Origin of the sequence: Segetibacter koreensis DSM 18137, from assembly GCF_000374045.1 — a bacterium.
Classification (GTDB): Bacteria; Bacteroidota; Bacteroidia; order Chitinophagales; family Chitinophagaceae; genus Segetibacter; species Segetibacter koreensis.
Map to the genome: position 1 here is coordinate 57,672 of NZ_KB893359.1, position 115,343 is coordinate 173,014.

Consider the following 115,343-nt stretch of genomic DNA (forward strand, 5'->3'; position numbering starts at 1 on the left):
AGAAATAGTGTTGTTAAATTATAATTGAAAAACAAAGCAAAATGAATTGGTATACTTATTGAATTACTCCTTTAACAAAAAAGCAAAAAAATTATGAAAAAAGCCGTAATGACGATCATGTTATTTGCAGGTATAGCTATCGGAGCTTCTGCACAGGAAGGAACTTTACAAAAAGAAAAGGTGAAAAAAACTTCTACGATTCCACAAAAAGTACATAATACTTTTAGCAAGCACAAAAAATACAGTGGTGTGAAAGTTAAACGCAAAGTGGACAAACCGTCATCATCGCACTAAAATTAATTTATACTAAAAAGCCCGCTGATTTATCAACGGGCTTTTTTATGCACACTCACACTTTAGGCTCCAATAAATTCAAGCAGATCTTTATTCAGCCTTTCTTTTTCTGTATACCACAGACCGTGTGGCGCTCCTTCATATTCAATAAGTTTAGCATTAGCGATCAGACGCGCAGACTGCCGGGCTGTTGGATCAATGGGTACAGTTTTATCGCTATCTCCGTGTATGATAAGTGTAGGCACATGTATAGCGGCAGCATCCTTTCTAAAGTCAGTTTTTGAAAAAGCATGAATGCAGTCGATAGTTGCTTTGGGCGACCCGGATGTGCATATTCTCCATGACCAATGCAAAAATTCACTACTTACGGGGTGCTTTATAAAATTGACACCATAAAAAACTTTACCGAAAGTGTCAAGAAAGCTCGGCCGGTCTTCCTTTAACTTTTGTATAAATTCTTCAAACATTTCCCCCGGAACCCCATCTGGATTATCATCAGTTTTTAGCATATACGGCACTACAGCGCTTACCAATACAACCTTAGATACTCTTGCACCTCCAAACAAACCAAAATAACGTGCGATTTCTCCACCACCCATCGAAAATCCAACTAATGTTACATCATGCAGATCCAGTTCATCAAGCAATGCTTTTAGATCGCCCGCCATCGTATTATAATCGTACCCTTGCCAGGGCTGATCAGATTTGCCAAAACCGCGGCGGTCATAGGTTATGCATCTGAGGCCCTTGTTGGCCAGTTCCATAACCTGGTATTCCCACATCTGGTGATCGAGCGGCCAGCCGTGAATAAAAACTACGGGCTTTCCGGATCCCCAGTCTTCATAATATATTTCTATAGGTGTTGCAGAATTCTGAGCAGATTTTACATAAGGCATAAACAAAAATTTATTTGTTGAATAATTGATTTATTCTTTTGAAAAGTTCCTGCCAACATTTGTAATCTATTGTCTCAAACTGTACAACTTTAATTGAACCTTTGTTGCGACGCTCCGTTTGTCTGCAACACTCTCTGCAGCTTTTTTCAAAGGCTTTTGTCAATTAAATATCCAGTTATAAAATTAAAAATACTGTGTTCGATGTTTATTTCAAAATGGGTAAAATAATTTTGCTTGCTTCGTTTTGATTATGATAAATACTGATATTAGATTTTTTAAAATCAGTATCCTTTGCATGATAGATATCTACAAACTGCTGAGGATTTCTGTCAACCAATGGAAACCAGGTGCTTTGAATTTGGACCATAATTCGATGACCTTTCTTAAATGCGTGTGCAATATCTCCTAACTTATATTTCACCCTTTCCGTCTTTCCGGGTGTAAAAGGCGATGGCTTTTCATAACTGTTTCTGTATCGTCCTCTCATAATCTCTCCGTGTACTAACATCTGGTATCCGCCCATAGGATACTTGACAACAGCATTAGTATCAGCATAAATATCAACTGCGTTATAAGATAAATAATCAGGAAAAACATCTATTATTTTCACAACAAAGTCTGCATCAGTAGTTGTAATGCTGGTCATAAGGTCTGCAACAACATTACCCGTTACAGTAACATCTTCAGTTAAAGTATCTGTTTGAAAAACCAAGACATCAGGCCTTCTTGCTGCAAAACGCTGGTCGTCTGTCATATAGTTCCTCGTCCTGTTAAAATGTACATCTTCCGTATACGGAACCGGTTTTGAAGGGTCACTTGTATATTCACTAAAACCTTTATTGCCTGTTGGTTTACTCCAGTCAAGTTTGCCGTCATTTTGCAAATACAGTTCTTTCTCCGTTTTTTCCGCCGGCGGCCATTGAGAAAAAGTTTTCCATTCATTTGCTCCACTTATAAAAATGTTTGCCTCAGCAATCTTCGAAACATCATTTTTTTCCTTAAGAAAATGATCAAAGAAAGGAATTTCAATATTCTGCTGGTACCATTGGGCCGTATTGCTGCCGAACTCTACATTACCAAGGTGCGTACCATCATTACTTGTCCATTGCCCGTGATACCAGGGACCCATCACTAATTTATTAAATTCTTTGCCCGGGTTATTTTGTTCCGCCGCTTTATAGGCGTTCCATGCGCCCCAGTTGTCTTCTGCATCAAATAAACCTCCTACCCATAACATTGCAGGTTTCAGACTCTTTGTAGCATTACGGGCATCACGTGCTCTCCACCAGCTATCGTAGTCGGGATGACTCATAATATCTTTCCAAAAAGGAACACTATCACCTAACAGTTTGGTAAGATGAGGCAGAGAACCGGCTTCAAGGTAAAATTTATAATTATCATGAACAGAATACCCGACGGATCTTGCAGGCAGAGAAGTTGGCCGCGGATGAGGCTGGCCAAAACCAGAGCCTAGTGCCGAATAAAAATCGAAAGCATCCATTTGAAAAAAGGCTCCGTTATGATGAAAATCATCGCCGATAAACCAGTTGGTAACAGGTGCCTGTGGACTGACTGCTTTCAATGCCGGATGGTTGCTGGCAGCAGCCATGGTAGAATAAAAGCCGGGATACGAAATCCCAAATACGCCTACATTGCCATTGTTATTGTCAAGATTTTTTATGAGCCAGTCTATCGTATCATAAGTATCGCTTGATTCATCTATATCATTTTTCGTTTTTTTGTTTGGGTTGTATGGCCTTACATTCATAAATACACCTTCACTCATCCATCTTCCACGTACATCCTGTTTCACCAAAATGTACTCGCCTTTTGCGTAATTTTTTTTATAACTATCCCAGTACTCTCCGGCGTATTCTTTTTCTCCATAAGGTTTGCAAGAGTAAGGTGTTCTTGTCAGCAAGACAGGATGTTTTTCTTTTGTATCTTTTGGGGCATAAATGGAAGTAAAAAGTTTTATACCATCACGCATTGGAATATATACTTCCTTTTTCTCGTAATTCTGTACAAACCAAACCGAGTCTTCCTTTTGAGCAAGTAAGAGAAAGGGAAAACAAATAAGAAAAAGAGTAAAAGTGCGCTTCATAAGGTTTTATTTTTTTTTGTAGATATTCTCAAAAGGGTTAAAAATTATTGACACTTTTTTATTAAAAAAGCTTTATCTGTGAATTGTTCATTGCCAAACATTCCTCCTGCTTTAGAATCATTATTTTTTTAAAAAGTTGCTATGAAAGCACAGAGGAACTTCAAAAATAAAGGAGCTGCATTAATTGCAACTCCTAAAAAACGTATTATACATATTTCATTCAAATATAAAAGCAGTTACCGTAAGCTCAGTAAAAAACCTATTGTAAAGTTAGCGTCCCAGTCAAAAACGAAAGTATCACACTTTGTTGCGTCAACGATTCCCTTGTATATATTTAGTCCTGATGCCATTTTTTTATCCGCTGCTTTATACGTATTTGGAGGATTTAACACTGTATATCTTTCATCACCGTTTCGGGTTTGTTTCGCTAATGTAAATGGAACGCCACCAAGTATAAAACCAACGTTGCGTTTTCCCTCAGGTATTTTAGCTGCCTCGGCTTTTACTTCATTATAAACTGCATCATCAGATGTACCCTTTTCATAATATTTTGCTCCGGGCAATTCGATTGCTTTCAGACTCGTACCTTCCTGCCAGGAAACTTTTGTATTACCAGAACCAATGTCTACCAAAAATGAATTATCCTGGAAGGATGGTGGTACAGTTGCTTTAAGCGCAAATTTTCCTTCCTGTTCAGGCGTTACTAAGTTTACAACATAACCCATTTTTTTTAATTCATTAGATATGATGGCTGTCTTCGGTTCCTTTTGTGCACCAGAAGAAATAACAAAATGCATATCATTTTTCGAAACACCTTTTTCAAACATCTGTGCAAGATATTTTTTAAGGCCTGCCCGAATATCTTCAGTGGTAGCAAGTCCTTCGTACGCCAATGACTCACCAAAATCTTTTGAAACTATTTCCCATCTTTTTTGATTATCCATATTAATTACAAAAGAATTAAATCCGGTTGCCCCAACTTCTACTACGCCTTTGAGTTTGCCATTTACGGGCTTTTCGGCTGTATAATCAAAAGTTCTGTTTTCTGTCTTTGCAGTGGTATTATTAGACTTTGTCTGCTCATTACCCGAAGTGGAGCCGGCATCGCCTGATTTGGCCCTGCCTTCACTGTCCGCAGCAGGTGCAGTTGTTGTTGTAACCGAAGAATCCTGGTTTGTATTTTGAGGCAGATAACGTTTAAAAAGAAAAAAGGCTAATATGCCTAATATCAGAAAAATAGCAATCTTTCCACCTGGCTTTAGTTTCATTTTGTTTTGTTTATTATTAATAGTTAATAGTTGGGAACTGTTTATTATTTTTTATTGAAAATGTCAAGATATTTATTGCGGCTGTCCATATTAGAAGTGTTTTCAATGTTAGCTGCCGAAGATTGAATTGAATCAGAATAATTGAAGGTTCTATCAACATCTAACCGGGTTGCGGTTTGTGCCGCAATCGAAACTTTGGCAGCATCTTTCAAATCCTGCGCATTCATTGCCTGTGAAGTAATCTGAATGGCAGATCTTATGCCGCCAATTTTGTTAGCAACATCCTGCCTTATCTTTTGTATGGCTGTATCGGCATCGGTATTTAAATCTGTATTTCCTGTAAATGCTTTCATCGCTTTTGCCATCGTTGCTGAGGCAGTTGTAACCGCATCATATTTTGCCTTTTGTATTTTAATCGTATTTTTTGAATTTAAAAGGGCCACACCTGATTTACGGTAAGCTTTATCTGCAAATACTACCAGGTTTTTTACATCATTTGCCACCGGCTTTACAGAGTCTATGAAATCTTTTGAATTATTAAAATTGGTTGAAGAAGTTTCGAGCGCAAGCTGCGTGTCAAAATCGTCGGGATTTTTCTGAAGCCGCGACTGGCATAGTCTCACTTCCTCCTGCGCCTGCCTGAGGTTTTTTTCATTTTCTTCCAACTGTAGTTGCAGAGATGACTCCTGCGCTTTCAGTTTTTCTCCATGAATCCGTAACTGTTCTCTATCTTTTTCTGCTTCCTCTACCTGCAGGTTTAAAATGTTCCAGGGGTTCATTTCTATCGCCCAACCCAACGTACCCTGTGCAATAGCTTCTGAAAAGTACCTGATTCCTCTCCAGAATTTTGGGTTCGTTAAAATCATTAATAACACAATTGCCACTGCAATACCTATTATCAATTGCACAGTTCCCCAAACCACTGATAAGAGAAAAGGAAGCACGTACATATAGAATAGCAGAGCAAGACCTCCAAGTATAATAACCGTCATTATTGTTCCCCAGGTTTTTTTCGGGTCACCTTTAGGAAGCTCGAAATTCGATGGTATTAGTTCGTTTGCCATTAGTTTTGTTTTTTTAAAATAATTTGTAATGCCTGATTTTTCATTAAAAGTATTGGTCGATCTTTTGCAATTCTAATTGAATTTCTTCCTTTTTTTCCTCGCCGGCATTAATAAATGCATTTTTATTGGTATCAAGCTTCTCCTTGTTTTGTACAATTTGCTGCGACAATTGCTTCATCTCCTGGTTCAAAGCAGATATTTTGTCATTTAACAGTTGTAATTCCTCAGCCTTCTTTTGCAAAAGCTGTTCCTTCAGTTCCACATCCGCCGTGTATTGCTGCTTATACGCATCGGCAAAACCTTTGAGGTCCTGGTCAATTAGTTTAATATATTCCTGCCCTGTTGTTACAAGCCGCTCTTTTGTAAACCCGGTTCTTCTCAGTACGTTAAAAGCTGTTTTGTATCTTGTGCCTTCATCGGCTATGGCTTCAACGTCTACTTTGCTGTCTATAAATTCTTTAAAATCCGTTCCTTTGAAAATAGGGTTATTGTTATTGGCTTCTTCAAGGAGGTTTTCAAAATACCTGTGATAATCGTTTAAAGCGCCGGATTTTTTAGTGGCTGTTGTTTGCGAAGTCTTAAAAGATGCTGTATCAACTGCGTTATCAGCAGACACTACATTATCATTTGTGACCTTTTCTTTTCCCAAATTCTTTTGCTGTAGTTCACTTTCTTTTAAAGTATCCTCATTTTCTTCCTCCTGGTTAAACTCAACAAAGGGTTTTAGAATATTTTTGAGTAGGCTCATATTTTTTCTCTAAAATTAAATAATAATAACTATTAAAAACAATAAAGTCAAATATGTTCTACCCGTTTCGTATGGTTTGTTTTACAGCGTTAAAACATTAGTTATTAAGTATAAATAATGAAGAGATTTTAGATACTTAAACGCCAGTACCAGGAGAAAAGATAATAGCGCGAAGCCTTTTGAGACTTATATACTTCGACTCAGTTTCCGCGTTTCAACAAGTTGGCGATAATAGAGAAATAAAAGCAGGTTGCTTCTGTTGTGGTCTTACGTGAATAAACAAATCTGGTTGCTTTAACAGGCGAAGGTTAAGAAATGAAACTTTTCAGAAGTGCTGATTGGTAAGTAAGAACTCTCATAAAATGAAGCCGCGAAAAAGTGCAAGAAATTCTTAAGATTTACTCCTAGTAATCAAAATCCTACAACAGCTATTCCTAATAAATTGTCCTGTCTTCTTTACTTTTCCAATCTTTAAACACTTCCAAAGCTTTTTGGCGACCTATTGCAACAATGGGAATTTTGCGTGCGCTATGATCGCAAATCATTTCATTATAAATCATTGCGTCATCAAAGCCAATAGCAGCTGCGTCGTAGCGGGTATTGGCAAAATATATCTTTTTTATACGGGTCCAATAAATGGCAGCAAGGCACATGGGACAAGGCTCGCAGGATGTATAGATTTCACAATCGGCCAGCTGATAAGTCTGCAGATTTTGACATGCATCTCTTATAGCGACTACTTCTGCATGAGCTGTAGGGTCGTTAGACGCTGTAACCTTATTATTTCCCCGACCGACAATCACATCTCCCTTTACTATTACGCACCCAAAAGGTCCGCCCTCGTTTTGTGTTATTCCCTTCTCCGATAGCTTTATTGCTTCGCTCATAAAAAACTCTTCCCTGCTCATGAACCTTTATATTGTATAATAAATATAATTAAATAGGTACAGTGATTCTAAAGAATTTGTTCTTCTTTTCAGGTTTTTATAAGGTAAAAAACTAGTTATAAAAGGAGACAACACTTTAGCAAAATAGAATTACCGGCTGAAAATATTCCATTAAATGCTCAAATAAGTTGAATTGGAAAAAAAGGAAGAAGAATAGTATTAAAGCTTTGAAGATGTAATTTACATAACTCTTTCTAGTTCTTTTTCCTGCAGGTTTCTTTTGAAATAATCTCTGGAAACCAGCAGGTGTAGAAGTTTTATAGAACTAAAAATCGAATTTGAACCTTGTTCTTATACCCCATTGTGAAATATTAGGATGATTGGTGTAAGTGAGCCTTTTTACAAGGTCAACCCTGGCTATTTTGAATATATTAGCAATTGCAGCGCTTACTTCGACATACGGAGTATTTCCTAAACTGTAGGTAGCAGGCAACCCTGTTTTTGCATCAACAGGAAATTTAAATAAATCGTTATTATTATTGTTATTAACAGCAGGATTGTTTTCATCTCTCACGCCTCCCCACAAAACTTTAGCTGAAATTACTTCGCGCAACTTAAGCTGTTTAAGTAAAGGAATTTTATTAAAGAAGAAACCGTTGAAATAATGATCAACATTTATCCCGGCATACCTGTCGCTAACAAACTCCATAAAGTTCATAAGGTTATAGGAGTTAACCTGGTATGAATAGGTTTGGTTAGCCCTGTGAATAGTTAACAAAGGAAACGGAACTTTTCCAAAAATATAACCACCTTCTGCTGTCATATCGGTATAACCAAGCTGTGAAAGATAAAATCTCTTTTGGATATTAAGATTAATATTATGGTAATTATATTGTCCTTTCATCAAACCTTTGATACCGGCAATGTATTTCAAATCAAAAATGGGGTATTTATTTATAATTGGAATACGATATACTTTACCCTGGTAAAACTGTTCGTGTGGAGCCCATCTTAGTTCAGCAGATAATTCTGTTGTAGTTACATCCGGTATATTTGTTGGTTCAGCGATTTTCTGTTTTGTATATACAATAGAACCTGCGGGCGTTTGCTTCCAGTTTTTGAAACCTATCGTAGTGGAAAAGTTTTTAGCAAATTCTCTCACGTATTCTGCTTTGTAAATATTATTGTACAACCATTTGTCATTCGTGCCTCTTTTGAACGAAAGTAAAAAGTTATCTTCCTGCACAAACTGTAACTCCTGTCCAGGTATTTTCGTATCCTGCTGGTAGCTTAATTTCAAATAATTAAGCGGGTAAGAGTAAATAGATTTATGGTTAAATGAATAAGCTCCGGAAAGAAAGTACTTCCATTTTTCGTCTTTAAATCCATACGCAACATAATTTTCAAAATAGATACTTTTACTAAATTTTGGTGTACTTCTCCCACCAAGTCTTAATCTAAAACCTTCTACCGGGTTGAAGCTGTAGAATGCGCTTACGGGCCCCACCTCATAAGGACCAGCAGATTTATAGCCTGCCAAAAGAAATGTTGCTACATCCATAAATCTCTTATAAGAGCGCATGTTTTGAAGGCTGTCGATGTTGCTATATACCTTTGATTCTGTTTCTGTCAATTGAGGAGAACGGTGCTGAACCCAGAAAGAGTCTGCGGCATTAGCTGAATTATTTACCTGTACCACCGCATCTCCCTTATAAATACTGTCATTAACAGGCTGATTTATAGCAAAGTTTTTGTATGACACTGTCCGTTCGCCCATAACACCTCCGCTTGCGGCCCTTGTCAAAGCAAATTCTGCCATTGTATTGCTCATAACAACATGAAAACGTCCGTCAGGTCCTTTTTCAAAATCCTGGCTGATAGCAAGTTGACGAACAAAATTAAGATTCGCGTGTTTGCTTATGCTCATGTTTATCTTCTGCACCGAATAATTGCCGTCGAGTGTGACAAAGATGGTTCCCTTAAAAAGCAAATCGTTTAGGTTTTTTGGAGAAAAGGTGAGCCGTATCAACTTTACGCCTTCTTTCTCCACCGTATCTCTTATATAAAAGCGGTAAAATGTAGGAGCCATGTCAGAAATTGGACTTAAAAACTGGTTGGTGAGCAGCGAAATGTTATTTTGATAAATATCAACATTTTCGTACAGCCGGTTCAGGTAATTGCTGATACCTTTGTTATCAACATAATCTCCAAAATTAACTCTCTTATTTCCCAAGACATATGTCTTGGTCTTTTCAGGATTTTTTCTAAAATATTTTTGAGAAGAAGTTTCTTCAAGAAAAACAGGTAACAATGCTTTTCCTTCCAATTTTGTCGTGTCCTGGTTTTCCAAAATAAACCGGTAATTTTTGAACAACTTATTGTTCATCAGTTTTTCAGGCTTATTGGTCAGAGACAATTCCATTTTCTCATACTGCTCATACTGAACAAAATCGTAAGAAGTAAGTTTATTTTTGTCTTTATTATTTATAACCCTTCTTATCAACTCTACAGCAGGATTGTTTTTGTTAGAATATTTACCTCTTTTCTTTGATTTTACGGTGACACTATTTCCATCGGCTACTTCAAGTGCCACTTCAATTGTTTGTTCGGTATTGGGTACAATTGTTTTTGAGATAGTTTTATATCCTACATAAGAAAAGTTTACAATGTTTGATTTGTTACTATAATCAATTAAGCGGTAACTGCCATCTGTAGTGCTGGTAACACCTTTACCTCCTTTAAAATAAATGCTGACTGATTGCAGCGGCTGTTGGGTAGCTGCATCTCTTACAATACCTTTTATAGTAGTTTGAGAAAAAGAAGTAATAAATGATAAAACGAAAAGAAATGATATTATTAGTCTTTTCAATTTTTTTGAGTAATTATTATTTTCCATAAATTTTTTATTAAATCCACCTAAATAGTATAAATAGCGCTTTTCTAATGGTGGCAATCGTTGCAAGTATAAAAACGAAACAATCCAAAAAAGGATAAAGAATGTCTGAAAGGCTTTTTATATAATATCCTTATTCGTTACGTCACATATAAACGGTAAAGCAAAGTCTTTGTTATCCTACTTTTTCCCACCAGCTAGTAAAGGTTCCAGTTGCTTTCAAGTCTACTTCTTCACCAATCATCGGGTTAATCAAAGGCATATTTCTCTTTTCACTTTCCCGGATAACTCTTTTAATAGAGTCATCCCAATCATGCAGGGCAAGCGAAAATTTTGACCAATGGACAGGTATCAGCACTTTCGCTTTTAAATCAAGGGCGGCCTGCACCGCTTCTTCAGGCATCATGTGAATGTATTTCCAGTATTCATTATACTGTCCACACTCTAAAATAGCCAGGTCAAAAGGACCAAAAGTTTCACCAATGTTTTTAAAATGGGTATCATAACCGCTATCGCCACCCAGGAAGACTTTCATTGTAGGAGTTGTAAGGACGAAAGACATCCACAACGCACCATTTCTCTTAAATCCTCTTCCTGAAAAATGCCTTGCTGAAGTTGTATTTACGATAAATCCCTGATCCAGGATTACTTCTTCATTCCAGTCTTTTTCTATAATGATATTTTCATCAAGGCCCCAGCGTTCCAGGTGCGCTCCTACTCCTAAACCAGTAATAACCTTCTTAACTTTTGGTTTAAGTTTTATAATTGTTTCATAGTCAAGATGATCCCAATGATCGTGCGTGATAAACAAATAATCTATTACAGGAATATCGTCTGTCGTGTACACGTCGCTGCCTTTAAAGCTTTTGGTAGTAAATTTTACGGGCGACGCATTTCCGCTAAAAACGGGATCAACTAATATTTTTTTGCCATCTATTTGTAAGAAATAGGAAGAATGGCCAAACCATACCATTACATTTTTATCGGGCGACAGTGAAAGCAAATCTGTTTTTACAGAAGGTAAAATGCCAGCAGGAATGCTTCTTTTACTTTTACTGAAAAAGAAATCCTTCATAACAGTATAATAGCTCACACCTTCTTTTAAATCAGGAGTATAGTTAAGATTTTGAAATTTACCATTCCGGAAATTTGGGGAGATCCTAATCCTTTCCAAACGCTCACCTACGGGCGCTTTTCCAAATTGTTGCCCCTGCATAAACAGTAGCACACCAACGATCAATACAAATATTACAATTACAATTAGCATCCGTAGTTTTTAAAACAATTGTTACTAAACCTCAATCCTTTATACTTATCTCTGCTTTTATTTTTGCTATTTCCCGTGGCTTGTGATTGACTAATCACTCTATCGTTTGTTGCAAAAAAAATTATGGTGCTATCATATCCCACAACATTCCAAACGCATCATTGATCACTTTTTTCTGCTGGCTCTCAGAAAAATCTTCGCTGGTGAGGTACTGATAGACGCCAAAAACGTGACTGCTAACAATAGTTAGCAAAAACTCAATTGGCAAGGGCTTCAAAAGCTCTGCTTTAATACCTTCTTCAATTAGTCGGATATGGCAAGTGGACTGCTGGTGAATTGTTTCAGGTGATATTTTAGCAAAATGTGGCGAGAAGTGAAACTGGTGAATGTAATAAAACTTCTCCCTGTTATCCAGTGCCCAGTAAAGGGAATTGATAAACATGATTTTTACCTTTGTTTCAAGTGACTCATTGCAACTGACCTTAGAGGTTATGTAGCTGTTTAACTCATTTTTAATATCATTATACAAAACAATAACTAAGTCTTCTTTCGTTTTGTAATAATGAAAAAGCGTTCCGTTAGCAACCCCTGCTTCGGCTGCTATTTTACTCGTTGGTGTTCCATGAAAACCATATTCCACAAATAGTTTGAGTGCCGCATCCCATATCTCTTTCCGCTTATCCTGTATTTTAGATTGACTAATCACTCCACAAAGGTAAATGCTATTTTTTTCCTGCCAAATCTTTTTTTAAATTGTTTAAAAAAATTAAATGGCAAGCTTTTCATCTAATATTTATTAGCCATTAAAAACCTCTTTAAATTTTACAAAAAATACTTATTTCGTAAAAGGCAAAGACATTATTAAATGAAAGTCATTTATAAGATTACATATCCAAACAATAAAATTTATATAGGCAAAGATTTGACGAATACGCTACATTATTTTGGGAGTGTTGAAAGCAGGAATGTTGAGCAAGACTTTACGAATGAGGAAAGAGAAGATTTTACAATAAGAAAAGAAATCATTTGGAAGTCAGAAACCGCTACTGCTAAAGAAATACACCAAAAAGGAAATGGAATTTATTAATTTATATAAATCAAATGACCCTGCAATTGGCTATAATCGATTTCCTAAATTTAAACCCTAACGCTACTTTTTCCTGATAACATAAATAACAGAACTGCATCTTTTAGCATTAAAAAGAGCTTTAATGTTTGAAATTAAACCCACCCAGGCGGCCTGTATAAACCTGTCTTTGCCATGCCTGTATTTCTCGCTGAGCATACTTACATAAAAACTATCAAACCACATCGTTTTAACAGCTTCCACTGCAAAACCTTTTTCCTTTAGCAATATCTCCATGCTTTTTGGTGAAAAATGGTAGAGGTGCCTTGGTACATCATAAGCTGCCCAATATTGCTTATAATACCCGGCATCGTAACTGGTATAATTCGGAACGGCAATTATCAATCTTCCGACTGGTTTTAATATTTTAAAGAACTTTTCCAAATATCCGTGCAGATCATGCACGTGCTCTAATACATGCCAAAGAGTGATAGCATCAAAAGTTTCGTTATGCATACTTGCAAGGCTGCTTAACTCTTCCAGATGCAGTTTATAATTGTTCACTGCATTAATTCTTGCTGTCTCATCCGGTTCCAACCCGGTTACATTCCAACCCGCCTGTTGCATAGTAAAGGCAAATGCACCTGTGCCTGCACCAACATCTAACAAGACCCCATGCTTCAGTCCTGTTACTTCCTTTAAAAGGTTTAGCTTCGATGTAAGGGTAAAAGTTCTTACCTGGTGGTAGAGACGATTTACTAATCCTTTTTTTGTATCACTGTGTGAAATATAGTCTGCCGATTGGTAATATATGCCTACAGAAGCTTCGTCAGGAGCATTTTGGGTAAACCGAAAGGTACAGCTATTGCACTGCCAGATTTCAAAATTTTCGTTTGAAACCGTATAATCTTTACAGTCAAATACTTTGCTTATAGCAGCACTGCCACAACATAAACAATGGTCATAATTAATTTTAGAAGCCATGATAGGGCCACAAAGAAAGTGAAAAGCCGGTTAAAAATGCTCTACTACCCATATCCTTTTTTTTATCATTCTATCTTTAATTATCTTAACCGCTGAAATGACTATGAATTTTTCGAGAACTACTAATAAATTAAAGCACGCAGCATTTTACATTCCCTTTACAATTTATTTTGTGGTTTTTGCTATTGCGGCATTTATCGGCTTCAAGATGCTTGGTAATAATGAAATAAATGCAGATTCTTCATTTACCGATATTTTTCAATTATTGCTTAAAGTAGCTTTAGCGTTTACCATTGCTATCATTTCTGTTGCCTTTATTCCCGTTCTTATTTCGTTTTTATATTTTATGTATAAAAAGAGAAAAACTGGAATTCGTTTCGGCATTTCTACTGACGTGAAAGAAAGTCGACTGAACGAAAAACAAACTGTAAGACTTGCGATCAGCCCTGTTTTAAAACCGTTCTTTGGATTTATAAGACTTCGCTTACTGTACGATCAAAAACATTATTCAAAGAAGTTTTCACTTTTAGAAAATAGCAAAAGAAAGTTTTTCAGTACGAGTATTGAAGGGACTTATCACTGGACATTGCCGCAAATAAAGGAATATCACGTCGAAAAAGCTGTTTTATATTTCGAAGATGTTTTCCAGTTTTTTTCGATAGCTGTAAATCTGCCTGCAAGCAGTCATTTCTTTACACAACCGACTACAAAAGGCATTAAAGATTTAAATGTATTGCCAAGAAAAACTGAAGAAACAAATACGCGTATAGAGCAGTTAAGAAAAGTCGAAGGAGAATATCTTAACTATAAAAACTTTGAAAACAACGATGACGTGCGACGTATTGTCTGGAAGATCTATGCTAAAAACAAGGAACTTGTTGTTAGAATTCCTGAAATAATGGATCCTTACGCTTCTCATGTTTATCTCTACGCCTCTTTTTTCAGCCATTTCGATATAGAAGGAAACGGTGCAGTGGAAGTTCCTTTTTTAAATTATTTTAAAGTAATTACCTGGTCTGTTTACCAAAATTTGGTAAAACGCGGATTTGAGGTAAGATATGTTCCTGACCAGGAAGTAGCGAAAAACAATACAGCAGATGAACAACAATCTGTTAAATACAGTATCAGCACCAGTAAGTGGCACAACGTTAAAGATTTAAAGACTTACGTAAAGACAAATGATGCTTCTATCGTATTAATTTCCTCTTTAAGTGATGCCGACGAAGTGCAGGATTTAATGGAGAATGCGGGAGGTGACATTACTTTTATCTTTATAAAATTAACCGATAGTTTTAAAAATCAGAACGTGATCGATTGGGTTCAGTGGCTGTTTATTGAAAATCAGAAAGATGATGTTGATGTATATAAAAGAGGGTGGGCTCTATCTCCGTTGCGGGTAAGAATAAAGGAAAATGAAAGAAAGCTTGCAGAAATATTACAAAAATACCAGGGCGCGGAAACAGCAATAATTGGTACCAAATAGAGATTGTAAAGTTTGAGGCTTGGCTATTAAAAAGATTATAAAAATGCAAATCGGAAGAATACATAGCTGGAAAAAGGTTACCGCTCAATTGCTATTATTAGCGATTCCGACGGTAGCGTTGGTTTTATACCTCTTGTACAATGCAAACGAGTATTTCGCGTTACTGCAAAATAACTCATCAGAGCAGGTAATATATTTTGCAACGGGAATCGTAATATCGCTTGCTTTTTATGCATACCGGTTTAGGTTTATAACAACTGCCTTATTATTATTTGGCGCCTATTTTATTGCTTACAAATTTCTAGGAAAATTAACCATTGGCGAGTTTGATGCTTTCTTTATTTCTGTCAAATTTCTAATTTTTGCCCTGCTGTTTTCCGCAGGCTGGCTTGCCGGATATGGATTCTCACGATCGAGGTATTTCACCATTTTCTGGTCTGTTTTTCTACTTGTCTTGCAAATAATTGTGGTGAGTAAAACTGCAGATATAACGGCCAGGGCTTTAATATCAGCATTTGCACCGGTATTAGTGTATGCTTTTTACATCATTTATACTGCTGAGCTTATCAGGAATATGAATGAAGACGAGACTAAATTTGGTTGGTTTATCACCAAACGTCTTGTTGGTTTTATCAGCTTAGCTCTTATTGTTTTATTTGGGCTGTTGCTGATTTTTCAAAAAGAATTTAATAGTATAGAACAGGATTGGGGGGGCGGACAAGGAGGAAAAAATAACGGCGGCAAAGAGAGCATGACCAAACAAAATAAAGATGGCAGCCTCAGCAATAAGGACCAGATGAAAATGACAGGGTCTTTAAGTAAAGATAAACGATTGGTCTTTGTTGCCAAACTCGATAATTTTTTTCCCGATGGCAAAACTCCAAACCCGCTTTATTTTACATCAACCTATTACACAAAATTTGATACGCTGACCCAAACATTTGAGGAAGACAAGAAGCTTCCATACAATGATCTTTTCAGTCCCGATCCATCAAAAATACCTTTGTATTTTGCCAAAACCGATACGGCTGTTATCAGGAATACTATGGCAACTTTAAACCGGAAGGTTGTCTCAACAGACGTGTATAGAGTTATTCTTTCACCAAAGGAATACATTGCTCCTTCTACCGCTTTTTTTTGCCAGCCGCTACCTGTTGAGAATGAATACAAATCACAATTTAAAAGCGCATACAGGGCTAAGATGTGGGTAAGTGATCTGAACAGCGCTTATTTCATTTACAATCCTGCGGGCAATAAGCAGCTGGAGGCCTTTCAGAAACAGCGTTTTGATCGGCTACGTGAGGCAAGTTCGTATGCCGGTCTCGATAAGAAGTTTATGGATTACTACACTTTTATGCCTCGCAACCCTGAGTATAATCGCATAAGTGAACTTGCCCAACAAATAACTAAAAATGCAAAAACTCCTGCGGATAAAATGATTGCGATAAGGAATTATTTTACGCAGAAAGATGAATTTGGCCAACCTCTTTTCAGGTACAGTGATAACCCGGGCATTCCAGGGTTACCGAGTGCAAGCAAATTAAATTACTTTTTGTTCGAAAACCGCAAGGGATACTGTGCGTACTTTGCCGGCGCTACTCTTTTTCTGCTTCGTTCGTTAGGCATTCCAAGTCGTATTGCTGCTGGTTTTTTAACCGTAGACAGAAGCAGCAAAAACCCAGGATGGTATTGGTTTTATGCAGACCAGGCGCATGCGTGGGTGCAGCTTTATTTTCCAGGTTACGGCTGGATAGATTTTGACACAACCGTACCCGACCAGAATACACAACAGTCACCCCAACCTGATGGTACACCCCCGATGAATACTCAGCAGGCATTGTTAGTGGCAGATGGACAAGCAGTAAGTATTGACACTGCCGCAAAAAGAGTGACAATGAAAGTGAAAAAAATGCTTTTTCACGATGAGAATATTCCTGCACCTGAGGCTAAAGATCTTTTTATGGATGTATCTATGGCCTCAGTTACCCGAGACACAGGTGAAGGGAAACTAAGCGATATAAAAACAGGAACCAATATTGTAGTAGTCTCATACGCCGAAGCCATGAAAAATGTAATGGCTAACGAAACTGATAATCTTGCATCATTGATAGTAAAGCTTCCAAAGCCGGCGCCTATTGATGAAATTAAGATAATGGAAACAGAAGAACAGAAAAAAGAGCGACAAAAAATACAGGCAAAAGTATCGCAACCTTTTGATTGGGTAAAAGCACTGTGGATTGGTTTAGCCATTATCGGCGGTTTTATACTCTTATTATTCTTGCTGCCATGGTTGATCTGGCAATATCTAAATAGTAAAGCAAAAAGCAACACTGCTGCAAGACTAAAGGCATACAATATTTATACAGCCAGTATGTACTATTTGAATCAAATGGGAATAGCAAGAGAGAACCAAAGCCCTCAGCAGTTTGCAGAAGAGACAGACAAAAGATTTGGATCAAGCTTTAATCGTTTTACAAATGTTTACCAAAAGATTAAATACAGCAGTGTTCCATTGACCTCGAATGAAGAAATGCTGGTTCAAAATTTTTATAGTCCATTTATTGAAAAAGTAAAAAATAACATTCCAATAAAGAAAAGAATAAGCGGCTTTGCCAATATCTACAATACCGTTCATTTCTTTACTAAATCTAAAATAAGCTAAACATGCAGCAGGAAATTATAGAGCAAAACATACAGATAGAAGAAGCCCTTGAAAATATTCAGAAACTGGTAGATAATATAGAAACGGTCATCCGTGGAAAGCGCATGCAGATTCAGTTTATCCTTACTGCGTTATTGGCTAAAGGACATATTCTAATGGAAGATAACCCCGGTACCGGTAAAACGGTGATGGCAAAGACCCTGGCGCAAAGCATTTCCGGAAGAAGCAACGAGGGAGGTGTTATTTTTAAACGTATACAATTTACTCCTGATTTGCTCCCGATGGATTTGATTGGTTCTCACATTTTTGATGATGTAAGGAAAGAATTTATTTTTAAAAAAGGTCCGTTGTTTTGTAATGTATTACTGGCAGACGAAATAAACCGGGCATCTCCCAAAGTGCAGTCTGCCCTGCTGGAATGTATGGCAGAACACCAGATAACCATCGGAGAAACCACTTATCCGCTAGAGAAAATGTTTTTCACTATAGCAACACAAAACCCGGTTGAAATGGAAGGTACATATCCTCTGCCTGCCGCCCAGTTAGATCGTTTTTTTATTAAAATTATTTTCGGTTATGTAGACGAAGAAACCGAATTGGATATTTACAATAATTACCTTGGCATTGCCAATAATCTTGCTCATATTCACCAGGTATTGAGCATGGAAGAAATACTGTTTTTGCAGGATGAGGCAGAAAAAGTATTTGTGCACGAAGAAATCGTAAAATCTGTCAGAAATATTGTTTGGGACACTCGTCGTCATACAGATATTGTGCTTGGCGCATCTACCCGAAGTGGTATCACTTTCTTAAAATGCTTAAAGGCCTTTGCACTTGTAAACGGAAGAACTTTCGTAACAGAAGATGATCTGCAAAAGATAACTCCAGCCGTTTTAGACCATCGTTTGATTTATCGCAACAGAGATGCTAAAGCGAAATCTCTTGCTTCTATTTTAAATAAAGAAATGGACAGGTTAAGCCGGTTAAAAATTGCGGAGCGCGCGTAAAAGCTGTAAACTATTTGATAAATGTTATTACAGAAACGAAGAACTGTACTAAATAAGCTTCGCTATATATCCAATAGATGAAAATGAAATTTGCTCTCTTTATAGTTTATTTGTTACTGGGGTTTAATAAAATAACTTTTTCACAGGGCAATCCAACTGCCAGGTATGAGATTGATGCAAAACGCATTGGGGTAAATCCTACAGATAAAGATGCATTGCCCAGAAGCCGTGAATTTATTCGTTTAGACAGTACGTATTATGTTGGGTATATGTTTGAAGGAATCTACAAATCTGACAGAAGCAGCGATTTTATCGGTTTTAAATATGCCATTCCATCTTTAAAAAAAGCCTTTGTATTACTGCAAAGAGATTATGGAAAAAGTTTAAAAAACTTATTTCGTTCTCCCCAGGAGTATATGGCTTCTATGAATCGTTATATCGATTTTTTGCAGATTGCCGGCACACTCAGAGAGTGCTACGATAATATAGAAATGCCCGATAGTGTAATGTGGGTTTTAAATAATGTTTCCAGCTACAATTTTCCTAAAGATCATCTTGGAGTGAACACCATAAAGGCCTGGACTTATCATCGCAACAGGTTCTTTACTTCTGAAAAATATGCTTTCTTAAAAAATTCTGTGGAAGAAAATGAAAAAGAAGCTTTTAACTATTGCTATTACGCACTAAACAGAATACAAAAAAATCGAGCGACGAATGATATTTGGTTTGGCCCCAACCAGGCTGAGGCGGATAAGATGAATGTGTACCATTACCTTGCCTTGCTGCATTGCTACAACAAAAACTATGATAGCAGCGAGTACTACTACCAGCGTCTTGCAGAAAGCGGTACAGTCTCGTGGAACAACTATGGGAACATGAAGATGGAAATAGGTGAGTTCGCTGTTTCAAACGAATATTTAAACAGGGACAAATACAAGTACACGCAAAAAATGCTGCGTGAGCCTTTCTACTACATCCCCATGTTGGATGTATATGCAGGACGAACCAAAGATGCGATGGCTCTGTGTAAGGAGGCTATTCAGAATGCCGGTTCTACACCCGGGTTCGGCTGGTATAATATTGCTCTTTGCAGAAGTTATATGTATGATGGCCAGCTGGACAGTGCTGAGTATGTTCTTCAAAAAGCTGCGGATTTTAAAGAGGTACATATTGGCACAACTCTTACTCAAAACCAGTACGATTTTACCATTAATCTTTTGAAACTGCAATTAGATGAACGAAAAGTTGCGTTGGTAAAATTTGAAAATGCAGGATGGTGGTACTCTCCTTCCTCGTTGTACAAAATAGCAGCTTTAAAAATTCAAAAGATGTTGTTACAGTATATACTCATTAATCAACTTTCGGCAAATCCTGAAAGAGACCGAACTGTGTATGATCTCTTTTGCGGAGAAAGCACAACTTCTTTCGATGAAGATTATTATCTCATAAAAGATTTCAGCCCTTCTTATTTTGAAAAAAAATACGAAAATTATCAGAAGACCGATAACCGCCAAAACGTTAAGAAATATTTTCGGCTGATGACTCACCAGATGCAATGGATGAACGGAGACGAAGACAAAGCAACGGAAGGTTATCAGCAAATGATTAAAGAAGTCAGATTGGATACCTCCAATGAAAAACTTTTTTTAGGCAGGCTATACGAAGGCTTGTCAAAAGGGAGTGATGAGAATGGTAGTGAAAAAGATTATGATTTTTATTCAAATGCATTATATGAAGAGTATCCTCAATTACTGCCATTTACAGGGATCACTTTGAAGATGAAATTAGTTACAAGTGGCGTAGATGACGAAGAGACAAAAAAAGTGGTAAAAGAATTAAAGCATTGCGAGATAAAATGGGCAGATGCAGCAGATGAAACTACACCGATTGCTACGATATCCTTCTTAAAGAAGGGTGACAGGTATGAGGCCACAGTAAATGTAAAAAACGGTTTAAATAAAAATATTGTAACTAACGAGAAAATGGTTTTTAAAAACACAGAAGGCGCTGGTAAAGAACTGGCTCTGAGATTATTTGGCAAAAGCGGAGCAATGATTTTTGAAAAAACAGATGCAGGAAATTAATTATAGGCTTAAAAAAAAACTGAAGAAGTCAAGCAGCATAAAATTAAATTGCTGAGGTAAAAGAACAAGTAAGGGATTAGTACTAATATGAAGAACACCCTTATGAGTTATTGCAATTAGCAACTACCAGTTTCCTTAAACAACATTAGTAGAGAATAAATCGATCTTGATATTTGCTGGCTTACAGTTGAACAAAATCTTAATTTCTCATTAAACTTAAAGAGACTTATCTAAAGAATATTAAAACTATTAAAAGCAATTTTAATTATAAAAATTTCAAGCCTTACAGCATAATCAGCTCTTCAATTAACTGACTACTTGTTCAGTTTTATTCTGAGTTATAAAAAAGATTAATAAACCTACACCGCTAATTACTAAAAAAGCTGCAATTAATTCTGCCTGGGTAGGGTTAATTCCAAAAATGTGATACTTTGTATTTACCCGTATCAATTCAATAAAAAATCTTTCTACTCCATTTACAATTAAATAAATAGCCGTCAACACTCCTGGTGTTGTAATCTTTTTCCTGATACTCCACAAAAAGGCAAACAACAACAGGCAGGCTACAATTTCGTATAAAGGAGTTGGAAAAACAGCGCTAGGCAGCTGAGAGCAATATTGCCCAAGGCAGTTTGGAATTTGAACTCCTTCGCCTATTACGTTATGAGGATAGTTATAAGCCCATGCCCAGTCAGGTAACCAGCTAAAAGGTTTTGGATGAGTATTTACAATACCCCAATCTCCATCGCCGGCAATCTGGCAACCCATACGTCCTATTCCGTAAGCAAGCATCATTGCCGGTGCGAAAGAATCAGCAACATGAATCGGATTCATATTGTTTCTTTTGCAATAATACCATATAGCAATGGTAGCGCATATAAGCCCACCGTAAAAAGTTAAACCGCTGAACGATATAAGAGAGCCAATAGGATCTTTTATCAGATCATCTATATTTTCAAGATTGTGAAAAATTTTTGCTCCTATAAAACCAAAGATAAAAGCATAAATAACCATATCTCCTACTCTATCCTGCGGCCATATTCTTATTATTCTCTCTTCAGGCTTAGCCAGTTTTACCTTATTCTTTTCCTGCCATTTCAAAAATGCGAATAAAAGTCCGCCAATTATACCTGCAACCCAGCTTCCTTTTGATGATAAAATGTAAGACTGCGTATCTATGAGTTCATGCCTGTCTAAATACGCCCCTATCAACTTATAGCCTAAAATAAATCCGAGAAAGAAATTTAAAAGCAGTTCGCCAATTGACGCTGGCTGGCCAACAACTATTTTTTCTTCTTTATAGGTAAGCAGGCCTTCTTTACTTTTTCGTTTTAGCTCTGAGGTCAATACAACCGCAGCGGCAATAAATGATAAGGCCACAAAAAATCCAAAAGAATTTATAAGTTTCAGTCCAGACCATTCAACTCCAAATAAATCTTTGAAGGCGTAATATAGATTGGGATACATTAATTAGAATTCGGTTCAATAAGGAAATGTACGAATTGCAATGATAAATACAATTCTTGATTAAAATAATTACAAGAAGAAAAACTAAGTATATTATAACTAAAAAACCTCCTCCATAGAAATAGAGGAGGTTATATTTACTAACCCATCCATGGCAACAAGCTGTAAAACCACACGGATGAAAACTTACATATTATTAATTGCACTAGCAATATTCTTCAAAAGCTGCGATAAGGTTACGAGCGATCATTTGCGCCGGTCGACCTTCTATCTGGTGTCTTTCTATAAAATGTACAAGCTCTCCATTTTTAAACAACGCAATTGCAGGTGATGATGGAGGATAAGGCAACAAATACTCACGTACCTTTTTAATAGCCTCTGTATCAAAACCGGCAAAACTGGTGGTTAAGTTCTCAGGTTTTTTATTTGCATTAGCCACAGCCATTAGTACACCTGGTCGGGCAGAACCTGCACTGCAACCACACACACTGTTAACCATTACCAAAGTTGTTCCTTCTTTGTTTATATACTCCTCTACAAGTTCGGGAGTATCTAGATCTTCAAAGCCGTTTTCTGTAAGCTCGGCCTTCATTGGTAATACTATTTCTTCTGGATACATTATTTTTTATTTAAATGAAAATCTACCGTTTTTATGTAGCAAAAATACGAATAAATGTAATTGGGAAGAAAAAAAGGAATGTTAATGGTAATAATGGCAGTCAAAAAACCAAAATGAGGACATTGTGTCACTTAACGAATAAAAAAGCTGTCTCTTTATCTCATTTACCCAAAAGGTATGTTGTTTGATTTATACTCGGCAAACAATTAAAAATTTAAAATTATGATAGTTGCAAAATCTTTTCCCGTAAACAAAACTTTGACTAGCGTGTTTGATGAATTATTTAATTCTCTTCCTTCTACCTCTGGCAATGAGGTAAGAAGCACAAAAGCTCCTGTAAATATCAGTGAGAATGAGAATGGATACAATATTGAATTTAATGTACCCGGCAGGAACAAAGAAGATTTTAAAATTAACGTTGACAAAGGATTGTTAACAGTCAGTCACGAAAAGAAAGAAGAAACTGAGACTAAAGATATTAAGGTGTTAAGAAAAGAATTTTCTTTCCAGAGTTTCACCCGTTCTTTTTCTTTGGATGAAAAAATAAACGCAGAAGGCATTGAAGCAAAATATGAAAATGGAATTTTGAAAGTCGTTCTTCCTAAAAAAGAAGAAGTTAAAATAGCACCTAAACAAATTTCAATACAATAATACGATTAAACGTAGCGTATAATAAGTAGTCAAATTAAAATAGTAGTTAAGATTGTTTCATAGCAGTTGGTTTTGGTTTTGAAAAACCCGATGTATTCACATCGGGTTTATTTTTTTCTTAAAATCCCCCAAATGATACTTTTAGATAGTATTGAATTGTAGTTTCACGCGCAAATATTACCATTATCGCCATGCATAAAAGCTTCGTCGTTGTAATGACATTTATCGGATTGATAGCAGGAGCAAAAGCACAGGCTCCAAAAGAGAAAACATTGTTGTGGGAAATATCAGGCAAAGGCATTACAAAACCATCCTGGCTGTTTGGCACAATACATTTAATGTGTACCGATGAATTAAAAATGCCTAAAGTTGTAGAAGCGAAATTTAATACGGCCAGTAAGTTATTTTTAGAAATAGATATGGACGACCCCAACATGATGAAAGATATGCTGTCGGGCATGCAAATGAAAGACTCCTCGACGTTGGAGAACTTAATGGGGAAGAAGTTTGACTCTGTCAGCACCATTTTTCAAAATACAACAGGTATGCCTCTCAGAATGCTAAATACTGCCAAACCATTTCTTCTCATATCCATGTTATACCCCTCTATTTTGCAGTGCACGCCGGTAAGTTGGGAAAGTGTTTTTCAAAAAATGGCAAAAGAAAAAGGTATGGAGATTGAGGGGCTGGAGAAGCTGGAGGACCAGATGAAAATCTTTGATAAAATCCCTTATAAACTTCAATCGGACATTTTAGTAAAAATGCTTTTAAATATCGACAGTTCGAAAAAAGAGTTTGACACTATGCTTGACGTATATAAACACAAAGACATTAATCAGCTAAACGTTCTAACAAATAAAGAAGAAGATTTTGGAGAATATACTGACATTCTTCTTGATGATCGAAATCATAATTGGATACCGGTAATAGGTGAGCAAGCTAAAAAAATGCCTACTTTTTTTGCTTTTGGCGCCGGGCATCTTGGAGGTGAGAAAGGAGTTATCAATCTATTAAGAAAAGCAGGGTTTACTGTAAAACCCGTATTTTATCAATAATTTTTAAAGAACTTTAATCTTATTTCACTTACCAATACCATTTTATATACCTCAGTTAATTCTTAAACCTTTAAGACATTTAAAAACTGTTCTAACATTTTTACGTAGGTTTGGCGCTTAGTTTTTCAGCGTTTTCTATGCAGTATAATTATATTACAATTGAAGGAAATATCGGCGCCGGAAAAACTACCCTTGCCCGTATGCTTTCTCAAGAACTGAACGCAAGATTGATTTTAGAAGAATTTGATGAGAACCCTTTTCTGGCAAATTTTTATGAAAATCCTGAGAAATACGCTTTCCCGCTCGAATTATTTTTTATGGCGGAGCGCTATAAACAATTGAAGGATTTGCTGCAAATGCAAGGTTTATTTAAGGAAATAGTTGTCAGCGACTATATGTTTACCAAATGCCTGCTCTTTGCCCAGGTAAACTTACCTCCTGAAGAATTTAAATTATACCAAAAACTCTTCGACATCATTCAACAGCAATTGTTGCAACCTGATATTCTCATATATCTTCATGCCCCTGTCAGCAAACTGCAGGAAAACATAAAAAAAAGAAACCGGGAGTATGAACAGTTAATACCCGACCAATACTTATCGAATATACAGGAAACGTATACAAGCTATATTAGGCAGAATAATCAAAAAACAATTTTTATAGATGCTTCCAATGCAGATTTTGAAAACAATAAAAATCAGCTTGCAATAGTATTAACTGCTTTGGAAAGCGATATTGCCGAAGGGCAACATTATTATACTTTACCTTAATCTGATACTTTTGACTCAAACTATAACTTATCAACACAATCCATTAGCTGCAGTACAAATTCCCGAATATAGGAATATGCTTATAGGTCGTTTTTGTTTTGTAATGGCTTTAAGAATGCTCAGCACACTGGTAGGCTGGTGGATGTATGAACTAACAAACGCTCCTTTTGCCATTGGGTTAATTGGTTTGGCGGAAGTTGTCCCCGCTCTGTCGCTAGCCTTATATGCAGGGCATGTTATAGATATTAGCGAAAAAAGAAAACTTTTACTAAAAGGAATTTCGGGATATGTAGTGTGTGGTGGCATTTTATTGTTTCTTTCCACAAAGTATTTCAGTAACCACAGCAGCAAGTCAATTATTGTCGGAGGAATATATACGGTAATTTTTATTTCGGGGATAATCAGGGCTTTTTCGGGGCCCGTTTTTGGCGCTATTCTCGGCCAAATGGTTCCGCGTGAAATTTTGCCTAATGCCATTACCTGGAACCAAGGCACGTATCTTTCAGCTTCGGTAACAGGTCATGCTACGGCCGGCTTTTGTATAGCTTTTTTTAAAAATACAGGCACCCTTGTAGTCATAGTTTCCCTGCTGGTAATAGCATTGTTTATGCTTACAAAATTATCAGCAAAACCTGCAGCTGCAACTAACGGAGACAAACGCACCTGGGAAAGTGTACGCGAAGGATTGCATTTTGTTTTTAGTACAAAAGAAGTTTTGGGTGCTTTATCTCTTGACCTTTTTGCAGTTCTATTTGGCGGTGCTGTTGCTATGGTTCCGGTATATGCCAGGGATATTTTACATGTAGGTCCTATCGGTTTCGGGTGGCTAAATGGCGCCACCGACATGGGAAGCATCATTATGGTGATTGCTCTTACCATTTTCCCTTTAAAGGGTCAGCAGGGCCGAAAGTTGCTGTTTGTTGTTGCCGGGTTTGGAATGTGTATTATTGTATTTGGACTATCGAAAACCTTTTGGGTATCTTTTGTTGCTTTATTGGTTAGTGGACTTCTTGATGCTATTAGTGTAGTTGTGAGAGGAACTATTGTGCAAATGAAAACCCCTGATGAAATGCGCGGACGTGTAATGAGCGTAAACTCTATGTTTATAAACAGCAGCAACGAGCTGGGGCAGTTTGAAAGCGGGCTGTCAGCAAAACTGCTGGGAGTTGTTCCATCAGTTGTATTTGGAGGTGCAATGACAATAATGGTCGTTCTTGTTACATGGTTTAAAGCTCCATCATTACGTAAAATGGAATATTGATACTAAGATCTCAATATTATTAAATTAAAAAAGTCAGTAAAAAGGTTTTAAAACATATTTACTGACTAATGGATATATTGGTGTTACGCTTACCACTTTCTGCAATAACTCTACTTATACAGTTCTTCTCTCAACCCCTTCACGCGATCATCCTGCAGGTACTCATCAAAGGTCATCAGTCGATCAATTATACCTTTAGGTGTGAGCTCGATAATACGGTTTGCTACGGTTTGTATAAAAGTATGGTCATGGCTGGTAAGCAATACAATTCCTTTAAAGTTGGTGCAACTTTCGTTGAATGATTGAATGCTTTCCAAATCGAGATGGTTGGTTGGTTGGTCAAGAATAATGACATTTGGATTTTGCAACATCATCCGGCTGATCATACAACGCACCTTTTCTCCCCCGCTAAGCACTTTTGTTTTCTTCATTATCTCATCGCCGGTAAATAACATTTTACCAAGAAAACCCCTTAAAAAAGGTTCATCTACATCGGTCACATAAGGTGGCACATACTGACGAAGCCAATCCATGAGGTTAAGATCACTTTGAAAAAATTCATTGTTTTCTAAAGGAAGATAAGCCGTTGTAACCGTTGTACCCCATTCGTACTTACCACTATCAGGCTGCATTTCGTTATTAATAATTTCAAAAAAACTTGTAACCGCGAGTGGGTCTCTGCTTATAAGAGCAATTTTATCGTTTTTATTGATGCTAAAATTTACTTTATCAAACAGTTTACGACCATCAACAGCTTTGCTTAAATTTTCTACATTTAAGATCTGGTTACCAACTTCACGTAACTGTTGAAATATTATTCCCGGATATTTTCTGTTGCTGGGTTCAATCTCTTCAATTGTTAGTTTTTCCAAAGCTTTTTTACGCGATGTTGCCTGTTTGCTCTTTGAAGCATTTGCACTAAACCTGGCTATAAAATCAAGTAAGTCTTTCCGCTTTTCTTCATTCTTTTTATTCTTATCGCTCATCTGGCGTGCCATTAACTGGCTACTCTCGTACCAGAAAGTATAGTTACCGGTAAATATTTTAATCTTAGCCCTGTCAACATCGGCCACGTGTGTACACACGGTATCTAAAAAGTGACGGTCGTGGCTTACTACCAATACAATATTCTGATAGTCTGCAAGAAAGTTTTCAAGCCAACCGATTGTTTCAATATCGAGACCGTTGGTAGGCTCATCAAGCAAAAGAATATCCGGATTTCCAAAAAGAGCCTGTGCAAGTAAAACACGAACTTTAAAATTTCCCGGAATATCCTTCATCATACTATTATGATATTCCTCTTTTACCCCCAGGCTGCTTAGTAATGTACCTGCCGCGCTTTCTGCTTCATAGCCGCCCATTTCACCAAATTCACCTTCCAGTTCGCCTGCACGCATACCATCTTCTTCGGTAAAATCAGCTTTTGCATAAATTAATTCCCTTTCATGCATTATCTCCCACATCTTACTGTGGCCCATCATCACCGTATTAAGTACTGTCTCATCCTCGTAAGCAAATTGGTTTTGCTTTAAAATCGCCATTCTTTCACCCGGAGTAATCTCAACACTGCCTTTATTTGGCTCTATTTCACCGCTTAATATTTTTAGAAAAGTTGATTTTCCTGCCCCGTTAGCACCTATCACCCCATAACAGTTACCTTTTACAAAATTCAGGTTAACTTCATCAAACAACACTCTTTTGCCATACGCAAGCGTTACATTTTTTACACTGATCATCCCTTATTATAATTTGAGGCGCAAAAGTAAGGAATGTAATTTATCGGAATGTACAAGTTCTTAGTTTAGTGCCTTTGGAGCAGAAATAATAACCATTTTTTTTAATTATATTAAAGAAATAATGTATATTGTATGAAAACAATAGAGAGTTTTTTTTGAATCATTTAATTATTACTCTTAATAATTACTCTATGATTTTTACGTGAGAAGAAATAACTGTGAAAATATCCAGTTCCCGTTGCAGCTGTCACCTTTTTTTAGATAGAATTTCAAAAACACATGAAAAATTTTTAAAATTTTTCCGTTATGCCTATTACCAGCCAGGCAGATATTCTTCCCTTAATTCGTCACTTATGCCTTGCATTGCAACCTTATGCGTCTTCCCAGAACATCTCTATAAATTTTACCAACAGTATAAAAAATCTCTATGTTTATTATAATCCCTTTAAGGTTATAAAAGACGTTTCAGGAATCTTATTTGCTATTATTTCTTATCTGCCTAAAGAACATATCATTGATTTGAAAGCATCCGTTGATATAATAAATGATGTCGGTGTCTTTAAACTGCATTTTCACAATTCCCAAATAAATTTACCGGCAATCTCGGATATAACGAATAACATTAACTTTCCCGTTTCCGTCATTCAGGAAAAAGCTAATGAAAGTGAGATTATTATGGCCTTTCAGGAAGATGCAGATGTAGGAAGGTATAATGAGTCTGACGCTTTAAGAAAAACAAATGTAAAAATCCCTGTATTTTTCGAAGAAGTTCAACGAAGGCTAAAATTGTACTTTACAAAAACAGATCCGCAAGCGATTTTTATGCCGGAACAAAATGCAAAAGATTCGGGATTTCTTAGAAAGTTAAATGAAGTAATACAACATAATATCAATAATGAAAAATTTGACGCCAATGCTCTTAGTAAAGAAATGGCTTTGAGCAGGGCACAACTGCTAAGAAAGATGAAACCGCTTATAAGGCAATCCCCTGGCTGTTACATTAAAAGCCTTCGATTGCAGAAAGCAAAAGAACTACTGGAAAGCAACGATCTTTCTGTAAGCGAAGTAGCTTATAAAACCGGGTTTCAAACGCCAAGCCATTTTACAAAAGTTTTCATCGAAAAATTTGGGATAAGACCTTCTGTTTTCCGGAGGCCAAAAACTAATGTAACAAATGAATAAGTAATTGCAACAAATGAGATAACACCTTACTTCAGCCGCTGGCTACCTTTATTAAAAAATAAATATATGGAACAGCTAAAACAAAATAAAGAATTCATTGTCCGTTATTTTAATGCAATAAGTGGCGTTCCTAAAACACGGGCATTAATGGACAAATTTGCCACGGACGAAAGTTTAATCCATCACATTGAATTCTTCGAAGCAGCTTTTCCTAAGTATGAATTGTTTGCCGATGAAATTACGGCAGAAGGCAATCGTGTTGTTTTACGAGCACGGTTTAAAGGAACACACATGGGAGAACTTAGTGGCATACCGCCGACCCACAAAACAGTTGAGTTTCAATTTGCGATAGGATACGAAATTGAAAACAATAAAATAATCTCTCATTGGCTGATAGCCGACCAGATGGGATTGATGGAACAATTGGGTGTGCTGCAAGGAGAAGCAGTTTGAGGAACGATAAATTTTATCATTTAAAACCTACATATTATGAACACTACTAACAGTTCTCGCACAAATTATGCTGACACGCTCGAGGCTCCTGACAATTATCTGGCTGATTACGACGCAATCATTAATACAATGCAGTATTACATTGAAGGCTCAAAGGCCGGTAAAAGTGAATTGATGCGTCCCGGTTTTCATTCAGAAGCCAGCCTCGTGGGTTATGCCATGGGAAACTTTCTCTTTGGACCAGTACAGATATTGTTTGATTGGATTGACGGCAACGGTCCTGCCCCTGACATTGAGCCCAATTTTGCCAGTATCGAAATTCTTGAAACCATTGCAGTAGTGCGTCTCGAAGTCAAGAACTGGTCGGGGAAAATAGCAGGTTCCGGAGTTAACATGTCGGATATTTTCAACCTGGTTAAAACAGAAGAAGGGTGGAAGATTTCACAGAAGATGTTTCATTGGCACGCCAAATAAATAACAAATACTTCCAATTCAATTTAAGAGGTGACTTTATTGGCACCTCTTAAATTAGAAAACAGTCTTACATTCTGCTTTTTTACTTCAAACTTCCGACTTACTTGCCTCCTACTTCCAGCTTCTGATTTCTAACATCCCTCTTCTCGTCAACTTCCTCTGTAGTTTTTTTCAGTTCTTCCTCTTTTAAGTTGGCATCGAGCCGTTCTTTTTTGATGTCAATTCTCAACCGCCCAAATGCACTCATATATAGGTTGGCAATCCAGACGAGTGAAAAACCGCCAATTAAATATCCTCTCCAATCATCAAAAACCAAATGATACCTGGTAATGATTAAAAAGAAAATAGTTACGTAATGACTAAAACAATATTCGCAGGTAAAAAGGTAAAAAAACTTTCTTTGCAACAAGGAATTGCAATTTTTACTTTTGTCAACGCAAAAATCTCTCGGCTCACGAAAAACTTCTTCATGAGTTACTGTCCAGGCAATACATGCAATTGGTGTTGCAAGCAAAAAAAGATAGATAATTTGTAGGTTTAAGGGCAAATTCATTACTTTTATTTTAGCTCTACTGCTAAATAAAATATTTTGCCAGCTAGCAAAGGGGGAAGTCTATGCACAAAATAAGAGCCTGTTGCAAAAAGAGAATACAATAAGCTCCCCTTTCACAAACTTTTCTCATTCTTTTGACAGCCTTTTTAAAATTTTTAATAACATTTGTCGCCTTTGCTCACAACGCCTTTAAATAAGAGAAGATTAAAATCTTTAGAAATAAATATTGATTGAAAGACAAGCATACGATATGGATCAAAGAAAAAAGTAAGCAACTTGGCTTTGACTATTGTGGTATTGCCCGAGCGAAAAAACTGGATGATGACGCCCGACGTTTAGAAAACTGGCTAATGAAAGGAATGCATGGAAAAATGCAATACATGGAAAATTATTTCGACTTACGTACTGACCCAACCAGGCTTGTTCCCGGCGCTAAAAGTGTTATCACAGTTATGATGAATTATTTTCCTGAAGAAATGCAAAAACCCGAAGCTCCTAAAATTGCCAAATATGCTTACGGGAAAGATTATCATGAAGTAATTCGCGAAAAGTTGAAGCAATTGTTGGCGAGGATGAAAGAAGAAATTGGAGAACTAAACGGTCGTGGCTTTGTTGACAGTGCGCCTGTACTGGAAAGATCGTGGGCCACTAAAAGTGGACTTGGGTGGGTAGGAAAAAACGGGAATCTTATAAATAAACAGGCAGGGTCATTTTTTTTTATCGCTACACTCATTGTAGATATTGAACTATTGTATGATGATCCTTTTGCTAAAGATTACTGCGGCAGTTGCCGTAAATGTATAGAAGCGTGCCCAACTGATGCCATATTAGAAAACAAGGTAGTCGATGGCAGTAAATGTATAAGCTATTTTACTATAGAATTGAAAGATGCTCTTTTACCTGAAGACATAAAAAACAAATTTTCTAACTGGATGTTTGGTTGCGATGTTTGCCAGGATGTTTGTCCTTGGAACAGGTTTAGCAAACCAAACAAACAAATAAGCTTTACACCTCTCCCACAGATTTTAAATTTTACAACCCAGGATTGGGAAGATTTAACTGAAGAAAGTTTTAAACACATTTTTAAAAATTCTCCGCTTAAAAGAAGCAAGTTTGAGGGAATAAAAAGGAATTTAAAGTTTATTTCCTAAATCTTATAAACTGGAATTTGAGGAATGAATAAAAATGTTTTTTAACCTTTCCCTTATTTATCTTCGACCTTTCTATAACAGAAAGCAAATTTTATTACAATTCTTCCTGGCTCTCCACTTTCTTTTTTAGATTTTCCAGGCTTTTTTCCATAAAGGGGCCAATGGTTTTATTAGAAAGTATAGAAGCTAATTTTTGCCACGGATACCATTTTACCTTCTGAATGAAGTTCCACTGCAAAGTCATTGATGATGATGAATCCTTGCGTATAAAATTAAATTCTCCCATTATGGGATTGTTTGAACCTGTTTGCCATACCGCTTTTATTTTGCCAGGTAAAGCTTCCTGAATGGTAATGGTTGTCTTATCCATTGTAAGTGAAGAGCCTTTACCAACAGTTGTTAAAGAGTAAGAAGTGTTGGAAGAATCATAATTTGCATACCAATTTTGCCATTTGGTTATATTGTTTATATAAGCATAAACAGAGTCTGCAGGTGCATTTATATCTATAGCCCTTGATATATTTGTTTGCGAAGGCAGCAACAGAGAAAATGCCGTCAGCAGCAAAGCAAATAATACTATACTTATTAATCCAAATTTTATAAATCGCATATTATTCCCACTTAAAAACTTTTACAGCCACTGCATATACTACAACTGTCCATAACGCAAGTATGCCTAACTCAGTGAGACAATCACTTAAATGAGCGCCTTCAAAAGCAATTTTTCGCATAGCATTATTGAAATGAGTGAGTGGAAGCAGTTTACAAAAAAATTGAAGCCATGATGGAAAAACGTCTATTGGAAAAAATGTTCCTGCCAGCAGGAATTGGGGCAATGTAACCATATTAGCTAATGGCGGAATTGTATTTTCGGTTTTTGCGATGCCGCTTACAATGAAACCAAAACCCATAAATAATATTAAGGATAAAAAGCTTAAAACCATTATTTCAAAAAACGTTGTTGCGCCGTGCACTAAAGTGTAATGAAAAGCAAATCTGCCTATTAAAATAATGATGACAGCGGTTGACAATTGAAAGATAACCCTGCTAAGGGCTTCTCCCAATATAATATAAGGCCGTTGAATAGGAGTAGCATAAAACCTTTTAAGAACAAGCTGCTGGCGAAGATTAAAAAACAAAAAAGCAACTCCAAAAACTCCTGCACTCAGTAAGGAAAAACCTAACTGACCTGGTAAAATAAAATCGATGGTCCGATATGTTCTTCCTGGTATTTTTTCGACGTTCTCATTAATAGCTGCAAAAGTTGGAGTGTTAGGATATTGCCGTACATTAATATTTGCTATTATTGAGTTTATAATTGATTTTAGAACCTGCAGGTTTTGAGGACTTACGGACTCAGCGCTCTTTACATCAATTATATATGGAGGAGATGCGGCCTTGTTCTTTTGTATGTTTATTACTGCCGTAATTCTTCCTTTTTCAATATCTTCCTGTAATTGTGCGTCAGCTTCACGAACAATCTTTATTCCCGGTACACTTTTTAAAGCGGTGTAGACCTGGTTGGTTGTGTCTGCAGATTTATCAATAGCAATACTAAATGAAATCTTGTTGGTTCCCCCAATAAAGCCAAAAACCAAAATAAAAACGAGTGGAAAAGCGAGACTGAACAACACACTGGAAGGGCTTTTTAACAGGGCTCTTAAACTTGCCTTTGTAATAGACCATAAAGCAGTGAACTGGTTATATTTTACATTCATAAAAACGCAAAGAGACAAAATCTATCTTAATAATATAATAAACAATTTAGTATTAACGTTTTGAAAAAATATTTATTGGTTACCTGATACTTAATTCAAAAGGTAAACGGGCCTGCGGAACAGCAATCATACTTTTGATGTTTTTCATCTGCTGTAAAATGTTATACTGCTCTTCGCCTATTTCTTCTTTAATTGTTTCAGCTTTCACATCTTCTTTATAGTTTTTAAGAAGATCTTCAATAAAATTCCTTTTTTCAGGGTACTCTCTTAAAGTGTATTCTTTTTGATTACTCATTCTAGCAGCGCAGGCAACTGCATCATTTATATTTCCTAACTTATCTACAAGACCAATTTGTACTGCTCTCTGTCCTGTCCACACACGTCCCTGTGCTATACTGTCCACTACCGACAGCGATAACTTTCTGCCTTCTGCTACCCGGCTTTTAAAAGTGGTATAAATGGTATCGATACTATTTTGAATAAATTGTTTTTCAGCAGTATTTAATGGTCGGCTTGCCGAGGGCATGTCAGCAAAGGGACCGGTTTTAACGCCGTCAAAAGTAATCCCCAATTTATTGTTGAAAAACTTTTTCATATTAGGAATGATTCCAAAAACTCCAATGGAACCGGTGATAGTATTGGGTTCCGCAAAAATACTATCGGCATTACACGAAATATAATACCCACCTGAAGCTGCTACATCACCAAAACTTACAACAACAGGTTTTTCCTTTTTAGCAATTGATATTTCACGCCAGATCTCTTCGCTTGCCAATGCACTGCCACCAGGTGAATTGACCCTGAAAACAATTGCTTTTATATTTTTGTCTAACCTTACTTTTCTTATAAGATTTCTGTATTCATCAGAACCAATTACACCATCTTTTCCTTTTCCATCTGTTATTTCTCCTTCTGCATATATTATCGCAATCCTGCCTCCTCCGTTTGGTGTAAAATCTACTGCTTTTGCATATTTGCCCAGGCTTATAAAATTGATTTTATCATCCCGGCCAATTTTAATATTCTTTATGATTTCACTTTTTACTTCATCATCATACCTCAACCCATCTATCAGGTGAAACCTTACTGCTTCTGACGCAGTTTGCACAAGTCCTGTATTAGCCAACTTGTGTAATCGCCCTGTATCTAACTCACTTTTTTCTGCAGCCGATAACAAAATGCGGCTGTACAGATCATTGAGGTAAACAGATGTTTGCAGCCGGTTCGGCTCTGTCATTTGGTATGCGCGTAGAGGTTCTGTTGCACTTTTAAATTTTCCGGCATAAAAAATCTGTGGTTCTATTTCCAGTTTCTCTAAGGTTCCTTTTAAGAAAAACAATGTACTTTCCAATCCCCGCCAGTCTACTGTTCCCTTTGGGTTGCAGTACAGTCTGTCAGCAACACTAGCTACATAATAAGCTTTCTGACTTATGACATCTCCAAAAGCAATTATAAACTTTTTGCTTTTTTTAAAATCTGCTAGTGCATTTCGCAGTTCTTCGCTTGCAGCAAATCCATTAGCATTATCGTCACTTTTTATATAGATACCTTTAATAGAACTGTCACTTTTGGCAAAAGCTATCATCCTCACTACATCATATAATCCGGGTACATTTTCGTCAGGATTTCCACGTAAGGTATTAAGAGGACTTTCACTTTTTTGTTCTTTGTATTCTTTGGTAAGGTCAACAACCAAAATACCCTTGCTTCCAATGTAGGGTTTATTATCAGATGTTACACTGGCAACGATTGCAAATATGATAAGAATACCAACCAGCGCAAAAACAAGCAGTGCAAGAAATGAAGCAAGAAATATTTTAAAAAAACTTCTCATTAGAATTTATAATTAAGAGTGCAAATTAAAGATATTTGAACGGCGGAAATAATCATAATTTATGAACGATGTATATTTACTGACTGGCGGCAATATCGGTGACCGGTTATTGAACCTGCAACTGGCAATTGAACAAATCGAAAAACATATTGGTACAGTTTTAAAAAAATCAGTTGTTTACGAAACCGCAGCCTGGGGAGTAACAAATCAAAGCTCTTTTTTAAACCAGGTATTGCTGGTATCAACCAATTTACCTGCCCAAAAATTATTGCAAACATTATTAGATATAGAACAACAATTGGGAAGAAAACGAATCGAAAAAATGGGACCAAGAACCGTTGATATTGATATCCTGTTTTATAACAACGAAATAATTTCATCTCCTCGCCTGACTGTTCCCCATCCGCAAATTGCTAACCGTCGTTTTGTCCTAACTCCTTTAAACGAAATAGCTTCCGGCTTTGTTCATCCTGTTTTACAAAAAACAATTACCGAACTTCTCGAAGCATGCCCTGACCCGCTCGAAGTAAAAAAACATATTTCTGTAAATAAACCGATATAAGTTACAAACAAAAAAAAAGAAGGAAAGTTAATTTTTGTTACAAACAAAGAACCACAGATGAAGCTTTGGTTGCGACGCTCCTTTCATCTGTATCGATTCTATTGATCATTTTTTAATTTTTATTTTCGAACTGAGCATCTCATATACAACTAGTATTAACTATTTCCTGTTCATGCAACTTTCCTTCCAATTTATCCAATTCTTCAAAATCCAAGTTCTGACAAAACGCAAATGCAATTCAGACAATTGTATCTTGCATATATGGAAATGATCAAAGACTTAAGACTTGCAGTATTAATAGATGCTGATAATGTTCCATACAGTAACATTAAAGAAATGCTGGAAGAAATTGCCAAATATGGCACGCCTACTTTTAAAAGAATTTATGCGGATTGGACCAAACCAACTGTATCAGGATGGAAAGGGGTTCTGTTAGAAAGTGCCATAACGCCGGTGCAGCAATACAGTTATACATCGGGCAAAAATGCCACTGACTCTGCTATGATTATAGATGCGATGGATATTCTCTATTCTGGTCGAGTTGACGGGTTTTGCATTGTTTCAAGCGACAGCGATTTTACAAGACTCGCCATAAGATTGCGGGAAGCCGGAATGAAAGTTTTTGGTATTGGACAGAAGAAAACACCGGTTCCATTTATTTCGGCGTGCGACAAATTTATTTACATAGAGATTTTAAAAGCGGAAGAACAATCTTCACAACCATCAAAAAAGACAAGGACAAGAAAAGCAGCCAAATCAAAATCGGCAGAAATTACCGAAGTCGTTGAACCATTAGAAAGTACTACTCCACCTATTGAAAAAATAGATAAGGAATTAATAAAACTAATTGCTGACAGTGTCAACGACCTTGCAGACGAAGAAGGATGGGCTTTTTTGGGCGACCTTGGAAATTTAATATTAAAAAAACAGCCAGACTTCGATTCGCGTAACTATGGTTTTAAAAAGTTGCTTCCATTAATTAAAAGCCTGAACAGGTTTGAAATTAACGAAAGAGGAACCGGTAAAAACAATATCGTCCTGGTTTACGTGAGAACTAAAAGGTAAGGCGTCAATAGTTTGTTGTTGTAGAAAAGTCTTATTTACTTTCAGGCAAAGGGTCTGTAGCTGCAGGATGAGCAGGATCATAGATGGCAACTGAAACACGAGAATCTGCACACCCATAGTACAAGAACCACTTTTGTTTAAAAAAAACGAGTCCTTCCATAAATACAGTTCCATTTACATATTGGCCGCTTTTTTCAAACGGTTCCATTGGCCGGAAAAACGGCGCATCTAATCTTGCAATCGGCTTAGTAGGGTCTTTAAGATCAAAAAGTACCTGTCCGCCGCAATAACTGTTTCCCTGGAACCGCTTATCGCCCTTTGTAGGATTATTCTTCCCGTTGTATAATAATAAAATTCCTTTATCAGTCATAATAGCGGGAGGGCCGCATTCTGTAAGGTCGCTGTCAAAGAATCCTTGTCTTGGAGATATTAATGCTCTCAATTCACCCTTATTGTTTACAAGAGGTTTCCAATTTACCAAATCTGTGGATGTAGCTGCAAAAACTCCTGCCTCTCCCCAATACATCCAGTATTTTCCATTGATCTTTGCTATCACCTGTTTACCATTTACAAGCTTAGTTACAATAGATGCAGATTTATGGGCTACGTTAAAAAACTTTCCATTGTACGCTTTTCTAAATATAGGTCCGTGCTTCTTCCAATGTACCAAGTCTCTTGAAGTAGCTACTCCCAATCTTGGAAGTTTTCGATTCCACTGCGTATAAAATACAGCATAGGTTCCATCTTCTGTTACCGCAACGCGGGGATCTTCACATCCGCCAGGCCATTCAAACTCTTTCTGACTATCATTGGCAGGGTAAAATACAGGCTTAGAACGTCTTTTCATATGTATTCCATCCTCACTTTCCGCATAACCTAACCGTGACGTTCTCTCACCAATACCGATTCCTGATTTATCTTCTGCGCGATACAATACCACGACCTTTCCATCTTTTATAGTTGCTGCCGGATTAAACGCATCGTTTCCTTCCCACCTTACTGTATCCTTAGTGATAGGATCTACAAAAATAGATGCCGGATTAGGCGATATAACAGGATTCACACCTTCGGGACGCTTAAACCCTCCAAAAGCCCAATCAGGCAGAGGATTATTATTTTCCTGAGCAAATGCACTATTAAAAAGAATTAAAACAAAAAGTAATTTTTTCATATGCTTATTTTAACTACAACCGGTTTTCGCCACCGATATAACACAAAGATTACAGTAAATAACACATTTTAAATAACTATTTCCAATACTGATTAATGTTTTCCCATTAAGGGAAAAAACCTTAAGAAAAATAGAAAAAAAGAACTGATTATCAATTGGTTAAGATTTGGCATTAATGTAGAGAAAAGAAGAGAATAACAAAATAAATTATGAATAACACCTCTATCCTAACTGAAAAATCTCTTATTGAAAATTGCATTAACGGAAACAGAAAAAGTCAAAAAGCGCTTTATGATATGTTTTCACCTAAAATGTTTGCTATCTGTCTTCGTTACGCTAAAAACCAAACTGACGCAGAAGACATATTGCAGGATGGTTTTGTAAAATTATTTAACAACCTCTACAAATTTAGGGGAGAAGGCTCATTTGAAGGATGGGTAAGAAGAATTTTTGTAAATACAGCTATTGAACACCTAAGACGAAATAATATAAAATTTGCCGAAAGTGATGGTTTTGAAAATGCAATAGCAGATAAGCAAAAAAGTGCACTAGACTGTCTTTACGAAAAAGACCTGCTTAAAATATCTATGAACCTCAGCGAAGGTTATCGCACTGTTTTTCATTTATATGCAGTAGAAGGATATTCACACAAAGAAATTGCAATTAAATTAGGCATAACAGAAAGCACCAGCAAATCACAGTTTTCAAGAGCTAAGGCTATACTCAGAGATGTTTTGCAAAACAGAAGTTCAAAGAAAACAGCTACGGTATAACTTTTTAAAAGAAGCACATAAAAAACTTTGATCTTACTTATTTACTCTTCCATGTTTAGTTTGCAAAAAAGTGTATTTTTATTTTACGACATATAACTAAGCTATGCCCGAATTACCCGATCTGCAAGTGTTTTCTAAAAATCTTAATTCCATTTTTGCGGGCAAAAAATTATTGAAAATTAAGATTCTAAATACTAAAAAAATCAAAGACAAACCAGAAGACTTAAGTAAAAACTTAGAAGGAAACATTCTTACATCTGTTTCCCGAACAGGAAAAGAATTAAGGTTTTTGTTTGCAAACGGCGCTCTCCTCGGCATGCATCTTATGCTGCACGGAAATCTTTACCTTTTTGAAAAAGACAATGAGAATAAGTTTACTGTTGCTGAATTATATTTTGAGAATAAAGGATTGGCACTAACAGATTGGCAGGGCCTGGCAAACATAACGCTACATCCAGAAGAGAAGAAAGGAATAGATGCTTTATCAAACCAGCTCAATTACGATTACCTGAAGAGAGCATTACAATGCAAGGCAAAGGTGAAGAATGTAATAACCAACCAGGATGTTATAAGAGGTATTGGCAATGCTTATGCAGATGAAATATTATGGGAGGCAAGAATTTCTCCTTTTTCTATCTGCAGCGCAATCTCAGAAAACAAAATTCATGCTTTGGAAAAAGCTATAAAAACTGTGCTTAAAAACGCGGAGAAACAAATACTAAAAAAACACCCTGATATTATAACAGGTGAAATAAGAGATTTTCTTAAAATACATACCAAAGAGAAAGATGTAAGCCCAGACGGTGCTGTGATAAAAGCAGATAAAAAAGGAGGCCGCATTACGTATTACACAGATGAACAGGAGTTGTTTTTGTAATTAATATTACCACCATTTCCTCTTAAAATAGCTTAAAACCTTTTAAAGTCTGCTACTAATACTTCCGCTACTATTACAAATAACGAACAATCTGATGTACTTTCTGGAAACCCAATAAGGATTAAAAAACGGGAGAAATAGCCGAGAAGTATTTTAATTCAATAATATCATTGGGTAAAGGCTTTTTATTCCAGCAATGGTGAATTGAAAGTGCTGTACCAACGGCAGTAGCCTGTGCCATAGAAGCAGCAAACACTTCTATTTCTGGAAATAAAGAAGCTAATAAATTCATATAGATAGAATTTTTGCTAAATCCCCCATCTACAAAAATTCTTTTAACTTCCGTTCCTTTCAGCACTAATTGCGTTGAGGCAAACTGTTGAGTTGCAATATCTGCCATTAACTGGTGATATGCTTCTTCTTCAGAAGAAAATGCGCTTACGTCTCTTTGTGCAAAAAGAGATTCCTTAAGAAGAATTTTTGTGTCTTTATTCTTAAAACCTGCATCTTCTTTCTTTTGTAAAGCTGCAATTGTCTCAGGATTGTATTCAATTGTTTTATAAAAAGCGTGGCTTATGTTAAAAAACTCCGCTATTCTCTTCACCTGTTGTTCGTGCTCATTACCGGCAAATAGCCTCGATGCTTTTACAGTTTTACCCTTGAAAGTCATGTAAGACAGGCAATCACATTCAAGTTCTTCCGCTGTAAGAGGTTGGTTATTGAAAGGATTTAAACTTATACACCATGTGCCGGTTGATATTAAAATAAAAGGCTCGTGAAAATTAACCAGGTAGGGAATTAATGCAGCAGAGCTGTCATGAAGGCCAACTCCGGCAAAGAACGATTTGGAATTAAATTCCGCGGCAACTACCTGGTCAGCAGGAACAATAGGGGCTAATTTGTCTATGATCCCTTCCTTATATACCCACTCGTGATAATCGTTTAATTTGAAGTTCCACAAATTGGTATGACAACCGACACTTGTAATATCAGAATAGAATTTACCCGAAATCAAATAGCTGAGATATTGGGGAAGGTGAAGAGAAAACTTAATTCTTTTGAATAATTCGGGCTTTTTATACTTCAACCAATACAATTGCATTCCAGAATTAAGATGACCTAAAACCGGGGAAGCTGTCACGTAAGAAAACTCTTTTTCACCTCCGTAAGTATCATAAAATTGTTTTTTAAGATCTTCGGGGTAAGGCTTTAGATAATTGTATAATGGAGTAACAGCTTTCCCGCTCTCATCTACATTAACGAAACTGGCCCCATATCCGGAGGCATTAATTGCTTTAATTTCAAAAGCTGCATTATTAAACACTTCATGTAACGAATCAAAAACAGACGATCTGAGACTTTCAACATTTTCACAGGGAAAACCATCTTCATCTTCCATTTCATTAAAACGCGCAGACCTTTCAAAAACTATTTTATAATTTTCATCAAAAAGAAATAGTTTTTTGTTTGTTTTACCTACATCAAATATGGCGATAACCGGGGTAGCTGACATATTTTATAAACCGGTAGCAACCGTTTTTAAACCTCTTTCTTTAATAAGATTTTCCCTCACCTTTAATTTGCGAAACAATTGCAGGGGCTCTAACGCTGCTCCGCTTCTAAGTCGTGCCTCTGCAACCAACGGACGGACATCTGTTCTATATGCGCCCTGTAAAACCTCCTGTGCCAATACAACATCATTTGTCATCTGTGCAGTTTCGAGTGCCTTGCCATCTACCAGCAGAGCCTGGGCGTAGGCTATCATAATTGCTTCAATTGATTGCAGCAAATCTTCTAACGGATCTTTTACATTATGTGATGCATCGATCATCCAGGCAAGGTCTGCGGCATGATTCATCCCTCTTGCATCCATACCTTCTACCAGCTCTTTAAATATTAAAAACAACTGGTAAGGATTGATGCTTCCTACCGTCAAATCGTCATCACTGTATTTGGAGTCATTGAAATGAAAACCTCCTAACTTCTCTTCCATTAATAACAAAGACACTATTTGCTCAATATTCGCATTGGGAAGATGATGACCAAGGTCAACAAGCGTGTAAGCTTTTGGACCAAGTTTGCTGGCGTATAAAAAAGATTGTCCCCAATCACCAACTGTTGTTGAATAAAAGTTGGGTTCAAATGCCTTGTATTCTACAAACATTTTCCAGTCATCTGGCAGAGCAGCATACACTTCCTGCAAACTTTCTAAAGTATTTTGAAATGCTTTTCTAAGATTCAGCTGACCTGGAAAATTTGATCCATCGGCCAACCATATACTTAAACAATCAGAACCTAATTCAACCCCATACTTTATTACTTCTATATTATGTTCTATTGCCTGCTGGCGAACTGCTTTATCAACATGTTGCATTGAGCCAAATTTATAACTCAGCTTTTGACCAGGTTGATCCTGAAATGTATTTGAGTTCATAGCATCGAAACGCAAGCCATGCTGTGCAGCCAACGCTTTTACATTAGCAGCATTAGATGGAATATCCCAAGGAATGTGCAACGAGATTGCCCCGCTTGAATTGTTTAGTTTATGAAGAAGCCCGATATCTTCAATTTTTTCTTCCAGGCTTCCAGGTTCTCCGCCTCCGGGAAAACGGCCAAACCGTGTTCCTCCTGTGCCCAGCGCCCAGCTTGGAATGGCAATTTGAAAATTTATTAGTTTTTGAAGAATGTCTTCAACATTAGCAATGTCTGCAGCAATACATTCAAACCTCTGTTTATGCACCTGCAGGTTATCCTCATTAAATTCCTGTATTTTATATTTTTCTATTTGCATAGTAATCGTTTTGGAGATTAAGGTAAATAAAAAACTTCTTGCAATGGAATCTGTACAGGAGAATTATCAGGGTTAGTTTCCATAATATCTGTCATATGCTTCCACCACTTTTGCATTACCGGATTTGATGGCAAAGTGTCTAACTTACCTTTATCTTCTGCTTTCATAACTCCAAAGAGACTATTGGTTGTCGCATCAAGAAATATTGAGTAATCAGTAATGGTGGCTTCTTTCAATAGTTGTTGCAGTTCTGGCCAAAGCTCTTGGTGTCGTTTTTTGTATTCCTCTTCAAAGCCAGGAAATAACTGCATCTTAAAAGCAATACGGTGCATAACACACTTTGAAATTTAATTTATAAAATAATCAACAAAAGATGCCCGGAACATTTTTTGAGCTTTTTTATGAACCAAACCTTTTTAACGCCATTCATCATTGTTGCGTCGCACACTTGTACAATACCGCTACCGGCAGCATTTCTCAGAAGTCAAAAACAGGAACACAGCGAGTAACACAGCAAACAAAGCTGCATTTAAACAGAGAACGAAAAGATGCAGTGAGAACAACGATTCTGATTGACCATAATGTTTGTCCTAAAAAATCGGGTAAGACTTGCTATCAAACAATCTCTACATCATTGCATCAAGCTATCTCAAAAACGCTGCGGCCACTCCCCCATCAACATTCAGAACATTTCCTGTCGATTTATTCAGTAATCCGCTAACAAATACAAAACACGCATTAGCAATATCCTCAGGCAAAATGGTTTCGTTCATTAAAGTCCGTTTTGCATAATACGCAGGTAATTCTTCAACAGTAACGCCATATGCCTTTGCACGGCCTTCGGCCCAACCGCCTGCCCAAATATTAGAATCGGCAATTACAGCATCGGGGTTTACGGTATTCACACGCACTTTATCAGGACCCAGCTCAGCTGCAAGTAAGCGACTAAGGTGAGCCTGGGCTGCTTTTGCAGAACCATAACCAACATTGTTTGGCCCAGCCACTACAGAATTTTTTGAGACAATGTTTATGATGTCGCCTCCAAACCCTTGTTTACGCAAAATCCTTACACCTGCTTTTGATACAAGAAACTGGCCCTTAACAAGAATGTTGTATAGCTTATCCCAATCTTCAATAGAATGATCCAGTAAACTTTTGGATATACTAATACCTGCATTATTAATGATAATATCGACACCGCCAAAAGCTAACGCAGCGGCATCGAAGGCTTTTTCTATAGTTTCTTCATTTGTTACATCTAGCAAAGTAGAAGCAGCATTGTCCTTACCAAAAAGCTTGTGAAACTCTGCCATAGCTCCATTCATTCTTTCTGCATTAATATCGTTGATGATAACACATGCACCTTCTTCAGCAAACTTTTTAGCAATGGCTTTACCGATGCCACCCGCGCTTCCTGTAATTAGTGCAATACGGCCGCTTAACGGTTTTGGCTTTGGCATGCGTTGCAGCTTGGCCTCTTCAAGCAACCAATATTCTATATTAAAAGCTTCTTGGCGAGGCAAAGAGGTATATTCCGATATAGCTTCGGCACCACGCATTACATTGATGGCGTTAGTATAAAATTCTGCTGCTACTCTTGCTGTTTGTTTGTCTTTTGCAAATGTGAACATACCTACTCCCGGATAAAGAATGACTACCGGGTTGTCATCACGCATTGCCGGACTGTTAGAATGCTTGCAATTATTATAGTAATCGGCATACATTGTACGATATGCTTCAAATGCGGGTTGTAATCTTTCTTTTATAGAAGGTATATCTGTAAGAAATTCAGAAGGCTCAAGGTCTAAAACCAGCGGGCTTATTTTTGTTCTGAGAAAGTGATCGGGACAACTGGTACCTAGAGGTGCTAATCTGTCAAGGTCATTTGAATTAATAAATTGTAAAACTCTTTCGTCATCGCTAAAATGACCGATCATCTTCGTATTGCTTGAGCAAAAGCCACGGAGAATCGGAGCTAATGTAGCTGCCTTTTCAAGCCGCTCTTCTTTTGATAAAGACTGTACTTTAGTTCCCCCGAAAACTGCAGGTTGCCTGCTTATTGCCTCTTCAATATATTCGGCACAACGCTCTATTACTTCAAGTGTATTTATATAAGATTCGTAAGCAGTATCGCCCCAAGTAAACAAACCATGAGAACCTAACATAATGCCGCGGATATTAGGGCTTTGGTCTAAGCATTGCTTCAATTGCAGCCCCAAATCAAAACCGGGTCTTTGCCATTCTACCCAGCCTATAGTACCGCCAAAAAGTTGTTCCGTTATTTTTTTACCATCTTTTGCTGCCGCGATAGCAATAGCAGCATCAGGATGTAGATGATCTATATGTTTAAAAGGTAAAAAACCATGTAAAGGAGTATCTATCGACGGCGCTTTTGAAGAAAGATCATAAATACTATGATTAAATAACTCAACCATTTCATCTTCGTGTTCAATACCTCTGTATACTTTTACAAGGCTGCGCAGCCTGTCTACGTAAAGAGCAGCAAGGCCACTTCTCTTTAAAGTTCCCAAATCACCGCCAGACCCTTTTACCCACATTATTTCTTTTTCTTCACCCGTCAGGGGATCTTTTGCCATTGCCTTGCAAGATGTATTTCCTCCACCATAATTAGTCAGGCGTAAATCTGCACCTAATAAGTTTGAACGGTAAATCAATAGCGCTACTTCATCACCTGCAAGTTCTGCAGCTTTAGATTCATCCCACAGGTAACTTACGTGTTTGAATTGAGTTGTTGCGGTGGTCATAATTTTTTTAATAATTGAGGTTAAGATTTAGCTTGTCCCCGGACAAGCACATTTTATTTTGATACCTATTTGTTTTGTTAATCGGCTGCTATTTCAAAGCGTTTCCATAGCCTACCAATACAACTGATAGAAATATAGCCATGATACCTATAGTAATTGTTGTTTTTGTTTTTTTACTTACACCATTCCACTCTCTTAAAGCAATGCCCCAAAGATTGGCAACAAGAATTATAAAGGCCATGTGTAAAATCCATGAACTGGCGCCATTACCCAGCTTACTTTCTCCCATGCCGTAGAAGAAGAATTGCAAAAACCATACAGTGCCTGCAAGAGCAGCAAAAAAGTAGTTTCGGGCAAGCGGTGTTTTTGTGTTAATATAGTCTCCAAACGTTTTGTTACGTATATTCAGTACCATGCACCAAATGAAATTTGTTGTTAATCCTCCCCATAACAATATCACATAGATAACGTTATTCTGGTATAAAAATTCTGTTGTCGCGTCAGCATGAGAAGCCTTCCACAAATTATTTGCGACCTCCGCCATTGGAGTGCCTGCCTCTATTCCATAATTGAAACAAGCACTGAGAATACCGGAAACCGTACATACAATTAAACCTTTAACAAGATTAAATTCCTTAATGCTTTCTTTCTTTTTGGCTTCAGGTAGTTCTTTTTCTTTCAGCACTCCTGCCTTTCCGCAGATATAAATACCTACCAGGCAAATAACGATCCCCACTAGAACAATTCGTCCCCAGGAAGTGGTAACGAGTTCTGTAAATGTTGTTTTACCAGGTGTAGGAACAATGTCGTAGTATATAGACGGAACAAGTGAACCGAAAACAGATGTAAAACCGAGCAACACCGAGTTTCCCAATGACATGCCTAAATAACGCATTCCTAAACCATAAGTTAAACCACCAATACCCCACAGAAGGCCCCAAAAGAACGTCCAGCCGATAGTAGAGGATGATGTTTGTGCAATAATTTCAGTAAAGTTTGGTATCGTTAACCAGGCTGCTAATGGTGGGATGATAAGCCATGAAAAAAGTCCGCCGATAATCCAGTAACTTTCCCATGCCCAGCCTTTTATCTTTTTAAAGGGAACATAAAAGCTACCTGAAGCAAAACCTCCTATAAAATGAAAGATAACTCCAAGAATAACCTGCATAATTGTATTTTCTTATGGCTGAGCAATGAATTGTATGCTAAAGTAGAAGTATATAAACGCTTCACTATCATGTACTATCATGGTTGTATATGAGGCACAAAAAAAATTTTTGAAATAGCATTTTGAAATATGTACGTTTGGTAACTGTATGAATATTATGAATACTTCTCCATTTCGTAAACTTATTTATTTTGATGAGTTTTCCGTTACCGCAAAATATCAGCAACTGGCAAACTCAATTATTAAAGCAATTGAAAACAGGAAGCTTCAGGCAGATGATGTGCTTCCCTCTATCAATGAATTAAGTATTGAATTTGAAATATCAAGAGACACGGCAGAAAAGGGTTATAAGTATTTAAAAAAACTGGGAATAATAGGATCCGTCCCCGGAAAAGGGTATTTTATTAAAACGAGTAATGTAGAACGAAAGATTAAGATTTTTTTATTGTTTAACAAATTGAGTGCCCATAAGAAGATTATTTATGATGCCCTAGTAAGCGCCCTTGGTGATGCTGCTGCTATAGATTTCTATGTTTATAATAATAACTTTACTTTCTTTAAAAAGTTGCTGCAAAACTGTAAGGAAGATTATGATTACTATGTCATCATTCCTCATTTTTTAGACGGAGAAGAGAACGCCCATATTGTTATTAATACTTTACCCAAAGAAAAACTCATTTTACTTGACAAATTAATTCCGGGAGTAACAGGTGACTACGGAGCTATTTATGAAAATTTTGAAAAAGATATTTATACTGCACTTGAAGAAGCCTTGCCTCAGCTAAGCAAGTACCATACTATAAACATTATTTTACCTCACAACACTTACTACCCTGTCGAAATTATCACCGGCTTAAATAACTTCTGCCAACAATATGCATTTAACTCAAAAGTAGTTCCTAACATAAAAAAAGAAGAAATAAAAAAAGGCGAAGTTTATATAAATGTAATGGAAGATGATTTAGTGACTTTGGTAGAAAAAATCCTCAGTGAAAATTTAAAAATAGGAGAAGATGTTGGTGTTATTTCTTATAATGAAACTGCTTTAAAAAAGATCATTTTAAATGGAATTACAACGATATCAACAGATTTTCAAATGATGGGAGAAAAAACAGCAGAACTTATTCTTACTAACTCTATTGAACATATCGAAACAAAGTTTTACCTGACGCTGAGAAACTCTTTATAATAATTATTGACCAATAACCTAAAAATTCTATTATAAAAAATTGCACCTCATTTTTTAAAATTAGGTTCTGTTTGCTCTTACTGTCCACCTATTGAGAAATCTCACTGCTTCAACGATTTTTAAATAAGATCATCAAAAAATGCTATTTTCTTTATAATAAGCATCCCAACGATTTTTAAAATTACCCCCTTTCGTTGGGATGCTTTGTGGTACTTAAACTTTTAATACCCCGGCAGTTCTATCAATTTGTCATTCTTGTTCATTTCGCTCCTGGTGATGGGTAAGAAATATGCTTTATTATCCCATTTTCCAGTCCGAATTACATTTGGGGTGACAGTAGGAATAGTAGCGGTCGAATGATCTGGATTTAGCTTATAAACAATTTGAACTCCATGAACATCATGATAAGCATCAGGACCTATCATCCACCTTCTAACGTCGAAAAATCTTTGATCTTCATATGCCATTTCGATTCGTCTCTCATTACGGTAACGATCCCTTAGTGCTGCGCCTGATTCTGTTACGTCCGGCATAAATGCTCTTTTCCTGATCATATTTATATAAGTTCTCGCTTCAGCATCCTGCCCTAACTCAATAGATGCCTCAGCATAATTCAATAGCACTTCACCATACCTGATCCAACGAAGGGTTAAATCCTGATAGGACTTTTGAATATCGGTCGTCTTACTTAAGTATTTAAGCATAGTGGCACCACATTCATTACCATTCCATGAATTAGCTATGCTATTTCGGGTATCAAGACCATACACAGGGTACATTTGATTTTTAGCATTATCCCATTTTTGCCAAGTACCAAATTGTCCTACTCCTATGGGATCATAAATAGTTAAATCAGCGGGACGAGGCCTGTATTTGTTACCTTCAAAGAGTACGGTTGCATAAAATCGCGAATCCCGATTACTATACGGCTGAGCCGCTTCTGCAGGATTATTCCTGCTAAATTTGCTACCATCAGCCATCTCATAAGCATCGACTAATTCATTAATAGCCCCTACTCCCGCATTACCATACCAGCCATTGGGGGCCAAAACCCAGCCATTATAACCACCCCCTGTTGAAGCTGAGCTATATTTAACGAAAATATCTTCTACACTTCGTGTTGATGTAAACAGATCTCCATAATTCTGGGTAGCTTCCGCTGCAGAAGCAGGGTTCGGCTTGTATAAACTATACACTCCCAAATCAATTACAGCTTTAGCAGCATCTTTAGCAGCTTGCCATCGAGCCATAGGATCACCATCGGTATAACCTAATAATTCCGGATGAGCAAAGCCGTGGACTACGCTAGCGTTTTTATTTGGATTATGTAGATCGCTGGCAGCATAAAGCAAAACTCTTGATTTTAGAGCTAGCGCAGCCCCTTTAGTAGCACGCCCGTCGTTATCTCCACTCTGAGTTATTGGTAATAAGTTGGCAGCTGAATCTAAATCACTTACAACAAATTTTATGCAATCAGCATAAGAACTTTGGGCTATCTTAAAATTATCTTCCAATCCATAGACATTGGTAATAATAGGCACGCCTCCGTGGTAGCAAGTTAAACGAAAATACAAGTAAGCTCTGAGAAAATGAACTTCTCCAATCATTCTATCTTTTAAAGCTACACCATCAATTTTGCTAGTGTCAAACGAAGATTTTGATATGTTTTCGAGCGCAACATTGCAGTGCCTGATAGCCCTATACGATGCACTCCAATTACCATATTCCCCGTCATCCTGAGTAATAACCATGTTATTAAAATTCAGGCCGTCTGCATCCCTGCTTCTGGATTCGTCGACATTTCCTGCATTCATAGCTACACCTGCGGGAAGTTCATTATAAATTCCATTAATAAATGTTGCAGTCAACGCAGGATCTCCCCACTCGTCTGAACTTGAAAATTCGGTGAGCGATTTTTTGTTAAGGAAATCTTTACTGCACGAAGTAATGACGGAAGCCAATAAAAATATCCGACATATAATTACTAAATTTTTCATTCAATTAAATTTTTTAAAAGGTTACGGTTAAACCAAAAGAAAGTGTTTTATTAAGTGGATAAACCTGGCTATTAACCCAGATAGAACCAGGGGCGGTATTAGGCGACTCCGGATCGAAATCTTTCAAACCAGTCAACGTAAAAATATTTAATCCACTCGCGTATAATCTGAAAGCATCTATTCCAAACCTTTTTATAAACTTTTGTGGAAGATCATATCCCAATTCAATGTTTTTAACCCTCAAATAATTGCTGTTTCTCACCCAGTAGGTATTATTTGGCCATCCATCTGCCATCCAATATTGCGACGTACGGTTCCAAGCCCTCGGTTTTGTTGCATCAATATTAGTGGGAGTCCAACGTCCTATTACATTATCCATTCTGAAGTTACCGGCTTCGCCTGAAAACTCTGTATAAGCTCTTTCAGCACCTGCAGCACCTTGTACCAGCACTGACAAATCAAAGTTTTTATACCCTACATTCAAGTTCAAACCACCTGTAAAAGTTGGTATATCTGTCTTATCGTCTCTAACCAAATCTAAACCATTAATTGCCCCATCATTATTAACATCTTTAAATATAATGTCTCCGGGCTGCGCACCATCCCAATGAGGATATTTATTAACTGCTGCCTGGTCTCTGAATATGCCAATTGCCTGATAATACAAATGAGCACTCATTGGATGACCTGTCGTTTTTTGGTATTCCGGAATACCTGGTGTTTCATCCCAGTCCAATATCTTGTTTTTAGCATATGAACCGTTTACAGAAACCGAATAAGTAAGACTACCAGCTTTGTTATGATACCCTACTTCATATTCGAAACCCTTGTTTGAAACCTTCGCAAAATTTTGCTGAGGCAAACTTAAACCGGCTGAACCCGGAACCGAAGCATTTTTCCACCATAAGATATTAGAACGAACGTTATAAAAATAATCAGCTGAAACGCTAACTTTTCCGTGTAATAATTGCGCATCAAAACCAATGTTGGATTGATTTGCTACTTCCCATGTAATATTTGGATTGGGTGTACGCACCTGGCTGGTGGTATTGGCAACCACGTTTTGATTAAAAGTATAAGAACCGTTATAGCCAAAATTAGCAGCAAACTGGTAGGGAGCAATACGATCATTACCTGTTTGTCCCCAGGATCCTCTTATTTTCATCTCGCTAATAAAAGGAATGCTCCTTTTCCAGAAATTCTCTTCAGATATTCTCCAGCCTAATGAAATACCGGGAAAGAAACCATACTGAGATCCGGGAGGAAAAACATAGGAGCCGTCCTCCCTAAAAACAAATTCGGCAAGATATTTATTTTCAAAATCGTAGTTCAAACGTCCGAAATAACTTAAACGGGCATTGTTTAAATACGGGTCTGGTGCCCCTCCATTATCTTTTAACAAATTACCACCTGCAAACATCTCATCTATTGCTGTGGTCGTAAAATATCTACGGAAAGCGTTAAAGTTCATTGAAGCACCGGAAATCCGTTCAGTACCAAGTAATACCTTAATATCATGCTTGTTGGCTATACTCGTTTGATAATTGATTAATCCCCTAAGCGTTGCACTATTACCATCCGTTAAGCCCTGAGTTAATCTTGCGTCACTTACTCCTCTCTGTCCCTTTACCAGAACAGGAGTATTATTTGCATCACGGGTTACACCATCCCATGTATAAACATACCAGGGTTTTTCAAACTGTTTATGATTGAGAATGTTTTTATCATAACTTACTGTTCCACTCACAGACAGACCCCTTATCCAGGGAATCGTAACATCTAGCTTGACATTGCTCTGAACGGAATAAGTTTTATCTAAATAGTAGCCGGTAGCATTGGTAGTAGTAAGAACAGGATTTTGCCCGTACTCGACATCAGGTCCTGGCAGACCATTAGGCCAGTAAGCAGGTAAATATGGGTATTGCCGGTTAAGAGCCCACCAAGTATTTAATGCATCTCCGCCAATTCCAGTGCCGGGATAATGTGCATTTTGCTGACCTCCAGATACATCTACATTTAAATGAATATCTTTAGAAATGGCTGCATCAAGGTTACTTCTGAAATTAACCTGCGAATAGTAATTAGCACTATTATAAAAGATGCCATCCTGGTAAGTAGTTCCGCCAGAAACAAAATATTTTACACGGTCGGAGCCACCACTTAGTGAAACATTAGCATAACGTTGTACAGACCAGGGTTTAATTACAGCTTTAAACCAATCGGTATTTGGATGTCCCCAAGGATCAGAGCCATCGGCGTATTTTTTAATATCTTCTGCAGAATACTTTTCCGGCTGACCCTGGTACAACTTTATTTCGTTGATCATTTGAGCATAACTTGCCGCATCCGCCATTTTGGGAAGTACCGTAGGTTTATTCCATCCTTGGCGAACATTAACTTCAATTTTTGGCGCACCAGATTTCCCTCGTTTTGTTGTAACTAATATAACACCATTTGCTGCTTCAGACCCATAGATGGCTGCCGACGCATCTTTTAAAACAGTAATAGACTCAATAGTAGCTGGATCTATACGATCTAAACCACGATTTTGAATACCGTCAACTATAACAAGTGGTGAGTTATCACCTAAAGTGTTTACACCTCTGATCCTAAGGAGGGAACCGTCGTTACCCGGTTCGCCAGTCCTCGAAACAACTACCAGTCCTGGTAAACGACCCCCAAGGGAATTTGAAATATTTGGAGCCGGCGATTTTCTTATATCATTTCCACTTACTGTAGCAACAGAGCCGGTGAGTGTAGCTTTCTTTTGAGTACCATATCCTACTACTACAACCTCTCCCAAAGCTGTATTAGCTGGCGTAAGAGTGACATTAATATGCGATTTGTTATTAACAGGTATTTCCTGGGTAAGGTAACCGACAAAAGATGTTACTAACGTACTGGAGCCACTTGGTACACTCAGTGAAAAATTACCTTTTGCATCGGTGCTGGTACCACCCGTTCCACCTTTCACCTGTACAGTTACGCCTCCTAATCCAGCTCCGGTCTCATCGGTAACTTTTCCCGAAACTCGCATAGTTTGCGACCAGGTGGAGGAGGCGGAAAATAATAGAAAAAGGAGTATCAAGATGTACTGCATCTTTTTAAGAATGATCTCTTTCATAAGCAATCGTTATTTTTTAAAATTTAGAAATTGAAAAGGGGTAAAAAATGTATTAGAATTCTACCTTCAGAGTGGTTGGAAATTCGACGGAAAAAGCACTTGTTAATTGTTCTATAAAATTAGAACTGATAATTTTGATCACTGTCCTGTTCTGTCATGCTCTCATCTTTTTATATAAAGAAAATTTAAATCAGTATTTTGTCTAAAGGAAACTATTTTACATAGAAATAACCGTAGGTAAAAAAATACCAATTTTTATATATCACACTTTGTCCAAAACAATTAAAGGCAAAGGCGGAATGTAGATCTCCTTATGCTTGATTAAGACAAGATCATTTTGTGATCAATTCTTACTTGAAACGTAAGAGTAAAAACTTTAATCGAAGGAACAAGTTTATTCAACTTATTCGAAACATAGTTATAATTGCTTCAACCGAATGTTTCGATATTCAACTTTCATCGGTGGGCCAACATGTACTTGCACACCTAACAGTCCCTCTGATTTTCCATTTACTGTATCATTGTCCGTTACATCACTCATTAAAATGCCATTAATATAATGCTGTAAGTGATTGCCTTTTATAACGAGGTGACAAGTATTCCAATTCTCAGCGTGTATTTTAGTCTGTAATTCATCGGAACTACCTAATGAGCCGGTCACAGTTCTTTCTGTCCAGGCGTTGTTCTTAACATGATCCTTTAAAAAATCAGGAGAATCTCCAGGAGGATTTACTGTTACTTTTTCTCCTCTGTACGCTAATGTGGTCCTTTGGCGTTCTTCGTAGTTTTGCCCTGTGTAGTGATTTGCGCCGTCAATATCGGCCTGGTATCCCTTTAAAGCATGAGGCACATCCGTTAACTGAACACTCCGATAATTAATACCGCTATTTCCAGCTTTTGTTATTTTAAATTCAAGAGTCAGTTCAAAGTCAGCCGGCTTGCCGCCCTGCCATATGATAAATGAATTAGTTTTTAAAAGTGTAGAAGGTGTAATCTCTCCAACTAAATTTCCATTTTCTACCCGCCAATATGTTGGATCGCCTTCCCAGCCCTTAAGAGTTTTACCGTCAAAAATTTGTACAAAACCATTCTTATCTGCCTGATTTTGCGCTGAAGTTCTGCAGCTGCTGACCACTAACACCATCAGCATTATTCCCATTTGAACGAATTTAGAACTCACTTTTTTTAGCATTATTATTTGTTTTAGCAATATTAATTTTATACCTGTAAATGATCCTGTTCCAGACATTTTCAGCTTGCAAAATCCTCAACACCTGTTTCTTTCCAACTTTTTGAAGACGCAGAGGTTAAAACTGCTTCACAAACTTTCTGAGTTTCAAGAGCGTCTTTAAATGTAGGAGCGCATGGCATTCCGGTTTCAAGGCTTTTTAAAAAATCAGCTACCTGGTGAACAAAAGAATGTTCATAACCAATAGACAATCCCGGTACCCACCATTTGTCCATATATGGTTGATCGCCGTCAGTAACATGAATGGTACGCCAGCCGCGAACGATAGAATCATCAGCGTGATCAAAATATTCAAGACGGTTAAGATCGTGTAAATCCCACCGTAGCGAAGCATGTTCGCCATTAATTTCAAATGTATATAAAGCTTTATGTCCCCGTGCATAACGGGTAGATTCGAAAAGGCCGAGAGAACCATTTTCAAAATGACAGTGAAAAATACAGGCATCATCTATACCTACTTTTTGTACTTTGCCACTTGCCTGGTGTATCCGTTCTTTTACGAAAGTCTCTGTTACCGCAGAAACATCCACAATTCCCCCATTTAACCACATAGCAGTATCTATACAGTGAGCAAGCAAATCACCTGTTACACCTGAGCCCGCAGCATCTACATCAAGCCTCCATAAAGCCTCACCACCCTGGGGCAACTCCGGGTTAATTGTCCAGTCCTGCAAAAAGTTAGCACGGTAATGAAAAACGCGTCCCAATTTGCCTGAGTCGATAATTTGCTTAGCCAAAGTAACTGCGGGAATGCGGCGGTAATTGTACCATACGGTATTCTTTACACCTGCCTTTTTTATAGCACCCACCATCTCTTCCGCCTCAGCTAATGTTCTTGCGAGAGGTTTCTCACAGAGAATCATTTTACCCGCTTCTGCGGCAGCAATAGCAATTTCTGCATGCATATTATTAGGGGCGCAAATATCAACGGCGTCAATATCATCACGGGCGATAACTTTTTTCCAATCTGTTTCGATAGACTCATAACCCCATTGATCAGCAAATGATCTGACTTTGTCTTCACTACGCGAACAAACAGCTTTTAATACCGGACGATACTCCAGTTCCGGAAAAAAATCACCAACGCGTTTATAACCGTTGGTATGAGTGCGACCCATAAAACCGCATCCGATTAAACCAATTCTTAATTCTTTCTTATTTCTCATATTATTTAAGATCTTAACAGTAAGTATTAAAAAGTAGCCATAGCAGCTTGTTTTTCGGGTTCATACCAGCCGTGTTGCTGGCGAACTTTTATCATAATAGCGAGGATATCATTCCAGGTTTGTTGTCGCATCATCACTTCGTTTGCAAACATGCACCCGTCCCAACATATGTGTTTAAACTTTTTAGTAAGTTGACCATTTTCATCTCGTAACCAGTAACCAGCATCATGAGCAATATCAAGTTTTCCATTTGGATCGGTCGCCTGGCAATGTCTGCCTGTTTTATCGTGCGATCCTGAACCAAATACTGTTCCGTCGTTTTGCGCCACGTGGAAATCTATTGTCCAAGGCCGAAGGGCTTTCGTAATAGTTTTAAGGCCGTCCTCCAATGTTTTACGATCACTCCACTCAAAATTTTCAGGAAGAATACGGTCTTGAGGCCTGTTATAACCCAGCAGATAAAGTAAGGTATGCGCCATGTCGGCCTGAAAGCCCATGTTGGGACGATCAACAGCCTCTAAAGTCTCAACCATTGTTTTCCAACTATGCATACCACCCCAGCAAATTTCTCCTTCGGCAGCCAGCTTTTCGCCATAATCTGCGGCGACATCGCAGGCTTCCTGAAAAGTCTGAACTATGAGCTTTGAATTGTTAACCGGGTCAACCTCCCAGGTTTGAGGAGAACTGGCAGAGTCAATACGAATAACTCCGTAATGCCGTACCCCATATTCGCGGAGCTTCTGACCAAAATGGCAAGATTTACGAACCATTTCAACAAATTGAGCACGTTCTTCTTTACTTCCCATAGCCGGTCCGCCCCATATTGGAGCCACAAGACTTCCTATATTTAGATTAAAACCAGCAACTTTTTCTGCTAGCTTTTTTATTTCGTCATCTGAACAGTCAATATTAATATGAGGCTCGAGCAGGCCTATATCGATTCCATCAAATTTAACCCCATCTACCTCAGCAGCAGCAGTCATTTGAAGCATTGTATCGAAAGAAATAGGTGGTTCGGAACCAGCCCCTTTTCCTACAATGCCAGGCCAGGTAGCATTGTGTAGTTTAGGATAATTATTGTCTTGCATTTCGTTAGATTATTTTCAGTGTTTAAAGTATTAGATAACTTTTTTTGAAAAAATACTGATTCATTATAAAACAAGATCGGGATTTCCCGGACCGAAATGTTTGAGCATAACAATGGGATCAGTGGAGGAAAGGTTAGCTATTTTAACTCCCTCGATAGCAGCTTTCTCACTTACAAAAAATTCATCGTTAGTAAGTTGTCCATAACGAATCAATGCCGGAGTTTCAATATCCCACACTCCCATTTTTCCATGCCCCTGCATCATAATCAAGCCGTAAGCGGCACTGTCTTTAATAATAACCGTTGCACCAGGTTGAATGGTAAGTTCCTTCGCACTAAACGCATCTGATTTATAACAAACCCAATTTTCTGTGTATCCTTCTGCCTGCATTTCATTTTCCGGTTTTACTGGTATCGGCTTCATAAATCTTGTTGCCAAAATATCCGGATTCGTATTAAGGTCCCAATCAATTACCTCCATCAATTGATCGTAATCACCCACTCTTTCCGGTGGCGTACCGTTCCATAACAATTCCTCAGGAATGATTGCTTCATTTACTAATGATTGGTACATTGCAAAAACATCAGAAGCTTTCTGCGGTTCGTAAGTACACATACTTCCGGGAGCATGCAACATTCCGGGTGGAACATCCCAACCCGTCCCGGGTTCCAGACGGAAAGCCTGGGAATAGTTCGTAATTTTATTATCTCCTTTCGTAAAGTTTACCAGGCACTCACGAATTTCTTCTTTTGTAGTACCCGGGGCAATCCCAAAAAAGGTATATGGAAAATCTCCACCATGATTATTTAATTGCGGTGGAAAATAATATGCTTCCGGTTTACCCATTTGGCCTATCAGTGCAGCATGCTCGTCATTGTGATGGATATGGTGTGGAAGAGGTCCCATATTGTCAAAAAACTTAGAGTACATTGGCCAGCCCTGGTGTTCATCCCACAATCTTTCTCCAATCAATTCACCCTTCAGCTCGTCTATTGCATCCTTCAATAATATTTTTACTTCTTTATCTCCGTCATTAAATACCACCTGGCTTAACCCTTCATTTTCACCTGTAAGAGGACCGTTTTTGGCCGGTGTTGTAGAAGACAGCCAACGCTCGTCAATACCACCCCTTTGCCCGCCTAACACATAATAGTCATCGGGGTGCAACTTGATTCTTCGGCCGGGAACACAAAATGAACGTGGTACCCAGGTTGGAGCCAAACGTAAAATTCCTTGCCCCTGTTCCAATGCTTTTTCAGCTAAACTTATTTTTTCGGCAGTTTCCATTTGAAACGATTTTTAACAGTTAACCTAAATTGTTTTTTTTAAGAAATTCCTTGATTTTCTCTTTACTTTCCAGCACTTCAATTTCAATGTCGTACGACCTTGTTTCAGCTGGTTGCAAAATAATAAGTTCCTTTTGCTCCCTTGCCTTTGCTTGCCCTATTGGGGGGTGCGTTCCCGGCTCAAGACCAGTTACATATTCACCTTTGCCCCAGTGTTGCCAGTTCGTCATCCAAGGCAATTGCGTTTTCTGATATTTCAATTCTAATGCAAGACCAATGTTGGAGTTGTAAAGCCCACATGTGCATTGACCAGAACTATCAGGTACGGAATTGATAAAAGCAACTGCTTCTCCATGGCCATTATGATCTTCAAGAGGCGAAGGACACTTATGAAACTCGTATCCGTCCCTAAATATTTTGTTGTTTATACCGCCTTCTCTCGGTTGCCATTCGCCTTGCCATATTATTTCTGTTCCTTCATCTACCAACGGCCAGCCAAAATTGAAATGGTATAGCAACATGTGGGGTGCTGGCATATTTCCTCTATTAATAACTTCATCATGAATTCGCAGAGTTGCCTCTCCAAGCGTTGCGGATATTGTCCTTTTTATTTCAAGGTTAGGTCCGAGTACCTGTGTTTGCTTTATTCTGCCCGTTATACTCATGTCCATTTTACCTGCTACAGGATCAGGCTGGATAATTGATTCAAGGTCTGCAGGAATATTGCTGACCTGATCATGAAGGCCGCGTGAACCAAATTCGTCACTCTCAGGCCCTCCAACATGCGTCAATCCGCAAGTGGTTAACAACCCGCCTCCAAATGTTTTAAGCCAATCTATGCCCTGGTTTGAAAACCGCTCTGGAGCCGTTATTCCTGAATGGCTTAACCACGCAATGCTGTGCTGATTGTAAAAAGCATCCGCAATATCCATCCCCCGATCGAGTACAACTTTAAAACGTAAACCTGTTCCGGTATTGATCCAGGCGATGCGGGTTCCGCGGCCTGCACCATTATCAAGTACAGAAGTTTCTATACCTCCAAGTTGCGCAGTGTTGGATATTTTATTGCGCCAGTTTTCAGAAATCAAACTTTATCTCCTTCTTCCTTTAATTAATGATAAAATCCATCAAAAGATATTAAAACGCTAACACTTATTTCTTATTTACTGCTAAGGTTTTTTTACCTGAAAAAATAGTATCCTGCGCATTACCTCCGGATTTCAAATAAGCCAATAAGTCTCTTAACTCTTCAGGATTTAACCTGTTTATCAACCCGGGAAGCATTGGAGATACATCAGATAGTTTTGTCCGCGCTACATCTTTCTTCAGCACTTCTCTTGTCGTTTGGGGTGAGAAAGGGTTTTGAGAAATAACGTATTTATCATTGTCCTGGCTGATCATTCTACCTACAACCGATCCACCCTCTTTAAGGTAAAATACGGTAGCTCCATATTGATCTGAAATGGTCTTATTTGGATGGATGATTGCTTCGAGCATATCATTATAAGAAAAACGAGTACCTAACTGGGTAAGATCAGGACCTGCAACGCCGCCTTCACCTTTCATAGTGTGACATGAAATACACAGTGAAGATGCAAACATTGCTTTTCCGCTTTCGAAATTTCTATTTGTAATACCGCTATCAACAACCTTCATAGCTTCCTCTACAGTCCAATTTCTTCCCGGTCCTTTTGGCTGAATGGTTGAGTTAGCAAGGTAGGTACCGTTTTGACCCACTAAAGAATCACCTGAAACAGTGTTATAGTGAGCAAACTGATCTTTAGGAACATTAGCAAGGGCATTTTTACGAGCCAAATTAACAAAGCCGATAAAACTGTGGCCTCCCTTATACTCAAATGCGGTGTAGAACCATTTAAAATATTTATCCTGAAGCTCAGGTGTCCATCCTGTTTTAGCCTGGCTTAATACTGTTGCATAGTAAGTCTGCTGTGCAGGAGGAACTTTTGAAAGCATTCCGGCAATATCAAGTCCATATTGAGGATTTCTAAGTATGAGGTCTGAAGATTGAGTAAGCGTACTTTGATTTGTATTATCGTCTTTTGCTGTGGCAAGTAAATTCATTGTTTTTTCTACAGCCTGAGGTGCGCCAATATAAACGAGAACTTTACTTAATTCGCGATTCAGTTCATTTGTTTTTGCAGGGTACTGCGGATTAAGGTATGCAGATACAGCAGCAAGTTCTGCCGCATCAGGCTTACCCATGCGGGCAAAAATCAGCTCAAAGGCCCTGGCAAGATCAACCTGCTGTGCATCTGAAAGCTTAGAAAAATCAATACTCGTAAGAGCCTTTGTCAACTGGCTTTTTACAGCAGGATTCCCGGTGCGTGCAAGGGCAATCGCAGCCTGAGTTAAAATGACGGGATCTTTTTCATTTAAAGCCCTATCCTGCCATTGGTTTACCGGCTGATTTTCGATAGCAACACGTGCAGCAAAACGGATAAATCTATCGCTATTATTTAAATAGGGCCATGCAAAATCAACTGCTCCGGCTTTCGCTCCGCCATGGTATGATTCAAGTTTTCTACGGATATTTACCTGGTCATTAGGTTCTGTAGCTGCCAAAGCTTGAGTATTATCAGCATTGTCTTTATAATAAACACGGTAAAGATCAGATTCGAGTTTGCGGCCGCCAGTTAAAAAATACATAGCGCCATCAGGACCTATTACGCCATCGGTAAGAGGCAAAGGTGAACCAGAAACAAACTCTTCTCCTTTTGCTTTATATGAAGCTCCTTCACGGTCAAGGTTTATTGCATAAATAATTCCAAAGCTCCAGTCAAAAGCAAACAAAGAGTTTTTGTATTTGTCAGGAAAATGAGCAGTTTCTCCATTGAAAAAACTGGTAGGAGACCCCTGGCCAACATTTACAACAGGCGGCAGGTTGTCCGGGTAAGCCGGTGACCATTTTTCTGTACCCGGGCGCCATCCAAATTCACTTCCACTTGTTACATGACATATTCTTGTAGGGCGATACCAAGGAAGTCCGAAATCCCATTCCATATCTGAGTCATAAGCAAACATTTCGCCTTCGCGGTTAAAAGTCAGATCGAAAGGATTACGGAAACCTGAACTGATCAGTTCCCAATTATTTCCTGTTGAGTCCATATGAGCTATCCAGCCTCCATGATTTCCCACCGTGTTATCATGACCGTTAGGGTCCCTGATTAATGGCATTAGGTTATCGATCTGGCCATAAGACGCACTTCTGTAAGAATCCATTTTAGGGATATCAGTAAAGTTTCCCGCTATTATATAGATGGATTTTTTATCAGGAGACAAAACAGGGTTATGTGGTCCATGCTCGCCCTCTCCTTTTAAGGCTTTGATCAAAGTGATCTTATCATATTGGTCATCATGGTTCATATCCTGCAGACGGTAAAGGCCACTTCTTCTTTCGAGCGTAGTATCGCCTTCGTCGTTTACCATTACATAAAGGCTGTTAAAAGCATACAGTAAACCATGTGCAAAACCGATTTTCATTTTGGCGGTATCACCTGCTACCTGTATATCGAGTTTTTGAACCTGCACTTTAGCTGTGTTGGTATCTGAGCCTACAGGAGGTATGGTAATACGATACAAACCGCCGTACTGATCACACGTTATCATTCTCCCCTTGTCGTCAAAAGTCATAGCTACCCAAGAGCCCTGGTCATGCTCGCCAGGACTATATAAATGATCGGCATGAAAACCTGATGGCAGTTTTAACTTAGCAATTTTAGGATCCTTTGAAACTTCTGTATCAGTATTTTCATTTTTAGCATTGTTGCATGAAAAGGAAATAAGGACAGAAATTGTCACGGCTAACATCACCGCTTGTTTTTTCCCCATAAAAAAACTTTGTAAAGATCTTGTTCCCATAGCAATTCGTTTTCTACTCATAGTATTCTTTTTAGTTGATTTTCTTCAAATCTCTGTAAAATCCAACCCTTCAATGCTGTTGTTATGCAAGCAGTGAAATGGGGATGTAAATTGAAAGTTGCGCAGGTAATAATGTCATAGGATAATTATAATCCCATTGTTTTCTTAATAGCAGTTGCCCTATTGAGAATCATATTATTTCCAAAGTAATTTTAACTATACAGAAATTTGAAATATTTGCTGTTTTTTAAGTTCCATTTATTCAATAAACAATTAAAAGTATAGCGTTTTAGCTAAAGGTTTTTGTAGGTGACTATTAACAAGTTGCCAGGCATATATAAATTTAAATCTTGCCTGTTTTAAGCAATTACAGTAACCTATTATTCATTATCGTTCCAGAAGATGTGCACAAAAAATGCGAAAGCAAATTAAATACGGAACTCTTTTCAAATGAGATCGCAACATATTTAATTGAGGACGTCAATTTTTTCATACAGCAATCGTTTTAAATTTTTATAAACTTATATACTCCGTTTTGTTCAGCTGTCCTGAACTATCCTGCTATAGCTGCTCAACATCTCACGAATATAAAGGTTGAAATAACATAAGTATGCATACAACTATTACTAACATGTATAATTCCTTTATACTTCTTATCCAATTTATTACGAATTTAAACCTTGTTTTAATTAAGTAATTTTTGATTACGATTTTAAGCAGGTTAGCAGCGGTCTTTCAAACTCGCCATCTACACACAGCAACACCCTTTCCGTTGCTAATTTAAAAAGATCAATTGATTTAATAATCAAACAATTTCAATCATAGAAAGATTCTTCTAAGATTATTCATACCCCTTATTATAAAATATATACAGGCCGTCTTTACCTGCTACAACAATATCCTTTCTTCCAGATCCTGTTAAGTCACTCACGCCAAAATATATACCTAATCCCTTGCCTTCTCCAAGTACCCCGTAGCTAACAACCTGCTTTGTAAAGGAGTCGCCGTTCCACTTATAATAATAAATGCCAACCGGATCATTTCCGCCCGGATCGTTTCCATTATGAGCACGATAGCGCTTTCCTGTAACCAATTCTTCCTTTCCATCTCCGTCAAGGTCAAGCCATTGCATGGCATGAAATTGAGAATTATAAGGATCGATCATATGTTTTACCCACGATGTCGTTTTCGTCTTTTTATCCTTTTTTTGTTCATACCAGTCTAACCCATAGTCATGCGCCTGTCCTACAATGATATCGGAGATACCATCTTTATTTATATCAGCAACAATTATTGGAACACTGGATGTACCAAGAGTGAAGTCGGGGTGAAAAGTCCAGGTATCTGTGAAAACGTTTTTAGGTGCTTCAAGCCAACCTGTATTAAGAATAAAATCGCCCCGGCCATCGCCATTTATATCACCAAAGCCTAAACCATGACCTTGTTTCTCATTCCTGATTTTATAATGTTCAAAAGCATCGGCTCCTCTTCTCCCGCTATCCTTTTTAAGTCGGTAAATAACTAAAGGATCATTTGGCGTGTTAGGTATTATTTCTGGTATACCATCTCCGTCAACATCCCATGCACGGGTAGTTTCAACATTACCTGGCTCTGCTATTACATGTTCCTTCCATTCATTATCATTACCCGGGTTTTCTTTCCAGATCAGCGTTTTGCCAAACCAACCGCCTGTTATAAAATCAAGACGGCCGTCGCCATTAATATCAAGAGGTATAGTAGAAAAATCATCCCAGTATTCACCGTATTGTTTTCCGGCGCCGATGTAATGTCTCTTTACATACCCTGGGCCCTCGTACCAGAACGATCCTGAAACTATGTCAGGAATTTTATCATTGTTCACATCAAACACTTCAGCCGATTCGAAACTTTCAGAAGCAATTTGTCTTTTAATAAACTTTAAAGGCTTAATTACATTTTTATGAACAGCATTTTCAGGCTGTGCAAAACCGCTAATAACTATAAACGAAAAAACAAAAAAAATCATTAAAAATCTATATCTACTCATGAATAAAGAATTTTATACTTAATATAATACCAAGGAAATCCACTCTGTTTCACGGTTATCCTGCGTGTTCTGGTATCGTAAGTTTAATACCTCAATACATTTGTATTGATGAGCATAAACATTACGTCAACGCCTACTGCTTCTCGCCTTCGAAAGTCATTCCTAAGGCTCCCATTTTTACTTTTGTTACCTTCCCCTGAGCATCACGCATAAATGTAGTTATTGAACCATCCGGACTGGTAAATTGATCTTTTGCATCTTTCACAGGTTCCAATTCGCCATTGTTGTTAAAGACAACTAACATCAATTTTCCATTTTGCATTTTCACTTCAATCATTTTCACCATGCCGCCTTCCACTTTATATTTACCAACATATTCACCCAGGTTTATCGCTGCATTTGTATCTGCAGATTTTGTTGCGCTGAAATGATAATCCCCCGAACCCAATTCTAGTACTACGTACCCATCTTCAGCACCTGACATTCGTATACCTTTAAAAGAAAGTGCTCCACCGCTTTCAGTTATTGCGTTAGCATCCTTAGCAGGCACGTAGACTGTTGCTACAGTGTTCACAGGTATCTCAACATCCATTAGTATTCGATCATTCTCCACCTTCCATCCGCTACTTAGCTGGCCATAATAGGTTTGCAGTGTGGCTGACGCATTAGTAAAACCTCCTCCCAGATGCGGTTTTACTTTGATGTGTTTATAGCCGACTCCATCTTCATACGTATCTAACCCGACCATTGTGCGGTACATCCAATCGCCAATAGCGCCATAAGAATAGTGATTATAAGAATTCATAGAAGGTGTTTCAAATGTACTGTCCGGCTTAATGCCGTCCCATCTTTCCCAAATAGTCGTTGCCCCCATCTTTACAGGATATAGCCAGGAAGGATATGTTTGCTGCAGAAGTAATTTATATGCAACATCATTATAACCAAAACGTGTTAATACATGACAGAGATAGGGTGTGCCAAGAAAGCCGGTAGTTAAATGATTGCCGTAACTTTTTACATTATCGGCCAACCTTTTTGCAGCTTGTTGCCTTAATGTTTCCGGCAGCATATCAAAATTTAATGCAAGTACATAAGCTGTTTGGGTGCCCGAAACGAGCCTGCCATTGGGGGTCAGGTATTCCTTTAAATACGCGTCTTTAATTTTTTTTAGTAAATCCGAATAACTGTCCTCATCTTCTTTTTTACCCAATACTTTAGCAGCATTAATTAATAATTGTGTCGAATGTGCATAAAAGCATTGAGCAATTAAATATTTATCTGTAACAGCTGCTCTTCCATCATTATCATCTTCCGGACGGTAAAATAGCCAATCACCAAAATGAAACCCGGTGTTCCACAGATTGTTATTTGTATTTTTTCTGATGCTTTCTACATAAGCTTTCATGCTGCTGTACTGGTCTTCAAGTATCTTTTTATCTCCGTAAGCGAGATACATGTTCCAGGGAACTATGGTTGCTACATCTGCCCATCCCGCACTGTTAATTGCGGGGCCTAAAACATTTGGAACAACAAAAGGAACAACTCCGTTCTGTTGTTCTGCCGCCACATCTTTCATCCATTTAGCAAAAAAGTCATTTACATTCATATTGAAAGAGGCAGTGCGCGAAAAAACCTGGGCATCGCCTGTCCAGCCAAGCCTTTCATCACGTTGAGGGCAATCGGTAGGTACGTCTAAGAAGTTGCCCTTCTGACCCCATTGAATATTATGCTGTAATTGATTAACGAGTGCATTAGAAGAAGTAAAAGTTCCTGTAGGCTTCATATCTGAGTATAAGGCAACAGCAGTAAAGTTCTCGGGTTTCAATTCACCCGGGTAGCCTTCAACTTTTACAAACTGGAACCCATGCCAGGTAAAATGAGGTTCAAATGTTTCTTCTGTACCACCTTTTAAAATATATTGATCCTGAGATTTTGCTGCACGTAAATTAGCGGTATAAAAATTTCCTTGCTTGTCTAAAACTTCAGCATGTGAAATTGTGATTTTATCGCCGGCCTTTCCTTTTACTTTTAAAACTACCCAGCCCACAAGATTTTGTCCGAAGTCAATTACTTTTTCTCCTCGCGGTGTAGTAAATATTCTTACAGGTTTAAATGTTTCATGCTTTCTAACCGGTTCGTTATAAGTTGCCAATAAAACATTCATAGGATGTTTAACGACTTTAACTCCGCTCCATTTTGTATCGTTATAACCTGGCAATGACCAGCCCGTTTTATTCATGCCTGCGTTAATGGTTTCACCGTTGTAAATTTCGGAGTAACGAATAGCGCCGGTTGATGATTTCCATGTATCATCTGAAGCAATAGTTCCTGTCGAGCCATCGCTGTAAGTAATGTTAAGCTGAAAAAGTAAGGCGATATCTTTTCCATATACATTTATGTTGTTGGTAAAACCTATAACGCCCCTGTACCAGCCGCTGCCAAGTGTAACTGCAATAGCGTTTGACCCATTTTTCACAAGGTCGGTCACGTCGTAAGTCTGGTATTGTAAACGCTTTTTGTAAGCTGTCCAACCGGGTGTCAGGTAAGCATCTCCGATACGTTTTCCATTGATCTGCGCTTCATATAAACCGTGTGAAGTAATATAAGCAACTGCTGATATAATTTTTTTATTGGCGGCAAATTCTTTTCTAAACATTGGGCTGGGACGCATTATAGTATCTTCAGCATAGCCAGGCTCTATCCATTGGGCTTTCCAGTCTGTAGTATCAAATAACGCCGTTTGCCAAAACGCGGCATCACTCCATTCAGAAGACTTCTTATTATTATCCCACACCCTTACCTGCCAGTAATATCTGCTCCCACTTTTAAGAGCATTACCTTTATAAGCTACTTGCACCGATTGGTCTGATTCGACTTTACCTGAACTCCAGTCCTCACCCTTCATATTTGGCGAGGATGATACTTTTATTTCGTAAGCTGTTTGTTTTACATTTCTGTCATTTGATAAAAGCTGCCAGCTAAGCCGCGGTTCTCGCACATCAAGACCAACAGGGTTTGTGCGGTTTTCAGTAAGCAGATTTTGAACCTTGACCTGTGAAAAAGAAATAACTATTGATAAATTAGTTAGTAAGAAAAACAGCGTTTTTTTCAATGTTGCAAATTTTTAAAGAATACAAGTTCAGTTTCTTTAATTAGCCTTTTATAAATAAATAATTTCAAGTACAAACCCGGTTAAACCCTTAATACCTAATTATACGTGAAACAAAAAAAGTGCATTGTATAACAATAAACGACGACGTAGTGTGTGAGGAATAATTATAAATATTCATAAGCAGGCATTTATTAATCGTTAGTGGTAAAGGGTACAATTTAAATGTTTCCGTTTGTCTAAAAAAATTACCGTGACTAATCATAGTCAGTAAATTTTCTTAAGAAGATAAAGCTAGCAGACATCTGTATAACAACTGTTATGAACTGTCATGGTTTCATTTAAAGTAATCATAGCAATTTTGTTTTAACCTCACCTAAGCAATCTCTTTATATCAAATGACGTAATTTTGCAACGTATGAATTGGAATGAAAAAAATAAATATAAAATCGCTATCCTTGATTTGAATGACGGGTTTGAGAACCAGGGCATGCGTTGTCTGCGCGATATTACAAAGAAATGGAGCGAGGAAAATGATTATAGTATAACAGTAGAGGAATTTAATGTAAGGGAAAAACATGAAGTTCCGGGAACGGATTTCGATATATATATTTCTTCCGGCGGACCTGGCTCACCTTTAGATAGCAAAGAAACCGAATGGGAAAAGCATTACTTTAAGTGGTTGCAAAAAATAGAAAAATGGAATAACGACGAAAGTAATTTTCAGAAAAAACATGTTTTTTTTATTTGCCACAGTTTTCAGTTAGTATGCCGGCATTACAATGTTGCAAATGTCAACAAACGAAAGTCAACTTCTTTTGGTGTTTTCCCAATACATCTGATGCAGGATGGAAGTGAGGAAACTGTTTTCGAGGGATTGCAAAATCCTTTTTATGCTGTAGACAGCAGAGATTACCAGGTAACTGCACCTGACCATGAAAAGATTCGTGAGATGGGAGGAAAAATTCTGGCGCTTGAAAAAGAACGGCCACATGTGCCATTTGAAAGAGCAATTATGGCTATGCGCTTCAACAATTACTTTATTGGTACACAATTTCATCCCGAAGCTGATGCCTGTGGAATGACTTTACATTTACTAAAAGAAGACAAAAAGAAAATTGTGATAGAAAATCATGGAGAGGAAAAATGGAAAAGCATGATAGAACACCTGAACGACCCTGATAAAATTGTACTTACCTATAATCATGTTTTACCTAACTTTCTTAATCATGCAGTTAGTAATTTAGTAGCCGCATAAAAAGTTTTAAGCTATTTATACAAATCCCTCTCATTCTATGAAAGGGATTTTTTACTTTACATAAGTATCAAAACTGCTGACATGGTTGAGACAATAAGAAATACCTTTAATAGTTCTTTCACTGACGAAAAGTACCGGGAATATTTACATGAATTAAACCTGCCTCACCCTGGTCAGCTCGACTTCCCGGTTGCAGAAACTCCTGTTTTTTGCGACAAGGTTTTTACGCAGAAAATGATTGATGCGTGTGAAAGTATCGTAGATGTAATTACATCAGCAGAATTTAAAGAAGAATCGGCTAAAGCCATTCCTAAAGGATTGAATGTTCCAGGCGAAAACAAAATCTGCAACTTTATAGCTTTTGATTTTGGAATCTGCGAAAATGAAGAAGGTAATCGGGAACCACAACTCATAGAAATGCAGGGGTTTCCTACCCTTTTTGCCTTCCAGGTATGGCAGGCGGAGTGTATTCGTAACGTATTCTCAATTCCTGATAACTACGATAATTATTTAAATGGATTTAATAAGAAAAGCTATTTGCAGTTGTTAAGAGAAATCATTCTTGGTACTTATGAAGCAGAAAATGTCATCCTGCTCGAGATTTTTCCCAAGAAGCAAAAGACCCGGATTGACTTCTTTTTCACAGAAGATTATACGGGCATTAAACAGGTTTGTATAACCGAAATAATTAAAAAAGGAAGAAAGCTTTACTATTTAAATGATGGTAAAGAGACAGAAGTAAAAAGGATATACAACCGTATTATTTTTGATGAGCTGCAACAGCAATCGCCTGAAGTGCAGGAAAAAGGAAAAGTTTTACTGGAAGATGTAGACGTAGAATGGGTGCCTCACCCAAACTGGTTCTTTCGTATCAGCAAATACACACTTCCTTTTATCAAAAATAAATACATACCCGAAACACGTTTTTTAAGCGATATAAAACATATTCCTGCTGACCTGGAAAATTATGTGCTTAAGCCTTTGTTTTCCTTTGCGGGCCAAGGTGTGGTGATTGACGTAACGAAAGAAGATATTGAAAAAGTCACCGATGCCGAAAACTGGATATTGCAACGTAAAGTAAAATATGCTGAAGCCATTACAACACCAGATGGACCCGCAAAAGCAGAAATACGAATTTTTTATTTCTGGAAAGATGGTAAAGCTCGTCCAATTGCAACCAATAACCTGGCGCGTATAAGTAAAGGAAAAATGATAGGTGTGCGCTATAACAAAGATAAAACCTGGGTAGGGGGCACTCTTGCTTTTTTTGAAAAGTAAATTGCCGGGTTCTTGCTTACTGTCCTATAACAATTTTTTTAGCCATTTTTCCAATTCGTCTTTTTCAGGAGAAGCTGCAACAATTTTTCCTTGCTTATCAATTAAAAAAGTAGAAGGAATATATTGTAGATTCCAAGTTTGCGTTAGCTCATTTCCATATCCCGCTTTGGTGTCTATTACCTGAAGCCAGTTTATTTTATCCTGCTTTACCGCATTTTCCCATGCGCGTTTGTTTTCATCAATAGAAACTCCATAAACCTCAAATCCTTTGTCTTTGTATTGATTATACACTGCCAAAGTGTGACCATTGCTTCTACGGCAAGGGCCGCACCAGGATGCCCAAAAGTCGAGAAGAACTACTTTTCCCTGTAAAGAAGAAAGTTTAATAACCTGTCCATTAGCATCAGGAAGTGAAATATCAGGAGCCTTACTACCTATTGGAGGCTGGGAATAAACAGATGCACTTATAAACATCAAGGCAAGGGGCACAAAAAAATGTTTAATAAAACTCATATGAAAGTACTTTTTACAACCGAAATCTATATGTATACTAATTGGATCTACAACACCTCGAAAATAATAATTAAACTGAGCACTTGTGTTATTAAAATTGAAAATTGGTATTTTTTTACCACTCCAATTATAATTAATTCTAAAACATTTGTTGTTACTAAAAATGAATTCGACAACTATTTTGTATTCTAATTACCTGAAAATAATTAGAATACGTTTTCTGCAAACGAATATTGTCTTGTCAAACCTTATCCAGCGATTTTCTTTTGTTTTGTCCAACCTGCTTAAAATGACTTGGAGTAAGCCCGGTTACTTTTTTAAATTGCGTGGAAAGATGAGCAACACTGCTATACCCCAATTTATAGGCAATTTCACTTAAGCTCAGCTCGTCATAAATCAATAACTCTTTTACCTTTTCAATTTTTTGATTGATCATAAATTTTTCAATAGTAACGCCTTCCACTTCAGAAAATAAATTGCTCAGGTAAGAATAATCTTTATGCAGTGATCTCGAAAGAATTTCTGAAAAGTTGTAGTGGCTCTCATCTTCGTTATAATGTACGTACTGAATGACGGCATTTTTAATCTTCTCTATCAGTTGTTGTTTGCTATCGTCGAGCAGTTCGAAACCGAGTGCCGATAAATTTGCGGCAAGTTGCTGTAGTTGCTCGTCAGGTATATCTTCACTTGTTTCTACCTCTCCCAAAGTAACATTGCATTCTGAGATGTTAAGCTTTCCCAATTCCTGCTTTACAACTAAAATGCAGCGGTTGCACACCATGTTTTTTATGTAGAGACGCATAGAATAATGAAAACTAGATTTTCCTGTATGTAATGTTATTATCCTGTTCCCAAACACACAAGATAGTCTTGTCTGCAAGAACGATGCTTTTTAAAAACTTACCTTTTCCCACAACTATCTCTTTATTTTGAGGAAGGTCGGCTATTTTCAAATCTTCTCCTTGCTGATAAGAACAGATCGTTTTACCGTTTTGGCTTGTAATACTGCAACTTCTTCCTTTACCGGTAACAACTTCCTTGCTGCCCGGTGTTGAGTAATATACTGTACCTTCTCTTTGCCACGAAGTTCGCACTACATTATTGGCGTCTATGGTAATGCCTCCACCATCCATAGGACAACCGTTTAATTGCCATGTACCTGTGCCTAGTTTTTCTGCGTTGGCAAATGTTTTTCCACTATTTACAGATTGAACACAATAAAGGTCGCGTGAACCATTTAACCAGTTTCTAAACATAATGGCTACATGAGAACCATTTACAGCAATATTTGGTTTACAACATTCACAGGTATGTTCGTCGGGAGATTGATAAACTAATTTATTGTCAGACCACGTACCTTTCGAAGCTGATAAAGAAGAAAAGTAGATGTTATTTCTATTATTTAAACGTATATCAAGCCAAACCGCGTAAAAATTATCTTTATTATCTGCAGCAATACCCATCAGTCCTTCTGGCGCAGATCCTTTTTTATCATTTACTACTCCTTTATCTGTCCATTTACCATTTGCATGGTTAAGTAAAAACCAGTGTATGGCTCCATCCTTGTCAATTGCTGTCACCACAGAATAATTTGCGGACGTTGCTATTTGCGGACCACGTGTTGCTCCTAAGTGCATCTTTGGCACCTGTGCCACCAATACCTCTTTTGAGAAACCTGCTCCTCCATCTTTTGAAAAAGAATAAAAAATGCTGTCATTTCTACCAAAAACAACCCTGATTATTCCTTTAGAATCCTCGGTCACTTCAGGTTGCTTTCCTGCAGAAATGATATTTTTTTCTGTCGTTTTCCATGAAACAAAAGCAATAGCAAAAGTTACTATTGAAAAAATAATACTAATATTTTTTATTTTTTGCATATTCATACCCGTAAAGTTAATACAAGAAAAGATTCTTATAGCATAAAAAAAGAGGTTGCACTTTTTCGTACAACCTCTTCCTGTCTCCAGGTATTTCTCATTTACATCTTCATTTTTTCAGAATGTTTCATCATTTTCATTTTACTCATACGACCATCCATGTAAACACATTCTCCATTTTTTAAAGTCATAGTTTTACCATCCTTCATTTTAACTGTACCGTCTTTCATAACCATTGTACCATTTTTCATCGTCATATCGTTGTCCATAGCCATAGTTTCACCATTTTTCATTACCATCATCTTGCCGTCTTCCATCATAACACAATCTTTCATTTTCATCGATCCTTTTTCCATCTTTCCTGTATGCTCCATCTTTTCCATCTTTTTGTCCTTATCAGTTTGGGCAAAAAGTCCTGTACATAAAGTGGAGGCTACGATAACAATAAACAGTTTTTTCATAATGACAATTTTTAGTAATAATAACAGGTAATGCTATTATTGGTTTTTTAAGAATTTATTTAAGAAAGATACGAAAAATATAAAAACTGGGTTTGAATGTTTATATAATTATTTAAAATCTCTGCCGTGAGAAAAGGCAGTTGTATGCACTGTTCTTTATTCAACAATCCTGATAAGGTCTGTTACAAGAGCAGTCCACCCTGTTTGGTGGCTCGCGCCTAAACCTCTGGCATTATCTCCATGAAAATATTCGTGAAATAAGAGCAAATCTTTATTTTCAGGTTTTTCGTAAAACCAATTATATGAATCATACAAGGGTTTGCTGCCGCTTTCGTCTTTTCTAAAAATATCTATAACCCGGTTTATCAGCAATATTGCCACATCATGTAAGTTCAAATAAGTTCCCGAACCGGTAGGACATTCTACTTTTAGTGTGTCTTCGTAATAGTCACCAAGCCTTTGTATAGCTTTTATAATTAAATAATTTACAGGCATCCAAACTGGCCCGCGCCAATTAGAGTTGCCGCCGAATAACCGCGAGGTAGAATCGCCGGGGTCATATTCAACTGTAAAAGTAGTTCCATCAATCTTTACCGTATACGGGTTTTGCTGGTAGTATTTTGATAAGGCTCTTATTCCACCTTTTGACAAAAACTCGGATTCGTCTAATAATTTATTCAATACTTTCAGCAGCCGCTCCTTATTTACCATCGATAACAATATTGCCTCTTTTTCGCTTTTGTAAACATTGGGCAAATACTTATTGTTGGCTCTTCTATAACTGATAAACCAGTCCATTCTTTTTTTGAAATCATTAAGCTTGTCTATTTGCTCGGCGCTGATGACGGAGACCGCAAATAATGGTATCACGCCTACAATAGACCTGACTTTAAGAGGTATCCCATACGAGTTATGGCATGAAAGAACATCATAGAAAAAGTTATCTTCTTCATTCCATAAACCTAATTCGTTAAGAGCTTCTGCAATCAAAACAAAGTGCTCATAAAATTTGGTGCAGGCATCTTCAAAAGCATCATCGCAAACTGCAATTTCCAATGCAATATCCATCATGCTTAGTGCATACATGCCCATCCAACTGGTGCCGTCGGCCTGCTCTAGCACATCGCCGCCAGGCAGCACACTGCTGCGGTTAAAAACTCCAATATTATCTAATCCTAAAAAACCACCTTCAAAAATATTATTGCCGTTTTTATCTTTCCGGTTTGTCCACCAGGTAAAATTTATAATAAGCTTTTGAAAAATTTGTTTCAAAAACTTCATATCTCCTTTGCCTTGTATTTCTTTTTCTCGGCGGTAGACTTGCAGCGCAGCAAAGGCATGCACGGGCGGATTGACATCGCTAAAATTCCATTCATAGGCCGGCAACTGCCCTTCAGGATTCATATACCATTCACGCATAAGCATGATCAGTTGATTTTTTGCAAACGCAGCATCTATTATAGACATTGCAATACAATGAAAAGCAGTATCCCATGCAGCGTACCAGGGATATTCCCAGGTGTCTGGCATAATGATAATGTCCTGGTTTTTCAGGTATTTCCAATTGCTGTTGCGCCCTTCCTGTCGTGATTGTGTTACCGGAGTTATTCCGTCACTTGTATTCAGCCATCTTTCAAGATCATAATGATAATATTGTTTGCTCCACAACAATCCTGCAAAAGCCTGCCGTTGTATATTGGCTATTTCAGGAGAAAGGTTTTGCGAACAAATATTGTTGTAGAATTCATCTGCTTCGTTTTTTCGCAACGTAAATATTTTTTCGAAGCCCTCTTGAAAAGGTAAAGGAGTAGATTTATTTGAAAGCCTTAGAAATATTGTTTCTGAAGCTTTACCTTTTATAGTAAAATGATATACCGGTGAAAACTTCGTACCGCTCTTCTTATCTCTCAATGCCTGTATGTTATCACCTTTTATTATAGCCTCATGAAAAGCATCTTTTACAAATGCAGTCTTATTCAGCTTCCCAAAAAGCTTTTCATTATTTGTTTCATTTTCTGTAAACAATACATCGTGAGGTGGCTGAAAATACAAATAATAATTGCCCAATTTTTCGTGAGTAGTTTTTACACTTTGCTTGCCTGTTAATTCTATTACAGGCCTTTCTTTCAAACCCCCGTATTGCCACCTGTTATAGAACCAAAGTGTTGGCAACACCGTCACAGGTGCAGCATCTTCTCCCCTGTTTACAATTTCTATTTTTATAAAAATGTCTTCACTGTTTTCTTTGGCATATTCAATAAAAACGTCAAAATATTTATTGTCGTTAAAGATGCCTGTATCTAGTATTTCATACTCTGGTTCGTGCGGGCTGCGGCTGCTATTTTTTTCAATGATATCTTCGTAAGGATAAGCGCCCTGCGGATACTTATACAAGTATTTCATGTAATAATGAGACGGCAGATTATCAAGATAATAATACAACTCCTTCACGTCTTCGCCATGATTACCTTCATGGTTTGTCAAACCAAACAAACGCTCCTTCAAAATCGGGTCTTTATGGTTCCATAACGCTACAGCAAAACACAGGTTTTGAAAATAATCAGAAATGCCGCCCAACCCATCTTCGCCCCAGCGATAAACACGGCTACGCGCATGATCGTGCGGAAAATAGTTCCAGGCATCTCCATTTTCACTGTAGTCTTCGCGAACCGTGGCCCATTGCCGCTCACTCAGGTATGGACCCCACTTCTCCAACGGCACCTCCTTTAAAGCATTTTCATCTAACCTTTGTTGTTCGGCAGTTATTTTTTTACCAGGCATTATTTGGTGTTATGATCATTAAAAAATTTGCTATTGTACTTATGGCATTTATAGCATTTCTTTTCCTGAATGATAATAATCTTTTTAAAAGGTTATTTAGAAATCATTCCTGAAATTATATTAATGCTTAAAGCCACAATCAAAGTATTGTAAACAAACGAAAGAATAGCATGCACCAGCGAGATACGACGGATCCTGCGGGAAGTTATTTGTACATCCGAAACCTGGAAAGTCATTCCCACTACAAAAGAAAAATAAGCGAAATCAAGAAAGTCAGGCTCTTTTTCTTTTGGAAAATCCAATCCTTCTCCATACGAGTCGTTATCATCATCGGTTTGTTTTCCCTCCGAATAATATTTATGAGCATATTTTAAAGTAAATAAAGTGTGAATCAAACTCCACGAGCAAAAAACCGATACGACAGAAAGTAAAATATGCCAGCTAAGTCCCTTCTTCGACTCATCAGGAATTGACTTTAAAAGAAAAATAATTGCAATAAGACCAATAAATGCAGCAACAAGAATGAATAAAAAAATAAAGGTGCCACTCCAATCCTCTTGCTTTGCAATTGATTTAACTTCTTTAGGGTGATAAGATAAAATAATTATCCAGGAAAAAATCAAATGGGAAATAGCAAATGCAATCCATGCATACATGAAAGAGACAATACCAGAAACTTTGTTTCGACTGATAAAAAATATTAAGAAAGAAACAATTAAAGAAATAATAAGCCTGATTTGCCTGCTTGCCGTAATCTTTTCGATCAGCCGGTTATATATTTTCATAAAAGTTATTGCAAACTATTTTCTTTATAAAAAAAGGTTTGAAACAGTACAAATGTAAATGTACAAAGAGTGTATTCTCTATCGTCGTTGCATAAAACGCTTAAAATTTACCTTCTCTTTTTCTTTTTTGATCTTATATGTTTTAGATAATAAAAAAGCTGGCAGGAATTTTTGAATAATTAGTTTTAATTGATTTTAAAATAAGATAACAATGAGTGAAATAAAAGCAGTGATTTTTGATCTCGACGGAACCTTGTTAGATAACAATGAAGTTCATCTTAAGGCGTGGAAAAAATATCTCAAAGACAGCGGAATGGAAATTTCGGATGAGGATTTTAAAGAAAATATCAGCGGGAGAACCAACAAAGATGCAGTCTCACACATTTACAAAAAAGATATGAAGGAGGACGAAGCGTCTAAGTATTACCTGAAAAAAGAAGAAATATACCGCAAAATGTATAAAAAAAATATTGCACCGATTGCAGGTCTTCATGAGTTTTTAGAAAACTTACATAATCATAATGTAACTATGGCTATCGCCACATCAGGAATACAGGTAAATATTGACTTTATGTTTGAGCATGTACCGATAAAAAAATATTTTAAAGAAATAATAAGCTCAGGAGACATTACAAAAGGAAAACCTGACCCGCAAATATTTACAAAGACAGCAGCAGCTTTACATATTGCGCGCGAAAACTGCATTGTATTCGAAGATTCAATGCCGGGAGTGAAGGCAGGCAAAGCTGCAGGAATGAAAGTAGTTGCACTCACTACTTCTCACAACCCCGAAGAATTGCAGGAAGCTGATATGATTATAAAAGATTATACCGAAATAACCTTTGATCGCCTTATGTCCCTTTCGCAATAAAACTGAGATGAACTTACAACTAATAGCACTTGCTTAACTAAAAAGCCTCCCGACTAAAGGAGGCTTTTTGTTTAACGATATTGAATGAACTGAAACTCTTCAGTAAAAGCGGTGCCTAGTAAATTTATTTTCTTATAATGCTATTTGTTTTTCTGCTATAATCTTTCTCATGTTTAACAAACCATAACGCATACGTCCTAAAGCTGTATTGATACTGCAATCGGTCATCTTTGCAATTTCTTTAAAACTTAAATCAGCATAATGACGTAAAACTATTACTTCTCTCTGATCGTCGGGCAACATATCCAAAACACGGCGAACAGTATCGTGGTTTTGTCCCTGTATCATTGCGTTATCTGCGCTTGCTTCCGATACATTTATCACTTCAAAAATGTCGCGGTCGTCACTGGTAGTAATAGCAGGTGTACGCTTCACTTTACGAAAATGGTCTACACAAAGATTGTGTGCGATACGCATAGCCCAGGGCAAAAACTTGCCTTCTTCGTTGTATCGGTTTGCACGCAGCGTATCAATAATTTTGATAAAAACATCCTGGAATAAATCTTCGGCCAAATACTTGTCTTTTACAAGAATGTTGATAGATGTAAAAATTTTTTCTTTGTGACGGTTTACCAAAACTTCTAAAGCGCTGTTGCTACCTTCCTGGAAAGACTTTACAAGTTGATTGTCAGATACGTGGTTAAGCGTTTTCATAGTGATTAGATTTTTTTGATGGATGTGGATATTTTTTGAATTTTTATTTGTTATCTGTAACAATTCTTTTTTTATTGTTGTCAGTAACATGTAGCAAAGAAATACAATAACTTATGTAATGTCTGCGTGATAAAGTCAAAAGGATAACCGTAAAAGACAAAATCCCAAAATCGTAATTTTTTCCAATAAATAAATCGCTCGCGATTTATGGAATTATGATAAAGGATGGGAAGAAAAAATAACATAGCTTTCTAATGCCTGCAATAAATAGAAATAAAAAAACTGTGCTTTAAAAAAGCCAAATGTTATAGAAAAAATAAACTCATCCTTATTTACGCCCGTTTAAATAAAATTTTTGTTCGCTACATATAACTGCTTTAAATTTCAAGCTATTAAAAGAAATAGAAAGATTATGAAAATTGTATGGGTTGGCTTTTCTTCACTGTTGGTTCTTTTCACTATATATTCTTATAGAAATGATATAGGAACAAAACAGAAATTTATTGAAACACAGTATATGGATTCTTCGGTTAAACCGGGAGATAATTTTTTCTTATTTGTAAATGGCAGATGGATTAAAAATACAACTATACCTCCTACAGAGTCCGGCGTGGGTTCATTTTTAGACGTATATAATGGCACAAAAGGACATTTGAAATCTATACTTGATTCAGTTTCAAAAGTTCCCCAGGCCAAAGGCAGTCTTGAACAAAAAGTGGGAGACTTTTATGCATCGGGAATGGATTCGGTTACTATTGATAAACGTGGCTATGAACCTATTAAACCTTATTTGCAGCAAATCAACGCTTTGAAAGATGCTAAAAGCATAATGCAGTATGAAGCTCAAAGACATAAAGAAGGTTTTAGTTATATAGCGGGTATGAGTATCGGTGCTGACGATAAAAACAGCAGTATGAACATTGCTGCTTTTTATCAATCCGGGATAGGGTTGCCTGACAGGGATTATTATTTCAAAACAGACGAGGCTACAATGGCTATTCAAAATGCATATAAGAAATATATGCAAAAGACATTTATGCTTATAGGAGATGATTCGGTAACTGCTGCTAAAAAGGTGGAAGCGGTTTATGCACTTGAAAAACAAATGGCAGAAAGTCATCGTACAAGGGTAGAATTAAGAGATCCGCAGAGCAATTACAACAAAATGGCTATAGCAGAACTCGACAAGAAAATGCCTGCTATCGGATGGTCATCTTTCCTTAATAATATGGGTGCAAAAACAGACTCACTGAATGTAGGTCAACCTGCTTATTATACCAAATTAAACAGTTTACTTAATACAGTCCCTGTCAATACGTGGAAAGCTTATTATAAATTTCATGTTACAGATGACGCTGCACCTTACTTAAGCAGTGCTTTTGTAAATGCAAAATTTGACTATAGCCGTACTTTAAGTGGCCAGCAACAAATAAAACCACGCTGGGAACGTATGTACAGGATAACTGATAGCTACCTGGGTGAGGCTTTAGGGCAACTATATGTAAAAAAATATTTTACAGACGATGCAAAACAACGCATGCTTAAACTGGTAAGCAACCTTCAAAAATCTTTTGAAAATCATATTGAACATCTTGACTGGATGAGTGATGCTACCAAAGCAAAGGCAAAGGATAAATTGTATGCCTTTATGAAAAAAATCGGTTTTCCTGATAAATGGAGAGATTACAGCAAGGTTACCGTTGACAGGAAAACTTTTTTTGAAAATCTTGTTTCTGCAGGAAAAAATGAATACCAGTACCAGTTGAGTAAACTAAATAAACCGGTAGATAAAACAGAATGGGGTATGACTCCTCCCACTATCAACGCTTATTATAACCCTACTTTTAATGAGATTGTTTTTCCGGCCGGTATTTTACAGTTCCCATTTTTTGATCCTAATGCTGATGATGCAATTAATTATGGCGGTATAGGCATGGTAATAGGCCACGAAATGACTCACGGATTTGACGACCAGGGTGCGCAATATGATAAGGAGGGAAACTTAAAAAACTGGTGGGCAAGTGAAGATAGTGCGAAGTTTGTCGCCAAGTCAAAATCTGTTATTGATTTATACAATACATACACTGTGTTGGACACTTTGCATGTAAACGGCAGCCTTACAACAGGGGAAAACATGGCGGATATAGGAGGCATTGCTATAGCTTATGATGCCTTTAAAATGACGAAGCAGGGTCAAGACACCACTAAGATTGATGGCTTTACACCTGACCAACGTTTTTTCATTTCTCTTGCACAAATATGGAGAAATAAACAAAAAGATCAAACAACACGGCTGCGTATTAATACCGATCCACATTCACCAGCCATGTACAGGGTAAATGGACCACTACAAAACTTTACCCCGTTTTATGCTGCATTTAATGTTAAGCCCGGTGATAAAATGTATTTGCCTGAAGACAAGCGTATAAAAATATGGTAGCAATATTTTGCTTTACAATTTCTCTTAAATAGATCTTCAGGAATATTAAATAAGCCCTTATAAAAAAACTGCCTGTCTTTTCACGACAGGCAGTTTTTTTATTCTTCTATTTCACCATATTATTAGCTGCCAGCACCATCCTTATATCACCATAGCTAATTTTCTCTGGTAGATTTTCCTTTAAAATTCTCAAACTTTCTGTACCAAATATTTCTGCTGCTTTTTTTACCGCTACATATTTATCAGCTTCTACAAGCTCATTTATATCTAACTCTCCTGTTGAAATATAATAGCTTAAATGAGTTTCAATTGTATTGGCAGACAGATTTCTTTCTTCCGCAATTTCAGCAATTGTTTTGCCTTCCTTATACATTTGGTAAGAAACCTGTTTTGTATCAGAAGGGCGGCGGTCGGATCTTTCAGCGGTCGTTTGTTTTCTGCCCCCTTTAGCTTCCTTTAAATGTATGCGTGTCTGCAGCTTATGTTCGTTACAATAATCCTGAGTTAGTTCTAAAAAAGACTTTCCATATTTTTCTGCTTTAAAAGTTCCAAAGCCGGATATTTTAAAAAGGTCTTTTTCGGATAGCGGGAGATAGGTTGCGAGGTCAAGCAACGTACTGTCGCTGAAAATAATATATGAGGGTACATTTTCTTCCCGTGCAAATTTGTTGCGCAATTGTTTCAGGTTATCAAATAACTCTTTTTCGTACGGATGCTGTTGAAAAACAACCGGCTCTTTTGCTATCTCAATGTTTACCGGAGCAGACAAATAAACCTTTTCTTTTTTGAACAATACCGCTTTCCCCTTTTCAGTTAAACGAAGAACAGGATATTGCCCATCTGTTTGCTGCAGGTATTCGTAATTTATCAGCTCCTTTGTATAATGCAGCCATTCTTCTTTGACGACATCTTTCCCAATGCCATATACAGAAAGCGACTTGTGTTCTTCCCGCATCCTCTCGCTGTTACTGCCACGCAAAACATCTGCTATGTAACGCATCCCAAAACTTTCTTTTACCCTGGCTACAGTACTTAGAATTTTTTGTGCTGTTATCGTAGAGTCAGTTAATACAGGCTTGTTTAGACACACATCGCAACTACCACAATAATCAGGAGCGTCATCGCCAAAATAGTTGAGAAGATATTTTCGTCTGCATGTCTTGATTTCACAAAATCTGCTCATCTTATCAAGCTTTTGCAGCATTATTTTTGTTTGGGCCTCGTTGCCTTCTACTTCGGCGAAACGTTTTAGCTTTATTACATCACCAGCGCCATAAAATAATATTGCCTCACTGTGTAAACCATCTCTTCCGGCCCTGCCTGTTTCCTGGTAATAGCCTTCAATGTTTTTTGGCAGATCTACATGTACCACGAAACGAACATTGCTTTTGTTTATTCCCATTCCAAAAGCAATAGTTGCCACTATTATTTTTATATCATCTTTCAGAAATTTCTCCTGTCGATCATCGCGCAAACTTTTCTCAAGACCTGCATGATACGCTTCTGCATTAAAACCATCCTGCTTCAAATCTTCTGCAAGTTTTTCTGTAGCAGACCGGCTTAGGCAATAAATAATTCCACTATCATTTTTATGATTCTCTAAGTAATTTATCAAATCTTCATAATAATTTCTTTTTGGCTTTACATAATAAAAAATATTCGCTCGATTAAAGCTATTCTCAAATACTCTGTAACTAGTAAAAGCAAGTTTGTCTATTATATCTTTTTGAGTAAGTGCATCTGCAGTTGCCGTTAATGCAATGACTGGAATGTTTGCAAAATTTTCTTTAAGCTTTCCCAATATTAAATATTCAGGCCTAAAATCATGACCCCATTGCGATATGCAATGCGCCTCATCTACTGCAATTAGGGAAACCTGAATTTGTTTGAGAAATTGAATAAATTGTGACTCATTTCCCATCAACCTTTCGGGAGCAAGGTATAATAACTTAAGCTGGTTGGCCTTTAACTGTTGAAAGATAAAAGCTTGCTCACCTGTGCTTTGACTACTATTAAGAAATGCCGCTTTAATTCCGTTAACCAAAAGCGCATCGACCTGGTCTTTCATTAATGCAATCAAGGGACTTACCACAATTGTTACTCCGGGTAAACACAAAGCAGGCACCTGGTAGCATAAACTTTTTCCACCTCCTGTGGGCATCAGTACAACTGCATCTTTTCCGGCAAGTACATGCTCCACTATTTCCTGTTGGTTGTGCCGAAAGGAATCGTAACCAAAAACATTTTGAAGAATTTTTTTAGGATCAGTTGAAGCTGTCATACCATTATTCATTCTTGCTAAAATAACCTTATCTAGTTTATTGAGAAATTTTTTTGGGTTCGACTGTTTTGTTGCTGTGAAGCTTTTGTTGCGTCGCACTCTTGTACGCTTTCAGCTCTATTCATCTTTTGCTTGTGATAATTAATCTAATAAGTATGACAAAGAAAAATATTAAAATATTTATTTAAAAACGGGGTATTAAAAAAATTAACAGATGAACGTACAAGTTGCAACATTGGCGCGGGGATAAAGCCAGGAAAATGAAAAACTTACATTACCATAAGACTGCAACCACGTATATCACTGTTGTCTCTACGGCCCAATACTTCAAAACTTCCATCTTCATTAATTCTACCGACATCATCAGTAGCAATAAAACTGCAACTATATATATTAGCCAGGTCAATTACATTTATGAGACCACGTCCCTTTTCTGTAATTAACAATGGGTCATCCTCATCTCTTACCAATACTTTCATCCATGGCACAGTGTTAAAAACACCATTGCCAAATGAATAGCCTTGCGAAAGCAGTTCAGTCATTCCATACTCAGAATGAATAGCAGTGACCTGAAATTGCTTTTGCAAAAATGAATGAACTTCTTCCCTGATCATTTCCTTTCTTCGGCCTTTCATTCCACCCGTTTCCATAATTACTGTATTTTCTAAATGCATTGGAAACTGCTGTGCAAAATCAAGCAATGCAAAGGTGACTCCTATCAGTAAGGTTTTTTGATTTTGAGCTTCCAATTGTTGTAAAACATTTGCCAGCTTTTCATACTCATGTAAGTAAAAACCGCTATTGTTATTCCCCGATAATTTTATTAATTCCTCTACCATCATAACAAGCGATGAACCTTTTCTTTCAAGGTAAGAAGGAAGTAAACCGATTATACACCAATCTCCGGGTTCGCTGTAAAATTTTTTGAAACCTTCCGTAAAGCTTCGCGTATATACAGTCAGTTCCTTTACCAAATGCCTGCTATTTACAGTACCTGTGGTACCACTGCTTTCGAAAACAACATCAGGCACAAAATTTCCGGAAACAACATTGTTAGTCTTAAAAAAAGATACAGGCAGAAAAGGGATTTGAGCAAAATGAATTACCTCGTTAATATTGATGTTCAACGCATTCACCCATTGATTGTAAATTTCATTTTCAGCATACTGGTAGCGAAATATCTTTAAAGCCAACTGGTTGAAAGTAGGGGGCGACACTGAGAAAATATTGTTAACAATCGCTTCCATCTCTGCTTATAGCTGACTTGTTTTAACTAAATTTGAAAAGTAAAATAAATTCATGAGTACAAAGATATTGGTTGCATTTATTGCATTATGTTTTTTAGCGGGCTGCTCAAAAGATAAGTATACTGCTAAACCCCAATTAAAATATAAAGGTGTTAACACAAAGGTCTTAAACAGGGATCAAACTATAACTTTTACTCTCCAGGTAACTGATGCAGAAGGAGATTTGCAGGATAGCTTATGGGTACAGGAAATAGTGAGAAATTGCCCGTCAGGTGGAGGTATATCACGTTATAAGATGCCTGATTTTAATGCTATCAAAAATTTTAAAGGTGATATAGAGGTATGCTATTCTTATGGTATTAACCTCAGTTGTCCTCCTATAAGAGAACCGCAATGCCCTGGCAGAAACGACAGCGCTACCTATAGGTTTTGGATACAGGACAACGCAAAAAATGTAAGCGATACAATTTCATCTGACGAAGTAGTTATTGTTCAACAATAAATAGCTGCTGTTGAATAAATTTATAAGGGCATTTTTTTATGGAAATATATTTTTAGGAATATGCGCGGTAGCACTTTGTATTGAAACAAACCTGCTTACCAATATTTCTTTAAATATATTTCCTTTTTATCTGCTTATTTTCTTTTGTACCTGTATTTACTACACCATGATTTATGTCAGAAGCGTAGGTGCAAAAAATTATAACGACAGAACTTTATGGTATAGAAAAAATCTAATTGCTATAAAGACGACCCTTAAATATTCAATTGTTCTTGCTTTTATATTCCTTTCCTTCCTGGTATGGAAAAATCTTCACACCTTTCTTTTACTATCGCCGTTACAATTTCTTCTCATCCTTGCTTTTCCATTGATAGCAGGGTGGTACACATTTGCGCCAAGGTTATTTCGCATTAGAAAAATAAGACAAATAGGCTGGATAAAACCTTTCGTTGTAGGTTTGACATGGGCCGGATGGGTAACAATTTATCCTGTAATTATATGGAACGTACAAAGAAGCCTTTTGCCAACCTTCACTCTTTTCTCTTTACTATTATTATGGCTTGAGAATTTCCTGTTTTTTTCTGTTAATGCCATCATTTTTGATATTAAAGATTACCGGACCGACTCTCGCCATCATTTAAATACCTACCCGGTACTCTTGGGAATAAGAAATACTTTTCGTTTTATAGTGATACCCGTCACTATATTAAACCTGGTAGTATTTTTCCTTTTTCAATGGCAGGAAAACTTCTCTTTGGTGCAAACATTCATTCAGCTAATACCATATTTGCTTTTAATTCTTATAATTGTAAAGTACCGCCAGGGAAGAAGTGTTTTATATTATCTTGTTGCCGTAGATGGTCTTGTATTTGCAAAAGCACTATGTGGTATAACAAGTATTTTATTTTTTAAAAAGTAATAAATGTCTAAAGAAAAAAAAGAAAAAAGGAAAAAAGAAGCTATTATGAATGATCTTTCACACACCTTTTTACGAAATTACCTAAACAATCCATCACCTGTAGGATTTGAGTCAGGAGGCCAAAGATTATGGCTTGAATATCTACAACCATATATTGATGAAAAATTCACTGACCCATACGGGACAGCAGTTGGAATTATAAACCCAAATCAGCCGTTTAAGGTAGTAATCGAAGCTCATGCGGATGAAATAAGTTGGTTTGTAAATTACGTTACAGATGCAGGTTTAATCTACCTAAAGAGAAATGGTGGTGTCGATCACCAGATAGCGCCAAGTAAAAGAGTGGTTATTCATGGCAAAAAGGGACCGGTAAAGGCAGTGTTTGGTTGGCCTGCAATTCACACTCGTTTATCAAATCCTGAACAAAAGGAAACTGCACCAAAAGTTGATAATCTGTGGCTCGACTGCGGAGCAAGAAACAAAAAAGAAGTGGAAGACCTGGGTGTACATGTAGGTGCCGTGATTACGTACGAAGAAGGTTTTGAAGAACTGTCATACGATTATTATGTATGTCGTGCCATGGATAACCGTATCGGTGGATTTATGATTGCGGAGGTAGCCCGTTTGCTAAAAGAAAATAATGTTCAACTCCCCTATTCACTCTATATAGTTAACGCCGTGCAGGAAGAGATAGGCCTGAGAGGTGCAGAAATGATTGCTCGCCGTATTAAACCAAATGTAGCCATCATTACCGACGTAACACACGATACAACTACTCCGATGATAAATAAAATGATAGAAGGAGATTGCAGTTGCGGTAAAGGGCCTTCTCTTGCTTACGGACCAGCAGTTCATAACATGCTTTTAAATATTGTACAGGATGTAGCTGAGAAGTCAGAGATACCTGTGCAACTAAGAGCAATAAGCCGCAGTACTGGAACTGATACTGATAGTTTTGCTTATGCAAATGATGGTTGCCCTTCAGTTTTGATATCAATTCCACTTCGTTATATGCATACTACTGTCGAAATGCTGCACAAAAACGATATTGAAAATACTATTCGCCTTATGTATCAGACTCTGTTAGCTTTAACTCCTGACACTAATCTTAGTTATTTGTAAACAACCTTTTTGGTACTTTTTTTTAAAAATTGGTCCGATTCGGTTATTATAAAGTCTTTAAGAACCGCAAGGGTATCAGCAACATAAATACTTTTGATATGTAATTATCCAATATTTCTTATAAAGAACTCTATTATTCAATATCTTAGAAAAGGCATTAATCCAAAAAACTTGAAAGCCTTTTTGTAATCCTTTTATCGGAAAAACCAGTAATTGTACAGGAGAACAAAAAAATTTATCCCGCTCAAAAGGCGGGATTTTTATTTATATGAAATATTGTGAAAAATAAAGTTAGAATAGCTGTCAGATAGCTACACATTAAACCTGAAGAACGCGAAATTCAACCGGGACAAAGTAATCGATTTGAAAAGTTGGGAACGAATTTCGTTTACTGCTGCATTTTTTTTGCTAATCAACTTTTCATAACACTAAAAAAATAATTTATTTTCTATGAAGATTAAAAAGGGAAATAAAAAAAGCCTCGATTGAGGCTTTTAACGCGTTGCGAAGGGAGGGATCGAACCTCCGACCTTCGGGTTATGAGCCCGACGAGCTACCGCTGCTCTACTTCGCGCTATGGGTTGCAAATGTAAGGGGATGTGAATTACCTGCCAAACATTTTATTTATCTTTTGATTTTTTTTTTAATCCTCATTTCCGCTTCGGCTTTTTATGCTTCCTCCCCCACTCGTATTTAATGTTTTACCAACACCTGTACCTTTATAATAGATAGTAGCACCTCCGGTTGCATCAGCAGTCAGTTCCCCCTTTATAGTCACTCTTATGCTAGATGCCCCTGAAGATGAAGCCTTGCATTTATCAATAATTAAATCATAACTGTTTACTTTGCATGCACCGCTCGCGTCTATTGTACCTTCATCTACGGTACCTGCTAACTTTACAACGGACGCGCCACTAACGTCGATATTCAACTTGTTTAAGTTTACGATGCCTTTCACTTCGCTTGCCCCGGATACATCCATCTTAATTTCATCACTTTTCAAAGTACCGCTTATACTTACATAAGAGGCACCGGAAACATCAAGTCGGTTAAGGTCTGTCACAGTTACGTATGCTCTTAATTTTCGGTCTGTCCAGTTAAAACCATTCCAAACTCCCCCTTCAACTGATATTCGTAAAACTCCTCCTCTTACTTCTGTTCTAATCTTATTATTATATTTAGCGTCGCCTGCACTAACAGCGACGGCCGTTGTACTGCCCTGAGAAAGATATAATGAAACTGCCCCCGATACCTCTATGCCATTAAATTTTTCTACTGTACGAACTTCTGCATTTTCATCGTACACGACATTTTGAGCCTTAACAGTAGCTGCACCTGCAATCATTAATATAAATAAAACAAAATTCCTCATTATTTACTTTTTATACAATTAAACGGTAATGACAGAAGAAAGTTACAGAAGTATTCAACTTTTCCAGCTTATTTTTGCATTATAGAAACCGGCCGGTTTCTTCCCGGGGTGCTAAGAGTAAATACTCAAGGCTGAGATTAAACCCGTAGAACCTGAACAGGGTAATTCCTGCGAAGGGAAGGTGTCAAACTTTTACTATTGCCCTCTCCTGTCTGCATTTCCCTGTTCCCAAATTATTTAACCAGGAAAACTAAAAAAATGAAGAAATTTTTGGGGACAGCCATTGCTATATGTGGCGTATTTATTAGCAGTGCCCAGTACACTATTAAAGGTTTTGTATTACACGAACAAACAAAACAACCTGTTGAAGAAGCAACTGTATCACTCGACCAAGATGGGAAAAACATAGGTGTACAAAATACAGACAGTAAAGGCTACTATGAATTTAAGCGCTTAAAGAAAAATGGCGTCTATCAAATAACGGTAGAGCATGTCAGTATGAAAAAAAGAACAATTGATGTAACGGCTGAAGATGAAGTAACAACTGCTAATGTTGCATTAAGTAACTATGCTTACTTTCTCGAACCACTTGAAATAAAATCGCTAAGAGCTTCAGATAAAGCTCCTTTTGCAAAAACAAATATTTCAGCCAAGGAGATTGCAAAAAATAACATAGGGCAAGACCTACCGTTTCTGCTGAATCAGACACCCAGCGTAGTAATTAATTCTGACGCCGGCAACGGCATTGGCTATACTGGCATTCGCATTCGTGGAAGCGATGCAACGCGAATCAACATGACTATTAATGGAATTCCATACAACGATGCGGAAAGCCAGGGATCGTATTTTGTTGACCTGCCTGATATTGCATCATCGGTCAACTCCATCCAAATACAGCGCGGAGTGGGAACCAGCAGCAATGGCGCAGGCGCATTTGGCGCGAGTCTTAATTTAAGCACCAATGAATTTAATGAAAAGGCTTATGGAGAAATTAATAACAGCTATGGCTCTTTTAACTCGTGGAAAAACACAGTGAAGGCGGGTACTGGTCTTATTAACGACCATTTTACTGTAGATGCGAGAGTAAGCCGCATAAGTAGCGACGGATTTATTGACCGGGCTTCAACTGATATGAAATCTTTATATTTTTCTACCGCCTACATTACCAAAAAATCAACTGTACGTTTTAATTTCATAACCGGTAAAGAAAAAACATACCAGGCATGGAATGGTATACCCGAGAGCGTTCTGGCCACAGACCGCACTTACAATTCTGCAGGTACGGAAAAACCTGGACAGCCATATTCCAACGAAACTGATAATTACATTCAAGATCATTTTCAGTTGTTCTTCAATCATTCTTTCAATGATTATTTATCTTTTAATACTGCATTTTTTTTAAGCAAAGGCAGGGGCTATTACGAGCAATACAAAGGAGTAGAAGCTGAAACTGCCGCTGGAAGTACCTCAGCGACATCCTTTGAAAATTATGGATTACCGAATCCAGTGTTTGGTAATGATACCATAACTAATACAGATCTCGTCAGGCAATTATGGCTCGACAACAAATATTACGGTCAGATTTTTTCTTTACAATACAAAAAGAACAGCGACCGCTTGACGGTTGGTGGAGGATGGAATCACTATGATGGCCAGCATTATGGAAGCATTATTTGGGCCAACGTAGGCATACCTAAAGATTATCGTTGGTACGATTTAAATGCCTTAAAAACTGATGTAAATGTTTACTCGAAATGGGAACATTCTTTGAACAGGCACCTTGACCTCTATGCAGACATCCAATACAGAAAAGTTCATTATACTATGAATGGTTTTGAACACAATCCAACTGTTTTGGTTACGAGATATTTTAATTTCATTAATCCTAAAGCAGGAATCACTTACAGTAATAATGGTTTACAGGCTTTTTTTAGTTATGCATTGGGAAACAAAGAGCCGAACAGAGACGATTTTGAAGCCGGCATTGCACGTCAGCCGAAAGCTGAGACACTTCATGATTTTGAATTAGGAGTAGAGAAAAGAACATCAGGAGCAAGTCTTGGCGCAACATTTTATTATATGTTGTACAAAAACCAGCTTATTTTGACCGGCCAGATCAATGACGTTGGGGCATACACTCGCGTAAATGTTCCAAAAAGCTACCGGATGGGGATAGAATTGCAGGGAAAAGCAAATCTTGCAAAATGGATAAACGCCGCAGCAAACGTTACAATTAGTAAAAACAAAATCAAACATTCAGATGAATATGTTGACGATTATGACAGCGGTGGACAAATTTTGATTAATCATAAAAATACTGCTATTTCATTTTCTCCTTCAGTTATCAGCGGCGTTACCATTAATCTGCTACCCATTAAAAATGCAGAAATAAGTTTGTTAAGCAAATATGTAAGCAGGCAATACATGGATAATACAGAAGATATTAACCGCAGCTTACAACCATACTTTGTTCAGGATGCAAGGCTTACTTACACTATTAAAAACAAATTATTCAGAGAGTGGAGTTTAATAGCTTCAGTATACAACATTTTTAATAAAAAATATGAACCTAACGGTTACACGTATAGCTATATATTCACCGGCAAAACTACCACAGAAAATTACTTTTTTCCTATGGCGGGGACCAATTTTATGGCAGGAATAAATGTAAGATTATAGACATTCATCAAAACTAATAAAAAAGAGGTTGGATCTACAACCTCTTTTTTATTAGTGAATATTTCTACAAGCTATTTACAATTCTGGCATGATACAATAACTCTTGATTAACTAAGCATTTGATCCCTTTATACGTTTTTAAATATTTTCAACCTTTCACAAATGATATCCCTACTGGTATTAGTCATTTTTGCAACGATTCACCACCTTACTCTTATCCTATTACCTAATAGAAGTTTCACCTTACATTCAAATAGACTTTATTTCTACTTATTTGCACTTCAGCTCCTATCTTATAAAAAACGTCCAGAAGGTAAATGTGGTTAAAATGAGATATCGAAAAAATAAAAAAGCCATCCTAAAAATTACTTTAAAGGATGGCTTAATAAAAAGACTTAACAATTAATAAGACCAAAGATCCTGCTCGTAGTTAAATATCTTTTCTTTAATATTATCGCCTTCTAATAACCTAAATAAAGGATCTTTAATATACTCTTTAAGGCTTCTGTCAAAGGCATTATCAATGGTTGACTTTGTTATATAACTGCTGAAAAAACGACTTTCAAACAATTCTTCCCAGCTCATACGTCCTGCATAGTTTTTACCATTATACACTTCATATTTGGCCAAAGTAGGACGCAAGTCAGGATAGTATGCCCAAAATAAAGTAACGTCACCAACATCGACGCCGGTAGAAGTATACTTTCTCATTACTGGAGCTATCCCTAATATTCTTACAAACATTCTGGAAGATTCTTTATCAAAAATCCATTCTTCCTTAAGTCGAAAACGATAGATAGAATCAGGTTCAATCATTCTTTGTCTTGCCTGGTAACCGGTTACCTCCCCGTTGATATCTACAACAGGAACTGTATCCATCCCTCCTGTAATCGTCTGCGCAACCTGTTCCTTTGTTAAAGGAGTGGTGAACCGGTCATCTTCTCCGCTAAATACAGTAATATCACCTGATTGAATTGCATTGTAAAGAATAGAGATAAAACGCTGGTTTCCGTTGTCTTCATTAGCAGCGTACCGAAAAGGAAGGTTTAATTTTTCCCGGGTATCTATTTCTCTCCAAACCCTCTGCCGGTAAACAGCGTCATCCTCGCGTATGTTTTCATAGGCAAGTGGAACTCTGTCTCTCACCAATTGCCTTTCTACCGCATTATCATTACGTAGTGAAGGAGCTACAGAATCACCAATTCCACTGCCGCTACTCTTCATAACTGTTACTGGTAGATTTGAGTTAATGGGTTGCGCGCCTCCGGTAGCAGCTGCCTGCGTTCCACTGTTTCCATAACCACTCTGGTTACCATAACCGCTTGGGGCTGTAGTTGTTCCCTTCTTTTTAGTGGTATCGCCAATGGCACTGTTGGTAGTGTACCCACTGTTGCCATAACCAGTATTTCCATATCCGCTACCTGCCCTCGTTCTTGCGGCACGGGTTCCACTGGTACGTGGTTTTTTCTGAGCATTAACACCAGCAGCAACTAAAAAAGACATTAATAGTGCTACCCCTGTTTTAAACATTCTCGTTTTCATAACTGCAAATATTTATCAAAATAAGTTAAAAGCCATAGTAGGCAAAACACGAATATCTCCTCCTGGACCTCTCGCTTTAATCTCATCAATTACTACAGTAGAACCGGGGCGACATTTTTCTAAAAATCTTTTTGAATCAGCATTAAAATAAGGGCCGCTGTTTTGTGAAACACCCGGACCTTCGGCAAATCCATTGCCAGTAGCATAAAATACATAAGACACTATATCGAATTTAACACCTTCAAATACAAAATCTCTTAAGTCTGCACGTACCCCTTGCTGTGCCTTAAGCGCATTTGTAGCGATTCTTCCGCCTGAACTCTGACCTATCATAGCAACAGGGTCAGGAACTCTCTTTACTCTGAACTCAAATGGCGTTGTCTTTCCTTCCACGGTTACGTTTATAGTTGCTTTACCTGGTGTTGTTACATTTGCTACGTATTTTCCACCTCCTAGGCTTTTTAAACTACCATTTGTGATACTTGCCTGTGTTTTTTCAGCACCGGCACTTCCACCACTGATTGTTAAAGGATTATCTAAACCAATATATAAAACTTTAACCGCATCTGCACTGACACTTGCTCCGGTAGGAGAACCTACCGTATATTCTACCTTTTTAGGGATAGTTGCTTTAGTTCCATCAGGCTTCGTAAAAGTAATATTAACTATTTTAGTGTACGTTCCCGGACCTCCGACTGTAGTTTTGAATTCTGCAACGCCTTCCGGGTTTAATCCAACTCCGGTTCCATCAACAGTAACAGTAGGCTTCGATGCTTTACTAAATGCACCTACACCTGCGGTAATAACCAATTCCTGTCCTGGCATCAGGTACTGAGAGTTTGTTCCGGCAAAAGCCTGGAATTCATCATAGACTACCTCAACAGCACCGATTTGACGATGGCAATAATCGACCACTTGCGCTTCACTGTTTCTTACGTCATTTTGAAATTTGCTAAGCATTGTAATAGAAGCAATAGTGGGTGTCATACGAAAATACGCCGCCTCCCATTGTTTGTTTCCCTGGTTGTTCGACTTAGGAATCTTCAAATCAATTGGCAACGTTTTTTCAAACTCCTTATTAATATCTTTATCGATACCTAACAAATTCGCCTTATACTGCTCTAGCTTCTGGTATAAATCTTTGCCTTTAGTACCTTCTACCAACAACCTTGTCGGTGCTTCCAGGTTATCTTCCTTATAGTCGCCACCCGGTTGCTTCTGGCCCGCTGCCACCATCAATTCCGTTTTTAATGTCTCGATGTAGTTATATAAATTATCGGCGTAGCCCTTTGCCTGCAACGCTTTTGCCTGCCAGATTTTTGCTTTTTCTGCCGTTTTAGGATCTGCAGCTTTTCTTTCAAAAGAACCAAAAAGACCCTGGTTTTTTAATTCTATTATTTCGTTGGCATTAGCCAAACTCTGATTTACTGTTCTGAAGGCATTAAGAATTTCAGCAGATACATTTAGAGCCAACATTGCCGTCAGCACCAAATACATCATATTGATCATCTTTTGCCGGGGCTCTTTAGGTAAAGCCATGACTTAAAATACGATTTAAAAAGTTACAAATAAATATTTTCAATTATCGCCCCTGCATAGCAGTTAACATATTTCCATAAACAGAATTAAGTCTGCCAAGGTTTGTAGCCAGCAACCCGATCTGCTGCTGAGCCTTTTTAGCATCTTCTACACTTCCTTCCATAGCTGCTGAGGTTTGTGCCAGCTTACCATAGAACTGGTTAAGTGCTTTCAAATGATTGTTACTTTCCTGTAACTCTAACTCATAAATGGTATTTAATGAAGACAGATTTTTGGTAAGAACCTGCACCTGGCTGTGAAATTGCTTTGTACTTTCACTAGCTGCATTAAAAGTAGTAAGAGAATTTGCGGTATTGATATACGCGTCCTTTACCTGGTCAAGAGCGGCTGCTGCTGATTTGGTTTTTTGAGCGTAATCACCTGAAGCTTTTACGATCTCACCTACATCGGAAATATTTGAAACCGTAGTACCTAACTTTTGAAAACCTGCGCCCAATTTTGAAAGATTAGCAGGAGTTATGTCAGCATCAGCTAACATTTTTTCCATTGACTTTAAAGCAGGATTTCCTTGCTCTGCTCCCGCAGGGGCTGCAGTAGCTACCGCTCCATCTTCTGGCGGTGGTGCGAAAATGTAAAGCAAAGCATAAACAAAAAAGATTGCTGCCTCTGTATACAAACCTACTTTTAACCATACATCCGCTGCCGGTGCGTGAGTAATTTTTGCCAAAGCCCCCAATAATACAGGGACTGCCGCCGCTGATACGAAAATATTTAAAAGCCGGTCAATTGGTCTTGATTTTCCTGTTCCTGAAGACATAACGTTTTTTTAGTTTTTACAGTAATGTTTAGATTATAAATAATGATATAGTTTATATAACGAATAAAGGTGGGCGGTATTATCCTTCCCACCAGTTATTTTTTGTTAAAAAGTAAAGTCGATAAAAGTATTAGATAGGCTTTAACTTATCTTCTTGGATTGTTTGCAGGTAGGTCAATAACACAACGAAAACCGATATAGGATTTGGCTGTGTCCTGATATTCATAAGAGCGGGTGCTGGTCTGCAGATAATACCCCACATCCTTCCAGCTTCCACCTCGTAAAACCTTACGCTTCATGCGGGGAGGATCTGTATCTTTGGCATCCCACCGTATATCAGGATTCATATCATGTTGAAAGTTATAGCTTCCTTCATAATATAAGGAGTTAGTCCACTCTGCAACATTTCCTGCCATATTATACAAACCATAATCGTTTGGCCAATATGCATCTGCACGTACAGTGTAAAATCCACCATCCTCTGCGTAGTTACCACGACCGGGCTTGAAGTTAGCCAGTAAACATCCTTTTTTGTTTCTTAGATACGGGCCGCCCCAAGGATAAGGGGATTGAGTACGTCCGCCTCTTGCAGCATATTCCCATTCTGCTTCTGTTGGTAAACGAAAATCGCTTTCAGGAACTTTTTTCTTTCTTTCAAGATAACTATTCAGGTAGTTTGTTCTCCAGCGGCAAAAAGCAACAGCCTGTTTCCAGTTAACACCAACAACAGGATAATTGCCAAAAGAAGGATGAGAAAAATATCGTTTTGCCATTGGTTCATTATACGAATAAGAGAAGTCTCTCATCCAAACCAAGGTATCAGGGTAAATTTTCTCGTCGTATTTTATAATAAAAGAACTACGAGGTTTTCCTTTATTTTCAAGCTTTGCCGCTTCTTTCAAATTAAAGGATTCGACTCTGAACTGTAACTTTTCAGGATCTATTTCATTTCTTCCATATAACCTGTTATCGGGTGTTAAAGTAAGTTTAGATATTTTCTCTAAAACAGCCTTGTCGTTGTATTTAATTGTCTGTGCTTTTTTCCAGTCAACTGCAAAATTTCCATCTGTTTCTTTGCCATATCCTAATTCTTTAGCAGCAAGAGAGTCTCTTACCCACCATACAAACTGTCGATATTCATTATTGGTTATCTCTGTGGCGTCCATCCAAAAGCCGTTTATAGAGACTTGCTTGTTGCGTGCAGTAAAGTTATAGTTTATGTCTTCATCACTTGGCCCCATATGAAAAGTTCCTGGCGGTACGAATACCATACCATAAGGCTTAGACATGCCCTGGACATTTCCATAAGATGCGCCCATTAGCTGGCCGTTATCAGCCACACCCTTCGCCTTTCCTTTCTTTATACAACTGGAAGACCCAAACGCAAGGGCCGTAATAGCTGCAAATGCAAACAGTTGACTTCTCATTCGATTGTAACGATTATAGGTATAAAGCAAATGTAAAATAATATATTTTAATTGGTTTTTGGGAGTACAGAACAATTAAATTTCTTTAAAAATTGTTTTACTTCCAATATAAAACGTTGCAAGCACTGATTTATTGTAACGTAAACATAACATTAAAAAACAATACCAGATACAACGTATTTAAATAAAAATGGGGTAAAAATAATACTTATGGGCTAAAATTGTATAATTAAAAAACAGAATTGAAGCACAATTTAAAATGGAATTTTGTAAACTTGGTCAGATTAACAAACTTTTTATTTCTTTTACATTTTGTATTGGTTTTTTACAAGAGTAGTTTTTACAAACATAAATAGAAGGAGGACCTTGAAAGCTTTTGCCTGCTAACAATGGAAATGTCTCCTGCGAAAAAGTTGCCGCCTGTATTACTTTAATAGGAATATATTCTCTCATTACCTCGCTCAAAAGATCCAAAGCTTTATCACCTGTTATGGCTATTTCAGGAACTCCATAAATAAATTGTTGCAGCAGGCATGCCCAATTTGCAAAAGACGAAGGATACCTGGTAACCACATCAGCCAGTTGCTGTGCCATCTTACGTGCCTGGTCTATCCATTTTAATTCATTAAAAATTATTCCCAGGTAATTAAGGTTTATAGCCATAGTAGAATTTCCGGAGGGTGTCGCGCCATCATACACTTCTTTTTTTCGCACAATCACATCTTTCTGGGTTTTGGAAGTAAAAAAGAAAAAGCCGGAACTCTCGTCTAAAAAGTTTTCTTCTGCAATTTGCGCCAGCTTTTTTGCTTTCTGCAAGTATTCACTGTTTCCTGTAATTTCCTGCAAATGAATGTAAGCACTCGCCATGTAAGCATAATCATCTAAAAATGCAGGATATTTAGAAATGCCATTTTTATGGGTATGAAACCAGATACCTGTTGACACATCCAGAAATGAAGCTTCTAAAAATATCGAATTTTTAATAGCAATATCTTTATATGCAGCAAGACCGGTAGCTGCATAAGCTTTGCAACAGGCAATATTCATTAAAGCATTCCAGCCAAGCGATATTTTGTCATCAAGCATAGGTCTTACACGCTTGCCGCGTCTTTCTAACAATATCAACCTGGATGCTTCCAGAAGATTTCTTAGTTCAGTTTCACCTATTTGTTTTTCAGCTGCAAATTGCTGTATTGGCTTTTGCACCCATAAAATATTTGTGTGCTCCCAATTTCCATTTTCTGTTATACCATAAAACTCACAAAAGGTTTGGGCATCAGCCGCCCCCAGCACATCATATACTTCGGCTTTGCTCCATGTATAAAATTTCCCTTCAACTCCTTCGCTATCCGCATCTAACGCACTGTAAAAACCGCCCTCTTCATTCATCATTTCACGTTGAATGAATTGCATGGTATGATGAATGATATTACTATACAAATCATTACCAGTAAGTTGAAAAGCCTCAGCTAAAACACTCATAAGAAGTGCATTATCATACAGCATCTTTTCAAAGTGGGGTGCTAACCATTTCTCATCGGTGCTGTACCTGGCAAAACCACCTCCAACCTGGTCATAAATTCCGCCGTAGATCATTTTATCAAGGCTAAGCAAAGCTTGCTGCAGGTTTTTTTCATCTTTAGTAAAGTGATAATGGCGAAGCAAAAACTGAATGGAAAAAGTTTGAGGAAATTTTGGCGCTGCCCCAAAACCGCCCCAGGTAGTATCAGCGGTTTTTAAAAGATTTGTTGCTATTTCAATAAGAGTGTTTTCAGCAAAAGAGCCTTCATATTTTTCTGTTGCGGCAATGCCAAACGCATTTGAAGTTGTGAGATGTTCTGTGAGTTTATTAGCTTGGTCTTCTATTTCATCTTTTTTTTCAGAATAGGCAGTGTGAATTGCCTCTAATATTTCTCTCCAGCTACTTCGATTAAAAGCTCTTACCGGTGGAAAGTAAGTACCTCCATAAAAGGGCCGGCCATCCGGCGTTAAAAAAACATTTAAGGGCCACCCCCCGCTCCCGGTCATTGCCTGCACTGCATCCATGTATATGTGATCGATATCTGGCCTCTCTTCCCGGTCTATCTTGATATTCACAAAATACTGATTCATTAGATTCGCCGTTTCCTCGTTCTCAAAACTTTCCCTTTCCATTACGTGGCACCAATGACAGGCGGCATAGCCAATGCTTACCAAAACTGGCTTGTTTTCTTTTTTTGCTTTTTCCAAAGCTTCTTCTCCCCATGGAAACCAGTCTACAGGATTATGAGCATGCTGCAGTAAATAGGGGCTGGTTTCGTGGATTAGACGATTGGTATGTTGGTGGATTTCCATACAAAGTGTTTTTGCAATTTAAATACCCAGGATTTAAAAAGCTGAAATAAGTCTTTTGTACAGAACTTTTAAGTTTGTTGTAGATTTTGCTTATTTCATCAAGCTGCCCTGCTACTCTCGTTATAACTTATTTTAACGGCCGCTTCATCTTTAACGATAATATTTTCATTTTCCAAATATTTGAAAATATCATTTGCAGCTGACTTGCTATCAGTAAAAAAACCATCGACTCCACACCTTGATTTGTCGATCAGTTGCTGAATATTCAGCAAGACTTCATTTTTATTAACGCTATTCATATGTTGCAACTTTTACATCTGGTAGTTATATTTCAAGTAATTCCTTACTTTTTCATTGACCGCAATATTGAACCACTGGATGCAAGGTTTATAAAAAGAATATTTCCTACATTTTATATTAGAGTAATAATAACGAGGAAGATTAAAAAAAACGTGCTATTTAGTTGTTAAAAAGATGAAAATAAAGCTACAGGATTCCCGAAGAGAAATTTATGTATTTAAAATACCGATAACAAGAAAACACCGGGAAATACTGAAACAGTTAAATGTTTCAGGAGATGAAATTTAAAGAAATTGGAAATGTGACAAAAGGTAGATTTTTATTGAAAGCGAATGAAACACCTACCCTTAATACAAATATAATATATAACAAAATGTAGGATTATTTTAAATCCTACATTTTGTTATAGCTCAACTGTACAAGTAAGTGTCTCTAGGTTATAATGATGCTAAAGTTTCTTCAATTGTCTTTATTCTTGCCTCCGCATCGGCCTGCTTTTTCTTTTCCAGCTCGACTATTTCAGCTTTAGCATTTGCTACAAAACGTTCATTGCCTAATTTTTTTATTACAGTTTGCAAAAAGTTTTTTTGATGCTGAAGGTCTTTAAGCAATTCATTTTTTAGTGATTCCGTATCTATTTGATTTTCACATTCAATGTAGAATTTATCTTTTTCTACTGCAATCACAATAGCATTAGGAACTGCATCATTTACATGATAAATTTTTTCTGCGTTTATCTGCTTCGCTAAAATCTCTTCTATATTTTTGTATATTGAACCGTTAGCAGATTGCACATGTAGTTTGATTGTTTCTTTAGGCTTTAACTGGTTTTTATTTCTTGCGTCCCGGAGTGCAGAAATAACTTGTTTCAGTAATTCTCCAGCGGCTAAAATATTCTGATCTGCAGCCTCTATTTTAGGAAACTGCTTTACGCACAGGTCATCCTCTCTTTCACGAAGCAAATGATAAATTTCTTCTGAAATAAACGGCATAAATGGATGAAGCATTTGCAATAATTCTTCAAAAAACCAGACAGTTTTATCATAAACCTCTTCTTCTATCCGCTGCTCAAAACCCGGCTTTACCCATTCGAGGTACCAACTGCAGAAATCATCCCAAATAAGAGAATAAATGCTTTTTAATGCCTCACTTAATTTAAACTGTGAATACATTACCTCTACCTCTGCCCTTACCTCGTTTAACCTGTTTTCAAACCAATCAATCGCTATGTGATGACTTCTTGATTTTTCGACTTCTGCCAAATCTTCAATTTCACCTGTTTGCAGCTTGGTTTCATCCGTTAAACGCCAGTTATCATCTACCTCCTGGGTGGTGTTATCTGTCGACGTCCGCCCTTCCCACATCTTTACCAGCTTTAAAGCATTCCACAATTTATTATTAAAATTCCGCCCTTGTTCAAGGCTCGCTTCGTCAAACAATAAATCGTTTCCGGCAGGTGAAGAAATCATAATACCAAAGCGAACCGCATCAGCTCCATATTTATCAATCAATTGCAAAAGATCGGGACTATTACCCAGGCTCTTGCTCATTTTCCTTCCGAGTTTATCCCTAACCATTCCGGTAAAATATACATCGCTAAAAGGCTTTTCGTTCCTATAATGCATTCCTGCCATAATCATTCTCGCCACCCAAAAGAAAATAATATCCTGTCCGGTAACCAAAACCGAAGTAGGATAATAATAATTAATATCGTGATTTTCCGGATCAGAAATTCCTTTAAAAACTTCCATGGGCCAAAGCCATGATGAGAACCACGTATCCAGAACGTCAGCATCCTGTTTTAATTGATCATTGTCAGTTAGCTGTTGACCAAATTTTTCCTTGTATTTTTCTATAGCCGCTTCATAAGTCTCGGCAACAACATAGTTTCCTTTCTCATCATACCAGGCGGGAATTTGTTGGCCCCACCAGAGTTGCCGGCTAATACACCAGTCTTTTACATTTTCAAGCCAATATTTATAAGTTGCTAAAAATTTATCTCCCGGATGAATTCTTATTTCTCCATCTACAACTGCGTTAAGTGCCGGCCGCGCAAGTTCTTTCATTTTTACAAACCACTGGGTGCTTATTCGAGGCTCAACTACAGCCCCACTCCGCTGGCTATGTCCAAGGCGGCTTGCATATTCTTCTTCATTTATCAGAAACCCTTTTTCTTGCAGTTCGGCTATAATTTTCTTGCGGGCAACGAAACGATCTTCTCCTATATATATTTGTGCGGCAGCACTTAATGTTCCATCGGGGTTTAAGGTATCAACTACTTCAAGATGATGTTTTAATCCTAGATTATAGTCATTAATGTCATGGGCAGGAGTTACTTTCAATGCGCCCGTACCAAACACAGGATCAACATATTCATCAAATATTATTGGGATGCGACGGTTTATTAATGGCACAATCGCAAATTTCCCCTTTAAATGTTTATAGCGTTCATCGTTAGGATTTACACAAATAGCCGTATCACCCATAATTGTCTCTGGCCGTTGGGTGGCAATGGTAATGAAGTTAAATGCAGCGTTTTGACTGTTAACAGAATTGGGCGTAGACTCCTTCAACTGTCCTTCGTCATCCACCAAGATGTAGTTGAGATAATACAGCTTTCCAATAATATCCTTAAACTCTACCTCTTCATCGCTCAACGCTGTTTTAGCTGCCGGATCCCAATTTATCATTCGTGCACCACGATAAATTAATCCCTTATTATACAAATCAATAAAAACTTTTATTACTGATTTGTAATAATGATCATCCATAGTAAAAGTAACCCGCTCCCAGTCAACGCTGCATCCCAGTTTCTCTATCTGGTTATAAATAATATCGCCATATTTGTCTTTCCATTCAAATGCATACTTTAAAAATTCTTCGCGGCTTAATTCATTTTTATCAATTCCTTTTTCTTTGAGCATCTGCACTACTTTGGCTTCTGTAGCAATACTTGCGTGATCGCTTCCCGGCACCCAGCATGCATTAAATCCGCTCATTCTTGCTTTTCTTACTAGTATATCCTGCACTGTTTCATTTAGAGTATGACCCATGTGCAACACGCCTGTAACATTTGGCGGAGGAATAACCACAGTATAAGGTGGTCTTTCGTCAGGCCTGCTTTTAAAATATCCTTTTTCCGTCCAATGTTTGTACCACCTTGCTTCTGTTACCGAAGGAATATAATTCTTACTCAGTTCCATAATATGTTTAGATGCTATGCTTTATCCATAATAATTATTGATCTTTAAAACGCTGTTTTTAATTTATGATTTATGTCAGCCATTTGTCGTGTATCACAATGAATCAGGCAGAAATTTTTTGACATTCTGTAATCACTTTCCCGGCTAACCACTGATATTTTTAGCCTTTTGCCAACCTTTTTTAAAATTTAAAAACAGCATTTTAAAATTGGAGTGCAAATGTACAAAAACCAAGGCCGGTTTTACAAAACGATAAAACACATAAAAAAAGCTCCTGCGTGAGGAGCCTTTATATAAAATCTAATGTTATCACTTCTTTTACCTTATCATCATTTTAGTATCCCAAAAATAAGCAGGAAGAATGGAGGAAACTTTGCTTTTTGATTCCTCAGTTTCGTACTCTTTACTATTTTCGCGGGATTTCCCTTGAGATAATTTTTCACAACATTTCCTTATTACTTTTACTCCTTCAGTTATTTTTGAAACATTATCTGTTTTGCAAGCGCTTATAGTTAAAGCGCTAAACATAATTACAGTATACAGCAGCTTTTTCATAAGCTTTAGTTGATTTGGCTAAATTAATTTTAATTTCAAAATGATGTATGTTAATTAATGTTAAGATAACATCATAGTACACTTTCTTACTTTTCAAACGTTTTTATCATGTGATAGTTACATTGTTTACTATGTTTTTTTAAAATTCATTCTTAAAACTGTTTTCCTTTTTTGTATCTTGCCTTAAACCCAAAAATATTTTTTACTCTTTTTTGTTTTAAGAAATTACTTTCCATATATCTTTAGAATTTGTGAGTTATGGCCATGTATGCAATTGTAGATATAGAGACAACGGGTGGATATGCAAGTGGAAATTCCATTTCTGAAATTGCTATAGCGATACACGATGGGGAAAAAATGGTTGAGTATTTTGAAACGCTTATTAATCCGCAAACCCCCATTCCCCGTTATATACAGGCGTTGACAGGTATAACCAATGCAATGGTAAGCCAGGCTCCGCTTTTTGAAGAAGTTGCACCTAAAATATATAGCCTTTTGCATGACAAAGTATTTGTAGCTCATAATGTCAACTTCGATTATTCTTTTATAAAACACCAGTTGGCCCAATGCGGCTACGATATTGATTGTAAGAAACTCTGCACAGTACGTCTTGGCCGCAAGGTATTACCCGGTCAAAACAGTTATAGCCTGGGCAATCTTTGCCGCAGCCTGGAAATAGAAATTGAACAACGGCATCGCGCAGGTGGCGATGCTTTGGCAACTGTAAAACTTTTTGAATGCATTTTACAGAACGACTTGGAAGGTGATATACAAGCAATGCTCAAAGGCAATTCAAAAGAACAATTTCTTCCTCCCAATTTACCAGTAGAGAAAGTTGCCCAGTTGCCCTCCTGCCCGGGAGTATATTATTTTCACAATCAAAAGGGAAAAATAGTATATGTTGGAAAGGCGAAAGATTTAAAAAAACGTGTAAACAGTCATTTCTCCAATAATAAGCCCGGAAAACAAAAGCAGGAGTTTTTGCGTGAAATCTATAATATTTCCTTCCAGCTATGCGGTTCAGAGCTAATGGCTTTTATTCTGGAAAGCATAGAGATAAAGCGTTTATGGCCTTTGTACAATCGAAGCCTGAAGGGTTTTCAGCAAACGTATGGTCTATATATGTATGAGGATGGCAGAGGCTACCAGAGGTTGGTGATAGAAAAAATAAAAAGGCAACTAAGGCCCTTGTACACGTTTAACCTTTTGCTTGATGGCATTAATTTATTAAAAAAACTGATTGAAGCGTTTGATCTATGTGCAAGATTATGCTTTGTAGATGTTAGTCCCGGCGCTACATTGGCCGACGAACTATCACCCAACGAATATAATGAAAGAGTAAATAACGCCATTCAATATCTTAGTTCTTCGCTTCCGAGTTTTGCTGTAGTTGAAGATATTGCTTTGCCTAAAAAAGAATATAAACAAGGTATCATATTAATGGAAAAAGGATCTTTTTACGGGATGGGGTATCTTCCTGCAAATGTTTCTTGCACTCATATTGAAGAGGTAAAAAAACATGTAACACAATACCCTGAAAGTGATTATATACGAGGCCTTGTTTATCAATACGCTTCCAAATATCCTCAACGGAAGGTAGAGTTGAATACACAATCTAATTATTAAAGCAGAATTATCTCATTATCTTTTTAATCATCTGTAATAAAGGAATCTATACAACTGTTCCAAGTACTGCATGGGCACTTCTTAAAGTGTCACTTTCAATTACTCCGTCTCTAAGCCTTACCACTCTTTTTGCGTAAGCAGCAATGTCTTCTTCATGAGTAACTAACACTACCGTATTTCCAGATTCCTGTATTTTGCTAAAAATGTCCATTACCTCCACAGATGTTTTACTGTCAAGGTTTCCCGTTGGTTCGTCAGCAAGTATTATGGCGGGGTTATTTACCAAAGCTCTTGCAATAGCTACACGTTGTATTTGCCCACCACTCAATTCATTTGGCTTGTGCTTACTCCTGTCTGCAAGGCCCACTTTAACCAAAACTTCCATAGCCCTTTCCGTTCTTTCTTTTTTGCCTACGCCGGCATACACTAAGGGGAGAGCAACATTTTCAGCAGCGGTTAGTCTGGGCAATAAATTAAATTGCTGAAATATAAATCCTATATCTTTATTTCTAACCTCGGCCAGATCATTATCCGGCATGGTACTTACATCTTTTCCGTTTAAAATATATGTGCCTGAAGTAGGGCTGTCAAGACATCCTAAAATATTCATCAAAGTACTTTTTCCAGAGCCGGAAGGACCCATTAGCGCCACATACTCATTTTTTAAAATATCAAGGTTTATTCCTTTTAAAACAGGCAACGCCTGTACTCCCATAAAATAACTTTTATTAATATTCTGCAGATGTATAATGGACTCCATAAATAACAATAGTATTTTAGCTTGATTCTATTAAAGAATTTGTAAATGGGACCATTATAAAGTCAGTTGCAAAGTCAATATCTGTTGTAGAACTTTACAAGAGTTTCGATAAATTACTTTCGAATTACCTTCGGCACCTTAAAAAACTGCTCGTCTTTTAGCGGTGCATTTAGTAATCCTTCCTCTCTTGTTATTGAACCTTTAACTTCATCTTCCCGCAATACATTTACCTCATCTGTCATAAATAATAATGGTTGCACTCCTGTCGTATCCAGTTCATTTAATTTCTCAATAAATGATATCATTTTCTGCAGATCCTTTTTTATGTCCGCTTTCTCTGCCGGCTCAAATCTAAGTCTTGCAAGATTTGCAAGCTTATCTACTAATTCGTCGTTTACTTCCATACAAGTAGTTATTAAACAAAAATAGTTTAATACAGTCAATAGTCAATAACCAGTAATTGATTGGATTATTTGCATCAGTATCCATGCAATAATTAGTCAGTTATAACCGTTAGCCAGTTAATTTATTGTTTAACTTTTACCTTTTTCACTGTGAACAATCAATCGGGTTTAGCCTCTACTGCACATTTTTTATTTCATATTAAGCTAAAAATACAATACCTCAAATACTTTTTCGTTTTACCAATATATGAAGAACCAAAAGCCCTTTAAGGTTTTTATCGTAGAAGATGATTTATGGTATAGCTCCATGCTGGAGTATTACCTGTCTTTAAATCCTGACTACGTCATAACTAAGTTCGATACTGCCAAATCATTTCTTTCAAAACTGCATGAGAAACCGGATGTAGTCACACTCGACTATTCATTGCCGGATATGAATGGCGATCGTCTTTTGAAGCAAATCAAAGAAACCAGTCCCGACACCAAAGTGATCATCATTAGCGGGCAGGAAGATGTAAAAGTGGCACTCGATCTTCTGAAAAAAGGAGCCAACGAATATATTGTAAAAGATGAAGACACAAAGGATAGGATATGGAATGCTATAAAAAATCTGCGGGAGAATATTGAACTTAAACAGGAAATTGAATACCTGAAAGAAGAGGTTAGCCGGAAGTACGATTTCAGCAATGCAATTATTGGTAACAGTCCTGTCATTCAGCGTGTCTTTAGTTTAATGGAGAAAGCTGCACGCACAAATATAACCGTATCAGTAACCGGCGAAACAGGAACAGGTAAAGAACTTGTTGCCAAATCAATTCACTATAACTCGCCTCGAAAAAACATGTCTTTTGTCGCCGTTAACCTGGCGGCAATTCCAAAAGATCTTTTAGAAAGTGAACTGTTTGGGCATGAGAAAGGTGCATTTACAGGGGCAATTGCCAGGCGCATAGGTAAATTTGAAGAAGCCTCAAAAGGAACGCTCTTTCTTGATGAAATAGGTGAAATGGATATAAATATGCAGGCCAAATTATTACGCGCCCTGCAGGAAAAAGAAATAGTTCGACTGGGAAGTAATGACGTAGTAAAAGTAGACGTAAGGATAATTGTTGCTACGCATCGAAATTTACTCGAAATGGTTAAAAACGGCACTTTCAGAGAAGACCTTTATTATCGTATATTAGGTTTGCCTATCAACCTTCCACCTTTGCGTGAAAGAGAAAGTGATGTTCTCATTATTGCAAAACACTTTATGGATTCTTTTTGCAAAGAAAATAGTTTACCAAAGAAAAACTTGCTAACAGAAGCGAAGAAAAAACTATTGGCTCACGCATTTCCAGGAAATGTGAGAGAGCTAAAATCAATTATTGAACTTGCCTGCGTAATGGCTGAAGATAAAGATATAGAAGCAGAGCACTTAAATGTAACATCCCAAAACTCAATGAGTGATTTTATGCTTAAAGAGGCAAGCCTGAAAGAATTTACCACAAAGTTCATCCAGTTTTACCTGGATAAATATAATTATGATGTGTTGAAGGTGGCACGCAAACTTGATGTAGGAAAATCAACCATCTACCGTATGATTCAGAATAAAGAGGTTTTTGTAAACAAAAAATACTCTATGGAAGAAAGTTTTTTGAACTAAGCTTTCAACTTTTTTATAAAATACGATTTAAAAACATTGTAAACAATATTTTTATGCACGGTCCGGTGGAGGTAGATGCTCATATGACGGAAAAGCTTTATGATCTTAAGCAGTTAAAAGAGATATTGGGTGGAAACTCTGAGTTTCTCACTTCTCTTGCATGTATTTACCTTACAACCATACCTGTAAATACAAAAGAAATCATACAGGCGATAACGAAAGAAGATTGGCCCAGGGTTTCAAAACTGGCACACAAAATAAAACCAACAATAGATAGTATGAATATAAAATGTATAACATCAGATATTCGTACGCTTGAAACAGATGCAAAAAACAGGGTGAATACGGAAACATTAGAAAAAATAGCCGTAAAGGTTGATACGGTTGTTAATACAGTAGCCCAACAACTCAGGTACGAGTTTAACTTATAAAACTGCTTTATCTGTAACTATCGATGACGAAATTGTAATAGTTGTATAAGGTTAAAAAATAAATTGTAAAAAATTACACTAAAATATTTAATGTCCCCCGGATTGGCTGCCTTCATGGCAGCCTTTTTTATGCTTCTCCAATTTTCATAAAAGCCCCTTACAAAGTCTGGAACGATTTTTTTCTGATTGTTACATATTCTAAAATTCATTAACAATGAAAAAAATTCAGAAAGTATCATTGGCATTCATTGCGGCTACAACATTCTTTATTTATGCTTGCGGCCCAAACGACAATAAAGGTTCAATGGATGAGAAAAACAGTGGCGGTGAAGGCGCTGTTGACAGTACAAAGATTCCTAACTTTGATTCGTCCCATGCAGATTCATCCCATGCTTCTTTATCAAGTCCAGAGCTTATTCCTTCTACCGTTGCTTATAAAACAAAAACTGCATTTTTGTAAAACCTGTCAACTTTTTCTTTCGATATAACCACCTATTCAAAGCCTTATATACAGCAATTAGCAACTATTTAATTGTGTAAAAGATTTTTTGAAGTAGAAAGATCAAGGTATAGGTGAGAGAAGAAAGTAAGTATAAGAATGTTCAAAAAGCTCTACAATTTCTTTTGAACCGAAGATTTAAAAAGGCGGGAACAATCTTATTAAGTGATAACTATTAAAACAATATTTTATGGCAAAGTCAGGAGAGCATCCTTTTGAACAGGAAATCGACAAAAGTGTAGACAGCGAACAGGAAATGGCTGATAAGCCCGTTTACGAAAGAGACTATGACAGGCAGGCTAAAAAATTACAGGATAAGGTTGCGATTATAACCGGGGGAGACAGTGGAATTGGCAAGGCCGTAGCGGTGCACTTTGCTCGCGAAGGAGCAGATGTAGTGATAGTGTACCGAAAAGAAAAAGAAGATGCAGAAGACACAAAAACGCTGGTAGAGCAAAAAGGCAGGCGAGCTTTTCTTATTGAAACTGATGTTAGTATTAATGCTAATTGCGAAGATATAGTAAGACAAACACTAGCACAGTTTGGCAAAATTGATATACTTGTAAATAACGCTGCCATACAGGTCACCCACCAGGATTTAACTGAGATTAGTGAAGAAGAGTGGGACCAGACTTTCAGAGTAAATATTTACGCCCAGTTTTTTCTTACCAAAGCCGCTTTGCCACATTTAAAAGCAGGCGACTCCATTATTAATACAGCTTCGGTAAATGCGTACAAAGGTAACAAACAGTTGGTGGATTACACTTCTACAAAAGGCGCTATTATTGCTTTCACCCGCTCTATGTCGGCCCAACTTGCAGAAAAAGGCATAAGGGTAAATGCCGTAGCACCAGGGCCTATCTGGACACCACTAATACCATCAACTATGCATAAAGACCGTACTGAGTTTGGGAAGGAAGTACCTATGAAACGTGCCGGTCAACCTGCCGAAGTAGCGCCAAGCTTTGTATTTCTTGCTTCAGAAGATGCCAGTTATTTTACAGGCCAGTGTCTTCATCCCAATGGTGGGTCAGTTTTAAACACTTAAAATTAAATTTTATATTATGAATACAAATTCATCAACAGGTGCTAAGCTTTCTGTTAATGTCGGAAAACTGGAACGAGTAGCATCTATACTTGCCGGTACTGCTTTATTGTTTCAAGGATTAAAAAACGAGGAAAAGAAATCAGGTATTGCCATGGCAATAGCAGGTGGAATATTGTTTTTTCGTGGTGCAACCGGTCATAGTACCGTCTACAGCATTGCAGGAAAAAGAAAGCTGCCTGATACCGTTAAGAATATTAATATTATGACCAAGCTTACGGTCAACCGTCCAAGGCAGGAAGTATATGATTTCTGGAGAAAACTAAGTAACCTTCCCATGTTTATGGAACATTTGAAAAGAGTCGACATAATTGACAGCAAAAGATCTCATTGGGTAGCAAAAGTTCCGGGGCATTTAGGCGAAATTGAATGGGATGCTGAAATAGTAAAAGAAATTGATGGTGAACTATTAGGCTGGAATTCTTTGCCACATGCATCTATAAACAATGCAGGGAAAGTAGAGTTTAGAGATGCAGACGAAAATGGCACAGAAATAACAGTATTGATAACTTACCGCGCCCCATTTGGAGATGTAGGTGAAGGAATTGCATCGATGCTAAACCCGGTATTTAAAAAAATGATTACAAAAGATGTCAACAATTTTAAGCGATATATAGAGGCAGGAGATATTGCAACAATAGAAAGTTAAGAGAAGCTACAGGTGATCTTTAAAAACATGGACAATTTTTAATGTTGTCCATGTTTTATTTTTCTACACCGCTATTAGTTATTTAATTTAATTACCAATTATTTTATTATGAACTGCATTCACTCCTAATTAAGACGAAATGCCGCATCTTTCCGATATCAATCTTTTAGAATTAATTTATTTAAAAGATTATTCCATTTTTATAAGAAAAACCAAATTTGAAGATTTGGTTTCAATTTATCTTATAAACATTCAGTCTTCAGATATTCCTCTGCTTTCCTTTTTTTCTCACATAACCAAAGAACAGTTGCTTGAGTCAGCACGACAGGGCCTTTCGAAATTGTTAACAGGTCTTGAAAATGGAACGGCTATACACCAGGTAGAAGAAAGTCTCAATCACTGGAAAAATAATGGCATTTCAGGCATTCCACGTGAGTCTATATCTTTAAAAGATATTGCCTTAATTTATTCTGCACAAAAACTGGCTTTCCAGTCGTTTTTACAATATTATACTTCTGACGTCTCTGTTGCTGTGCAGGTAATTAATGAAATAGAACTTTATTATAACCAGGTACAGGAATTGGCAGTTAAAATGTTTCAGACAATTCAACATGAAGAACAGGAAAAAAGGCAGGAAAGTGAAAATAAATATCGTGATCTTTTTGATAATGCCAGCGATCTCATTCAAATTGTTACTCCGGAAGGCACCCTCCTTTACGTAAATAATACCTGGCTCAATACTCTTGGTTATACTATTCAGGAAATAGAAGGCCGCTCAATCTTTGAGGTAATTAAAAATAGTGAAATAGACAAATATAAAAAACACCGAAAAAAAGTTGTAGAAGAAACATCTACCGAAAATATAAGAACCATTTATTTAAAAAAGAACGGCGAAGAAATAACGATTGAAGGTTCTATAAATTGCAAGTACGTTAATGGAAAACCAGAATATATAAGAGGAATTTTTCACGACATAACCTTAAAATTAGAACAGGAAAGAAAAATACAATACTATACAGACCAGTTAGCTGAAAGAGAGGAAAATTTACGAAATATAATTGAGCAGGCGCCTGACGCAGTAATTGTAATTGATAAAGAAAACCAAATAAAATTATGGAACCCAAAGGCCGAGGCAGTATTTGGTTGGAAAACAGATGAAGTAATTGGCAAATCAATGCCCGAAATAATTGTGCCTGTTGAATATCGGGAGAGACATACGACAGGTTTAAACCGATTTCTTTCTACCAAAGAAGCACGTATAATTAATAAAACGGTTGAAGTACCGGCTATCCACAAAGAGGGATACGAGTTCTTTATATCGCTAACAGTTTCACATTCAATACAAGGCGAAAAAGATATTTTTATAGCTTTTGTACGAGACGTAACCGAGCAAAGGAAGAACCAGCTTGAGCTTGAAAATAAAAGAAAGCAACTGGAAAAATCTAACCAGGAGCTTGAACAATATGCGTGGCTTACTTCTCATGACTTAAAAGAACCGCTGCGGAAAATATTAACTTTTAGTGATGCTCTTATAAAAAAACACGATAAAAATATTCCTGAAAATACACTTAACTATTTACTAAAAATACATCATGCTGCAAGACGAATGGACCGTCTAATAGAGGCAGTTTTATTATATTCAAATGTAACAAGTAACGAAGATCTGTTTGCTCCGACAAATCTTGCTACTATCCTAAACGAAGTAATTGATGACCTTGAAATATTGGTTACTTCTAAAAATGCTACAATAACTTTCAACAATTTACCGGTAATAAATTCCATCCCCATTCAGATGAGGCAATTGTTTCAAAATCTTGTAAGTAATGCAATAAAATACAGTAAGCCTAATGAACCAATTGAAATAAATATTACTTGTAAAAGAGAACAAAATGGCTATACGTTTCAGGTAAAAGATAATGGAATAGGTTTTAATAAAATATATGCAGAAAAAATTTTCCAGGTTTTTCAACGTCTACAGCCAACAGAAATATATGAAGGAACAGGCATTGGTCTTGCATTATGCAAAAAGATAGTGGAAGTTCACAAAGGAACGATACATGCAGAAAGTGAAGCAGGCGTTGGCTCTAGTTTCATCATCTACTTACCCGATCTGCCCATTAGCTCTCAGCCAACTTAATACCTGTTTTGGTAAAAGTTATTTTTTGTTGCTTATACAAATTTCCGGTAGCCATTTTAAAGGCTTTTTTACTCATCCCAAAGAAATTATAGATTTCTTCCGGGTCTGACTTGTCATGGTAAGGTAAATAGCCGTTGTTCTCATTAAGTAGTCTCAGTATTTTTTCAGCTTCATCTTCTACCCTGTTGTATCCCGGCCGGCCTATAACAACATCAATCTTGTTTTCGGGTCGAATAGTTTTTACATATCCCTTCATCTTATCGCCTACCCCAATATTTTGGTATATCTCATTGAAATGTAAAACGCCTGTATGTATATTGTTAATAATTACCAGGTAGCCGATATCCGTACGCCTGTATACAGTAAGGTCAACAATATCTTTTTCTTTTACTGTAAGATTTTCGTTACTTAAAAAAGGCTCAATTTTTTCTGTCGCTGCTACCCGGCCGGTTTGTTCGTCAAGGTAAATTTTTACAAGGTATTCTGCACCCTGACGCATGCCGCTTAATTGCTTGCTTTTGGGAACAAAAATATCTTTCATCAATCCCCAGTCAAGAAACGCTCCCTGGTTAGTTACTGTAACTGCTTTCATTTTTACAATATCACCAACCACGCCCTTAGGATGCTGGGTAGTAGCAATTACTCTGCCTTCTGAGTCATGATAAACAAAAACTTTTATTTCATCACCTATCGCCAATCCTTCAGGTGCAAATCTTTTTGGAAGTAGAATACCTGCAGCACCATCATCGAGGTAAAAACCGAAATCTACCGCCCTTACCACTTTCAATACATTATAATCCCCGACTTTTACCATATTTTATGTTTCAGCAGGTGCAAAGGTAAAAGCATTTCTCAAACATTTAGGATGAGTAAAAAGTCTACCCTTAATTAGAGAAAAGCCTCCTACGAATTAGAAGCAATAATTATTGATGATTATCTAGGAAAATCTTTGAAGCAGCATTTACATAATTTAATGATTTCTATTTCACATTCAAACCATCTTACAACTTCGCCCTTTCATATTGAACTGGCCATTGTACCTCTGCGCCCAGTGCTTTGGCGGCATGCAGTGGAAAATAAGGGTTTCTTAAAAATTCTCTTGCCATTATTACCACATCCGCTTTGCCTGATGAAATAATTTCTTCTGCCTGTTCTGGCCTGGTAATTATTCCTACAGCTCCTGTTAAAATGCCAACCTCCTTTTTAATAGCTTCTGCAAATTGCACCTGGTAACCAGGACCGACGGCAATCTTTGCATGAGGAACATTTCCGCCTGATGAACAATCAATTAAATCTACATTTTTTTGTTGTAAAACTTTTGCTAACTCAATTGAATCTTCAACAGTCCAGCCACCTTCCGTCCAATCGCTTGCTGATATTCTTACAAACAATAACATTGTTTCCGGCCATACTTCTTTTATAGAATCAACCACCTCAGTCAATAATCTTATTCTGTTTTTAAATGAACCACCATATTCATCATTGCGATGATTGCTGAGCGGGGAATAAAACTCGTGCAGCAAATAGCCGTGGGCAGCATGAATTTCAATAACTTTAAAACCTGCGTGTAGCGCCCGTACAGCGGCTGCTTTAAAATCTGATTTTACTTTTTCAATTCCTGCCTTATCCAATGCGACCGAAGGTATATCATCAGGCCTGAAAGGGGTTGTATCAGCGGCTACGGTAGGCCAACCGCCTTGCTCTACTGTCAACATCTTTCCCCCTTTCCATGGACTGCTGTGGCTTGCTTTTCTGCCCGCATGTGCCAATTGTACACCTGCAATGCTTCCCTGCGATTCTATAAAAGATACGATACGTTTCAGCCCTTCTATATGTTCATCTTTCCATAGACCAAGGTCGTCGGGCGTAATCCTTCCTTCTGGAGAAACCGCCGTAGCCTCCGTTATTATTAAACCTGCTCCGCCAACTGCCCGGCTTCCTAAATGAACAAGGTGCCAATCATTAGAAAAACCATCAACGCTCGAATATTCGCACATTGGGGAAACAACTATTCTATTCTTTAATTGAATGCTTTTAATTTGTAGCGGTTCGAAAAGCTTTGGCATGGTGAAAAATTTGAAAATTGAAAAAGTAATTCAAAAACATGATAGCTGAAAGTCACTCAATATTCGTACCTCCTAAGATAGAAAGGAATATTTACAGGAAACAATGTCTAAAAGAAACTGAAAGAGGCTAATTATTAATCCTTTTCTTCAATCCGCACACGATTTTCTACAACAGCTTTGTACCGTATCAAATCTACTGCATTTTCACTTCTCGCAATTACAACGGTCGCTACTGTGTTTCCAATCATATTGGTCAGTGCCCTTGCTTCGCTCATAAAACGATCAACGCCAATTAACAACCCTAATCCTTCTACAGGTACAACTTTTAGTGCGGTTAATGTTGAGGCGAGTACGAGAAACCCACTTCCGGTTATACCGGCAGCGCCCTTGCTTGTAATTAATAATATACCAATTACAGAAAGCTCCTGGCCAAGAGATAAAGGCACATTAAAAACCTGGGCTAAAAAAATTACACTTAGACTTAAATAAATACTTGTACCATCTAAATTGAAGCTGTACCCCGCGGGAATGATTAAGCCCACCACACTTTTTTCACATCCTGCATTTTCAAGTTTAGCCATGATGTTTGGCAAAACAGACTCACTGCTGCTGGAACCAAAAACAATTAGCAATTCTGCTTTTATGTATCCCAATAATTTCCATAAACTAAAATTATAATAGCGGGCAATAAGATTAAGTACAACAAAAATAAACAGCAGTACAGTAATATAAAAAGTCAGCATAAGCTTACCTAAGATCAAAAGAGTTGTAAAGCCATATTTCCCGATTGTGAAGGCCATGCCGCCAAAGGCGCCCAAAGGGCTTACTCTCATTATTATTCTTAGAATATTAAACAGGACTTTGTTTAATTTTTCAAATGTTATTATTACGCTCTTACCATTGTTGCCTAATTGTTTTAAACCAATACTAAACAAAATTCCAAAAAACAATATTTGAATAATATCGCCTTTTGCAAATGCATCGACAACATTTGCAGGCACAATATGTAATATAAAATCAGCCCAATCAAAACCTTTTGTATCAGTAATTGCTTTTACATTGGCACCCGTCACGCTACTATGCGTAACACCTGCGCCTGGTTTTATAACATTGGCAACTACAAGCCCAATTATGATGGCAATGGTAGTGACCACTTCAAAATATAGTAAACCTTTACCCCCTACCCTTCCAACTTTCTTTAAATCGCCTGCACCTGCAACACCTAATACTATTGTAAAAAAAATGACAGGAGCTATTACCATGCGTATCATATTTATAAACATGTCGCTAATAAGTTTAGCTGTAGGCGCAAATGAGGGAAACAAAGAGCCAACCACCACTCCGGCGAGTATGCCGATAATTACCTGCACATATAGAATCCTGAGATATTTCATTTATAATTTTTATTTACCAAACTATTTAATGTTACGTCAATTTATCTTTCAAGCCTTTTGCAAATAACAAAAACAAGCATAAAAGACTGAAGCTGAACCTGGATTCGCCGATAAACTAATTGCGACGCAACGAGGATGCCATGAAAACAAATGCAGGTATCAGAAAAGAAGCTTCTAATGTTGATTGAACATTGGTTTACAGATTCAATGACTGCCATTCAAGATCTTATTGTTCTTCTCCTTAATTATTTCCTGAACAGGTTTTCCATAAACTTTACTTTCAAGCCATGAGATAATGTCGAGGTAAGAAAAAGCCCGGGTTTCAAAACGGTTGTTTTCGAGACTTTTTAATTTAATCAATAATTTTTCAAACTCAGGTCTTAATTTTCTATAGCTTACGTGAAATGAGTTTCTCAAAAATTTAAAAATTTCTTCTTCCACAATACTGAGATTTTTCATTTTCGCCATAAATCTGTAAACTGATTTTATCAGGTATTCAAGGATATCAAAGTTTCCTATTTCATAGTGGGCTATCAGGTGCAAAAGCCTCGCATAACACTGAAGGTCGGTGCGCAGGTCTACCTTCCAGTTAATAATTTTATTCAGATAGGAAATCGTACTATCATAATTACCACTGCCAAAATAGAGCGAACTGATTTTATAATAGAAAACCAGGATCCTGTGCCTGTCAAGATATAAGGAGTATTCTTTTATTTTTTCTTCTATGTAAGGCACCAGGTACAAGCCTTCAGAAAAAGTGCCTTCCATAAAGTGCTTGTTTAGCTTTGCAATGTATATGTACACAAAACATTGGACTTTGTTATTATCATTTCCTGTTACAAGTGGCGTCTCTGCAAATTGCTCAAACTTAGTAAGGTACTCGGTAAATTTCTTTCT

The 115,343-nt window shown here is 37.3% G+C and carries 91 protein-coding genes, 1 tRNA gene and 1 riboswitch (1 of these 93 only partly in view); of the genes, 34 read left to right on the forward strand and 58 right to left on the reverse strand.

All coding sequences use genetic code 11. From position 1 onward, the window contains the following. Window positions 1-93: 93 nt before the first annotated feature. Entirely contained in the window at window positions 94-294 is a 201-nt protein-coding gene (locus B154_RS0121610; RefSeq protein ID WP_018616446.1) for a hypothetical protein, read from the forward strand. Between the two features lie 62 nt (window positions 295-356). Here B154_RS0121610 and B154_RS0121615 read toward each other — a convergent pair whose 3' ends face one another. The 9 genes from B154_RS0121615 to B154_RS0121655 form a co-directional block, all read right to left on the reverse strand. Beyond that, complete coding sequence (locus B154_RS0121615) at window positions 357-1,190, reverse strand: alpha/beta fold hydrolase (RefSeq protein WP_018616447.1); 834 nt, start codon at window positions 1,188-1,190, stop codon at window positions 357-359. A gap of 205 nt (window positions 1,191-1,395) precedes the next feature. After that, complete coding sequence (locus B154_RS0121620) at window positions 1,396-3,294, reverse strand: CocE/NonD family hydrolase (protein WP_018616448.1); 1,899 nt, start codon at window positions 3,292-3,294, stop codon at window positions 1,396-1,398. Between the two features lie 236 nt (window positions 3,295-3,530). Next, a complete protein-coding gene (locus B154_RS0121625; RefSeq protein WP_018616449.1) occupies window positions 3,531-4,562 on the reverse strand; it encodes a hypothetical protein in 1,032 nt (343 codons plus the stop codon). Between the two features lie 44 nt (window positions 4,563-4,606). Next, window positions 4,607-5,626, reverse strand: coding sequence for a coiled-coil domain-containing protein (locus B154_RS0121630; protein WP_018616450.1), 1,020 nt, complete (start codon window positions 5,624-5,626; stop codon window positions 4,607-4,609). Window positions 5,627-5,669: 43 nt separating this feature from the next. After that, entirely contained in the window at window positions 5,670-6,374 is a 705-nt protein-coding gene (locus tag B154_RS0121635; protein ID WP_018616451.1) for a hypothetical protein, read from the reverse strand. A gap of 434 nt (window positions 6,375-6,808) precedes the next feature. Next, complete coding sequence (locus B154_RS0121640) at window positions 6,809-7,282, reverse strand: nucleoside deaminase (RefSeq protein ID WP_018616452.1); 474 nt, start codon at window positions 7,280-7,282, stop codon at window positions 6,809-6,811. 304 nt (window positions 7,283-7,586) lie between these two features. Beyond that, on the reverse strand, window positions 7,587-10,157 hold the full coding sequence (locus tag B154_RS0121645) for a DUF5686 and carboxypeptidase-like regulatory domain-containing protein (protein ID WP_018616453.1): 2,571 nt from the start codon (window positions 10,155-10,157) through the stop codon (window positions 7,587-7,589). A 172-nt stretch (window positions 10,158-10,329) separates the two neighbouring features. Beyond that, the gene (locus tag B154_RS0121650) at window positions 10,330-11,421 is read right to left on the reverse strand and encodes an MBL fold metallo-hydrolase (RefSeq protein WP_018616454.1); all 1,092 of its coding nucleotides are present in this window, start codon (window positions 11,419-11,421) and stop codon (window positions 10,330-10,332) included. Window positions 11,422-11,542: 121 nt separating this feature from the next. Continuing rightward, the gene (locus B154_RS0121655) at window positions 11,543-12,127 is read right to left on the reverse strand and encodes a TetR/AcrR family transcriptional regulator (protein ID WP_018616455.1); all 585 of its coding nucleotides are present in this window, start codon (window positions 12,125-12,127) and stop codon (window positions 11,543-11,545) included. Window positions 12,128-12,286: 159 nt separating this feature from the next. Between B154_RS0121655 and B154_RS30300 the strand changes: the two genes are divergently transcribed. Further along, window positions 12,287-12,508 (forward strand): GIY-YIG nuclease family protein, encoded by a 222-nt coding sequence (locus B154_RS30300; protein ID WP_211217529.1) that lies wholly within the window; start codon window positions 12,287-12,289, stop codon window positions 12,506-12,508. Window positions 12,509-12,571: 63 nt separating this feature from the next. On the opposite strand, the gene B154_RS0121670 is transcribed toward B154_RS30300, so the two are convergent. Further along, window positions 12,572-13,471, reverse strand: coding sequence for a class I SAM-dependent methyltransferase (locus tag B154_RS0121670; RefSeq protein ID WP_018616456.1), 900 nt, complete (start codon window positions 13,469-13,471; stop codon window positions 12,572-12,574). A 103-nt stretch (window positions 13,472-13,574) separates the two neighbouring features. On the opposite strand from B154_RS0121670, the gene B154_RS29440 reads away from it, so the two are divergent. From B154_RS29440 to B154_RS0121690, 4 genes are all read left to right on the forward strand, one after another. After that, entirely contained in the window at window positions 13,575-14,954 is a 1,380-nt protein-coding gene (locus B154_RS29440) for a DUF58 domain-containing protein (RefSeq protein WP_018616457.1), read from the forward strand. 43 nt (window positions 14,955-14,997) lie between these two features. Next, the gene (locus tag B154_RS0121680; RefSeq protein WP_018616458.1) at window positions 14,998-17,616 is read left to right on the forward strand and encodes a transglutaminase domain-containing protein; all 2,619 of its coding nucleotides are present in this window, start codon (window positions 14,998-15,000) and stop codon (window positions 17,614-17,616) included. A gap of 2 nt (window positions 17,617-17,618) precedes the next feature. Continuing rightward, entirely contained in the window at window positions 17,619-18,623 is a 1,005-nt protein-coding gene (locus B154_RS29445; protein ID WP_018616459.1) for an AAA family ATPase, read from the forward strand. 83 nt (window positions 18,624-18,706) lie between these two features. Next, entirely contained in the window at window positions 18,707-20,707 is a 2,001-nt protein-coding gene (locus B154_RS0121690; RefSeq protein WP_157580913.1) for a hypothetical protein, read from the forward strand. Between the two features lie 306 nt (window positions 20,708-21,013). On the opposite strand, the gene B154_RS0121695 is transcribed toward B154_RS0121690, so the two are convergent. Together B154_RS0121695 and B154_RS0121700 are read right to left on the reverse strand one after the other, a co-directional pair. Next, on the reverse strand, window positions 21,014-22,087 hold the full coding sequence (locus B154_RS0121695; RefSeq protein ID WP_245542638.1) for a prolipoprotein diacylglyceryl transferase: 1,074 nt from the start codon (window positions 22,085-22,087) through the stop codon (window positions 21,014-21,016). Window positions 22,088-22,379: 292 nt separating this feature from the next. Next, entirely contained in the window at window positions 22,380-22,793 is a 414-nt protein-coding gene (locus B154_RS0121700; protein WP_018616462.1) for a BrxA/BrxB family bacilliredoxin, read from the reverse strand. 222 nt (window positions 22,794-23,015) lie between these two features. On the opposite strand from B154_RS0121700, the gene B154_RS0121705 reads away from it, so the two are divergent. The 4 genes from B154_RS0121705 (at window position 23,016) to B154_RS0121720 (ending at window position 26,530) form a co-directional block, all read left to right on the forward strand. Next, window positions 23,016-23,444, forward strand: coding sequence for an Hsp20/alpha crystallin family protein (locus B154_RS0121705; RefSeq protein ID WP_018616463.1), 429 nt, complete (start codon window positions 23,016-23,018; stop codon window positions 23,442-23,444). 191 nt (window positions 23,445-23,635) lie between these two features. Beyond that, window positions 23,636-24,499 carry a TraB/GumN family protein gene (locus B154_RS0121710; RefSeq protein WP_018616464.1) on the forward strand — a complete coding sequence of 288 codons (864 nt, stop codon included), beginning with the start codon at window positions 23,636-23,638 and terminating at the stop codon, window positions 24,497-24,499. 137 nt (window positions 24,500-24,636) lie between these two features. Further along, on the forward strand, window positions 24,637-25,269 hold the full coding sequence (locus B154_RS0121715) for a deoxynucleoside kinase (protein ID WP_033412373.1): 633 nt from the start codon (window positions 24,637-24,639) through the stop codon (window positions 25,267-25,269). 10 nt (window positions 25,270-25,279) lie between these two features. After that, window positions 25,280-26,530, forward strand: a complete 1,251-nt coding sequence (locus B154_RS0121720) for an MFS transporter (RefSeq protein WP_026260350.1) — start codon at window positions 25,280-25,282, stop codon at window positions 26,528-26,530. A gap of 110 nt (window positions 26,531-26,640) precedes the next feature. Here B154_RS0121720 and B154_RS0121725 read toward each other — a convergent pair whose 3' ends face one another. Then, window positions 26,641-28,266 (reverse strand): ABC-F family ATP-binding cassette domain-containing protein, encoded by a 1,626-nt coding sequence (locus B154_RS0121725; RefSeq protein WP_018616467.1) that lies wholly within the window; start codon window positions 28,264-28,266, stop codon window positions 26,641-26,643. Between the two features lie 306 nt (window positions 28,267-28,572). Here B154_RS0121725 and B154_RS0121730 point away from each other — a divergent pair, with 306 nt between their 5' ends. The 3 genes from B154_RS0121730 to B154_RS0121740 all read left to right on the forward strand — a co-directional run bounded on the left by B154_RS0121730 (window position 28,573) and on the right by B154_RS0121740 (window position 30,375). Next, window positions 28,573-29,448, forward strand: coding sequence for a helix-turn-helix domain-containing protein (locus tag B154_RS0121730; RefSeq protein WP_018616468.1), 876 nt, complete (start codon window positions 28,573-28,575; stop codon window positions 29,446-29,448). A gap of 66 nt (window positions 29,449-29,514) precedes the next feature. Further along, window positions 29,515-29,901, forward strand: a complete 387-nt coding sequence (locus B154_RS30990) for an ester cyclase (protein WP_018616469.1) — start codon at window positions 29,515-29,517, stop codon at window positions 29,899-29,901. Window positions 29,902-29,937: 36 nt separating this feature from the next. Beyond that, window positions 29,938-30,375, forward strand: coding sequence for a nuclear transport factor 2 family protein (locus B154_RS0121740; protein ID WP_018616470.1), 438 nt, complete (start codon window positions 29,938-29,940; stop codon window positions 30,373-30,375). A 100-nt stretch (window positions 30,376-30,475) separates the two neighbouring features. Here B154_RS0121740 and B154_RS0121745 read toward each other — a convergent pair whose 3' ends face one another. Then, window positions 30,476-30,928 carry a hypothetical protein gene (locus B154_RS0121745; RefSeq protein WP_018616471.1) on the reverse strand — a complete coding sequence of 151 codons (453 nt, stop codon included), beginning with the start codon at window positions 30,926-30,928 and terminating at the stop codon, window positions 30,476-30,478. A gap of 230 nt (window positions 30,929-31,158) precedes the next feature. Here B154_RS0121745 and queG point away from each other — a divergent pair, with 230 nt between their 5' ends. Continuing rightward, the gene (gene queG, locus B154_RS0121750) at window positions 31,159-32,079 is read left to right on the forward strand and encodes a tRNA epoxyqueuosine(34) reductase QueG (protein ID WP_018616472.1); all 921 of its coding nucleotides are present in this window, start codon (window positions 31,159-31,161) and stop codon (window positions 32,077-32,079) included. Window positions 32,080-32,173: 94 nt separating this feature from the next. On the opposite strand, the gene B154_RS0121755 is transcribed toward queG, so the two are convergent. From B154_RS0121755 to sppA, 3 genes are all read right to left on the reverse strand, one after another. After that, on the reverse strand, window positions 32,174-32,689 hold the full coding sequence (locus tag B154_RS0121755) for an SRPBCC family protein (RefSeq protein ID WP_018616473.1): 516 nt from the start codon (window positions 32,687-32,689) through the stop codon (window positions 32,174-32,176). A 1-nt stretch (window position 32,690) separates the two neighbouring features. Then, window positions 32,691-33,797, reverse strand: coding sequence for an ABC transporter permease (locus B154_RS0121760; protein ID WP_018616474.1), 1,107 nt, complete (start codon window positions 33,795-33,797; stop codon window positions 32,691-32,693). A gap of 79 nt (window positions 33,798-33,876) precedes the next feature. After that, window positions 33,877-35,631: a signal peptide peptidase SppA gene (gene sppA / locus B154_RS0121765; RefSeq protein WP_018616475.1), complete on the reverse strand. Its 1,755-nt coding sequence runs from the start codon at window positions 35,629-35,631 to the stop codon at window positions 33,877-33,879. Between the two features lie 61 nt (window positions 35,632-35,692). Here sppA and folK point away from each other — a divergent pair, with 61 nt between their 5' ends. Next, the gene (gene folK, locus B154_RS0121770) at window positions 35,693-36,193 is read left to right on the forward strand and encodes a 2-amino-4-hydroxy-6-hydroxymethyldihydropteridine diphosphokinase (protein ID WP_018616476.1); all 501 of its coding nucleotides are present in this window, start codon (window positions 35,693-35,695) and stop codon (window positions 36,191-36,193) included. 231 nt (window positions 36,194-36,424) lie between these two features. Then, complete coding sequence (locus tag B154_RS0121775) at window positions 36,425-37,258, forward strand: NYN domain-containing protein (protein WP_018616477.1); 834 nt, start codon at window positions 36,425-36,427, stop codon at window positions 37,256-37,258. A 31-nt stretch (window positions 37,259-37,289) separates the two neighbouring features. Here the strand turns inward: B154_RS0121775 and B154_RS0121780 are convergent, their stop codons facing one another. Further along, window positions 37,290-38,429, reverse strand: coding sequence for a glycoside hydrolase family 130 protein (locus B154_RS0121780; RefSeq protein ID WP_018616478.1), 1,140 nt, complete (start codon window positions 38,427-38,429; stop codon window positions 37,290-37,292). Between the two features lie 209 nt (window positions 38,430-38,638). Between B154_RS0121780 and B154_RS0121785 the strand changes: the two genes are divergently transcribed. Both B154_RS0121785 and B154_RS0121790 read left to right on the forward strand, forming a co-directional pair. Then, window positions 38,639-39,202, forward strand: a complete 564-nt coding sequence (locus B154_RS0121785) for an RNA polymerase sigma factor (protein ID WP_018616479.1) — start codon at window positions 38,639-38,641, stop codon at window positions 39,200-39,202. Between the two features lie 103 nt (window positions 39,203-39,305). Beyond that, window positions 39,306-40,079 (forward strand): DNA-formamidopyrimidine glycosylase family protein, encoded by a 774-nt coding sequence (locus B154_RS0121790; RefSeq protein ID WP_018616480.1) that lies wholly within the window; start codon window positions 39,306-39,308, stop codon window positions 40,077-40,079. Between the two features lie 121 nt (window positions 40,080-40,200). Here the strand turns inward: B154_RS0121790 and B154_RS0121795 are convergent, their stop codons facing one another. The 5 genes from B154_RS0121795 to rhaT form a co-directional block, all read right to left on the reverse strand. Then, window positions 40,201-41,592 carry an FGGY-family carbohydrate kinase gene (locus B154_RS0121795; protein ID WP_018616481.1) on the reverse strand — a complete coding sequence of 464 codons (1,392 nt, stop codon included), beginning with the start codon at window positions 41,590-41,592 and terminating at the stop codon, window positions 40,201-40,203. Between the two features lie 3 nt (window positions 41,593-41,595). Then, window positions 41,596-42,870 (reverse strand): sugar isomerase, encoded by a 1,275-nt coding sequence (locus B154_RS0121800; RefSeq protein ID WP_018616482.1) that lies wholly within the window; start codon window positions 42,868-42,870, stop codon window positions 41,596-41,598. A gap of 17 nt (window positions 42,871-42,887) precedes the next feature. Then, window positions 42,888-43,202 carry an L-rhamnose mutarotase gene (gene rhaM, locus B154_RS0121805; RefSeq protein WP_018616483.1) on the reverse strand — a complete coding sequence of 105 codons (315 nt, stop codon included), beginning with the start codon at window positions 43,200-43,202 and terminating at the stop codon, window positions 42,888-42,890. Window positions 43,203-43,514: 312 nt separating this feature from the next. Continuing rightward, window positions 43,515-45,635, reverse strand: coding sequence for a bifunctional rhamnulose-1-phosphate aldolase/short-chain dehydrogenase (locus B154_RS0121810; protein ID WP_018616484.1), 2,121 nt, complete (start codon window positions 45,633-45,635; stop codon window positions 43,515-43,517). Window positions 45,636-45,723: 88 nt separating this feature from the next. Further along, window positions 45,724-46,803 carry an L-rhamnose/proton symporter RhaT gene (gene rhaT, locus B154_RS0121815; RefSeq protein ID WP_018616485.1) on the reverse strand — a complete coding sequence of 360 codons (1,080 nt, stop codon included), beginning with the start codon at window positions 46,801-46,803 and terminating at the stop codon, window positions 45,724-45,726. Between the two features lie 157 nt (window positions 46,804-46,960). Between rhaT and B154_RS0121820 the strand changes: the two genes are divergently transcribed. Then, window positions 46,961-47,992 (forward strand): GntR family transcriptional regulator, encoded by a 1,032-nt coding sequence (locus B154_RS0121820; protein ID WP_026260352.1) that lies wholly within the window; start codon window positions 46,961-46,963, stop codon window positions 47,990-47,992. 221 nt (window positions 47,993-48,213) lie between these two features. On the opposite strand, the gene B154_RS0121825 is transcribed toward B154_RS0121820, so the two are convergent. The 10 genes from B154_RS0121825 to B154_RS0121870 form a co-directional block, all read right to left on the reverse strand. Then, window positions 48,214-49,989: a RagB/SusD family nutrient uptake outer membrane protein gene (locus B154_RS0121825; protein ID WP_018616487.1), complete on the reverse strand. Its 1,776-nt coding sequence runs from the start codon at window positions 49,987-49,989 to the stop codon at window positions 48,214-48,216. A 13-nt stretch (window positions 49,990-50,002) separates the two neighbouring features. Beyond that, window positions 50,003-53,113, reverse strand: a complete 3,111-nt coding sequence (locus B154_RS0121830; RefSeq protein WP_026260353.1) for a SusC/RagA family TonB-linked outer membrane protein — start codon at window positions 53,111-53,113, stop codon at window positions 50,003-50,005. Between the two features lie 418 nt (window positions 53,114-53,531). After that, entirely contained in the window at window positions 53,532-54,305 is a 774-nt protein-coding gene (locus B154_RS0121835) for a 3-keto-disaccharide hydrolase (RefSeq protein ID WP_026260354.1), read from the reverse strand. A 59-nt stretch (window positions 54,306-54,364) separates the two neighbouring features. Beyond that, entirely contained in the window at window positions 54,365-55,528 is a 1,164-nt protein-coding gene (locus B154_RS0121840) for a Gfo/Idh/MocA family protein (RefSeq protein ID WP_018616490.1), read from the reverse strand. Window positions 55,529-55,554: 26 nt separating this feature from the next. Further along, the gene (locus tag B154_RS0121845; RefSeq protein ID WP_018616491.1) at window positions 55,555-56,616 is read right to left on the reverse strand and encodes a sugar phosphate isomerase/epimerase family protein; all 1,062 of its coding nucleotides are present in this window, start codon (window positions 56,614-56,616) and stop codon (window positions 55,555-55,557) included. A 63-nt stretch (window positions 56,617-56,679) separates the two neighbouring features. Further along, window positions 56,680-57,903 (reverse strand): class I mannose-6-phosphate isomerase, encoded by a 1,224-nt coding sequence (locus tag B154_RS0121850; RefSeq protein WP_018616492.1) that lies wholly within the window; start codon window positions 57,901-57,903, stop codon window positions 56,680-56,682. Between the two features lie 19 nt (window positions 57,904-57,922). Beyond that, complete coding sequence (locus B154_RS0121855; RefSeq protein ID WP_018616493.1) at window positions 57,923-58,990, reverse strand: aldose 1-epimerase family protein; 1,068 nt, start codon at window positions 58,988-58,990, stop codon at window positions 57,923-57,925. A 64-nt stretch (window positions 58,991-59,054) separates the two neighbouring features. Continuing rightward, a complete protein-coding gene (locus B154_RS0121860) occupies window positions 59,055-61,802 on the reverse strand; it encodes a PQQ-dependent sugar dehydrogenase (protein ID WP_018616494.1) in 2,748 nt (915 codons plus the stop codon). Window positions 61,803-62,622: 820 nt separating this feature from the next. Beyond that, complete coding sequence (locus B154_RS0121865) at window positions 62,623-63,807, reverse strand: FG-GAP repeat domain-containing protein (protein ID WP_026260356.1); 1,185 nt, start codon at window positions 63,805-63,807, stop codon at window positions 62,623-62,625. A gap of 133 nt (window positions 63,808-63,940) precedes the next feature. After that, a complete protein-coding gene (locus B154_RS0121870) occupies window positions 63,941-66,919 on the reverse strand; it encodes a family 78 glycoside hydrolase catalytic domain (protein ID WP_018616496.1) in 2,979 nt (992 codons plus the stop codon). A gap of 415 nt (window positions 66,920-67,334) precedes the next feature. Here B154_RS0121870 and B154_RS0121875 point away from each other — a divergent pair, with 415 nt between their 5' ends. Next, on the forward strand, window positions 67,335-68,174 hold the full coding sequence (locus B154_RS0121875) for a type 1 glutamine amidotransferase (protein WP_018616497.1): 840 nt from the start codon (window positions 67,335-67,337) through the stop codon (window positions 68,172-68,174). 81 nt (window positions 68,175-68,255) lie between these two features. Continuing rightward, window positions 68,256-69,452: an ATP-grasp domain-containing protein gene (locus tag B154_RS0121880; RefSeq protein WP_018616498.1), complete on the forward strand. Its 1,197-nt coding sequence runs from the start codon at window positions 68,256-68,258 to the stop codon at window positions 69,450-69,452. Between the two features lie 24 nt (window positions 69,453-69,476). On the opposite strand, the gene B154_RS29455 is transcribed toward B154_RS0121880, so the two are convergent. The 6 genes from B154_RS29455 to B154_RS0121915 form a co-directional block, all read right to left on the reverse strand. Further along, window positions 69,477-69,965 carry a TlpA family protein disulfide reductase gene (locus B154_RS29455; protein ID WP_018616499.1) on the reverse strand — a complete coding sequence of 163 codons (489 nt, stop codon included), beginning with the start codon at window positions 69,963-69,965 and terminating at the stop codon, window positions 69,477-69,479. A 241-nt stretch (window positions 69,966-70,206) separates the two neighbouring features. After that, complete coding sequence (locus B154_RS0121895; RefSeq protein WP_018616501.1) at window positions 70,207-70,746, reverse strand: helix-turn-helix domain-containing protein; 540 nt, start codon at window positions 70,744-70,746, stop codon at window positions 70,207-70,209. A gap of 34 nt (window positions 70,747-70,780) precedes the next feature. Next, window positions 70,781-71,848 carry a hypothetical protein gene (locus B154_RS0121900; protein WP_018616502.1) on the reverse strand — a complete coding sequence of 356 codons (1,068 nt, stop codon included), beginning with the start codon at window positions 71,846-71,848 and terminating at the stop codon, window positions 70,781-70,783. Window positions 71,849-71,943: 95 nt separating this feature from the next. Then, a complete protein-coding gene (locus tag B154_RS29460; RefSeq protein WP_018616503.1) occupies window positions 71,944-72,303 on the reverse strand; it encodes a DUF6799 domain-containing protein in 360 nt (119 codons plus the stop codon). Window positions 72,304-72,459: 156 nt separating this feature from the next. Then, the gene (locus B154_RS0121910; RefSeq protein ID WP_018616504.1) at window positions 72,460-75,084 is read right to left on the reverse strand and encodes an MGH1-like glycoside hydrolase domain-containing protein; all 2,625 of its coding nucleotides are present in this window, start codon (window positions 75,082-75,084) and stop codon (window positions 72,460-72,462) included. A gap of 92 nt (window positions 75,085-75,176) precedes the next feature. Beyond that, on the reverse strand, window positions 75,177-75,869 hold the full coding sequence (locus tag B154_RS0121915) for a DUF1345 domain-containing protein (RefSeq protein ID WP_026260357.1): 693 nt from the start codon (window positions 75,867-75,869) through the stop codon (window positions 75,177-75,179). A gap of 211 nt (window positions 75,870-76,080) precedes the next feature. Here B154_RS0121915 and B154_RS0121920 point away from each other — a divergent pair, with 211 nt between their 5' ends. After that, a complete protein-coding gene (locus B154_RS0121920; RefSeq protein ID WP_018616507.1) occupies window positions 76,081-76,740 on the forward strand; it encodes an HAD family hydrolase in 660 nt (219 codons plus the stop codon). 132 nt (window positions 76,741-76,872) lie between these two features. On the opposite strand, the gene B154_RS0121925 is transcribed toward B154_RS0121920, so the two are convergent. Continuing rightward, on the reverse strand, window positions 76,873-77,454 hold the full coding sequence (locus tag B154_RS0121925; RefSeq protein ID WP_018616508.1) for an RNA polymerase sigma factor: 582 nt from the start codon (window positions 77,452-77,454) through the stop codon (window positions 76,873-76,875). A 412-nt stretch (window positions 77,455-77,866) separates the two neighbouring features. Here B154_RS0121925 and B154_RS0121930 point away from each other — a divergent pair, with 412 nt between their 5' ends. Next, window positions 77,867-79,894, forward strand: a complete 2,028-nt coding sequence (locus tag B154_RS0121930) for a M13 family metallopeptidase (RefSeq protein WP_018616509.1) — start codon at window positions 77,867-77,869, stop codon at window positions 79,892-79,894. A 106-nt stretch (window positions 79,895-80,000) separates the two neighbouring features. On the opposite strand, the gene recQ is transcribed toward B154_RS0121930, so the two are convergent. Further along, the gene (recQ, locus tag B154_RS0121935) at window positions 80,001-82,274 is read right to left on the reverse strand and encodes a DNA helicase RecQ (protein WP_018616510.1); all 2,274 of its coding nucleotides are present in this window, start codon (window positions 82,272-82,274) and stop codon (window positions 80,001-80,003) included. A 170-nt stretch (window positions 82,275-82,444) separates the two neighbouring features. Continuing rightward, window positions 82,445-83,422: a LuxE/PaaK family acyltransferase gene (locus tag B154_RS0121940; protein WP_018616511.1), complete on the reverse strand. Its 978-nt coding sequence runs from the start codon at window positions 83,420-83,422 to the stop codon at window positions 82,445-82,447. A gap of 52 nt (window positions 83,423-83,474) precedes the next feature. On the opposite strand from B154_RS0121940, the gene B154_RS0121945 reads away from it, so the two are divergent. Genes B154_RS0121945 through B154_RS0121955 form a run of 3 tightly spaced genes read left to right on the forward strand, consistent with a single transcriptional unit; the run spans window position 83,475 to window position 85,965 of the window. Further along, window positions 83,475-83,924: a hypothetical protein gene (locus B154_RS0121945; RefSeq protein ID WP_018616512.1), complete on the forward strand. Its 450-nt coding sequence runs from the start codon at window positions 83,475-83,477 to the stop codon at window positions 83,922-83,924. Between the two features lie 10 nt (window positions 83,925-83,934). Then, window positions 83,935-84,843: a UbiA family prenyltransferase gene (locus B154_RS0121950; RefSeq protein ID WP_018616513.1), complete on the forward strand. Its 909-nt coding sequence runs from the start codon at window positions 83,935-83,937 to the stop codon at window positions 84,841-84,843. A gap of 3 nt (window positions 84,844-84,846) precedes the next feature. Then, a complete protein-coding gene (locus B154_RS0121955; protein ID WP_018616514.1) occupies window positions 84,847-85,965 on the forward strand; it encodes a M42 family metallopeptidase in 1,119 nt (372 codons plus the stop codon). Between the two features lie 502 nt (window positions 85,966-86,467). Here the strand turns inward: B154_RS0121955 and B154_RS0121960 are convergent. Together B154_RS0121960 and B154_RS0121965 are read right to left on the reverse strand one after the other, a co-directional pair. Then, window positions 86,468-86,539 (reverse strand) — tRNA-Met (locus B154_RS0121960). 69 nt (window positions 86,540-86,608) lie between these two features. Next, window positions 86,609-87,337 (reverse strand): head GIN domain-containing protein, encoded by a 729-nt coding sequence (locus B154_RS0121965; protein ID WP_018616515.1) that lies wholly within the window; start codon window positions 87,335-87,337, stop codon window positions 86,609-86,611. Between the two features lie 94 nt (window positions 87,338-87,431). Beyond that, a riboswitch (TPP riboswitch) is annotated at window positions 87,432-87,533 on the forward strand. Between the two features lie 62 nt (window positions 87,534-87,595). Here B154_RS0121965 and B154_RS0121970 point away from each other — a divergent pair. Next, on the forward strand, window positions 87,596-90,016 hold the full coding sequence (locus tag B154_RS0121970) for a TonB-dependent receptor (RefSeq protein WP_018616516.1): 2,421 nt from the start codon (window positions 87,596-87,598) through the stop codon (window positions 90,014-90,016). Window positions 90,017-90,418: 402 nt separating this feature from the next. Here B154_RS0121970 and porN read toward each other — a convergent pair whose 3' ends face one another. From porN to B154_RS0122025, 8 genes are all read right to left on the reverse strand, one after another. Beyond that, window positions 90,419-91,558, reverse strand: coding sequence for a type IX secretion system ring subunit PorN/GldN (porN, locus tag B154_RS29465; protein WP_083935009.1), 1,140 nt, complete (start codon window positions 91,556-91,558; stop codon window positions 90,419-90,421). A 15-nt stretch (window positions 91,559-91,573) separates the two neighbouring features. Then, window positions 91,574-93,097 carry a type IX secretion system motor protein PorM/GldM gene (porM, locus tag B154_RS0121980; RefSeq protein ID WP_018616518.1) on the reverse strand — a complete coding sequence of 508 codons (1,524 nt, stop codon included), beginning with the start codon at window positions 93,095-93,097 and terminating at the stop codon, window positions 91,574-91,576. Between the two features lie 43 nt (window positions 93,098-93,140). After that, window positions 93,141-93,914, reverse strand: coding sequence for a type IX secretion system motor protein PorL/GldL (gene porL / locus B154_RS0121985; protein WP_018616519.1), 774 nt, complete (start codon window positions 93,912-93,914; stop codon window positions 93,141-93,143). A gap of 146 nt (window positions 93,915-94,060) precedes the next feature. Beyond that, complete coding sequence (gene porK / locus B154_RS0121990) at window positions 94,061-95,341, reverse strand: T9SS ring complex lipoprotein PorK/GldK (protein WP_018616520.1); 1,281 nt, start codon at window positions 95,339-95,341, stop codon at window positions 94,061-94,063. Window positions 95,342-95,620: 279 nt separating this feature from the next. Continuing rightward, window positions 95,621-97,675, reverse strand: a complete 2,055-nt coding sequence (locus B154_RS0121995; RefSeq protein ID WP_018616522.1) for a thioredoxin domain-containing protein — start codon at window positions 97,673-97,675, stop codon at window positions 95,621-95,623. Between the two features lie 98 nt (window positions 97,676-97,773). Beyond that, complete coding sequence (locus B154_RS0122000) at window positions 97,774-97,974, reverse strand: hypothetical protein (RefSeq protein ID WP_018616523.1); 201 nt, start codon at window positions 97,972-97,974, stop codon at window positions 97,774-97,776. A gap of 438 nt (window positions 97,975-98,412) precedes the next feature. Further along, window positions 98,413-101,178 (reverse strand): valine--tRNA ligase, encoded by a 2,766-nt coding sequence (locus B154_RS0122015; protein WP_018616526.1) that lies wholly within the window; start codon window positions 101,176-101,178, stop codon window positions 98,413-98,415. Between the two features lie 318 nt (window positions 101,179-101,496). Continuing rightward, a complete protein-coding gene (locus B154_RS0122025; RefSeq protein ID WP_018616527.1) occupies window positions 101,497-101,733 on the reverse strand; it encodes a hypothetical protein in 237 nt (78 codons plus the stop codon). Window positions 101,734-101,997: 264 nt separating this feature from the next. On the opposite strand from B154_RS0122025, the gene B154_RS0122035 reads away from it, so the two are divergent. Further along, entirely contained in the window at window positions 101,998-103,359 is a 1,362-nt protein-coding gene (locus B154_RS0122035; RefSeq protein WP_033412400.1) for an exonuclease domain-containing protein, read from the forward strand. 46 nt (window positions 103,360-103,405) lie between these two features. On the opposite strand, the gene B154_RS0122040 is transcribed toward B154_RS0122035, so the two are convergent. Both B154_RS0122040 and gatC read right to left on the reverse strand, forming a co-directional pair. Then, a complete protein-coding gene (locus B154_RS0122040; RefSeq protein WP_018616530.1) occupies window positions 103,406-104,119 on the reverse strand; it encodes an ABC transporter ATP-binding protein in 714 nt (237 codons plus the stop codon). Between the two features lie 113 nt (window positions 104,120-104,232). Continuing rightward, the gene (gene gatC / locus B154_RS0122045; RefSeq protein WP_018616531.1) at window positions 104,233-104,523 is read right to left on the reverse strand and encodes an Asp-tRNA(Asn)/Glu-tRNA(Gln) amidotransferase subunit GatC; all 291 of its coding nucleotides are present in this window, start codon (window positions 104,521-104,523) and stop codon (window positions 104,233-104,235) included. A gap of 247 nt (window positions 104,524-104,770) precedes the next feature. On the opposite strand from gatC, the gene B154_RS0122050 reads away from it, so the two are divergent. The 6 genes from B154_RS0122050 (at window position 104,771) to B154_RS0122075 (ending at window position 110,986) form a co-directional block, all read left to right on the forward strand. Further along, window positions 104,771-106,165 carry a sigma-54-dependent transcriptional regulator gene (locus B154_RS0122050; protein WP_018616532.1) on the forward strand — a complete coding sequence of 465 codons (1,395 nt, stop codon included), beginning with the start codon at window positions 104,771-104,773 and terminating at the stop codon, window positions 106,163-106,165. A 53-nt stretch (window positions 106,166-106,218) separates the two neighbouring features. Further along, complete coding sequence (locus tag B154_RS0122055; RefSeq protein ID WP_018616533.1) at window positions 106,219-106,596, forward strand: Hpt domain-containing protein; 378 nt, start codon at window positions 106,219-106,221, stop codon at window positions 106,594-106,596. A gap of 214 nt (window positions 106,597-106,810) precedes the next feature. Continuing rightward, complete coding sequence (locus B154_RS0122060) at window positions 106,811-107,056, forward strand: hypothetical protein (RefSeq protein ID WP_018616534.1); 246 nt, start codon at window positions 106,811-106,813, stop codon at window positions 107,054-107,056. A gap of 229 nt (window positions 107,057-107,285) precedes the next feature. Beyond that, complete coding sequence (locus B154_RS0122065; protein WP_018616535.1) at window positions 107,286-108,143, forward strand: SDR family oxidoreductase; 858 nt, start codon at window positions 107,286-107,288, stop codon at window positions 108,141-108,143. A gap of 16 nt (window positions 108,144-108,159) precedes the next feature. Next, window positions 108,160-108,849, forward strand: coding sequence for a YgaP-like transmembrane domain (locus B154_RS0122070; RefSeq protein ID WP_018616536.1), 690 nt, complete (start codon window positions 108,160-108,162; stop codon window positions 108,847-108,849). Between the two features lie 139 nt (window positions 108,850-108,988). Further along, complete coding sequence (locus B154_RS0122075) at window positions 108,989-110,986, forward strand: PAS domain-containing sensor histidine kinase (protein ID WP_018616537.1); 1,998 nt, start codon at window positions 108,989-108,991, stop codon at window positions 110,984-110,986. Here the strand turns inward: B154_RS0122075 and B154_RS0122080 are convergent. The 4 genes from B154_RS0122080 to B154_RS0122095 all read right to left on the reverse strand — a co-directional run. Continuing rightward, on the reverse strand, window positions 110,967-111,800 hold the full coding sequence (locus tag B154_RS0122080) for a CvfB family protein (RefSeq protein ID WP_018616538.1): 834 nt from the start codon (window positions 111,798-111,800) through the stop codon (window positions 110,967-110,969). The two genes, B154_RS0122075 and B154_RS0122080, sit on opposite strands and share 20 nt — an antisense overlap. 187 nt (window positions 111,801-111,987) lie before the next feature. Beyond that, entirely contained in the window at window positions 111,988-113,052 is a 1,065-nt protein-coding gene (locus B154_RS0122085) for an NADH:flavin oxidoreductase/NADH oxidase (protein ID WP_018616539.1), read from the reverse strand. A 134-nt stretch (window positions 113,053-113,186) separates the two neighbouring features. After that, window positions 113,187-114,446 carry a C4-dicarboxylate transporter DctA gene (gene dctA, locus B154_RS0122090; protein ID WP_018616540.1) on the reverse strand — a complete coding sequence of 420 codons (1,260 nt, stop codon included), beginning with the start codon at window positions 114,444-114,446 and terminating at the stop codon, window positions 113,187-113,189. A 204-nt stretch (window positions 114,447-114,650) separates the two neighbouring features. Then, window positions 114,651-115,343, reverse strand: the 3' end of a protein-coding gene (locus B154_RS0122095; RefSeq protein ID WP_018616541.1) for a hypothetical protein. Its footprint extends 861 nt past the window's final position; 693 of the gene's 1,554 nt are visible here — the last part of the coding sequence; its start codon lies off the right edge, out of view; its stop codon occupies window positions 114,651-114,653.

Coding starts and splice junctions, on each gene's coding strand:
- sppA (WP_018616475.1), bottom strand. CDS start 35,631: ATGAGAAGTTTTTTTAAAATATTTCTTGCTTCATTTCTTGCACTGCTT.
- B154_RS0121875 (WP_018616497.1), top strand. CDS start 67,335: ATGAATTGGAATGAAAAAAATAAATATAAAATCGCTATCCTTGATTTG.
- B154_RS29460 (WP_018616503.1), bottom strand. CDS start 72,303: ATGAAAAAACTGTTTATTGTTATCGTAGCCTCCACTTTATGTACAGGA.
- B154_RS0121790 (WP_018616480.1), top strand. CDS start 39,306: ATGCCCGAATTACCCGATCTGCAAGTGTTTTCTAAAAATCTTAATTCC.
- dctA (WP_018616540.1), bottom strand. CDS start 114,446: ATGAAATATCTCAGGATTCTATATGTGCAGGTAATTATCGGCATACTC.
- B154_RS0121820 (WP_026260352.1), top strand. CDS start 46,961: ATGAATACTTCTCCATTTCGTAAACTTATTTATTTTGATGAGTTTTCC.
- porN (WP_083935009.1), bottom strand. CDS start 91,558: ATGAAAACGAGAATGTTTAAAACAGGGGTAGCACTATTAATGTCTTTT.
- B154_RS0121715 (WP_033412373.1), top strand. CDS start 24,637: ATGCAGTATAATTATATTACAATTGAAGGAAATATCGGCGCCGGAAAA.
- B154_RS0122070 (WP_018616536.1), top strand. CDS start 108,160: ATGAATACAAATTCATCAACAGGTGCTAAGCTTTCTGTTAATGTCGGA.
- rhaT (WP_018616485.1), bottom strand. CDS start 46,803: ATGCAGGTTATTCTTGGAGTTATCTTTCATTTTATAGGAGGTTTTGCT.
- B154_RS0121620 (WP_018616448.1), bottom strand. CDS start 3,294: ATGAAGCGCACTTTTACTCTTTTTCTTATTTGTTTTCCCTTTCTCTTA.
- gatC (WP_018616531.1), bottom strand. CDS start 104,523: ATGGAAGTAAACGACGAATTAGTAGATAAGCTTGCAAATCTTGCAAGA.
- porL (WP_018616519.1), bottom strand. CDS start 93,914: ATGTCTTCAGGAACAGGAAAATCAAGACCAATTGACCGGCTTTTAAAT.
- B154_RS0121850 (WP_018616492.1), bottom strand. CDS start 57,903: ATGGAAACTGCCGAAAAAATAAGTTTAGCTGAAAAAGCATTGGAACAG.
- B154_RS0121625 (WP_018616449.1), bottom strand. CDS start 4,562: ATGAAACTAAAGCCAGGTGGAAAGATTGCTATTTTTCTGATATTAGGC.
- B154_RS0121845 (WP_018616491.1), bottom strand. CDS start 56,616: ATGCAAGACAATAATTATCCTAAACTACACAATGCTACCTGGCCTGGC.
- B154_RS0121915 (WP_026260357.1), bottom strand. CDS start 75,869: ATGAAAATATATAACCGGCTGATCGAAAAGATTACGGCAAGCAGGCAA.
- B154_RS0121830 (WP_026260353.1), bottom strand. CDS start 53,113: ATGAAAGAGATCATTCTTAAAAAGATGCAGTACATCTTGATACTCCTT.
- B154_RS0121760 (WP_018616474.1), bottom strand. CDS start 33,797: ATGAATGTAAAATATAACCAGTTCACTGCTTTATGGTCTATTACAAAG.
- B154_RS0121970 (WP_018616516.1), top strand. CDS start 87,596: ATGAAGAAATTTTTGGGGACAGCCATTGCTATATGTGGCGTATTTATT.
- B154_RS0122025 (WP_018616527.1), bottom strand. CDS start 101,733: ATGAAAAAGCTGCTGTATACTGTAATTATGTTTAGCGCTTTAACTATA.
- B154_RS30300 (WP_211217529.1), top strand. CDS start 12,287: ATGAAAGTCATTTATAAGATTACATATCCAAACAATAAAATTTATATA.
- B154_RS0121670 (WP_018616456.1), bottom strand. CDS start 13,471: ATGGCTTCTAAAATTAATTATGACCATTGTTTATGTTGTGGCAGTGCT.
- B154_RS0121645 (WP_018616453.1), bottom strand. CDS start 10,157: ATGGAAAATAATAATTACTCAAAAAAATTGAAAAGACTAATAATATCA.
- B154_RS0121745 (WP_018616471.1), bottom strand. CDS start 30,928: ATGAATTTGCCCTTAAACCTACAAATTATCTATCTTTTTTTGCTTGCA.
- B154_RS0121690 (WP_157580913.1), top strand. CDS start 18,707: ATGAAATTTGCTCTCTTTATAGTTTATTTGTTACTGGGGTTTAATAAA.
- B154_RS0121925 (WP_018616508.1), bottom strand. CDS start 77,454: ATGAAAACGCTTAACCACGTATCTGACAATCAACTTGTAAAGTCTTTC.
- B154_RS29455 (WP_018616499.1), bottom strand. CDS start 69,965: ATGAGTTTTATTAAACATTTTTTTGTGCCCCTTGCCTTGATGTTTATA.
- B154_RS0121865 (WP_026260356.1), bottom strand. CDS start 63,807: ATGAGTAGATATAGATTTTTAATGATTTTTTTTGTTTTTTCGTTTATA.
- B154_RS0121610 (WP_018616446.1), top strand. CDS start 94: ATGAAAAAAGCCGTAATGACGATCATGTTATTTGCAGGTATAGCTATC.
- B154_RS0122015 (WP_018616526.1), bottom strand. CDS start 101,178: ATGGAACTGAGTAAGAATTATATTCCTTCGGTAACAGAAGCAAGGTGG.
- B154_RS0122040 (WP_018616530.1), bottom strand. CDS start 104,119: ATGGAGTCCATTATACATCTGCAGAATATTAATAAAAGTTATTTTATG.
- B154_RS29440 (WP_018616457.1), top strand. CDS start 13,575: ATGAATTTTTCGAGAACTACTAATAAATTAAAGCACGCAGCATTTTAC.
- B154_RS0122050 (WP_018616532.1), top strand. CDS start 104,771: ATGAAGAACCAAAAGCCCTTTAAGGTTTTTATCGTAGAAGATGATTTA.
- B154_RS0121785 (WP_018616479.1), top strand. CDS start 38,639: ATGAATAACACCTCTATCCTAACTGAAAAATCTCTTATTGAAAATTGC.
- B154_RS0121740 (WP_018616470.1), top strand. CDS start 29,938: ATGAACACTACTAACAGTTCTCGCACAAATTATGCTGACACGCTCGAG.
- B154_RS0121755 (WP_018616473.1), bottom strand. CDS start 32,689: ATGCGATTTATAAAATTTGGATTAATAAGTATAGTATTATTTGCTTTG.
- porK (WP_018616520.1), bottom strand. CDS start 95,341: ATGAGAAGTCAACTGTTTGCATTTGCAGCTATTACGGCCCTTGCGTTT.
- B154_RS0122075 (WP_018616537.1), top strand. CDS start 108,989: ATGCCGCATCTTTCCGATATCAATCTTTTAGAATTAATTTATTTAAAA.
- B154_RS0121955 (WP_018616514.1), top strand. CDS start 84,847: ATGTCTAAAGAAAAAAAAGAAAAAAGGAAAAAAGAAGCTATTATGAAT.
- B154_RS0121710 (WP_018616464.1), top strand. CDS start 23,636: ATGCATAAAAGCTTCGTCGTTGTAATGACATTTATCGGATTGATAGCA.
- B154_RS0122060 (WP_018616534.1), top strand. CDS start 106,811: ATGAAAAAAATTCAGAAAGTATCATTGGCATTCATTGCGGCTACAACA.
- B154_RS30990 (WP_018616469.1), top strand. CDS start 29,515: ATGGAACAGCTAAAACAAAATAAAGAATTCATTGTCCGTTATTTTAAT.
- B154_RS0121795 (WP_018616481.1), bottom strand. CDS start 41,592: ATGTCAGCTACCCCGGTTATCGCCATATTTGATGTAGGTAAAACAAAC.
- B154_RS0121630 (WP_018616450.1), bottom strand. CDS start 5,626: ATGGCAAACGAACTAATACCATCGAATTTCGAGCTTCCTAAAGGTGAC.
- B154_RS0121775 (WP_018616477.1), top strand. CDS start 36,425: ATGCAATTCAGACAATTGTATCTTGCATATATGGAAATGATCAAAGAC.
- B154_RS0121965 (WP_018616515.1), bottom strand. CDS start 87,337: ATGAGGAATTTTGTTTTATTTATATTAATGATTGCAGGTGCAGCTACT.
- rhaM (WP_018616483.1), bottom strand. CDS start 43,202: ATGCACCGTATTGCTTTTAAGATGCAGTTATTTCCTGGCTTTGAAGAG.
- B154_RS0121835 (WP_026260354.1), bottom strand. CDS start 54,305: ATGCTAAAAAAAGTGAGTTCTAAATTCGTTCAAATGGGAATAATGCTG.
- B154_RS0121700 (WP_018616462.1), bottom strand. CDS start 22,793: ATGTATCCAGAAGAAATAGTATTACCAATGAAGGCCGAGCTTACAGAA.
- B154_RS0122035 (WP_033412400.1), top strand. CDS start 101,998: ATGTATGCAATTGTAGATATAGAGACAACGGGTGGATATGCAAGTGGA.
- B154_RS29445 (WP_018616459.1), top strand. CDS start 17,619: ATGCAGCAGGAAATTATAGAGCAAAACATACAGATAGAAGAAGCCCTT.
- folK (WP_018616476.1), top strand. CDS start 35,693: ATGAACGATGTATATTTACTGACTGGCGGCAATATCGGTGACCGGTTA.
- B154_RS0121840 (WP_018616490.1), bottom strand. CDS start 55,528: ATGAGAAATAAGAAAGAATTAAGAATTGGTTTAATCGGATGCGGTTTT.
- B154_RS0121810 (WP_018616484.1), bottom strand. CDS start 45,635: ATGACCACCGCAACAACTCAATTCAAACACGTAAGTTACCTGTGGGAT.
- B154_RS0121730 (WP_018616468.1), top strand. CDS start 28,573: ATGCCTATTACCAGCCAGGCAGATATTCTTCCCTTAATTCGTCACTTA.
- B154_RS0121900 (WP_018616502.1), bottom strand. CDS start 71,848: ATGAATATGCAAAAAATAAAAAATATTAGTATTATTTTTTCAATAGTA.
- B154_RS0121880 (WP_018616498.1), top strand. CDS start 68,256: ATGGTTGAGACAATAAGAAATACCTTTAATAGTTCTTTCACTGACGAA.
- B154_RS0121680 (WP_018616458.1), top strand. CDS start 14,998: ATGCAAATCGGAAGAATACATAGCTGGAAAAAGGTTACCGCTCAATTG.
- B154_RS0121650 (WP_018616454.1), bottom strand. CDS start 11,421: ATGCTAATTGTAATTGTAATATTTGTATTGATCGTTGGTGTGCTACTG.
- B154_RS0122055 (WP_018616533.1), top strand. CDS start 106,219: ATGCACGGTCCGGTGGAGGTAGATGCTCATATGACGGAAAAGCTTTAT.
- porM (WP_018616518.1), bottom strand. CDS start 93,097: ATGGCTTTACCTAAAGAGCCCCGGCAAAAGATGATCAATATGATGTAT.
- B154_RS0121615 (WP_018616447.1), bottom strand. CDS start 1,190: ATGCCTTATGTAAAATCTGCTCAGAATTCTGCAACACCTATAGAAATA.
- B154_RS0122085 (WP_018616539.1), bottom strand. CDS start 113,052: ATGCCAAAGCTTTTCGAACCGCTACAAATTAAAAGCATTCAATTAAAG.
- B154_RS0121920 (WP_018616507.1), top strand. CDS start 76,081: ATGAGTGAAATAAAAGCAGTGATTTTTGATCTCGACGGAACCTTGTTA.
- B154_RS0121910 (WP_018616504.1), bottom strand. CDS start 75,084: ATGCCTGGTAAAAAAATAACTGCCGAACAACAAAGGTTAGATGAAAAT.
- B154_RS0122065 (WP_018616535.1), top strand. CDS start 107,286: ATGGCAAAGTCAGGAGAGCATCCTTTTGAACAGGAAATCGACAAAAGT.
- B154_RS0121705 (WP_018616463.1), top strand. CDS start 23,016: ATGATAGTTGCAAAATCTTTTCCCGTAAACAAAACTTTGACTAGCGTG.
- B154_RS0121780 (WP_018616478.1), bottom strand. CDS start 38,429: ATGAAAAAATTACTTTTTGTTTTAATTCTTTTTAATAGTGCATTTGCT.
- B154_RS0121800 (WP_018616482.1), bottom strand. CDS start 42,870: ATGCAAATAGAAAAATATAAAATACAGGAATTTAATGAGGATAACCTG.
- B154_RS0122080 (WP_018616538.1), bottom strand. CDS start 111,800: ATGGTAAAAGTCGGGGATTATAATGTATTGAAAGTGGTAAGGGCGGTA.
- B154_RS0121725 (WP_018616467.1), bottom strand. CDS start 28,266: ATGATCAGTGTAAAAAATGTAACGCTTGCGTATGGCAAAAGAGTGTTG.
- B154_RS0121945 (WP_018616512.1), top strand. CDS start 83,475: ATGAGTACAAAGATATTGGTTGCATTTATTGCATTATGTTTTTTAGCG.
- B154_RS0121995 (WP_018616522.1), bottom strand. CDS start 97,675: ATGGAAATCCACCAACATACCAATCGTCTAATCCACGAAACCAGCCCC.
- B154_RS0121825 (WP_018616487.1), bottom strand. CDS start 49,989: ATGAAAAATTTAGTAATTATATGTCGGATATTTTTATTGGCTTCCGTC.
- B154_RS0121860 (WP_018616494.1), bottom strand. CDS start 61,802: ATGAGTAGAAAACGAATTGCTATGGGAACAAGATCTTTACAAAGTTTT.
- B154_RS0121635 (WP_018616451.1), bottom strand. CDS start 6,374: ATGAGCCTACTCAAAAATATTCTAAAACCCTTTGTTGAGTTTAACCAG.
- B154_RS0121930 (WP_018616509.1), top strand. CDS start 77,867: ATGAAAATTGTATGGGTTGGCTTTTCTTCACTGTTGGTTCTTTTCACT.
- B154_RS0121940 (WP_018616511.1), bottom strand. CDS start 83,422: ATGGAAGCGATTGTTAACAATATTTTCTCAGTGTCGCCCCCTACTTTC.
- B154_RS0122000 (WP_018616523.1), bottom strand. CDS start 97,974: ATGAATAGCGTTAATAAAAATGAAGTCTTGCTGAATATTCAGCAACTG.
- B154_RS0121895 (WP_018616501.1), bottom strand. CDS start 70,746: ATGGTGTGCAACCGCTGCATTTTAGTTGTAAAGCAGGAATTGGGAAAG.
- B154_RS0121640 (WP_018616452.1), bottom strand. CDS start 7,282: ATGAGCAGGGAAGAGTTTTTTATGAGCGAAGCAATAAAGCTATCGGAG.